We start from the raw sequence: 115,343 nt of genomic DNA on the forward strand, positions 1-115,343 counted from the left end.
TAAGCGGGAAGCCCACTCTAAGATGAGATTTCCCATGGCATTAGCCATCTGAAGGCTCGTTGTAGACTACAACGTTGATAGGTCAGGTGTGGAAGCGTGGCAACACGTGGAGCTAACTGATACTAATAAGCCGTGCGGCTTATCCACTTCTTTTGATTAAATACAACTACTACTACCCTACTATTCGATTATCGAACATTTTTGAATATTCGTCAGTATCTCTTAATTGATACGAACGTTCAGCAGCGCTCAATATTTTTACCAGCAGACCGGTTGGTTATACAACCAGGTATGCCGAGCGGGCTGATCGTGAAAAGATTGAGTGCTGATGAAGGTTCGCCGAATTTTTCGGCGGTCATAGCGAAGAGGCTCCACCCGTTCCCATTCCGAACACGGAAGTTAAGCTCTTCAGCGCCGATGGTACTGCATGGGAGACTGTGTGGGAGAGTAGGTCGCCGCCGATTCTTTATACAAAAGCCCCGATCAGATTATTTCTGGTCGGGGCTTTTTGTTGTGTAAATTGCGATTGAGCACTGGTCTGAGGGTAGAAGTCAGAAGCCAGAGGTAAAACGTAAAGCGTTCTTAAAGTAAGCGACCAATAAACCCCATCTTTTCAGTCCTATAAATTCATGTTCCAGTATGCCTCACCATAACCAAGGAGGTATACATCGTGAACGGCACAATCTCGAAACTACAGCAGAAGCAGGAATACTGGCAAAAACATATCACTGCTTGGCAATCAAGTAATCTGAGTCAGAAAACCTATTGTCAATCGCACGGCATTGCTCTGGCGACATTTGGCTACTGGAAGCGCAAACTAAAAAACCTGAATGATAGGCAGGTTGCGTTTTACCCACTTACTGTACCAGCAACACTTCCAGATAATCCTGTTACGGCTTCTCCTGCTAGCATCGCAGTACATGTCAATCGATTTAAGCTCGAAATTCAGAGTGACTTCTGCGCCGAACAATTGAAAAAAGCTGTGAAGACCCTGGAGCAGCTAACATGATTCCCACTCCAGCAAATGTCCGAGTCTACATTGCTCTCGGGGTTACCGATATGCGCAAGTCAATAAACGGTTTGTCTCTTCTTGTTGAAGATCAGTTTGACCTCGATCTTTTCTCGGGCAGTCTGTTCGCTTTCTGTAATAGGAAAAGGGATATGGTCAAGATCCTTTACTGGTATCAAAATGGTTTTTGCATCTGGCAAAAACGACTTGAGGCAGATGTCTTTCGTTGGCCGGAATCAGAAGAAGAGGTAATTGAAGTCCATGAAACTGCTTTGCAGTGGCTTTTACATGGGCTTGATGTGCAACAGGCTCACATGCAACTTAGCTACAATTCAGTATCATAATATTTATGGAAATATTGCTTGAACTAGCTGTTATGGCAATGTTTATGTGGTATATTGCACACATGAATTTCGATACAGCAAACCTTCCTGATGACCCGGCAGAACTCAAACGACTTCTCGTTGAAACCCAACGTCGTTACGAGCGGGAAACCGAGCTTTTACGAGAGCAGGTTCGTCTACTCTATGCCAAACTGTTTGGCAAAAAAAGTGAAAAAGGAGGAGCCGAAGCAGGCGTGATGCAACTGCCTCTCTTTGACATGCCTGAACCTGAGGTTGAGCCAGTTGCCGAGGTTGTTGAAGTCCCTGAACATACTCGAGCGAAACGAGGCCGCAAGCCGTTACCGGCTAACCTGCCCAGGGTCGAAATCGTACATGACATTCCCGAAGATGATAAAGTCTGCAATTGTGGGGCGGAGCTGGATCGTATAGGTGAGGATATTTCCGAAAAGTTGGATATCGTCCCAGCTATTATACGGGTTGTGCGTCATATTCGCCCTAAATATGCTTGTAAAGCCTGTGAAGGATTGGAGTCTGAAGGGCCAGTGGTGAAAATTGCACCACCGCCAAAGCAGATTATCAGCAAGGGAATTGCTACCGCGGGCTTACTCGCCCATATACTTACTGCAAAATTCTGTGATGCACTGCCATTTTACCGGCAGGAAAGACAATTTTCCCGGCTGGGAGCTGAAATACCCAGGGCAACCATGGCTAATTGGGCAATGAAAGCTGCCGGTGCCTGCACACCACTTCTTGAACTGCTGTGGCGAGAGATTCATTCCGGTCCGTTAATCAATATCGATGAAACCTCGGTTCAGGTTCTGGCTGAACCGGGGCGGTCACCAACAACTAAATCGTATATGTGGATATGTCGCGGTGGTGATCCACATCATCCCGGCCTGATCTATCATTATGCTCCAAGTCGTTCAGCCAAAATTGCAAGGGAGCTGCTTGCGGGATATCGTGGAGCCGTGCAATCAGATGGTTACGCTGGGTACGACTTTCTTGATACGCAACCGAATATTGCCCACGCTGGCTGTTGGGCTCATGTTCGCCGTAAATTTGTTGATGCACAAAAAGGTCGTGGCAAAACCAAAAAGGCGGGCAGCACCGATGTAGCGCTGAACTATATTCGACAAATTTATGCAATTGAAAAAGAGGCAGCTAAACAAGGTCTTGCAGATGAAGACCTGCTTGCCTTGCGTCGAAAAAAGGCTCGGCCGATTCTGGAAGATTTCTTCCTTTGGCTGAGCAAAAAGTCTAGCCAAGTGACACCGAAGAGTTTGCTTGGATCTGCGGTGAATTATACCCTCAACCAGTGGAAACGCTTATTGGTCTACCTCGATATTCCTGAAATGACGCCGGACAATAATGCCGCTGAGAACGCAATACGCCCATTTGTCGTTGGCAGAAAAAACTGGCTGTTTGCAGGAACACAGGAAGGTGCTAAGGCGAGCGCCGTGATCTATAGCCTGGTTGAAACAGCCAAGGCCAATAATTTGGAACCGTATAACTACCTTCGATATCTATTTGAAAAATTACCGTTTGCAGAATCTCGTTCAGAGCTGTTGAAACTTTTGCCGATGAATTTAAAAGCTGACGATCTACGAATAGCTGGAAATGTGAGTGGGGTTTAATTACCGCTTACTTCTTAAACACTTCTCACTTCTCCCCTCCCCCTATCTGTTCATGGCCAAAAGGTTTTTCTACAGTCATAGCGAAGAGGCTCCACCCGTTCCCATCACGAACACGGAAGTTTCCTGAAAAGTTCACCCCTTCGGTCGAGTCGATATGGCGCCGCTCGCTGCGTCGCTTGCGAGCCCGGTATATAGCCATATTACCGGGCTCACGTCTCCTTACCAGCAGCACCATCCCAACCCGTGACCTTCTCAGGATCAGCTCTTCAGCGCCGATGGTACTGCATGGGAGACTGTGTGGGAGAGTAGGTCGCCGCCGATTTTTTATACAAAAAGCCCCGATCAGATTATTTCTGATCGGGGCTTTTTGTTGTGTAAATTGCGATTGAGCACTGGTCTGAGGGTAGAAGTCAGAAGCCAGAGGTAAAACGTAAAGCGTTCTTAAACACTTCTCACTTCTCCCCTCCCCCTATCTGTTCACGGCCAAAATGTTTTTCTACAGTCATAGCGAAGAGGCTCCGCCCTTTCCCATCACAAACACGGAAGTTTCCTGAAAAGTTCACCCCTTCGGTCGGGTCGAGATGGCGCCGCTCGCTGCGTCGCTTATCTATCGCCGATGGTACTGCATGGGAAACTGTGTGGGAGGCAGGGTCGCCGCCAATTCTTTATACATAAACAAAAAAATCAAACTGTACCTTTCTATATCACACACGATGTGACAGCAAACCGTTGATGGCCACTCGCTTTACGCTCATACATTTCCTGCACGTCAACACTCATTGTCGCCACTGGACGAGCAAGCAATCGCCTCAAACCGATTTCTTCACCACTCACTTCACAATAGCCATATTCCCGATCTGCAATTCGTTCAAGCGCATAATCGATATCCCGTATCAATTTCTGCTGTCGATGTCTCGTCTGCAAGTCTCGGCTCATATCTGTGTGATTTGAGCTTTGGTCTACCGGATCCGGCTTACGAATATTGGTCTCTTTTAAGTTTTTTGAAAAACCTGCAATTGAAGCCACCAGTTCAACTCGCCGTGTGACAAGCTGAACTCTGAAAAATTCGAGTTGACGCTCATTCATGTACTCTTCATCTTCAGTTGGCCGGTACTCTTTGATCCTCTGTGCTGCCATTACTCCCTCCTTCGCATTTATATATCCGCTTTTGAAAATAATGTTCGATGATCAGTCAACCTGGAGCACTACTGTTTTATTCCTGTCCTATCCTTGTATCTGGTCTCTTTTAGCTTTCTGTTAATTACAGGTAAGAAAATACCCTTTTTCTATTCCTTTTTTGAATGTGGCGTCTGGCGAGGCTCCGTTTAAATTTCTTTCTGCGTAAAATTGTTATGTTACCCGATGGCACTATGGAGCTATCCATGCTAATCTGGGGCCCAATATAGCACTAACCATGATGCAAATTTCTTACCACAGGCCCAAATGAGTCGAATATCTCAATATATAGCACTTGCTGGAACTATAACTCCCAAACGTGGTGTTCTCCTTCTACTCATTGGCCTGATGCTCATTGAAAATGGTCTTGCATTATGCACTCCATGGATTGCCGGACAACTGACCAACACCATCTTAACAGACAGCTCTGATTCGATTTTTTCATATCAACAAATATTAGGTATCTGGTTTTTAATAATTATCGTCCAAACCATTTTTGGCTATTTTCACGGCGTTTTGTCCTCTACCACCAGTGAAAGAATGCTTACCAGAATGCGAAACAGGATTTATACGCATCTGCAAAGTTTGCCGTTATCATTTCACAATGAACGCAAGCACGGTGAGACGCTCGCACTGATTACCAATGAAAGCGCGATCATCAGCTTTTTCGTTACTGGCACCTTAATAAGTATTTTGCCACAATTGCTTACCGCTGCTGGTGCAGTTCTCTGCGTCGCACTGATTAGCCCTCTTATCGCTTCACTCATCACATTTCTGGTTCCAATTTTTTTTATCGCCATAAAACTGCTGGGGCGGCAAATCAGACCTATTTCCAAAAAACTCATGGATCAATATGCAGCTACCTTCTCTCTTGCTGAAGAGAACCTCGGAGCGCTTGCACTCATAAAAGCATCTAACAGAGAGCGTCATGAAAACCAGAGATTTACGGCCAGCAATGAACGACTTTTCAACCTCAACGCTCAATACATTCGAGAACAAGGCCGGTTAGCACCTGTTATAAAATTCCTGGCCACCTCAATAGTCCTTCTCATTCTATTTCTGGCAGGTGAGCATATTGCTTCTGGTGCTATCAGCACTGGAGAGATAGTCACTGTAGTGATGTATGGTATGCTGCTTACCCAGCCCATCAGCAGGCTTGCCGACATTTATGGCCAGATCCAGCGTACCAGAAGTGCAGCCGACAAATTATTGGATGTTCTGCACCTCGCCCCCGAAGATCTCGATGGCGGCCCACCGCTTCAGACAGTTGACGGTACAATTTCTTTTGATCGAGTATGCTTTTCCTACCCTGGACGAACGACTATCATCAATGATTTTTCTCTTTCCATTTCCAAAGGGGAACTGATAGCTATTGTTGGTGAAAACGGTTCCGGAAAATCCACGATTGCTCACCTTCTCATGCGCCTCTATTCCCCGGACAAAGGTACCATCACCATAGATGGTACAGACATTTCCAGTGTTTCCCTGAATAGCCTGCGCAGGCAGATTGGTTATGTCCAGCAAAACGTGATGCTTTTCAACACCACGGTTAAAGACAACATCCGTTTCGCCAGGCCTGATGCCAGTGATGAGGAAATTCTCAAGGCAGCACACGCATCTCACTCCAGTAAGTTTATTTCCGAACTTCCTGGCGGTTTTGATACCATCATAGGTGATCACGGTGTTAAACTTTCGGGTGGCCAGAAACAAAGGCTTTCGCTTGCACGCGCATTGCTTATGAATTCACCAATACTCATTCTGGATGAAGCAACAGCAATGTTCGACCCGGAAGGTGAGATAGCTTTTTTGCAGGAAAACCGCCCTGCATTTCAGCAAAAAACCGTAATTATCATTACGCACAGACCAGCCAGCCTGCAATTAGCCGATAGAATCATCCATATCGACAAGGGACGTCTGGTTCATATCGAAGAACCGGCACTTGCAAAAAACTCATGTCACTCGTATAACTTGCAGGATTCTTATTTACCGTCTCAATCCGCTCAACCGAATTTCTCGTAAGTTTTTTGCAGAAACAATGAAACGGATGCGATTTTCAGCCAAATCTGCAATTCGCTTCTACTTCAGTATTTTGGTAGTAACCAGATACTCCCGCTGACGGGTATCCTCCCTGCCCCTGCATGAGCTGATAAGAAATCCGGGAAAAACGCTGAATATCTATCAGAGGAAATCAATGGGTAACACAACACCACTATCAATAATCATACTCGCTGCCGGCAAAGGCACCCGGATGAAGTCCTTAAAAGCCAAGGTATTGCACCCTGTCTTCGGGGCACCGATGGTCCACCATGTATTGGATGCAGCCAACGGCTTACAGGCTGCACACACCATTGTCATTGTCGGTCATCAAAAGGAAGAAGTTATTGCAGCTTTGCCACAGTATGATATCACCCCGGTAACCCAAGAAGAGCAACTGGGAACAGGTCATGCCGTTCTGATTGCCGAGGATTCAGTACCCGTTGATGTGGAAACCGTCATGGTTCTTTGCGGCGACACTCCGCTGATACAACCGGATACCCTCATTGAGATGTATAATAAGCATACTGAATCGGGTGCTGTCCTTACGGTGATGACGACCATGCTGGACAATCCCAAAAACTATGGCAGGATTTTGAGTGATGCCAATCAGAGAGTTCTTGGCATAGTCGAAGAAAAAGACGCCTCCAGTGAACAGAAAAAAATCTCTGAGATCAACGCCGGGATCTATTGCGTAAAACGTAAATTTCTCTTTCAGGCCTTAAAACAAGTTGGCACCGATAACAGCCAGGGTGAAGTGTATTTGACCGATATCGTAGCCATTGCTGTGCATCAGGATCTTCTGGTAGAGAAATACATTGCTCCAAGAAGTGGTGACGTTCTTGGCGTCAATTCCCGGGTGGAACTTGCCCAGGCCGACCGTGAGCTACAGAAACGAAGAAACGAGGCTGTCATGATGGAGGGTGTTACACTTCAATTGCCCGAAACTATAACAATATCAAACGACTCAACTGTTGGTGGTGATAGTCTGATCGAAAAAGGTGTCACAATCACCAAATCTTGCACCGTCGGCGAGCAGTGCCTTATCCGTCAGGGAGTTATCTTAAGAAATTGCCAGGTTGGGAACAATGTTATAGTAGGAGCCTATTCGGTTCTTGAAGACGTCACGATTGCAGACGATACAGCAGTGGCGCCCTACTCTACCTCCATTATTGCAGATTAGGGCTGACTCATAGGCTCCGGTACAGATATCGGAAAAGTGGCAAGGCGATCCTGTAAACATCATTGGTTTGACGCTGCTTCATACCGGCAGACCCATGGCCGTGCTTGACATGAAAATACCGCTGTGCCAAGCTGTTATCTAAAGCGGACCATACCAATCCTACGCCAGAGACATGCCGTATGTTCACCGATGGAGAATCGAGACCTTGCATACCTTCCTGAACAGCCGGAACGCTAAAGTTCAGGTCTGAATAGGTTGTATTTCAATTTCACCAAATACAGATATTGGTGGTATAGTAGAGTAATTTACTTCAATAACTGATCGTAATATTGTAGACAATACACTTCTTAAATTCTCAGCCTTATTTCCATTCAATAGATTACGGAGCCTACCATGAGCGACCTGAAAAAAATGTACTCCACCATACTTGGTGATCAGTTCCCGATGGAGATGACCATCAGCTTTGGTGACCAAAAGCTTGTCTACAAAAAACGGACCTGGAAAATCACAGGTGAAGACGGCACCATAGAAGAGCGCGGTATCCGCTACGGTGAAAACCCTGACCAGGAGGCCGCCCTCTATGAGCTGGTGAACGGTAACCTCGCCCTCGGCGACTGCAAATACATTGAGGCCGGCAATGGCCTGGTCTCATCCATCGCTGTTGAGGATATGCTTCAGGTCGGCAAGCACCCTGGCAAAATCAACCTCACCGATATTGATAACGGTTTAAATATTCTCAAATACCTGGTGGATAAACCTGCTGCGGTAATACTCAAGCATAATAATCCATGTGGAGCTGCCTATGGTGCAACAATGGCAGATGCTTTCAACCGCGCAAACCGTGCAGACAGAATTGCCGCCTTCGGCGGAGCTGTGGTTATGAGCCGTGCTTGTGATCTTGCTACAGCCGAACTCCTTGCCGGTAACTACCTTGAAGTTGTCTGTGCCCCTGAGTTTGAAGAGGGAACTCTTGAAATTCTCTCACGCCGCAAGAATCTGCGAATTATCAAGATGGACCGAATTGATCGTCTCAGCGATTTCGAGAAGCACCGTTTTGTAGACTTCAAGAGTCTCATTGATGGTGGCATCATCGCCCAGCAGTCAGCCGTTAATTCAATCCGCTCCTTAAGCGATCTACAGCCTGCCGTTTCCACCTGGAAAGGCCAGGAGTATAAATGTGAACGGCAACCTACCCCGCAGGAAATCGATGATATGATTTTCGGCTGGGCCATTGAGCACGGTGTTACCTCCAACTCTGTTCTTTATGTTAAAGATGGTTGCACCGTCGGCATCGGCACCGGTGAGCAAGATCGGGTTGGTGTGGCTGAAATTGCGGTTCATAAAGCATATATCAAGTATGCGGATATCATCTGTTTCGACACCCACAACATTTCCTATGCTGACCTTGTGCTGGCTATCAGTAAAGGTGAGAAGAAAATCGAAGAAAAAGAAGAGATCGACGCCAAAGTCCAGGCCGATCGAGCCGGTTTGCCTGGTTGCACAATGATCTCGGATGCATTTTTCCCATTCAGGGATGGTGCTGACGTGGGAATCAAGCAAGGCATTACCGCAATTCTCCAGGCAGGTGGTTCCATGCGTGATTTTGAAACCATTGAGGCCTGCAACGAAGCCGATCCCAAAGTGGCGATGATGTATACCGGCCAGCGCTCTTTTAAGCACTGATCCGCTCAAAATAATTTACCTGTATCGGCAACGAAAAAAGCAGCCCCTTTTAAAAGGAGCTGCTTTTTTGGTGTGCTTCAGACTGTTGCCACTGAGCTATCGTATTTAATCGATACGAACGGTTACCAGTCCACGATCGTGAAGGTCAGCCAGAAAGTCCAGAACATCTTGCCGGCACTCCTCCTGCTCCACCTCATACTCCGATAGAATTTTATCGATAATGTTTTTTACAAGCACCGGTTGCTCCAGAACATTCCAGATAATCGTACCTATGGAATCGAGAGAGCTGTAGCCTCCTGTCTGAGTGTCCAATATAACGGTTTCACCATCAAGCTCTGTAGAAAGTTTTCCTTCCGAACGCTGAATGCGGACAACATGCAGATTTTCATTGTCACTTGAAAACACTTTAGTCATAATAACGTACCAGTTTTTCAAATATTTCTTAAAAAATCTTAGCTATTAATGCTGCAGGTAATCAGACCACAGCAACAACCTGGTCGCCTATCCAGCAAATTACAGTCTACTATGAAATCCAACAAACGAGGTTTATCTCGCGTCTTTGCAGCATTTTTTTACTCCATGGCAGGAATTCGCTCCGGCCTGAATCATGAAGAGGCTTTCCGTCAGGAAGTTCTTCTGTTTCTGCTGCTGCTGCCTGCTCTTTATCTGATTCCGGTATCAATCGAATTCAAGGCACTTCTCTTCTCAGCAAATTGTCTGGTATTAGTAGTCGAGCTTCTGAATTCCGCCATTGAATCCGTCGTAGATCTGGTCTCCCCGGATTACAACATCTATGCCAAGAGGGCCAAGGATATGGGAAGCGCCGCAGTACTTCTCTCCATCGCCCTTTCGGGAATTCTCTGGTTGGTTGCACTCTATACTGTCTATTTCTAAACCGGCAAATCCCTGACCACAGGCTGCTACAGTGAAACCCACCCTCCTGTTCTGGCTGAACGCAAACAGGCATCACAAACTTTTACTGTATAGAGACCATCCTCACCAGAGACTGGATTCGGGATTTTGCCCAATAAAAAATCCCTCCAGTCTGTGAGCAGATGTAAAATAGTGGGCGAAGGTTTGAACTGTTCCTCCTCTGTCTTTTGGGCTCCAACGATCCTGCTGATTCGGTGAAAAATCTGTTCACCATGGAGCTGGCCTTCCTGACAGATAAATTCCCAACGTCCGCTCCTGGCATTTCCAACTTTCGAGACATCCACGGTACCGATCGTTCCATCTTCGAATTCAGCCAGCATCGTTACCAGGTCTTCCAACCGTTTGCCGTGGAAAGACCTTGCTGCTGCAATCACCCGTGTAATCTTCTGACCGGTAATAACTCTCAGGGAATCAAAAATATGGACTGCGGTGTGTATAACTACGCCCGCACCAGCCTCATCCGGATCATCATGCCAGGCGAGGGAAGATGGTTCTATGCGTTGGTTTACCGCAAAAGAATGCAGTTTACCCATAGTTGGTAACTGGTACTGAAGCGCTTGTATGACAGGGTTATAGCGAAGTGTCTGACCAACTGTAAGCTGGGATTTTTGTGCCTCCAGCACCGCCACAATCTCCCCGGCCTCGCCACCGTTTCTCCCCAGCGGTTTCTCCATCAGCAGCGGTTTACCAAGCTCAGCACAATATCTGGCAATATCCAGGTTAATTTTGGGAGGAACTACAGCAATAATAGCCTGAACTTCCTCGTTGGACACAAGTTCACGCCAGTCGTCATGGAACGTTGCGCCCCACTCTTTCGCCTGTTCTTTTCCGTTTATGGAACGGCGGCTGGTTGCCGCAAGAACGAGCCCCTCCACATCGTTCACCACGTGGTTCGCATAACGAGAACCGTGCGTACCTGTGCCGATAATGCCTACTCGAATCGTGTTGTCTGCCATGAATCACTCCTTTTTTGCGCTATGAAGAAGCATTGTTTTTGTGATCCAGCAAGAAAACAAACTGACCGTAATTCCGTATCCCACACTCTTTACCAGAGTTTTAATTCTATGAGATAGAGCTAGCGTATGAGGTATCGGACCACCCTGGTATATCAAGCTGTTCGCTGATCGTTACCGGTTAGCCCGAATTTTTCATGTTCTTTTGATTGCGCTAAAGAATAGGCAATTGTTTTAGGACAGTGCCATAATTCAATTGCTCTCGTTATTCAACAAGATGTTATCGCAGGTTCGTCTATGTGACGACAGTTTCTAGACAACTCAGTTAGTTAGCCAACAACCATGTTTTACTGCCAAACACCCCACAATCTGACGCAGTCTGTTCTAATGATTAATCAGGCTAACACCGTTCGAAAGAAAATAACATAACCAACAGCACCCACTGTAATCAGCAGCAAGGTAAGCAGCGAGATAACTATGAGGAGCGACTTGATCGGAAAAGATCGGCTCTTCTTTTTTTGAGATACTCTTTTTCTGCCGGCAGTAGATTGAGACCGGGCAGCTCTGGTTTTGCTTTTTGTCGCTTTCCTGACTGTTGTCTTTTGATTAGTTGCCATTACAGGATACTATCGAAGTCTATCGGAAGAATAGGAAAATATTTTCTTATTAGGTATCAATCGTCTGATTAGAAGTCTACTTGTTACGACTCAAAACATAGTAGGCAAGACCGATGAGAACATCTTTTTCGGCTGAAGCTGTTTCGTCCCCAAAGATTTCCAACGCCTTTACCGCCTTGGCCACAGCCTCTTCGGCCCGGTGCCTGGTTTCAGTAAAACCATCATACTTCACAATCAGCCTGTGAACCTTGTCGAACCCGGCTTCGCGATGTTCTGGAGAGGCAATAATTTTCTCCAACTCCTCCTTATCTGCCTGGTCGGCTCTTGATAAGGCAATGATAAGCGGCAAGGTCATTTTTCCTTCTGCCAGGTCGTTGCCCACTGCTTTACCTGTGTTGACCTGATCGCCATTATAATCGAGCAAATCGTCAACCATCTGAAAAGCGCAACCAAGGCCGACTCCATAATCACGCAAAGCCATACGCTGCTCCGGACTTGCTCCGCCATAGATTGCTCCAACCTCACAGGACGCAGCAATCAGCACACCAGTTTTGCCCATGATTGCATCATAATAGTCAAGCTCACTGAGGTTCAGTTGGGAGGCATTACGCAGCTGCATGAATTCGCCATCAACCATTCCGGCAGTGGCTCCGCAAAATACACGAAGCCCTTCGTCACCGACCAGTTTACCTACGATTTCCATGGAACGGGCATGGAGAAAATCACCAGCCAGGATGGCAGAAATAATACCGAATTTTTTATAAACAGAGGGATGCCCCCTTCTGGTATCGGCGTTATCAATGACATCATCGTGAAAAAGGGTTGCTGCGTGCAGATACTCGAAAGCGGTAGCTAACGAGTAGACGTCACGGCTGTTGCAACCACAAATCCTTGCAGCAAGAACAACAAGCAGTGGTCGCACTCGTTTGCCGCCCTGGAGCAGGCCATAGCGGAGTACCTCTGTAAGTAACGGATCCACGGTGCCCTGCAGTCGATCTATGTCATCCCCAATGACCGTATCTATGGTCTGTGATTCAGCCACAATAGCAGCCATCAGTTGTTGTTTTTCCATCTGTATTTCTACCCGTTTCTACAAAATCTGTTTATTTATCTTCAGAGGATGACGATGCAAAAAAGTCGGCAATTGGCGAGAGCTTCCGAACAATGGGTGATGACGGCAAACTCTGTCTGAATCGTCGACCGTAGCCCTTGGTAAAGAGCCGCACATCCATAATCGCGATGACTCCCCTATCTGTTGCAGCCCTCATCAATCTGCCCACTCCCTGTCGCAGGGTCAAGACAGCACGTGGCACCTGAAAATCAAAAAATGCGTTACCGCCCTGCTCATTGATAGATTCAATTCGTGCCTGAATCACCGGATCTGACGGCACTTCGAAAGGAAGTTTATCTATGATAACGCAGCTTAAAGAATCGCCCTGGACGTCTACACCTTCCCAGAAACTTGCTACAGCTACCAGTACAGAGTTATTCGTTTCCCTGAAACTTTTCAAGAGCGCATTTCTCGCCCCTCTCCCCTGCACCAGTACAGGATATTCCAATTCCTGCTCCAGATGTGCTGCCAGGTGCTCCATGCCACGAAAACTTGTACAGAGCACCAGCCCCCTGCCTTTACTCAGTTTCAGGATTTCAGTCACCTGTTCCGCAACACGCTGTTGAAAGTTCTGATCGGAAGGTTCTGGGAAACTTAACGGCGGGATGTAGAGCTTTGTCCTGTTCTGGTAATCGAAAGGAGACGGAAATCTGAGAAACTCCACAGAATCATCAAGCCCAAGCCGCTTCCGCATATAACTGAAATTGCCGCCGGAAGAAAGTGTTGCGGAAGTCAATACACACCATTCCACCGTACGATACAGGGTGCGCTGCAAGAGGTTATCCACATTGATTGGTGTGGCTGAGATTGCCACTGACCGCTCACGACGCTCATACCAGTAAACGAAACTACTTCCTTCCATACCTGTTTGTTGTTCAGAAAGTGAATCCGGCAACGCTATCGACAACAGATTCGAACGCAACTCAAGAGCTCTGTTCTCAAGCGTAGCCCAACCATCTCCTGCACTTTGCATCAAGCCCGCTTCTTCAGCCATACGCTGGATACCCCTGGCGAGCAACTCAACTTCAGTACGCCAGGCAGATTGGGAAAACTGGCTGAGGAATTCCTTGAGATGAAATTTTCCTACTGATGCCGGGAACAGTGATGCAAACTCATCAGTCCGGGTTTTGAGCCCTCGTGCCATGGCGAGTATACGCTCTGTACCCTGTGGATCAAGATCTTGCTCAGCCTGCCTTTCCATATCGGCCAACAGATCAATGAGTTGATACTGGCTGAATGATTTACCGAAAAAGGAAGTTGCCACATTCTCAATGTGATGGGCTTCATCAAAAATGACTCCCTCATATCTTGGCAGTACTTCACCGTAGCCTGCCTGCCGTATGGCCAGATCAGAAAAGAACAGATGATGGTTAACAATCAGTACCGAGGCTGAGCCAGCCTGTTTTCTGAGCTGATTGACGAAACAGAGTGCTCCTTCAGGGCAGTCACCTCCGAGGCACTGATTGGAATGGGCGGAGATTTTGGGCCACAAAGGGGATCGCTCGGAGAGCCACTCCAACTCTGCACGGTCACCTGTTTCAGTTGTGATGAGCCAATCATCAATGCTATCGATTTCTTTTTCTTCAAACAGTGATTGCTGGCCAGTTGAGCGATGCTGGTACCAACGATACAAACATAAATAGTTTTGCCTGCCTTTGATACAGAGAGCGGGTACTTTTTTGCCGAGAACCTTTTCAATTAAAGGGATCTCTTTGTTCATGATCTGATCCTGCAGGTTCAGCGTTGCAGTCGAGATCACGACCCTTTGCCCACTCTCAATGGCAGGTACCAGATATGCAAGGGTTTTCCCTATACCGGTCTCAGCCTCGACTACCAGAATCCGACCGTGCTCCTGCTCGTACTCGTTCGAATCGTGGATAAGCGCAGCAACGGCTTCGGACATTGCCCGTTGCCCATCCCTGGGTTCAAAATCATCAAGGTATTGAGCCAGAAGCCCTGTTGGGGAGAAGAAATCAGACATACCTGGGCTGCCTATTGTAGCTGTTTAGCCTGTTGGCCATTTTTCAATATGGAGGAAGTGATCAATACATTTCAAAAAACAATCGGTCGAGTATACAATAGAAAAACAAACAGGAGTAGGCGAAATTCTCATTTCCCCAAAGCTGTGAAGAGAGATGCGGCTTCATCTCTGACGAAAATTCGCCTCGCGATCGTATTGAGTGTTCTTCAACAAACCGTGCAGCAGAGACCTTGATAGCAGACGGATAAGGGTAGCCTCCACCATGGTCAAACTCCTCAGCAGACAAGTTTCAGAGCTCAACCACTCAGCAATGGACCTGCTGGACGAGGATGAATTTGTCGTCATTGTCGAAGATTCCCCTGAGATCGTCGTTCTGCTGAGTCGCTACATGAATACCCTCGGATTAAGGGTTCTCACTGCAGGTAATGCCACGGAACTCTACACCCTCCTTGAAACCAGCAAAGTCGCGCTCATCCTGCTCGATATCGGCCTCCCGGACAAGGATGGCATAGAGATACTTAAAGATCTGGTACCACGATACCCTGATCTCGGCATCATCATGGTCACAGGATCAACCGATCTTGCCACTGCGCTCGATTGCCTCCGCGACGGTGCTGATGACTACCTCACTAAACCCGTGCGCCTTGATCTTTTTAACCATGTTGTAACGTCCACTCTGCAAAAAAGACGACTGGCCATTGAAAACAGAACCTTTCAGCGTAAACTTGAAGCCACCAATTATCGCACCCAGTTTCTTCACCGCCTGAACCTGAAAATGAACACGGTCTATCTCAACAATGTTGAATTAACCGGTATACTCCAAGCCATATTGGTTGGCATCACTTCTGAAGAAGGTCTGCGGTTCAACCGCGCCTTTCTGGCACTATTGGATGAAGATGACAAGCGCCTTATAGGCCGTCTGGCTCTCGGACCAGCCTGCCGTGAGGAAGCGGTCAGGGTCTGGGATGCTATCAGGGAAAACGATTTAAACCTTCAGGATATTATCAACCGTATACAATCAACAGACACCGAGGGCGATGAGGCTGTCAGCAAAATAGCCCGACAATTGCAGATTCCCATAACAGAAGAAAACAATGTACTCATTGCATCATGCCTGCAGAAAAAAACCATAGTTGTCAACAATGGCAGGGCGGAGCACTACGATGTTCCGGAGGAAATGCTGAAAATCCTCAATCACGATACCTTTGCGGTGGTTCCGCTATTGTCCCCATCCCGTTCTTTAGGGGTTATCCTGGTTGACAACTTCGTCACCAGAAAGCCCATCACCAGTGAAGATCTACACTCCCTTGAGGTTTTCGCAAGCCAGGCCAGTCTTGCAATTGAACACAGTCATCTGTACGAAGATATGATGAGCAAAATAGACGAACTGGAAGAGGTGACCCAGGAACTTGAACTGAATAAGGATTTGCTCGTTGCCTCAGAGAGATATTCGGCTGTCGGTCATATGTCGGCACAACTTGTTCATATCATAAGAAATCCAGTAACTTCCATCGGGGGTACGGCACGAATGCTGGCCAGAAAGATAGACGACGGCTATATCCTCAACTTTCTGAACCTGATACGAAAAGAAGCAGCGAAAATAGAAGCAACGCTGGAAGAACTCTTTAGTTTCGTCGAAGAGACAGAACTCAATATTGCCCCCCACTCACTGTATCCCCTGCTACGCCGTTCGGTGATGATTTTCTATACCACCATGAAAAAGAGCAGCATCCGTTATAACCTCGATCTACCCGGCCAAAGTCCCTTGGTTATGGTGGATGGTGGTCGGCTTCGACAGGTCTTTCTCCAATTAGTTAAAAACGGTATAGAAGCGATGCCGGACGGTGGTGAACTAACAGTCGAATGCAGAGCAACAGAGGCAGAGATAGTGGTACGGATAATAGATACCGGAAGAGGTACAGGTGGAGCAACATTAAGTCAACTTACAGATCCTTTTTTTACCACCAAAACCTATGGGACAGGAATGGGCCTTACCCTGGTACAAAAGATTATCGACCTGCATCATGGGAAGTTTTCTCTGGAACACAAGGAAGGAAACGGAGTAATCGCCACGGTCACCCTACCCAAAGAAGTCAAATCAGATACGTCAACTTCTGAGCAGTGAACAAATGACACCGGCAATTAATAGCATGAGGGCAATGGTCATTGTCTGTTGCTGAGCATGAATGAAAGCATTGATATGCAACTGAGAGTTAACCATAAATGTATTGAGGCTGGCTCCATGGGAATGCTTCTCAAAGAAATAGGAGAAAGCACCGGTAGCAACTCCCGCTCCGGTTAACATGCCGAAATTTCTCGCTGTAGCGAGAATTCCCGATGTTATTCCGGCAAAACGGTCTTCTACCCTGGTCAAAACTGAAGCGGAATTTGGTGACAAAAAGACGGACTGCCCCGCGCCAAGGACCACCAGTATCAGAAACAAGGTACTGGATGCAGTGTCGGCACTCACCCTGCTCAACAAAAAAACCGAACTGCAACTCAGCAATAAACCCGTTGTGGAGATTACTCTGGCACTGCCGAGACGATCATAAAGCCATCCGGAAAATGGTGATACAATTACCAGACTCACCGGCACAGCCATCATTATCAGGCCGATTTCGGAGGGTTCGAAGACTTTCACCAGCTTGAGGAAAAAAGGTACCAGAATGATAACCATAAAAAGGGCTGCAAAGGATAATGAGGCTGCAGCGGCACCGGTCCAGTAATATCTTTTTCTCAGTAGCGACAGTGGGAGAATCGGGCTTGAAGCGTGTGTCTCAATTACCAGGAAGGTTACCAAAAAAAATAGCAGAAAAAATAGCAGAAACCAGCTGTTTATAAAATCATTGTCCGTCAGGAGCAGTACATAACAGCCTACCAGCAACACCCAGGCCAGAGCGCCTTTCCAGTCTGCTGTTTCATGGTTTTTAGTTCCCAGTAATGAGTTTTGCCCCTTCATATCCAGCAGTTTTTTACAACCGAGCAGGAAAATCATCGCAGCCAAGGGGACGGAAATTACAAAAATCGCCCTCCAGGAAACATATTGCAACAACATGCCGCTGATTATCGGTCCACTCATGAGGCCAAATGATGTGGCGATACCGACCAGACCAAGGGTGCCACCCAGACTTGCCGCAGGGCTGGTAAGCTTTAAAATAGCTGGCCCGGCAGCCATTATCATGGCAGCACCAAGAGCCTGGAGCAAGCGGCAACCAATGAGAATATGGAATTCAGGTGAAATACTGCAGCCAAGAGCGCCGAGAACGAATATGGTTATCCCGGCCAGGTAAATTCGAATAGGCCCGAATCTATCAGCGACCCGTCCCCAGACAACCAGGGAAGAGGTGATCACCATCAAATAGACCAACACCACCAACTGCACCTGACTCATGGCAACATTAAAATGCAGCATGATCTCAGGGAGGGCAACATTGATCATGGAACTGTCCATGGTGGAGAGCAGCACTCCACCCGCAACCATTACGAGTGCATGCCAGCGGCTGTTGAGTAGTGTTCGTTCCATATCTAACTGTTGCCTATTACATTGAATTTCACAACCCTTTTTGCCAAACGCAAAAAGGCGGGCTTCCCGAAGGAAACCCGCCTTAAAAGACTCGGTTCTAATTTAGATAAGGATCAAATTAGAAAGAAATCTCGAGGGACAGACCAACACCGAAAGGATCGTCTTCGGTGAGGTCATCGGTGTCGCCGTAAGCGATGATACCGTTCAGCTTAGCGCCATCGGTCACTGCGTAGGAAGCGGTTGCACCGATTTCCCATACGGTAGCGTCAGAAGCTTCGGGGTCATAAGCGTCAATATCGATTATAGAAGCAACTGCACCGAGGGTCAGCTTCTCAGAAGCCTTGAAGGTCGGGTTAACAACGAGGAACAGGGTCTCACCTTCCGCACTGAGGTTAGGACCGGTAGCAATCTGGCTGTAATCGTTGAAAATGGCGAACGGACCGAAGTCAGCAGCATCCCACTGGTAACCGTCGAAGGTGGCACCGGCCATTGCGTATACAGAGGCAGGACCAACTGGGATGGTGGCGCCAGCGTAGATACCGAAACCATCATCGATGCCATTGATTTCCTCGTCCTGGTAGGCAAGCTCTGCCTCTACAGCGATATCGCCGAAAGCACCGGTAACTTTAGCGGTTGCCGCGAGTCCATCACTGTCCTCGTTGACGTCATCGATCACATAGTAACCACCCAGATTCATAGCCCAGCCACCAGAGAAACTCTGGTTGAGGAGGAAACCGAGACGGGTAATATCGTCGTCATTGGTGGTGTTGTATACAGTATCTGCATCCAATCCAATAACATCATTACCGTCATCATCAACACCGATATCAGTTACGGTAATCTCAGTTCCGGTAGCCAGGTTCTCATCTACGATATCGTAGAATACAACCAGTCCAGTGTTGTCATTGGTGTACTTCACCTGAACGCCCTCTGCACGACCGTCGAAGAAGAGGAACGGGGTGATGTCACGAACCATGCGACCAGCCTCTACGGTCACCGGACCGAAAGGTACACCGATGTAAGCGTAGTCAGCAGCAAACTGACCTTCCTTCTCACCCTCACCGAATGTACCGTCAGAGTACTTGATACGAGATTTCATGTATGCGCCACCCTTAGTGGTAGCCTCTACCTTCACACGTACACGCGAGTTCCAACGAGTATCGCTGTCGCTTATCTTACCTTCTCTGAACTCGTCGTAGTTGTCCTGATAGTAAAAACGTGCACGAGCGTCTCCGCTGAACTTGAACTCTGCCATAGCAGTGGTAGCCATGGTACCTACCAGCATAAGGCCGGCAGCAGCAACAATAACTTTTTTCATCTCTTTTCTCCTTAAGGATTATACGCCCCACAACGAGGCCTGTTGTATAATTTGCCAAGGCTCCAATCCCCAGCAAAGTCTTTTACAATACTTACAAAAGTTACAGAGATTATTAGCCGCGAGCGGCAAAGGTGTCAAGGTTTTTTTACCTTAGGTAAAATTTTTTATACTTTTTATTGCACCTTCCTGAAATGGTTTATGAAACCAAATCCAAACCACAACATACAACTGGAGTTCTGTTCAATTTTTTATTCCTGCTCTACAAGGTCGAGTACATAGCGTAACAGCTTACTTTTACTGCGCATAGAGAGACCAAACATAAAATTGTCCGGGATTTGGCTGATATATAAAGTGCTCACACTATCACCCGAAAAAGGTCTGAAAGAGCTATGTACGGAATCAATAAAATCATAATCGGCTATATAACCGTCAATTTTATTGGTCTGCCAGACTTCAACCATCTCGGTTTCATTCCAGCTCAAGCCAACGACCTTGCCGCCATCGTATTCTCTGAAATTGACCATGGCCATTGGCGTGGTTCTTTCATTATTTGCAACAATGATCTCCTGCTTGCCATCACCGTTTAAATCGGCGGTCAGCAGTCTGGTTGGGATGAAAAGCACCTGGCGTTCCGCCTTGGCATCATCTCCCTTGCCGATCATGTCTTTTATCGAGGTCGTAGCACTCTGCGCCGGTCCAAAGAAATTACGGCTGCCGCCATAATTTTTTTCGCTCACATACATCAGGCTGTTGCTGCTGTCGTAGACCAGCAATTTCTCCCTGCTGTCGATGGCTACAATCTCAGCTGAGCCGTTACCATCAAGATCCGCCCATATGAAATCAAAAAGTCGAAGATTACGTGGTAAAGCAAGGTCTGTGCTCTTTTTTATCCCGGTAAATCCTTCGCCCAGTTCCAGGGAGACGACTTTTTCGCCGATATAACCTCTACGCGGGTCAGTATTCCCTATCTGACCAGCAAGAATTGCCCCCACACCAGGCTGAACCATCGGCCGTATATACCAATCAATGTCTGTGAGTAACGGAATTAGCCCTGTGGCAGCGTCCCATCTGAAAATGGCTGAGGCCACAGATTTTCCTTTGTTGCCGCTCACATAAATCTCGACATTGCCGTTGCCATCGAGATCGGCAACATTTACAGCATGTATCTTATAGTTCTTAGGAAATGCATATCCCCCGAGTTTCACAAAACGGGTATCGTCGAACCGAAAAATTTCCACAGCAGTTCTTGAAGCAGCTACAACCTCCAGATTACCGTCGCCATTCAGGTCCGCACTGGCCATGGAGACCAGCATAGAGGGCAGATCAGAGCTTTTCCGCACACCAAGGGCTCGAACAGCCACCCCATCTTCAGCAGTGATAGAGCCGCCATAAACACCCTTTTTAAATACTTTTTCAGGATGCTCGGTACTAAATGCCTCAATGCCGGTAGAACCTGAAGAAACATTCGCAGCAACAGCCGGAGATCTGTCGGATACCCCAAGTGCACGTACCGCAATATCCTCTACCAGATGCTCCACTGATTCCAGTATATGATCTTCGCTCACTGCAAGTGAAGTAAAAGTTCCTCCGCCAGAGGCCGCGATATCATTACCGGCTACGTTGATTTGGATTTTCAGGCCAGTCTGCAGTGAATAGAGCGCACCGGAAACAAGATAGTCGGTATTGAGGTTATGCAAAACCTGCAGATACTCACCATCTTCCATATCATCCTTGTTCAACAGGATAATATCATCAGCAGTCAACACTTTATCCACAACCTCAATACCCTCTTTTACTGCAAGCCGGGTAGAAAGCATGGTTCTGATGCTGTCGGTCAAGTAGCTAAAATCGCCACTTGAGTCTCCGTTAAACGGCAGTACAATAATTCGCACATCTTTTGCCTGGGCGGCTTGAGTGTTAGACGTAATTCCGATGATTATCAGGAATACTGTGAAAAGTGCCGCTAAAAATTTGTTCTTATCGATCATATGAACACCTGTACAGATCACTAATAGTATTTAATGGTGGGCTTAGAAAAATCTTTTTAAGGCTGTACCTATATCTCACTTTCCGACCTTCAGCAAGAGAACTCTTCCTCCCCAAAGATCCCCGCTTTACGCCAAATTTTCAGGAGGTTCAGCCAAATTTCTGAATTATCTCTTTAATACCTTTATCTTCAGCCAATTTTAGCCTTGACATTTTGTCTTTTCAGATCCATTATGTAATTTCAGTATAATTTTTTGTACCTGAGCTTGACATTCGGAATACATGTTACGTATACTTAAGTCAAACTCCAAGCAAACAGACGTAAGTAGTAAACAGGACCATGATAAATCATAGAAAATTCACATACAGCCTGGTACTTGGCACACTGCTCAGCTTGAGTGCGGCAACGCAGCTCATTTTCTGCGATAGCGCCAATGCCGCTGATCTGGAAACGCACAGCGTATACAAGGTTACCACATATGACCTTGGTGCATTGCTCGGTGAGGCAGAGCAATCCGGACTGAGAATTCGAAACTATGAACCATTGCTTATTACCGGCACCAAATCGGATATTTTATCCGGGGATCCGCTAAAAACCACATCTCTTGCCGCTCAGCCCGACCAGGAACCCATTAAAGGATTTGCAATCGCGGCAGAGTACAGTGCAACTGCAAATTTCACCGTACAGGGTGCACTCGGTTTTGCCCAGAACCGATGGCAGACAGATCAAGTAAGCAATGAAGGGAGCTGGGAAGCCAATCTTGGCCTTGTATACAGATTTCTGGATAACCTGAGTTACGAGATACATTTCGGCTACATGGAGACGGGCGATCTTTTTAAAGAGCGCAGCACCTATAGTGATATAGAAAATATTATCATGGTCAGCAACAAACTCACCATGAGCTTTTAACAGCTAACAAGCTGACTTACCTATCAAATATAAAGCCCATTATCCGCATTCGGATAATAGGCTTTTTTCGTCTATTGCCTCATCATCACTTCACGCTGTTTTTAGGGGAATAATTCTGCGGCCAACCCTGTCTCATTTCGACAAACAGGCGCTTGACAATTATCTTACCGTGAGATAAACGTTTAAAACCATCTCCCCCCGAACGTCAGGCAACATATTAAATTCCTTTACTATTGGTGATGCAGTTGGGTGATTCTTCGACCTTTAATATATTGATGTATTCCCACGACACATATGGGCTGGGCCATATCCGTCGTACCATGGCCATAGCAAGCCATCTGCGTAGTGAGAATACCAATGTCCTGATCCTTACCGGATCTCCAATCGCTGGGCGCTTTCCATTTCCCGAGCAAGTTGACTTCGTTCGTATCCCCGGAATGATCAAAAAGACCAACGATGACTATCAATCCCTTTCCATTCGCATTGAGCAGGAACAGGCACTGAGCATTCGTACCAATATAATTCTGGCCACTGCAAAAACTTTTCGCCCGGATCTGTTCATTGTCGATAAAGAGCCCCATGGCCTGAAAAAAGAAGTGCTGCCGACCCTGGAATGGCTGAAAACAGACAGTCCTAAAACCACATCTATTCTTGGCCTGAGAGATATTCTCGATGATGACACCACCATCCGCCAGGACTGGCAGGCAAAAGGTGTCTATCAATCGCTGGAAAATCTCTATGACCAAATATGGGTGTATGGAGACCAGGATATTTATGACCCTATCAGTCATTATCAGATACCTGAAAGTGTTCAGCACAAGGTAACCTTTACCGGTTATATCCCGCGCAAAACCCTGCCGACCAATACCTGGAGCAAAGTGAGAAAACGTTACCGGATTCTCGACACTGATCTTTTTGTACTGGTAACCACAGGTGGCGGCGGTGATGGCAAAGAGGTGGTTGAACATTTTCTGGCCATGCACGATTACTATCCTACCTCACTGCCTTTCAAATCGATTATCATCACCGGCCCATTCATGCCTAAAGAGCAGCGCTACAAAATCCAGGCCCGTGCCAAGCAGCACGGCATAAAAACACTTCACTTTCATCCTCGAATTGAAGAACTGATAAATGCATCTGACCTCGTTATCTCGATGGGTGGCTATAATACCATTTGTGAAATTCTTACTCAGAAAACCCCAGCCCTGATCGTCCCCAGAGAAACTCCCAGGAAAGAACAGCTGATTCGGGCAACCTGCCTTGAGACCAAAGGACTTCTCGACTACATCCCATGGAGCGAAGTCACGCCCCAATTGCTGAGGGAAAAAATCTTCTCTATGATCCAAAACCGCACCAGTTATGTCTCGGCAATGAACAGTTTCCAACTTTCAGGTCTTGCTACCATGCAGTCTCAACTTGAGTCGCTGCAACAGACGACTCTTAAGCAGACCACGTTTTCGCCGGCGCTGACACACGACCATTCAAACGATTCCTGATTCCTACTTAAATGAATTACACAACTTCCAAGATTGCATATATATTGAAAGGGTACCCCAGAATTTCTGAGACTTTTATTTCCAATGAGATTCTGCAGCTGGAACAACACGGCTTTTCCCTGAGAATTTTCTCCATGCGGCATCCACGGGAAAACTTTAGTCACGATTCTGTAAAGAAAATCAAAGCTCGAGTCGACTATCTGCCGACAGAACTTTTGCTTGATTTCCCCAGACTCATCACTCCAAATATTTTTCTTGCGGCTCAATGCCCTTCCGCATATCGCGCTGCTCTCAAACTCGCCAGACGCAGGTTCAACAGGACCAGAAAACTCGCTACGTTAAAGCATATGCTGCAAGCAGGGTATATGACATGGCACTTTCTACGCACTGACTCCACCATACATCATCTACACGGCCACTTTGCCCATTCTCCCACCTCGGTTACGATGTTTGCGGCAATTCTTGCCAATAAACCATTTAGTTTCACCGCTCATGCCAAGGATATCTACACCTCAAACCCCAACCAACTGGCCGAGAAAATTGAAGCGGCTGATTTCGTAGTAACCTGCACCCAGGCTAACGAAAAATATCTTCAGTCAATCTCGGGTGGATGCAACACGCCAATACACTGCATTTACCATGGTATTGATCTGGCTCTCTTTAACAATATCAAGCAACCGCATCCGGTCCGGGAACCATACAAGTTTTTTACCATCGCAAGGCTTACCGAGAAAAAAGGGCTGCCAACCCTCTACCAGGCACTGGCAATCCTCAAGCAACAGGGAGTGGCTTTCAATCATGTTCTCATCGGTGACGGTGACGACAGAGAAAAAATTCTCGATCTTATCTGTACGCTTAATTTGACCGATTCGTGTTCCTGGCTTGGCACCCGCACTCACGATGACGTCCTCACCCAGTTCAGCCAGACAGACCTTTTTATACTGCCCTGTGAGATCGCAGAAAACGGAGATCGCGATGGTATTCCCAATGTGTTGGTTGAGAGTCTTGCCATGGGGGTACCTGCCATTTCGACCAATGTTTCTGCAATCCCGGAAATCATCATAGACGGGCAGACTGGTCGAACAGTCGAGCCTCGTAATCCTGATCAGCTCGCCAGGGCAATACTTGAGATCATGGAAGACGAATCTCTCAGAAATACCTTTATCAGCAACGGTAAAGAATGGGTGAACGAACGCTTCGACAATACGCGTTGGCTGCTGAAACTGGCAGAGATCTTCGAAAATCAACCGCACCTGAGAATGATCAACTGAAGGCAGTCATGGATTTATCATCTCGTAGCACTTTCAAATACGGCCTGTTCAGACATGGGGAAACAACCTGGAATAAAGAAAAGCGAGTCCAGGGCCACGGCGACTCACCTCTTACCGACAAGGGAATCGCTACCCTCAGGCAGTGGGCTGTGCAGCTTCAGCGCCAGAACTGGCAGCATATCCTCTGCAGCGACCTTGGCAGAGTGCAGCAGTCGGTCGGGATACTGAATGAAATACTCAAGCTGCCAGTCACCACTGACCAGAATCTCCGGGAACAGAACTGGGGGAAATGGGAAGGGATGAGGGTTAAGGATGTGTACCAGCAGTTCCCTGAGGAACTTGGGCTTCAAGTCAAAAGGGGCTGGGATTTCCAGGCACCTGGAGGCGAGAGCCGTAGGGCGGTACGTGATCGCCTTTTTCAAGCCCTGCTCAATCACCGGCTCAGCAACCCGGCAGACAACACCCTGGTAGTCTGTCATCTGGGTGTCATAAAGTGTGCCATCTATGCTATTGCAAATCGAAAATTTATGGAGGATGAGCCACCTCTCCTGCAAAAGGACACTATGCATACTATCGCCTACCACAAAAATTATACCCTCGGCCAACTCAACATTCCCCTGGAGCAAGACGAGTCATGAGCTCATTGAGAATTGCCTATTACTGTCAGCATGTACTTGGAATCGGTCATGTACACCGCAGTATTGCAATTTGCCAGGCTCTGGCGCTTCGTCATGAGGTCACCCTGATTCTTGGCGGACCTGCGGTCTCGGAAATTCCTGATACGCTCTCAGTTTTTCAGCTTCCCGGCCTGAAAATGGATGCCGAGTTTAAGAATCTGCAACCAGTCGACAACGACCTCGAACTCAGCGATGTCAAAAAACTGCGACTCGCAAATTTAAGACAATTTTTCACCGACTGGGCCCCAGAGATCTTCATCGTCGAGCTGTATCCGTTTGGCAGAAAAGCCTTTCGCTTTGAACTCGATCCATTGCTCAGGGACATCCGCAATGGCCTCTACAATCCTGATTGCAAATGTTATATCAGCTTACGGGATATCCTTGTCGAACGCCCTGATGACAAAGAAAAATTTGAAGCACGGGCGCTTGACACCACAAACAGTTTGTTTGATGGGCTGCTCATTCATTCAGATCCTGAAGTCATTACGCTTGATGAAACGTTTTCAAGGTATAATGATATTACGATCCCTATCGCCTATACCGGGTTTGTGACCAAAAGTTATCAGCCGGGTTTTCGTCCCAAACTTCGCCATGAATTGGGATTGGGAGGTAAAGATAAACTTATTGTCGTCAGCATTGGCGGCGGCAATGTAGGGTCACAGCTCCTGAAGCTCAGTCTTGCCGCGTTTAATCAACTGCCAGATGATGAGTATTTTTATCATCTGGTCGCGTTTGCCGGCCCGTATCTGGATGAACATATTTTCCAGACTCTCAGTGCAGAGCTTCCTGAGCGGGCGACACTGCTCCGCTTCAGCAACAGGTTTCAGGACTGGTTACAGGCGGCCGATCTTTCCATCTCCATGGCCGGGTACAACACCTGCATGGATATTGTACAGTGCGGCGTTCCAGCCATCGTTTTACCTTTTGCGCAAAACCAGGAACAAAGATTTCGTGCAGAGCGGCTCAGCACAAAGGGTGCTATAAAGGTTTTAACCAACGATGAACTGGTAGCTGAGAATTTGCAGGACCTCATGCGGCTGATGACACTACTGCCCAGGACACGTTCAACAATAGACCTGGATGGTGCCAACAATACTCTGGCCATTATTGAAACCTTCCATCAAAAAGTTGGGCGAACCTGATGAATTACACTATCCCGATTCTTTACCAGAAAGAAATCCCCAACCTCTCAAACAGATTAGGAACGATCTTTGACCAGGCAATTGACAACTGGCAAAGATCTGCTGCCCATGATGCCAAAATACGGGTCTTCTTCCGGGCAGATGATATCGGCGTTCCCTCGAAGAAGTTCACAAAACTCATTCAGCTTTTCCAAAAACATTACATGCCACTCTGCCTTGCTGTAGTGCCGGCCTGGCTCACTGCCCGGCGAACCCGGGAACTTCTCAGCCTAACCGGCTCAGACGATTCACAATGGTGCTGGCATCAACATGGCAGATTACATAAAAATTTTGAACCATCGGGTAAAAAACAGGAATTCGGTCCTGCCCGCTCGCGGGAAGAGGTAGGCCATCATCTCGAACTGGGCCAGAGCCGTTTACAGGAGCTGCTGCAGGATAAGTTTTCTCCCTATTTTACCCCGCCCTGGAATCGTTGCAGCCTGGACACCGCCCAGATTCTGAAATCCCTCAATTTTAATGCGATATCGCGGTTTACAGGAGCACAACCTGATTTCACAGACACTATTGCCGGTATTGATGTCAATGTCGACCTCCATACCGGAAAAGAGAACTCATCCGAGCGTGCTGCCGACAAGTTGTTCGACCAGCTCCACACTGCTCTTGGCAGCGGCTACTGTGGTATAATGATCCATCATCAGCTGATGAACGATCATGCCTTTCATCTGCTTGATCTGCTGCTCACTGAAGTTGCGCAAAAAAACACGTGCGAGCCATGCCTCTTTCAGGACTTTTCATAAGAGACATCACACATAGGAATACTCACATAAGCCGCTCTGGTTCAGCGACACCAACTGCCGCTGAGTGAATACCTATATTCACCTGCTATAGGTATTCACTGTTTCAAAAAAACCAGCCAGATCGAAATACAGATAACTTAAACTAAACCGTACAGATAAAGGCTTATTGACAACCGGGCCTGCCACCTTAGTTTATTGCTAACGTGCAGGGATGTTGAATAACCACACTGCGATGAGCGAACAAACCATCGTTACCTGATACCGGCATGAGGCTCTCACCATGGCAGAGAACATTCACCGCATTGTCAGTTTACCACTGGGGAAGTCTATACAGATTGCCTTTCAGTCAATAAAGGTTCGCTTTTTTCGTTCTCTCATCACCACAACCAGCCTGGTTCTGGCCGTTGCCTTTCTCTGCTTCATTTTTACCGGTAATGATCTCGCTGAAAGTCTGCTGCAATCGGGCGAGCCAAACAACATTCAACAGCTGCAAAATGCCGGGTACGACATTAAACCAGGTCAATCCGCCCTCGGCACTTCAGCGAAACAGCGCTGGATAGTTTTCCTCTCCCTGCTGGTCTGTGTTGTCGGAATTGTCAACGCCCAGCTGATGTCGGTTACCGAACGATTCAGAGAAATTGGCACGTTGAAATGCCTGGGAGCTCTCGACAGCATTATAGTTCGACTTTTTGTCCTTGAAGCAATCATGCAGGGAGTTACCGGTTCACTGGCAGGAGTTGTACTTGGCGTTATTGCAGCTGTAACCAATGGGTTGTTTCGTTTTGGCTTAACCATTTTTGCCAACTTTCCCGTTTCGGATCTGCTCGTCAGTATGGGCATCACCCTGGCAACCGGTACCGTGCTCAGCCTGCTTGGCGTGCTTTACCCCGCTCTGCTGGCAGCAAAAATGCAACCTGTCGACGCCATGAGGGTGGAACAATGATCTTGCCAATGATAGCCGATACGAAACCGGCCGACTGTGGCCCAGGGTGAACATTCTGAAAACTTAATAATCGCAAAAGGTTGATAGATTTACAGGTGTTCAAGAGGAATTCGGGCTAACCCATAAATAGAAAAGGCTCAGCAGCATGACTAAAAAGCATATCGTCCGCGTTACCGGAGTTACCAAGGACTTCGATTTGGGCAAACATGTCATACAAGTTCTCAAGGGCATAGATCTGGAAATCGAGACGGGAAAGTATATTTCTATAATGGGCCCTTCCGGCTCAGGCAAATCAACTCTTTTCAACATGATAGGTGGGCTGGATAAGCCCAGTGGCGGCAAGGTTTTCATCGACGAGGTAGATATCGCTCAGCTGGACGCGTATGAACTTGCCTGGCTCAGGTGTCGTAAAATCGGCTATATCTTTCAAACCTTCAACCTGATCCCGGTTATGACGGCACTCGAAAATGTTACTATCCCCATGACCTTTGCCGGAGCATCACATGATGATTCCCTGGAGCGAGGGATGGAGTTATTGGAACTGGTAGGCCTGGAGAACAGACACAGCCATCGGCCTTCTGAGCTTTCCGGTGGCCAGCAGCAACGTGTCGCGGTTGCCCGGGCACTTGCAAATAACCCCTCAATAATTCTTGCCGATGAGCCCACCGGCAATCTCGATCTGAAAACAGGCGAAGACATTATCAAGCTGCTCAAGGAACTCAGCACCGCCTATGGGGTTACCGTTATTTCTGCTACCCATGATTATAAGATGCTCAATGTTTCCGATCAGGTGGTCTGGATTCGTGACGGCAGGATAGACAAAATTCAGGAACGATCTGAACTGGAAATTAAAACTGGAGGGTTGGAAAGTTCCAACTCGTAAAAGAAACTACCCGAATTGATCTTGTTGAGGATTCGTATGCAGCGATTCTCCCATCTTCATATAGCCACGCTGCTGCAGTTGATATGTGGCGCTCTGCTGCTCTTTGCACCGGAAGCTCAGAGCTCTGCCCAATCAGCAGGGCCTGAATTTATACGAGAAACACTCAACAAAGTCAGCACATTTTCCAGTAGAGCCATAGGCAGCGAAGGTGTCGAATCTGCTGCCCGCCTGATAGAAGATCATTTCATCTCTCTGGGTCTCAAACCCGAAAGTCATAATTTTGAGATTACCTCACGTCAATCCCGGGGGGCCACCATCAATTTCAAGGGAGTGACGCACCCTCTCCACCCCTTTCCTAATAACGCCATCACCCCGGGCGCCACTGGTGAAAAAGACGGTACCCTTGAGGGACCACTCTACTACGTAGGAAAAGGTTCACTCGAAGAGTTGAACGGCAAGGATATTGCCGGCGCTATCGTCCTGATGGAGTTCAATTCATCACGTAACTGGCAGACTCTCGCCAGCCTTGGCGCCCGCGCTCTCATTTTTATCGATAGGGAGGCCACCCGCGCCAGCTTCTACTTTTGGGAAAAACAGGAACTCTCTCCTTTGCAATTTCCCTGTTTCTGGCTTGATGAAGGGATGACCGAGACCATTTTCGGTAATAGCCTGCCCGGCCAGGCCGATGGCGGTAAAATTGCCGATTCCGTTACCCTCACTGCTGACATAGCCTGGAAAAATGGAATCACCAGAAATATCTATGCAGTTATCAACGGCAGCGATGAGGACTTGCAGGATGAGCTTCTCATAATCGAAGCTTTTTATGATACGCCCGAGTTTGTTACAGGCCGCGCGCCCGGGGCCGATGCCGCACTCTCGCTTGCCACCCTGCTCTATCTTGCCGAGGAGCTGGTTGAAAATCCGCCGGCCAGATCCGTGCTGCTGGTTGCTACCAGCGGCCATGCCCAATCCCTTGCCGGTATGCGGGAGATGATCTGGTCCCTTGATACGCGCTCCAGAGAACTGCGCAACACCCGTCGGGAACTGGAAAAAGATATCAAGACGCTTGAGGAACAAAGCGCTCTCCTCCGAAGCCTTGAATTCCCGCTCGGCGAGGATAAAGAACGAGATAAGGTGCTGGCCCAGATCATCAATAAACACCTCAAGTATCAGATTGACACTATCTCTCGCGATCTTATGCAATTGCGTTTAGCCGGAGATCGTGAGAAATACCGATCAGAGATAGCCACGCAGGCCACCACACGTTTTGCACTCAGGCAATTGAGCTGGGCCGAAACATTTCATGATCTTGACACAGGTGGTGAAGAAACTCTTCAATCCATTATTCCGGATGCACTCTCCGATAACCAGGAACTACTCTCTCAGCTGAACATTCAATACCAGAACCTCATCAGCGCCACCCGCTTCAGGCAGACGGTCAGGGGATTTGATATTGCCGCAGTTGTCAGCCTGCATCTCTCGAGTCATGGTAGCGGAGTTGGCGGGTTTCATCGCGGCTGGCTCTATAAGCTTAAACCAACCATCAATCGCACGGGAATCTATTCAACCATCGCCGATGTACTCAAGGAAGCCGGCGAAGCGTCCCCCGCCAGCTACAACTATTATGACACCTTGCGCCCGGGACGGCTGAGACCTTGGGACTCCTGGTTTCTTGACAACCCGCAGCTTGGAGGTGAAGTAAGCTCCCTCGCCGGATTTATAGGCATCAGTCTGGTGACCGTCGGTGACGGTCGATTATCATGGGGCACGCCATGGGATACAGTGGACAAAGTCGACCTGACCAACGGTTCCAACCAGGCAGCACTGGTGGCCGATCTCGTTTACGGCCTGGCCAGGGCTCCAACCCTAAACTCCGGCAGGTTGCCAAGAGATGGGCTGGCGGATGCCACCGCCAGGACAAACCTGCTGCTGCAAGGCGAGTTATTTGCCGATTTTCCCGCGGCCGGAACGACCATCCTCGCCTATCAGGGGCTCAATCGTTTCTACGCCACCGTTGATGGTCGCGGGCAATTTCAGATTCGTGGTCTCGCCGACAAAAAGAACGTCTTTGACAAGCTGATCATCGAAGGCTACAAATTCGATCCCAAGAGTGGTAGCGTTATCTGGGCTATCGATAAAAACACGACCGGCAAGAACAATTATCGTCTGAAAATGCTCAGAAAATCGATGCGTACCGACCTGGTCATGTTCAATAGCCGGGAAACAACATTCTTCGACTTGCTTGAGCCTCGCAATTTTCAGTACATGACGAAATTGCAACTCTACGACGGTCGTCGTGACGCGCCACCACAGCATTTCTGGTATAGTCGAATCGATACCAGAAAATCAAACATCGCCTCAATTTATCTCGAGCCTGGCGCCCTGCTCAAGATGACGCTTTCAGATACCATCCTTACCACCAAAATGATTCTCACCAATGGCACTGAGGATCGGCCTCTGGGGTTAGGGTACCCTGTCAATGACTACAGCAAACTTCCCAACACCACGCTCCATGCCGCCCACGATGCCTGGTCACTCTTGCAGCCAAGAATAAGAAACCTCGAATCCCACGGTATATTTGATGAAAAAATCAATGGACTGGAGCAAAGGGGCATCGAGGCCCTCAAAACCAGCCAAAATGGTTTTGCCGCACTCAACTACTCCATCGGCAGAGAAAAAGCCTCTGAATCTCTGGCCATTGCTTCCCGTGTATATTCCCAGATTGAAAAAAGCCAGAAAGACGTATTATTCGGAGTACTGTTCTACATCGCTCTCTTTATTCCCTTCGCTTTTTGCATGGAGCGTTTTCTTTTTAACTTCAATAATATCTATAAACGAATACTCGGGTTCAGTGGTATTCTCATCGTCCTGATTGCCATTATTTACCAGGTACACCCGGCCTTTCAGCTCACCTACAGCCCACTTGTGGTAATACTCGCCTTTTTTATAATAGGCCTGTCACTTATGGTCACCCTTATCATCTTCTTTCGGTTCGAAAAAGAGATGGCACTGCTGCAGCAGCGGTCCACCCATAAACGACCGGATGAGATCAGTCGCTGGAAAGCATTTGTGGCGGCATTCTTCCTCGGCGTCTCCAATCTCAGGAGGAGAAGACTCAGGACTATTCTTACCTGCACCACCCTGATTATTCTCACCTTCACCATAATGAGCTTTACCACCATCAAATCCAATCGTGAAGAAAACAGGCTCCAGCTCCAGCCACAGGCACCGTACCAGGGATTGCTGCTCAAAAAGCTGAACTGGGCAAGTCTGCCGCCACAGGCCACTGACATCCTGGTCAACTCGATGAAATCGATCGAGCAACCTGCCACCCGCGTATGGCTTGAGGCGGGTAACCCATCACAAACCATCCATGCCCCCCTGGTCCGTGATGGACGAGACGCATCCATACAGGGATTAATAGGCCTTACCGCCCAGGAACCTTCGGTGACCGGCCTGGATTACATCCTTACCAGTGGCAGATGGTTCACCGATGATGACAACTCTGTAATTTTACTTGAAGATGATACCGCCAGGCGGCTCGGGATCGATCCGTCTGTCATGAGAGACAAGCTGACATACAAGGTTAAACTCTGGGGGGCAGACTTTACCGTTGTCGGCACCTTTTCGGCAGAAAAACTTGAAAAGGCCATAGACCTCAATGGTGAGCCCCTGACTCCGGTCACGTTCCCCCAGGAAGCCGGGGCAACAACCACAGAAACAGAGCAGGAAGCGCTTGAATCCGGTGAAGACATCAGGCTCTTTCAAAGCCGATATACCCATATTCCAGCGAGCCAGGTCGCCATTATCCCTGCGAATTCCCTCCTGGCTGCAGGCGGCAGCTTAAAGAGTATCGCAGTTAAGCCAGAGTCCGGCGAGGCGATAGACAAACTGGCAAAAGAGCTGTCTGACCGTTTCAGCCTGGCCATTTTCACCGGTGAGAACGACGGAGTCTTTCTCTACAACGTCAGTGATACCATCAATTACAGTGGTGTTCCCAATATCATTGTACCGCTTCTCATCTCCGTGCTGATCGTACTGAACACCATGATCAGCTCTGTTTACGAACGAAAAAACGAAATAGCAATCTATACTTCCGTCGGCCTTGCACCCTCGCACGTAGCGTTTCTGTTTGTGGCTGAGGCTATTGCCCTGGCAGTAATCTCCGTCGTACTCGGCTATGTGATAGCTCAAGTCTCTGCATTCCTCTTATCACACACCACACTCTGGCAGGGCATAACGGTCAATTATTCATCGCTGGCCGGTGTTGCTGCCATGGCCCTGGTAATTCTGGTGGTTCTGGTCTCAGTTATCTACCCTGCCAAAGTTGCTTCGCGAATAGCGATACCCGACGTAGAACGCACCTTTACCTTGCCCCAACCTGTCAATAACACCATCTCCGTAACATTACCATTTCTCATGAAATATCATGAACATGAAAGTATTGGCGGCTTCATTCACGAATATTTCACAGGGCATCAGGATATCTCACACGGCATTTTCTCAACCGGCCCTGTAGATGTCATTTTCAGCTGTTCAACCCTGGACGAACTGCGCCAGATGGTAGACAATTCATCAAAACCGAGTGAACTTCTATGCCTGCACCTGCGCGCCAACGTCTGGCTTGCACCTTTTGATTTTGGCATAATGCAACTTGTTGATGTTCAATTCTGTCCAGCCCAGGAGGGACGTGAGTATCTGTCCATCAAAGTAACTCTCAAGCGTAAATCCGGAGAAGCCCAAATCTGGCGCAGGATTAACACTGTATTCCTTAATGATCTGCGCAAACAGTTGTTGGTCTGGCGATCCCTTACCCCTGAAGAGCATGCTGATCTTGCCGCAGCATTCCAACTCGTTTCAGCGGGAAAAGAGTCTGGAACCGAGGGAGCACACATCACCATGGAGACCGCCTGAATGAGCGAAAATTCCACAGCCAGAGATGCTCTCCCTATCAGGTTTCGGGCGCCATTGCTCGGGCTTGTCATGGCTATCGGCATTTGCGCCATTACCCCGTTCAATAACATTTACCTCCAGGCTACTCCATTAGGCGGCGGGCACTTCCCCCTCGCACCCTTTTTTGTTTTCCTTCTGCTGTCTCTTCTCGTCTACCTGCTCGGCAAGATCCACTCATCACTGCAAATTCTCACCGGTGTGGAGTTGCTCATCGTCTGGATGCAGATGGTTATCGGCTCCGGAATAGCCTACACAGGCCTGGCACGGACATTTTTAATCAATTTGACCGCACCGTATCATTACGCCACCCTGGGCAACCGCTGGCAACAGACACTTCATCCGCTGCTTCCACCAGCGCTCAGCCCCACCGATCCTGAATCCATAGAGCTCCTATACACGGGTATTCCGGGTGGCCGTGGTATGGGATGGTTTGAACTTGCCGGGCAGATTCCCTGGGTAGACTGGTTGAAGCCCTTGTTACTCTGGAGTGTGTTTATCTTTCTCAGTTACGGAGTCATGATTTGCCTGGTGAATCTCATTTCACGACAATGGATCCACAATGAGCGTATGAATTTTCCATTGCTCAAGGTACCACAAACCATCAGCAGCGCCCTGGACAACAATGAATTTGGTGCGCTCTTTTTCAATAAGTTCCTGATCGCCGGCATCAGCCTGCCAGTGTTCCTGCATCTCATCAATGGCCTCAGTGTTTATTATCCAACTATCCCTCCGATACCAACCTTACTGCTGGCTGCACCCTATATAGCAGAAAGCGGTCTGCTGGTTGGATTCAGTAAACTCAAACTCTATTTTTATCCTGCCTTCATAGGCTTCGCCTTTCTCACCTCCCGCCAGATCTCTTTCTCTTTCTGGTTCTTTTTTCTGATTGGCGGGCTGTTCTTTGGAGTGCTGAACCTGCTCGGCTACTCCATCCCTCAATCGGAACTCGGCATTACCTTTGGCCCAACCCTGACACGCCCGGAAGAAATGCAGATGATCGGTGCCTATGGAGTGTTTTTTCTGTTTCTGGTCTGGCTTGCCCGTCATCACCTGTTGACGGTAACCAAACAATCATTCCTGCTGATGCCACCATCAGCCGTTCGCTCCGAGTGGTTTGATGTCCGCTTATCGTTTTGGGGACTTTTTCTGGGAGGAGCCGGCATAATAGCCTGGTACGTCTGGTTGGGGATGAACGTCGTCACCGCGGGTCTGCTGGTTGGCGCATTCTTCATGATCAGCCTGGTCGCAGCCCGCATTATCTGCCAGGGTGGTCTGGCCTATTTTACCCTGACCGCCGCTCCCATGGATGGCCTCATTGCCCTGTTCGGTACCAAGCTCTTTGCCGGCACCGGAGGTCTACTGGCCGGCATGAGCCAGAAAGCTCTTTTTGTCGACTTACGCGAATCCCTCATGCCCTCCCTGGTTCATGGCAGGAGTATTCATCAGAATCGTCAACCGGCATTCATACTCTTCGGTTCACTTGTATTGACCATACTACTCAGCACCGTTGCCTCAGTAGTTGCCATGATGCTGCTCTGCTATCGATTCGGCATCAGGGAGCTCCAGCTCGAATGGGCAAATCGGACGACACTGGCGGTTTTTGAAAACATTAACAGACTCATCTCCGCACCAGTGGAGTCCGGAACCTGGGTCTTTATCTTCGCCTTGATCGGTGCGCTCATCATGCTGGTGCTGGTTGTCTGCTACCACCGGCTCTACTGGTGGCCAATTCACCCCATCGGCTACCTTACCGCATATAGCTCAGCGATGCGTATCCTCTGGGTCAGCTTTTTTATTGGCTGGGCATGCAATGCCCTCTGCATGCGCTATGGCGGGATACACCTGTTTCGAAAGCTGCAGTTCTTCTTCATTGGCCTGATTATCGGAGACTTCCTGATGGGCGGGGGCTGGGCTATTGTCGGCCTGTATACCGGTACCAGCTACAAGGTGCTGCCCGATTAGCTTTAAATAATACAATTACGCGACCATGTATGATGACAAGGAATTAAAAGAATATCGGGATCTGCTTCCACCGCCAACCCACTTTGAGGAGGGTTTTGACTGGAAGACCATCATCGGCGCCATCTTCATCGGCTTCCTGATGATGCCCGGTTCCATGTACCTGCAGCTTGTCATCGGCCAGGGTATTGGTCCTGCCGCCCGCTGGGTTACCATCATACTCTTTGCCGAAATCGCTAAGCGTGCCCACTCCGACCTTAAACAACAGGAAATTTTCCTGCTTTATTATATGGCAGGTGCCGCACTTGCCTCCCCTTTTTCCGGTTTGCTATGGAACCAGTACCTGGTTCAATCTGATGCATCACGCATGCTCGGAGTCACCGAGTTCATTCCCACCTGGGTGGCACCGGGCGCTGACTCTGCCTCCATGGTTGAGCGGACCTTTTTCCATCGTGACTGGCTGATCCCTATATTGCTGTTGGTCGGCTCCCAGATCATTCAGCGCATCGATCACTTTGGTCTCGGTTACGCGTTGTACAGGATAACTTCGGATGTGGAACGGCTGCCTTTTCCAATGGCACCTGTTGCCGCTCTCGGCACAATGGCGCTGGCCGAGTCGACAGAAGAGCGTGAAAAAAGCTGGAAATGGCGGGTATTTTCCATCGGCGGAATGATTGGACTTATTTTCGGGAGCATCTATGTGGTGCTGCCCATCATCACCGGACTCATTTTCACAGAACAGATCCGACTGATTCCCATCCCCTGGATAGAACTGACCAGTTACACCGAAGGCTTCCTTCCCGCAGTGGCAACGGGGCTGCAGCTCGACCTCGGCCTCATGTTCGTAGGCATGGTTCTCCCCTTCTGGGCAGTAATTGGCGGGCTTATCGGTTTGATAATTACCATCATTCTCAACCCGCTCCTCTATTCATGGGGCATTCTTGAACGATGGCATCCGGGCATGGCCACGGTAGACACCGTATTTGCCAATAATTTTGATTTTTATATGAGCTTCGGCATCGGTCTGGGCCTTGCGATTGGCTGCATCGGTGTCTGGTCGGTTGTCCGCTCGTTCAGAGCCGGCAAAGACCAGCGCGGTTCACTGCACGATCTTTTCAACCCGCCTCCGGGGAGGGGGGATTTCAACTTCTGGATATCCATCGCTATCTATCTATTTTCCACCCTAGCCTACGTTGGGCTCTGTGTCTGGCTGGTACCGTCATTCCCCTGGATTTTCTTCCTTGCCTATGGCTTTATCTACACCCCGATAATCAGTTACATAACCGCACGCATGGAAGGAATAGCCGGCCAGTTTGTCAGCCTGCCACTGGTACGAGAGGCGAGTTTCATTGCCGGGGCACGTTTTTTCGGCTATCAGGGCATCGAGATCTGGTACGCCCCTATCCCTATCCACAATTACGGTGAAGCAACCGTACAATTCAGGCAGATAGAACTGACCGGTACCTCGATCCGTGGAATCATCAAAGCAGAGCTGCTGGTTTTCCCTGTGGTGATGATCGCCAGCCTGATGTTTTCCCAGTTTATCTGGCGACTGGCTCCCATCCCATCTGCCAGCTATCCTTTCGCCCAGGAACTCTGGCATCTCCAAGCCCTGAATACTTTACTGATGCAGACCTCCACCCTGGAAGGCAACTCCATGTTCTACCAGGCGCTGGACGGCTCAACCATCTTTACCGGTCTTGGCTTTGGTCTGCTGATGTATATGATGCTCAGTTTTCTGGGACTTCCTATACTGCTCATTTACGGTGTAGTGCGTGGCCTTGGCCAATCAACTCCTCACGGTATGGTCCTTGAAGTCGCCGGCGCTCTGCTGGGAAGATATTTTTTCCTGAAAAAATTCGGGCCGATGTGGCGTCAGTATGCACCGGTGCTCCTTGCAGGGTTTTCATGTGGCATGGGGCTATCCGGCATGTTCGCCATGGGTTTCGCCCTTATCATGAAATCCCTCAACTATATGGCGTACTAGCTGCTCTCCACCGTTGTCCGGGGCCTGCAGCAGCCAGGTGAACCGACTGAACAGGTTGTGCCCCTTCATTCATTGTTCGATTTACAGCCACAATACATTGTCTTGACATGATGGTCCGATATGAGCATATTTGATATAGAGCTCTGGAAATACAGCAGATTCAAGCCCATTTGATTATATCTCATCCTAATCTCGCACCAACTTCATCAATGGGCAGCACATTTCTTACCGCTCTTATCCACATATAGCCTTAACGAGCCTGCAGGAGTGATTATGTCAAAACTCTATATACTGACCCTTTTATCAACGCTGACGATCTTCACCCTTTCTTACTCTGGTGCATCGCTTGCAACATCTGAGGTACCACTCGGGGTTGGCGGCTTTGCCCTCGGTAATAATATTGACAACTACCCGGACCTGATGGAGACCAATTACCTCCAGGAGACAGTCGTTACCGACTGGAGAGGGTTTCGTAAAGGTGTCCTCAGCTACGGGACCTGCAAATACAACAGGCAGATCCTCAAAATACAAATGAAGTACGTCGATTCAAGCCAGGACTTTTATGAAACTCTTCTGCAAAAGTTCAAGGCCAAATTTGGGCCCCCGGACGAATGGAAAGGCGATTCGTTTGGCATTCTCAGGAACTGGAAATGGTATTTTACAGACAGTCAGGACAGATCTGTCAGCCTGGTTCTGCAACACAACCTTCGTAACCCCAACGAGACCACTGGTAACATGGTTAAGATTTCCTTTCCACAACTACTCGAGGAAGAGCGACTTTGCTTCAACAGGAAATGCGAGGAAATGAGAAACGACCACGACCGGGAGCGTATTGAAGAGATAAAAAAGCCAGACTGGAAATTTATGATCCCAGACTAAAAAAATTAACCATCGTTTTTTTTATAACATCATGCTGACATTCGATACCACCGAGCCAATCCGGCGAATTGGCTGGAACAATATCCAGCTTGAACTTCCCAGTGGCTGGGAAACCATCGTATCAGGTGACAGGAACCTGCTCATTGAACAAAACTTCAAGCCGCTCATTGACTTACGCTGGGAAAAAGACAATGGCAGACGCGACCTTTCCGATGTGTTTCTCTCTATCCAGAACGTTCTTGGTAAACGCTCGGGATGCCCAGTGGATAAAGTAGATGTGCCGGATGAGCTTGCCCGGCTTGCCTCCCAGACAGGCTGTATAGCGTTCAGCTGGGCAGCAACAGCTGGACCTCAGTGTCAGGATAGTGAACAAAAAATCAATGGTGTACTCTGGCGTTGCCCGGATTGTGATACTATCGTGATCGGCCAGTTATACAATCACCCGACTATCGGCCTGAACGCACTCGTCTCTGCTCTCGCCTCAATCCGTTGCCACCAAGATGATGCCGACGCCGACGCGAGCGACTCAAGTTATTGGTCAATTCAGGACATCAAATTAACCCTGCCTGCCTCCTGCAGGATGTCAGCTCACTCCTTTCAGGCTGGCCTGACCCGGCTGACTTTTCAGGAAAACGATATGCAGCTTCATTTCTGCCGCCTAGCCCCAGCCAGGCAGAGATTACAACAAGGCTCTATATCTCAATTACTCACCAATCTTCTGGGTAAAGATTCTGAGTACCAGGGGCTCTACGAATCATCTCATCTTTATGAGTGTATAAGTTCTCCACCGCTCACCCAGCAAATGTTGAAGAGATTGAAGCGACAGCATCCATTTCGCTGGGGTCGAATCTGGCATGATGAAGGCTCTAACCGCCTCCTCTCTGTGATTGCAGAAAGCAGCCACCCCATAGACCTCGAAAAGGTCCACAGACTTTGCGATAAATATGAAATTATTGACTCCCGGAAAGAGCACAAAGCCTCAGAGTCCCCCTAAACCGAGCAGATCCGAGGCGCTGGCCTGTGTTCCGGTAATTATGCCCCAGGCCCAGTGGGTTAAACAGGAAAACGGTGATATTCTGGTCGAATACCCCTTTGTTGCCAAGCCACTGTTACAAGCAATTTTCAACCGCTTCAACGGTGCAAATCAACAGAAATTAACCAGAAAACTACAATTGGATGGTCTTGGCAGCCAGGTATGGGCAGCCATCGATGGTGAAAAATCGGTTGCGGAACTTATCAGGGATTTCGCAGAATCCTCAACAATGTCAATGCAGGAAGCGGAATTATCGGTAACGACCTTTCTACGGGAACTGGGAAAGCGAGGCCTCATTCTATTGCGTTAACAACCGCGCTTTTGGACAACAATACTCAACCCCGGTCAGCAGCAACCTGATCATGAGAGGTCAATGCCTAATTGACGCGCCAGCATTTGCAGATCAACCCAGGTCGCGCGTTTCATCTCGGGATTCTGCAGTAAATATGTAGGATGATAGGTTGCTATCAGGGGAATGCGTTTCCCCTCGCCCAGCTGGTAGCTGTGCAATCTGCCACGTAACCGGGAAAGAGACTCAGAACGGTTGAGCAGTGCTTTGGTCGCTATAACCCCCATGGAGAAAATCACTTCAGGTTCTACCGCCATAACCTGGCGCTGCAGATAACCAAAGCAGGCACGGGCATGCTCCGCCTTCGGTTGCTCAGACCTGGCAATGCCGCATTTAATCACATTGGTTATAAATACGTCCTCGGGCTTTATGGTGATAGCGCCCATCATCTTGCCAAGCATCCTGTCCTGCTCTATGCCAAACAGCGTATTACTGACCAGATTATCCGGATTCTCCACCGCCAGCCAGTCACCTACTATTGCAATACGCACCTTTGGCTTGCCGCTACCGGGAACCGCCACAATCCTCTTTTCACCCAAGCCGCACCGCTTACAGTTTTTGACCTCAACCGCAATTTCTTCAAGCAATGCCCCCTTCTGCTCGGCTGTCCTGTTGTCAACTCGAAGTGACGGTGCGGGCGAGGGAGTTTCTATCCCTGTTACGCCGGGGCGAACCGGCTTGCTAACCACAGCCTGAGGTCGCATCTCTTCTGCCAAAGCTGGAGATACAACCCTGGTATTCAGAAATTTCCGGACATCATCACCGGCGGGATAATTCTCGATACCGAGCAGGCTGTGATATTTAAGCGTCGCCTGAATATCCCGAACAATGGAAAAGTGATCTGACATGAAATTTTATTTAAATACGAAGATTGATAGGTGCATTGACTACCACAAGTTGACTGTTACTTTACCACACTGTGTTTACCGGCGCCACTCACTACAAGGTACTACAGATGACCGCTACTACACAGTAGCAATTCCATGCTTTTTTTACAAAAGTACTACAAAAAGAGAAGCATTTTTTATGAGCATATGCTAACGTGATGTGACACGCTGTGGTTGTAATTGTTATGACCTGCTCCTCAAGTTTGCAGTTTTGGTTCCTCCGGGCAGAAACCCCATCACAAGCAATACAAGGACAATGACATGGACAAACAGGAATTCAGGAAGTCTCGCAAAAAACTCGCCAAGACCCAAAAGCAACTCTCCGAATTGTTGGGAATGTCACTAAAAACGATACACAGCTATGAACAGGGCTGGCGGACCATTCCGACCCATATCGAACGCCAGCTTTACTTCCTGCTTATCCATCAACGAGGCCGCAACAACCACCTTACACCGTGCTGGGATAAAAAACAGTGTGATGTGAAGGAGCAGTGTCCGGCATATGAATATCAGTCAGGTCATCTTTGCTGGTTCCTCTGCGGCACCCTCTGCGAATGCACCCAGGACGCTACCAATAAAAGTAAGCTGAGTGTTTGTAGAGAGTGTGAGATCTTCACCTCACTGCTTGATTAATTTCCCATCGTTGTCTGTTTCAGGGCATTGTTCAGTGCCCTGAAACAGAAACCCAATCTTCATCTCCATTGCTTCCGCCAACAATTCCTTCCGGTGTCCTTGCTCTCTTTTCAAGCAATACCTATACTTAAGCCAAAGATTTCGTGATTACTTGCACAATTTTCGCACCCTATTGAAACCTATCACACTTACGTTTCAATTTGTGGTGCTTTTCAGGGCGACAATATGCACTCTGTAACTGTAAATCTTATTTTAGCCATTCGAGGATACGACAACTGCCCCCATACGCTCAGTGATCAGGTATGTGCGGCAGATTATATCGCTATTCCCTTGATATCTCGATTATTGAATCAGAAAGCACATGAACGTCGGGTTAACTGACTTTAACAGGAAATATGGTTACTATTTCCGGAATTTCGTACAGACAGGAGAAGCAAATGCCGATGTATGAGTTTGAATGTCTCGACTGCAACAACGTATTTGAGGTAATCGTGCGCAACGCCGATGCAGCCAAAGACGTGACATGCAAAAGCTGTAACAGCGCCAATATCAGAAAGAACCTTTCCGCTGGAAGTTTTCACTCAAAGAGCAAGGGTACCGCTCTGCCCGGCGCCGGATGCACCGCAAGGGGAGGATTTACCTGAGGTTAATGTTCTGTACTGTGCTCCCGTGGGGAGTCTCACCTCTTTTTTGCCTGGGCGGGTTTTGAGAAATCATATACCCGCTCATTTGGTTTCAGCATGTCGTAATCGCGTCGTGCCACCTCTTCCAGGTATACCCTGTCATTTTCAAGCCGCCCGATCTCCGCTTCCATTCTCTTGTTCTCCCTGGCAATGGCCTCGGTTTCAGACTCCAGATTCTTTACTTCGGCTCTTTTCTTAAGCAGCGCCATAACGCCTGATTGAGGGGCAAACACTATCCACAACAAGGCAAAAAGTGTCATTACCACAGCCATTTTCTTCAATTGACTGTTCTGTAAATAGGGCGGAGACTTCCTGTTAACTGGGTTTCGTTTCATATATTCGTGTACTATGGAATCTCGGTGGATTATCTACTTATCAAAGATTCTGTGTATATCAACAGAGTCAATGTTTGAACAGTGACGAACCGAGCTCCCTAAAGACTCATCCTGACTGAGGTATTGGATTTAGGTAGTGAAGACTGTTATATTCAGCGTTTATTAATGAAACTTCATCACAATCACAAACAGAATGCCCTGATACGTTCTATAATGCAAGACTCTCATATTAAAAAGAAAACCACCTATCTTGTCAGCAGTTGCCTTATTGGCCTCTGCACCCGCTACGACGGCGCGATCAGCCCTGACCAGAAATGTATTGAATTTCTCGAGGGGACAAACTGGATACCAGTCTGCCCTGAACAACTTGGCGGACTTGCGACTCCTCGTCCCAAAGCGATGTTGTGCGAAGGAAATGGACATGATGTTCTTCAGGGAAATGCCAGGGTGATTACTGAAGATGGTGAAAACGTCTCAGACAATTTTATCCGGGGCGCAGAACAGGTACTCGATCTGGCCAGACGTCTTGCAGTCGACAGAATCGTATTGAAATCACGCTCTCCGTCGTGCGCGGTGCATGGCAACACAGGAGTTACAGCGGCGTTACTGCAACTCCACAATTATCAGTTAATTGAATTCGGCTAAGGGGAGTCGGCTACTGAATCCGCATAACCCTCAGAATTATAATGCCCGCCTCATACAGGAAATAGAGCGGCCCTCCCATGAGGCCCATATTGATAATGTCGGGGGTCGGGGTAATAAGTGCGGCAATAATTGCAATTCCCAACACGGCAAACCGTCTGTTTCTCTCAAAAAATTTCCTGGTACAGATACCAACCCTGCCCATGAAAACCATGAAAATGGGCAATTCAAACGCCAGGCCGAAGGCAAGAACGAAAATCGTAACGAATGTAACGAAGCGACTTATTGATATGACCGGTTGCAATTCTGCTGAACCGAACCCGAGCAGGAATTTTATGCCAAGAGGTAAAGTCACGAAATAACAAAAAATAGTTCCTACATAAAACAATATACAGGTGAAAAAGACAAAGAAAAAGATCTGCCCTTTGCCCATCTTAAACGGTTTGCCCATGGCACTCCAGAGAACTGTTAGAAACCAGGGCATGAGCAGAAAAACAGCCCCAAAAAGTGACAATTTCACATGGGAGAGAAAAGGACCTGCCACTGAAAAGAAATATAATTTCTCGGAAAGATGCTCCTGAACCGCTTTCAACAGTTCAGGGGAGAGGAAAAAAATCACAAGTGTCAAAAGAAACAGTGATATTCCGAGGCGATGAACTGATTTTTGTAATGCTAAAATGAATATAGCGAGCTTATTTTGATCGACCATCTGCTGAAATACTACTCTGTGGATATTACGATTTAATGAGAACGTAACTGAATAAAAGCCTCAGTTCCTCCCGGAATTACAACCTCTCAAAATATCAGAAGCAGGAGTGAAATGCAATTTGATTGAGGTTGCTTTCAGATACCAGCCATGATAAACATGGATGTACTTACCATAGGTTATGTATATCCTGTACACATATTGTAAAATTTCAACTTCAGCTCCACGAAAACATCATGCTTGAACTACGATTTATTCGAGAAAACATAGAGCTTGTAAAGGAAAAAACCGCCCTTCGCGGTGCGGACACGACTCCGCTTGATACCTTTATGGAAATTGACCAGCGCAGACTGCAGATTCTGGGCGAGGTTGAAAGCTTAAAAAATAAGAGAAACGTCGCTTCCAAAGAGATAGCACGCCTGAAGCAGGGCTCGGACGAAGAAAAGTCCCAGGCTGAGCCAATGATCATCGAGATGCGGGACATCGGTCAGAAGATCAAGGAACTCGATACTGAGTTGGCGGAAATTCAGGAAAAACTGCAAACCATCGTCATGGCGATTCCCAACCTCTGTCATGACTCTGTTCCCGTCGGCAACGATGAAAGCGATAACATCGAAGTTCGCACCTGGGGAACCAAAAGGGAGTATTCATTTGAGCCCAAACCACACTGGGAAGTCGGGGAGAATCTCAACGTTCTCGACTTTGAGCGCGCGGCCAAACTCTCAGGATCCCGCTTTGCGCTGCTGAGCGGTTTTGCCTCCAGACTCTCCAGAGCTCTGGTGAATTTCATGCTCGATCTGCATACCCAGAAGCATGGTTACACTGAGTTTATGCCCCCGTTTCTGGTCAACACTCCGACCATGACCGCCACTGGTCAATTGCCGAAGTTTGAGGAAGATCTCTTCAAGATCGCTGAATGGGATCTCTACCTGATACCAACCGCGGAAGTACCCATAACCAACATCCACCGCGATGAGACCATCGACGAAAAGGACCTTCCGCTCAACTATACCGCCTACACACCGTGTTTTCGTTCTGAGGCTGGCTCCCACGGTCGCGATACCCGCGGCCTGATACGTCAGCATCAGTTTGAGAAGGTTGAGCTTGTTAAAATAACCACCCCTGAGACTTCAATGGATGCTCTGGAAGATCTGACCAGGGAAGCTGAAACAGTGCTACAGATGCTCGGTCTTCATTACCGTGTGGTCACCCTGTGTTCCGGCGATCTCGGCTTCTCGGCCACCAAGACCTATGACATTGAAGTATGGTTGCCTGGGCAGCAGGCATATCGCGAGATATCCTCCTGCTCCAACACCCTCGACTTCCAGGCCCGACGCGGTTCTATCCGGTATCGTCCCGAGGGGCAGAAGAAGTCCAAACTCGTTCACACCTTAAACGGTTCCGGCCTGGCAGTGGGTAGAACACTACTGGCGATTCTAGAGACATACCAGCAGGAAGACGGCTCTGTCGCCATCCCTGAAGTGCTGAAACCATACTTCGAAAAACGATTTTAGAGCTGACCGGGCACGGTCGACCTCTTTGAATTTCGCATTCCCTGGCTGGCAGTCCATGCCTGCCAGGGAAACTCTCCCCCACTGTGATAATCTGTCTCTCTAATTAGGATTTATTGTTTTCTTGCCATATAATTTATACCAGCAGTAACGGAATTCAGACATTAACACCTGTCTCCTGGAGGGATCATGCAATTATCGTTTTCGAGGTGTGCTCTGCCTGCACATCAGCTCATCGTTGCAACTTTCGTTATCTTCGCCATTATCCTCTTCCAGCCGCTCTTGTCAGATGCCTGGTATAGTATCGCCCAGGAAACTCCGCAAAATGCACCTTCATCGGAAGCAGATATTCATACCTTACTATCCGGACTCAGCGATGAACAGGTTCGCCGTCTGCTCATTGATGAACTAAAAAAAGACAGTACTGCCCTGGAAAGCTCTGCCGACACAACCGGACCTGACATATTCCTGGGCAAAATTCTGTATAGCTTAAGTTCCCAATCCGACACATCTGAGCAACACGTACGTCAACTTTTCAGCCATATTCCCCAGGTAATCCCTGACCTTAAAAAAGCCTTTATCAAACTTTGTCCATACGGCACCCACACTGGTGCCCTCAAAAACTTTCTGTGGGTACTTTTTTTCATAGGTATCGGCCTGCTTACAGAACTCGTCTTCAATCGCATAGTTTTATGGAAACTCTTCAACAAAAGGGCTGAATTTCAAGAGAACCAGAGTGCCTCTGAAAAAATTGTTTCCGCGATTATCAACGAAGTTCCGACGCTGCTCTCACTATTTATCTTCTCCGTTGCCGCGTATTTTTCCTATCTTGCCTTTATCTGGACTGATTCTCCTCTTGTCCAGCTCTTATTTCTGGCAGTTCTACTGTCAATCATCATGATCCGTTTGGTTGCAATTGTTTCGAGACTCATATTCTCCCCTTCATCTGAACATCTGCGCATTGTACCTTTAGATTGTAAAATAGCAGGTTCGATGCACCGGCTTTTCAGCGGGGCTGCAGCCTATCTTACCCTGGGGGTGATGCTTGCTGTCACGCTCAAGCGACTGGGAGCGCATAGCACCACCATTGCATTGATCATGCTGGTCCTTGCCTCAATATTGTTGATCGCCGCTGCGGTTGCGGTCCTGATCTTTAAGAACAGGGTTAGAGAGCAGATCATTGCCGGCTCAACGGCGAGTGGTGATTCAATCAGCTGGGGACGCCAGCAGTTTGCCTCAATGTGGCACCTGCTGGCTCTGGCATATTTATTTGTCCTCTGGTTGCTGCTTTTCAACGATTTGATAGATCCCACTCACCGCAGTAAGGGCGCGTTCATTCTCAGTTTTTTTGTTGTCCCAATCTGGATGTTGAGTGACAAGCTCCTGCAGTGGATCGTCCTCTACGCGGTCGATACACTGAAAATCCACCAGGAACATTACGACCAGGAAGAGGATGTGGATGACGAGGAACTGGAAAAACGTGAAAAGGGCAAAAAAACCTACCTGAGAGCACTGGCGATTTCCAGGGTCGGTCTTGTTGGGTCGCTGGTAATCTGGGTCGCCACCCTCTGGAATATTAAAATACCCATTTTTTCCAACCTCTCCTCAGTGGTATTCGATGCACTGATCGTGATGACTCTGGCCCTGATGTTCTGGAAATTTATCAGCAACTGGATTGAACGAAAAATCCAGGAGTCGATCCCGGAGGAGGACGAAAAAAACGAGGAAGAGCAGGATGAGTGGGGCTCAGCTTCTGCCCGCGGCCGCTCATACACCCTGTTGCCGATGATTCGCAGGTTTCTCGGCACAGTACTTATGGTGATGGTGACCATGACAATCCTTTCATCCACAGGTGTGGACATTGGCCCGTTACTGGCTGGTGCCGGTGTTGTCGGTCTGGCCGTCGGCTTTGGTGCACAAAAACTCGTGGCCGATATGTTCTCAGGCTTTTTCTATCTACTGGACGACGCCTTTCGGGTTGGAGAATATGTGGAAGCTGGTGGTATTTCCGGTACTGTTGAAAATATCAGCCTGCGCAACGTGATGTTGAGACACCATCGCGGCATGTTGCAGATTGTCCCCCACAGTGAACTCGGGGCAATAACCAACTACATGCGCGGCGGGATTGTCGTTAAGTTTAACCTTGATTTCCCCTATGATGCCGATATCGACCAGATCCGAAAAGTTATAAAGAAAGTGGGTCAGGCTATGCTCCAGGAAGAGGAGTTTGCCGAGGATTTCATTCGTCCTGTGAAATCCCAGGGCGTGCGTGAAATCAGCAACTCCGTAATGACTATCAGAGTGAAATTCACCGCTAAACCCGGTGCTCACTTTATCATCCGCCGGGAAGCGTATAAACGGATTACCGAAGCGTTACGGGCAAAAGGTATCCATTACGCCCATAAAAAAGTCATTGTGGATATACCGCAATCAAGTGGTGAAGAGGAAGATAGCGAACAGCTCGCCAAAGCTGCCGGTGCCGCCACCAGACAAATCATGGATGAGGAAAGCAAGGCGGCAGGCGCCCCCAAGACAGAATCACCTGCTTTCGATCGATAATTCAGCTCAAGCACCTTCAGGCCAGATTGCAATGGCTTGTCACTGCAACCACTTTATCATCTGCTTCCCACCATCTTCTGCCTGAACAGGTGAGGGGGCGGAGGCGTGGCAGATGGGCAATTGATCACTTCCAGAAGAAAAACATATGCCTTTGTCAGGGAAAGCTTCTTGATCTTTAAGCTGTTACTCCTAACTCACCCCCCTTCACGCCTCACTTCAAGAAGCTGTGTTTTAGTGGTAATCGGACAGTACTCAAAATATTATTTGTCAAACTTGATACGGATCTCGATCTCGTTAATTTTATCCACGAGTTTCAGGGAAGTGACAAAGCCGTGAACTGTGGCGGCCAGCGCCTCCTGGACAAACCCCTTTATCGGCACTTTGTTGCCATTTACCAGAAGCGCGGTTTTATCCAGTACCCTTCCCTGCCCCGACAGCAACCGTTTCTCTATAAACTGCGCGATCTCGAGGCTTTCATTCAATCGAAAAATATAGTCGCCGCCAATATCCGCAATATCAGTAGCCACGGCAATTACCCCATGAACTTCATTACGCAACATCTGCTCCGGATTCCTGGCCACCTCTATCTTAGGAATTTTTCTGGCCGCCTTGAAGCCCTCACCAATAACAATATCCGCATCCGGAAAATAACGATGTGCCAGGGTGCGTAATGACAGGTCCCGATTGACAGTCTGCAGCACCATCTGGTCGGGTCCGACAAACATTACACTGTCTGCTCCGGCTTCTTTATAGATCGAGGTATCCGTGCCTTCACAATCAAACTGAACCCCAGGCTCACAACTCGACTTTATTACCGCGACCCTGTAACCCATTTCCCGAAGATGACGTACGACCTTACTAACCAGCACACTTTTATCGCTATCGTGCCACCCTATGAATGTTACTATCGCCGACATATCCTGATCCCTGAAACTAACGTTTTTATCTTAAATTTTAGTCAATTGTGGTACTCGAGCAGTACAAGAAGCACGACGCATATTACACAACTTTTTCGCTTTCTGATACGTATACTCAATAAATGACTCCTGCCGACAGCAACGGAGTATACTTTTAAACTATAACCGATGCGGATATCATAATAAGACAATAACAGAACGTTCAGAAAAGTTTTGCGGTGAACCTGCCCATGCATTAAGCTGCAATACATCGTGAAAGCACGCCTCAATTTTATTAACCATCTATGTTTTCGCTCTCAATCACGATAGCCAGATATTACACTTTGAGGACATAGACCCTTTTCACCTATCCCGCTGTCGTTCTGGAGGGGGCTCAATGATACGATACGTTGCTTTTGTTCTACTATTTACCCTTACCATCCTGCCTGTTTGTTCGGGAGTTGCCGCTGAATCCGTTAGTGGCGAGCAACTGCCGCCGGTTACGCTTGCCATACCTGAAGATGCGGATCACAGAAGCTACCTTGGCCTAAACGGTCAACCCGGTGAATCTTTTGATCTGAAAAATATTGACGCGGATGTACTGCTTATACAGTTTTTCAGCATGTACTGTCCGTTCTGTCAAGAAGAAGCTCCCCTGATAAATGAGCTGTTTCAGACAATCCTGGATTTCTCATCTGATGATTTCAGTGTTAAGATGATAGGTATCGGAACCAACAATACCAATTTCGAGGTAGGTCATTATCGCAGCACATACGATATTCAGTTCCCGGTATTCCCAGACCTGGATATGCAGAGCTATAATGCGCTTGGAGGGAAAGGAACACCAAGTTTCATCGCCTGCCGAAAGACAGATGACTCAGAGTGTACAATCATCCTGAGGCAGTCAGGCGGATTCAACACTGTCGAAGAGTTTTTCAACCAGCTACTGCGTAAAAGTGGCTACAGATGATCCGGAGGAGCCATGGTTCTACCGAGCCCCGCGAAACTCCTGCAGGTAATTGTAAATATTATCTCGCTGGTGCTGTTTTCCAGCTTGATCCAGGCAAAGCCTTTCACTGATTATGGTTATGATCCCGGGGTACTGAAACCTGTCGACAGTACCTTGAAAGTCTCACCTGGGGAACCCGCTCCGGATTTCACCCTCACCGCCATTGATGGCAAACAAGTCCGCCTCAGCCAATTCAAGAACCAGAGAAACGTTGTCCTCTCGTTTGTGCCGTCGGCGTGGACCCCGATCTGCTCGGGACAATGGCCCGGCTACAATATTTCACGGATTTTCTTCGAGCAGCATGACGCTATCCTGCTGGGTATCACCGTCGACAATATCCCCACGCTCTACAGCTGGACCCGACAGATGGGTGAACTCTGGTTCGATGTACTGTCTGATTTCTGGCCCCATGGTGAAGTTGCCGGTAAATATGGCCTGCTGCGTTCAGACGGCACAGCAGAACGGGCCCTGGTATTTATTGACAAAAGCGGCATCATCAGCGCCATCCATGTCTCTGACATCAATGTTCGCCCACCTCTGGAAATGATCGTCACTGAGCTTTCAAAATTCAATACCAGATAAGCGGCGCTCTCTATTCTGTTTTTTTCAAGACAAAAAAAAGAGCGTGCCTTCTCGATGAAGAAGGATCACACTCTTTTCTCATATTCCCTGCCTGTCTTGGGACTTGCTCAGCCCGACAAGACTAGGCAGCCCAAAATATTAATACTTGTACAGACTGTGCAGAATATCGACCTCGTCCTTTGGCTTGTAACCGGTCTTCATGGACTCGAGAGAGCCAGCGATTGCGAAGACAGACATATAGCAATGGGTAAGGTAAAAAGCCACGATGCCTACACCGAGTACGTTATGTACCATGGCGAAAATACGCACCATATCTACACTGGCACCCATACCCCAGATAATATAACCGGTGTATGCCATAATACCGCCGCCTAAAGTGGCGAACCAGAAATACATTTTCTGGCCTGCATTGAACTTCGCAGCAGGAACCGGCTTTTTCGCTTTGCTCAGGTAGCCGCCGAGAATAAACATCCATTTGATGTCATGCAGTTGCGGCAGCATTTCCTTGAACCACATGATAAACATCAACAGACCCGGAAGCGCAAAAACGATCGCGGAAATGAGGTGAATATAACGAGCAGTCCGGATAACGACTCCACCACCAAAGAATGATCCGAAAATGATCATCAAGCCGGTAATGACCAGCAGTGAAAAGGAAATCGCTGCAACAAAGTGAACAATACGGGCAAACAGACTGAAAAAGTAGATCTGCTCACCATGGTGATCAAAGTGCTTTGCACCAATGATCAGGTAATGCAACAAAAATACCGCAGGTACAGCTGTGATGACTACAAGAAAAATCTTGCTGAACCACTCACCCTGCAGCATCGTGAAAAGTTGACCATATTCCTGCCAGTTACCGCCGGTTATATTGGCGATCAACTGTGCGAAATAATCGGCTGAAGAACCGCCTGCTAGCCCTGCGGCCTGCAGATCTTGAGCTACAGCTGTTCCCAAGCTGCCTGCCACAAGTATTATTCCAAGCAGAAACACAGATGCGCACAACTTCTGCATAGTATGCTCCTGTTTAAGCAAAATTATAAACTGACCATCCCCGAGAAAATGGAGATGGTCAGTCGTTAACGACCAGCGATCCGCAAACAGGATTACTTGCCCTTGTATGCTTTATTCCAGCCCCAGGCGTTCACGCCTGAACCACGCTGAAATACGCGCTCTCTGTAAACGTCGGCTACAACATCCGCGTCACCTGCGAGCAATGCCTTGGTAGCACACATGCCTGCACACAGAGGTACTTTGCCCTCAGCGATACGGTTCTGGCCATAGAGATGTTTCTCCTCAGCAGAGAAGGTCTCTTCAGGGCCACCGGCACAGAAAGTACACTTGTCCATGGCACCACGCGCGCCGAACACCTGTCCCTTAGGGAACTGCGGTGCGCCGAACGGGCAGGCCATGAAGCAGTAACCACAACCGATACAGGTCTTCTTGTCCACCAGAACAATTCCATCCTCACGCTGGTAAATTGCATTTACCGGGCAAACTGCCTTGCATGGTGAATCTGCACAGTGCATGCAGGAAACTGAAATGGACTTCTCGCCAGGCCTACCCTGATCAAGGGTAATCACCCGACGACGGTTTACACCGACAGGAATGTGATTTCCTTCCTTACAGGCGACAACGCAGCCACTACAATCGATACAACGCTCTGTATCACATAAGAATTTTACTCTAGCCATGTCATTTCCTCCTCATCAGGCCTTAGTGACTTTACACAGTCCATCTTTAGTGGCCTGAATCTGTGTGACAATGTCGTATCCGTAGTTAGTTACCACGTTACCAGGCTCACCAACAACAAACGGTGCGTGCCCTTCTGGATACTTATCAACCAGAGATTCGCCCATCAGCACACCGGCAAAATGGTACGGCAGGAAGATGGTTTTATCATCAACCCTCTCGGTGAGGAACGCTTTGACCTTGATCTTGCCGCCTTCCGGAGACTCGATCCAGACCATTTCACCATCCCGGAAACCGAGGTTATTGGCCAGACGCGGATTGATCTCTGCGTACATATCAGGCTGAAGCTCAGCAAGATACTGGTTGCTTCTGGTCTCAGCGCCTGCACCCATATGCTCGACCATACGACCGGTTGTAATAACGTACGGGAATTCCTTAACAAGCTCAGGATTCTGTTCGCTCTTGAAACGGGTATCGATACGGTAATGAGCTTTCTTGTCCTCGTATGTCGGGAATTTCTCAATCAGATCCGGACGTGGAGTATGCAGCGGCTCACGATGAATCGGTACCTGATCAGGGAAGTTCCATACCACACAACGGGCACGGGCGTTACCGAACGGTGCCATACCTTTAGCGATAGCAACTTTCAGGGTTTTCTGGGAAAGATCTGTCTTCCAGTTGGTTCCGGGAACAACGTCCTTGAACTCTGGGTAACCACCCTTAACCTCTGAACCTGGATTGTATACGCCTTCTGCAGCCAGCTGGTTCTCGGTACGACCCGATGCATCGTAGGTCTTCTCGACACCAAAGCGGTTTCTGAATGGCAGACCACCTTTGGCGACAGGTTTGGAGACGTCATAGAGAATCGGGGTACCTGGATGCTCGTCGGTCCAACATGGCCAAGGCATACCGTAGTACTCACCATCACACGGTCCACCATTTGCCTGCAGGGTATCAATGTCGAAGGTATGCCAGTTGGCCATATGCTTCTTGATACGCTCAGGGGTCTGGCCGTTGTAACCAATGGTCAGACAACCACCACCAAGCTCACGGGTGATATCTTCAGGAGACTGCTTGATATTCGCGTAAAACTCATTGGCAAAACCGAGCTTGTTAACGAAGAGCTCCATGATCTGGTAATCATCTTTTGAGTCATATACCGGATCAACAACCTTGTAGCGCCACTGGATCTGACGGGAAGTTGAGGTGACACTACCGGAGGTCTCGTACTGCGAGGCAGATGGCAACAGATAGATATTGTCAGAATCACAGGCAGCGGCTGCCATGGTTGGGAAAGGATCAACAATCACCAGCAGATCGAGTTTATTGTATGCATCAACGACCTTGTGATACTGGGAGTTGGAATTTGCACCGCAACCCCACTGGATCATTGCCTTGATAGGTGTGTACTGATGGATCTGATCCACATCTTCCACGCCTTCAACACCAGAGTACCAGCGAGACAGGGTAAAGCCCGGCTTGTGCATCCACTCTTTATCCTTAAAGCGGGAGACCATCCAGTCAAACTCAACACCCCATACACGGCACCAGTGTTTCCAGGCACCCTCGGAGAGGCCGTAGTAGCCAGGCAGAGAGTGGGAAAGGATACACATATCTGTGGAACCCTGAACATTGTCATGGCCACGGAAGATGTTGGTACCACCACCGGATTTACCCATGTTGCCGAGCACGAGCTGCAGCAGACAGAAGGTACGGGTGATGGAAGAACCGATGGAGTGCTGAGTACCACCCATACACCAGGTAAGTGATGTCGGACGATTCTCGGCGAGGGTTCGTGCTACGTGATGAATCTGATCAACAGGGATACCTGTTACATCCGAAACAATCTCTGGAGTATAGTTCTTGACGACTTCGAGCATTTCCTCGTAACCGGCAACGCGGGTACGGATAAACTCTTTGTCTTCCCAGCCATTGGCCACGATCACGTTGATGAGACCGAGCATGAAGGCTGCATCGGTACCAGGACGGATCTGGCAGAAGTCTGATGCCTTTGCGGCAAGTTTCGATCTGCGCGGGTCAACCACGATGATCGGCGCATTGTTCTTCTCTTTCGCATGCAGAATGTGCTGCATGGATACCGGATGCGCCTCCGGTGGATTTGAGCCGATGAATATGAAACTCTTCGCGTGTCTCATATCGTTCAGGCTGTTGGTCATTGCTCCGTAACCCCAAGTATTGGCGACACCTGCCACCGTTGCGGAGTGTCAGATTCGGGCCTGGTGGTCGACGTTATTCGTCCCCCAGAAGGCTGCGAATTTACGGTGCTGGTATGCCATCTCGGTGGAGACCTTGGCACTACCGTTGAAGTGCAGTGCATCGGGACCATCATTCTCACGAATTTTGAGCAGCTTATCGCCGATCTCATTCATCGCCTGATCCCAACTGATGGTGGTCCACTTGCCGCCCACTTTTTTCATTGGGCTCTTGAGACGTTTCGGGCTGGTAACCATATCAATGGCACCGGCACCCTTACAACAGTGTGCACCACGGGAGACAGGATGATCAGCAGCGATATCCTGGCGTACCCAAACACCGTTTTGTACCTCAGCTTCAATACCACAACCAACAGAACAGTAGGTACAAATAGTCTGTACCTTCTTGGAACCTTCGTACTGGGCGGTCTTGCCTGCAGCATGCGCCTTACGGGTCATCTTGCTGGTCATTGACACGCCGGTCAGAGCCGCAGTTGCAGCAGAGATCTTCAGAAAAGATCGCCTCGCAACTTTCGGGTTCAAAGTCACCCTGCGACCAGTGCTGACCACACTGTCGCCTGAGGACTTCCTCAGTTTCATTCTGGCCATTTTTTGTTCTCCTTAAATGTCCTAACTTCGTTTCAAGCAGTTCACTTTCGTCTGCCGAACTGCTAAAACTCCCTGGCTATTATGAGCGCAACGTTTTGTAATACTTGTCGAAGTCTGCACTTTTGGTGTACAGCACTTCTTTGGAATCAACCCGGGCTTCAACCTGTTTGGCTTTGGCTGGCTTGATTGCGGCCGCTGCTCCCACAACCACAGCGCCGCCCGCCAGGATGTGTTTGAGGAATGAACGCCGCTTGTCCTGTTCCTGTTTCATAATTTTCCCTCCTTTGAGTTCGGGATGTTAAAGGTACCTTGCCTCCGCCATTTACCGGCAGAAGCGTGTTTTATGCCTGCGAAACATCTACCAGGCTTTTCTCAAGATCGAGGTAGCCGCATAACAGGCGGCAACACGATCTATAGAACTGAGCTGCTTCAACACCGTTGACCGCTTCACTAAACTCTTTGCTGAAAGGCACAAGGTAATTGGTCAGCAGCCGTCCCTGCAGCTGGCGGATAGAATCGCTGTCACTGTTTTTTTCTTCCTCGATGAGTCGGGCGAAGATGTCGAGCAACATCGGCAGAGAATCTTCACTGTCTACCACACCTTCTTCACGTTGGAGCTTGGCCTCGGCCAAAAGCTCTCTGAGCTCCACCAGGCTTTCACCGAAACTCCGGCCATCGAGATAATAGGATGCGAGAGTATTCACCTGGGACTTTGAAAAAGGGTTGGTAAATAACTCATAATATTCATTCTGAATGTCTGTGAGACTCATCCCGTTGACGCGCTCGTTGAGTTCGCGTACAGCGTTGTCAAACAGTGGGCTCACCTGCTCTCTGGCAAGAGCTGAGAACGTTCCACGCCAACGGCTCATGCATTCAGAGTCAGGTTCAGACTGATAAAAAGATTTCAGGAGATCCACAAAGAGCAGCCTCACCCGAAAGATTTCCCTGTTATTGGTTTCCATACTTATTCACCTTCGAAGAGATTGATAACTCTACAATCTTCACAGTATTCAAAATGGCTGGTATCGACCGACTCTTTGCTGGCAAGTATGCCCATCACCTTCTCAAATGTTTTCTTGCTGCCAAACACCTTGCCACAACGCTTACACTTCATAGGCTCGGCCTCGGCGATGGTCTGGGGTTCAAACCAGGTATCGTCCAGGGTAGCGCCCGGAGTGAGGCTCAGCACCTTTTCCGGACAGACCCGCACACAACCACCACAGCCTACACAGAGCGCTCCTTTAGAACGCAGAACCAACTGATCTTCATTGGTGGAAAGTGCCTGGATACGGCACATATTCAGACAGGCAAAACACTGGGTGCATCCTTCAGCGTTGCATGACACTGTCGCAAAAGGAAGCTGCGGATGCCCCTTGATACGGGCCTGACGACCGCTCTTTTCGGTAAGGTATTGAAGGATAACCGCCAGATTTTCACGACGATTGCCGGTAAAAGCTTCAGTAAATGTCTCTGCAAGGGGATAGTGAGCTGGCGCAAACTGCTTGCCGGTAAAATCGGAAACGTTAGAGATAACTACTGGTTCCGGCACCTCGCAGTAGGTCTTGATAAGCGAGGTCGCGAGAGTAGCCTGCCGCTTGAGGTCTTCAAAATGGGCCTGGTCTTCGTCTACCAACAGCACCATCCTGCCCGCCCCGAGAACATAGAGGGCAAGGAGATGGAACAGCGAAAGCGCCCTCACCTCATCATGACAAATATAGAGACAGTTCCCCTCAATCTCTGAACCACGCTGCCACCAGAGTTTATGTAAAGCTTTCTCACTGCCAAGCACAACTGTGCAACCAGCCTCAAGCCCTACTGTCTGCAGGTAATTAATAAACGACTCATCTGTGAAACGCTGATATTGCATAGCTCCGGTCGGGCACGTTGCTATACAACCACCACACTCTTCGCACTTCAGGCTATCAACCTTAATGCCGTTACCGGTAGCTTGTATCGCGCCGTGGGGACAACTCCCGATACACATGCCACAGCCATAACCGAGCTTACCACTGTATTGACAGATAGACGTGTCGCAGGTGACAACCTCATCTACCTGGCAGGAGTACTGGGTAGCCCAGAACTTCTCCAATTCCTGCTCTGTATAAATCCCGGCATAATTTTCAGGCAGGTCCACCTCAGTGCCATCCATAATCAGGATTGCCGGGATTCGCATCACACGACGCTCAGCGCCATAAACGTCGAGGGCATCATGCGGGCAAGCCTTTTCGCACTCTTTGCAAAAAGTGCACAGGGGGTAATCTATGAAAAGTTGCTCATCAAGACAGGACTCGGGGCATGCCTGACCACAGGCACCGCAGTAGGTACAGCGACCGCTGTTCACCGGCACCCGCACCGAGTATTCAATACTAAAACCATCTGCATCGCGTGAAAGCGCTATTTCTGTAGCGGTGGGAATCTCAGGATCAAAGCCTTTCAGTAGAATCGGCTCTACTTCCAGGACTCCACCGTAGGTATCTGCAAACTTTTTGATGGCTGCCACATCTGAACCAATCACACATAAACGTGGATCATGGTCGACGCTAAAGCTCCTGAAATTGACTGCTCTCAGCTTATCAAGCTCTGCCTGACCTATGCGGGAAAGCAGTTCTTCATCATGTCTCGCAAGATCAGCATTTATCTGTAATGTCGGCGACAGGGGGAAGCCCATGTTGGGAGTCACTGCAGGAAAGCCGCTGGCCAGAAGAATTGATTCCAGGCTATCAACTTCAAATGGGTGTCCAGGGCGGAGGTTGACTTCGGAACGCAGAAGTTCTGGTTGTGATCCACTCCGTTGGGTGAACAAATACATGGAAAAATTATCACTCATACGCTTTTCAAGACCCTTTTATGGTCGCTGACGCAGGCTTCCCCCTGCTGCCAACTTCTCTCGTAAAACCAAACAGTCAGGCAAAAACCACACCCAACCTGCTGGATTTTAATGAACAAACCGGTGTAGAAAGCACCGTTTGCACACCTGAATACTCAGTTTTGCGAGTGAGTATAAGGGAGTTAGCTCATTCTTGGTATCAGCCACTCCCCTTTTCTTGCGTAGGGATAATATTGAAGGGGCTGTAGGTTATTTGCCTACAATCTTGGTATCCGACTGGATAGTGTGAGATTTTTCGGTCCAGAGAACGGCCCGACGGGTGAGTTCTGCAGCATTCTTTATGAAGAGTTTCTGTTTAATTCTATCGCGATAAGTACCTATGGTTTTCACACCGAGGTTCATGCGTTCAGCAATCTCCCTGGTCGACAGACCGGTGCCGATCAAGCGAAACACCTCCAGCTCCCTGTCGGTGAGAACTTCTTCGGTAGGTGCCCCTTGAGTTGCCGGGTTGACATGAAGCTTATCCAGCAGGATGGCCATCATGTTGGCACTGACATGGATGCGGCCGCTGGAAATATTCCGTAGTGCGGAGATGACTGACTCGGAGGCCTCTTTTTTCATGATATAGCCTTTTGCCCCGGCACGAATTGCCCTCTCTGCCCAGACAGACTCATCATGCATGGAGAGCACGAGTACAGGAATAGGCCGGTCACTGGCAGTAATTTCCTTCACCAGGTCCAGACCGTTTTCTTTCGCCAGGGTTATGTCAATAATTGCCATATCCGGTTCATGCTCGCACAAAGCTTTCCGAGCCTCACCAATATCTTCCGCCACTGCACAGACAGAAAAATCTTTTTCCTGGTTCAGCAGTTCTGCCATTCCCATTCTGAATATCGGGTGATCGTCGACTATCAGTATTTTGGACATTAACTGTGTACCTCTCCGGAAATTGATATAATTGTTCCACCCTGCAAATCAGACTTGATGTTCAATTCAGCACCAATAGCCTTGGCCCGGTACTGCATGGTATGACAGCCAAGCCCTTTTCTTGTGCTCGAAACATCGAAACCGCTACCGTCATCTACGATACGCACTGTGAAGTTATCCGACCATGTTCGCATGAAAATTCCTATATTATCAGGTCGTCCATGACGAGCTGCGTTAAAAACCGCTTCCCGGATAATATAATAAACATGGGTCGCCACCGCATTATCAACCCACTCACGACCACCTTCAAACGAATAGGTACACTGCACCCGGAAGAGATTTTCCACTTCATTTACCAACTCTTCAACCGCTGCCTCCAGTCCATGCTCAATAACATGGGCCGGATAGAGCCCCTGAGCCAGCCTTCGTGTCTTTTCAATCGCATCCCTGATCAAGCCGCGAATTGAACCCATCTGCTCTGCCTTTTCAGGGTCATCCTGCTCCAGCTTCTGCTGCAGTACCTTGCTGAGCAGTTCGATGCCGGTGAGATGGGAACCGAGATCGTCATGCAGATCACGGCCGATGTTCGATCGTTCTTCCTCGCTGACCGCAATAATCTGCCGCTCAAGCCTCGCCATTTCTTCCTCTGAGCAGGTCTTCAGAACATGGAGCCACATTCCTTCAAGCAGCATTTTCACCTGGCGAACGTCGCTGTTGTCATACTTTGTACTGTTATTGCAGACACCGGCTATCATGACAATCTTGCCATCACTATGGACTGGGATGTCCATGTGCCGGTTGATCTCCCGCAGGTATGGAAAAATATCATCTTCTTTATTACACGTTGCATAATCGTTGCAGATAACTTCTCCACCATACATCACTGCCGCTCCGGCAAGACCGGCCTTGAAGGTCGATCTTGATATGCTCATGTGCTGCTCACGAAGTTTGATATCCCGCTCTTCAGCCACAGCCAGGGAGCAGAGGGTAATATGGGTATGGGTTGAGTTTACCATCGCCAGGTAGCCCTCTTCACTACGGGTTATCTGCACTATTCTTCTCAAGACAAAGTCATATTTCTCCTGCAGGGAATGATTCTCCATCATCCCCAGCCGGAGGAGTGTATCAAGTCGCAACTCATCCCGGCGAAGCAGCAATTCTTTCTGAATCCGATCGTCGACCATACGGTTGGCGAGTATTCGCAAATCCTCAAACTCTGCAAATGCAAGGTCGGTATTTCTGATTTTTTTCTTGGAAACAGCAGCCTGGCGAAGGAAGTTCGTAAAGAGGTCTATGCCATATTTAATCTTCAGCGAATACACATAGGAGGTGAGCAGCAGCATGGAGACCGCCACAATAAAGAGTATAATAAAAGCGGAGACATTCTTGAAGGCAATATCACGGTACGACTTGGTCTCAAACGCAATGGCATCCTCCATCTCTTCCATGGACATGGTAGCCCCGAACACCCAGCCCCAGTCCCGGTATGGATTGACATAAATCAGATTCAGATGGGCATCACCTTCCTGTGACTCCTCGCTGAAACGAACATACTCACCAGCTGCATTTTTTGCTGCGTGTAACAGCATCGCGCCGTAATGAACCCCTTTGGCATCGATAAAATCTTCAACAGAGCGACCTATCAGTCTTTCATCCTGACTGCATATAATGGTGCCATCCTGACGGAAACCAAATACCTCGCCATTTTCGGCAAAATCCATACTGCGTACGCGGGAGAGAATGTCCTGCTGCAGGCTTTTCTCAGCCGCCATGGTATAAACACCGGCTCCAATAAACCAGTCAAACGGCTCGAAATACTTGATAAAAGCCACTTTTGAGAAATACGTCTCTGAAAACTCGGGCTTTACCAGTTTATAACTGTATACACCGGCACCTTTGTCCCTGACCATGGCAGAAATATCACCAACCACATCCCTGCCTACAGTTTGCTGGATCTCTCTACCGCTTTTGCCCTCAAACCATGGGTCGTCGGCAAAAAGGTCAATCCTGGATTCATTGACACTGCCGGCAAAATAATAGCCATTGCCATTATTCCAGCGAATTGGACGCAATACCTCGGCAACCATGGAGCGAAGCTCTTCAACGCTCTTTTCATCTTTGTATAAACTGTAAACATGTGAGGCAATGGTATAGGCAGCCTGAACTTTGTCACGCATCTCGTCTTCCATGCGCAGATCGGTCTGCTTTCGTTTGTACTCGATAAAATCTATGACCTTGGCATGCTCTTCCTTAACCCTGCGCTCATAACGATCTTTATAGTTTTTACGGATACTTTCAATGGACTCCTGATATGCCTGGTACTCGTTCACCATCCAGAAAATCCCGATAAACAACGTCATACCGAAAACAACCAGAACTGAAGCGTAAAGGGGTGCAGCAGAAATGGATATGCGTTTGGCTCCGGGACCAGGCGTCAGCAAACCACTCAACATTTCCTTGAACTGTTCGAGATGATCGCGCTTATTACTTATCCGGGTCATGTATTACCTCTATTTCCGGATAAATACTGGTGAGGTAAATCTCATCCGAGCCCTGGTGGTCGTCGGGACCGAACTGCAGGACAACACCTCCCAGATCAAAGCGCCCTACACTGTGCATGGTTTCAATAAATTTTTCGCGGGTCAACGGCTGTGGGACTTCCCTGGCAATCATGGCAAAGAGTTTACCTGCGATATACCCTTCCAGGGAGGTAAAGCTTAACGGTACATCATGCTGGTATTTGCCCATTGCCCGCTCATACTCACGGACCAGGGGCAGTTTGTTATCGGTTGGAAGTGGCACTACCTGAGAAACGATCACGTTTTTGCCGTATCCGCCCAGGGTCTCTTTGAGACTTTCCGTGCCAACAAAACTAATTGAGCCATAAATAAGCTCACCACTATATTTATTTTTGCTGAGCTTGATGAATTCAGCACAGGCCGAGTATGTACCGACCAGCACCACCGCTTCCGGCCTGGCTGCGTGAATCTCCTCAAGGCCGCCGATCACAGCTACGGTGTTACGTTCGTAACTGGCGGTAGAAACCAGTTCCACCCCCCGTCTCTCAAGAGCAAGCTCAAGACCTTTCAAACCGGCATAGCCATAACTGTCATTCTGGTAGAAGCATGCTATCCTCTTGATACCTTTCACATTTACCAGGTAAGATGCGACCCGCTCTATCTCCTGATAATAACTGCCGCGAACATTGATCACATATCTGCGGAAGGGAGATCTCAGCAAATCCGCACCACTGAATGGTGCGAAAAATGGTATCTCATACTTTTCAACCAGAGGAATAACAGCTTTGGAGGTCGGAGTGCCCACTTCACCGATCAACATCAGCACGTGATCGGTATTGATAAGCTCCAGGGTATTTCGTATTGCCCGGTCCGGCTCATAGCCATCATCCCTGCTCAATAACCGAACCTCCCGGCCATGGACACCACCTTCCTCATTCACCTTGGAAAAGGCGGCAAGCAACCCCCCCCGAAGTTCAAGACCCAGATCCTTGGATGGGCCGGTCAAGGCACAGGACTGCCCAAGCACTATCGGGTATGGTTTCATCTTCCCCTCTGCCCTGACCTCGGTCAGCACACCACTGACCATCACAAAGGACAGCACAACCAGCAAACATGCAAAATATTGATTTTTTTTCATACTACAATTCACACCATACCCGGTCTTCAGCTTCCTGCCGTTCGTCCCCAAAGACGATGAATAAACGTAAAAGAAACACTATCGGCCATACCTGGAAATCTTCAGTGATCCTCTCAGCACTCCATCAAAAAAAGTAGTTAAGATTTCAATGAAAAGCAAGACCATTGATGCTCACCACTCGCAACATAGTCCAATCTGTAATAGCCGGTGCACCAGATAACCGATTTAACCCCGATATCACATCGGCGGATACCATTGTGGCAATTGACGAATCATAACTGCCCGACGATGAGTACTTTAGACAGATGCAGTTGTGTAATTACACATTGTTCATAAGAAATATGGGTTAACGGTTGAAATAATGCCACACTATCTATATTTTGTAGCTTCTTTGCGTACCACTGCTATAACGAATACACTAGGGACACACTATGTCAGACATGCGACCGACCCCTTCCACTCATACCATGAGTCATTCCACCACCATTGTTACCCCCGACAGCAGGGTAGAACAATACGAGCAGGTGGCTATCGAGACTCCATATTCCATTGCCCTCAATGACGAAACCATCGGTTCATCAATGGTCCTGCCCATAGGTCTTGAGGAATTCGGCGTGGGCTTTCTTTTTGGCCAGGGCTATATCTCATCGCCTGAAGAGGTGAAAGAGGTAATAGTTTGCCCCGAAGGAAGGATAGCAGTCTATGCTGACGTTGAACGCACTGAACCCAAAGAGGTCATCATCACCTCCGGTTGCGGCGGTACCGGAAAGATTTCGAGAGAGATGCTGGAAGGCGCCTTCGATCCTCTACAGGAAACCACAATTACCTTTCCTGAAGTCCGGCAGTTCATCAGACAGTCACTGCACTACTCTACGCTGGGTAATGATACCCACTGCGTGCATGGTTGCGGCCTCTGGCAGGACAATTGCCTGAAAGTCTACTATGAAGATGTAGGACGACACAACGCTGTGGATAAAGTGATGGGAGCCATTCTACTCGGCAAGGCCACACCCCGCGCCGCAATCTACACCACCGGCCGCCTCACTTCAGACATGGTGTTGAAATGTGCCCGCATGGGTATTCCCATTATCATGTCACGCACCTCGCCATCTTCGCTGGGACTTGCTATTGCCCGTAGATCAGGGGCGACCCTTGCCGCCTACGCCCGGCCGGACAGGCTCAATGTCTTCAATGCTCCCGAGAGAATTATCAGCGAGGCAGAGTAAGAGACTCCGCCCCGCTTGTTTTCCTGTGCAGACGAAAACTGCTGCCGGCTATTTTTTCTCCATACCAAGCTCAATCAACTTTTCTAGGAGGGCGGGGAAGTCCAGTCCATGAGCGGCGGCGGCCTGGGGGAACAGGCTGGTTTCTGTCATCCCCGGAATAGTATTGGTTTCAAGCAGGTAGAGATTTTCTTCTGAATCCATCAGCATGTCGGTACGGGAATAGCCTTTGAGCCTTAATACCTTATGGGCTCTGATCGCATAATCCTGTGCCTTACGGGAAATCTCCGCGCTCACCGGAGCCGGACAGATCTCCTCTGAAGCGCCCGGAACATATTTGGCGTTATAATCAAAAAACTCAAAATCCTTACCGGGCACTATCTCTATCAACGGCAGCCCTTCGGGATCATCATTACCGAGAACTCCCACCGTCAATTCACGCCCTTCGATATATTGCTCCACCATGACCGATCGACCATGTGTCAGCGCGGTCTCAATTCCGGCTATCAACTCATTTTCTGTTCTGGCAATGGTCAAACCAAGACTTGAGCCCTCGCGCACCGGTTTTACAACCAGGGGCAGCCCAAGATTTGCCACAAGTTCTCTGCCGCTTGGCACTTTCCGGGGAGTAACTACCTCCCACCGGGCAACAGGAAGCCCCTCCGTGAGATACAGATCTTTAGCCAGGTCCTTGTCCATGGCAATGGCACTGCCAAGTACCCCCGCACCCTGGTACGGTATATTCAGGAGCTCGAGATAGCCCTGCACGGTGCCGTCTTCGCCATTTTTGCCATGGAGAAGAATAAAAGCACAATCTATATTATCTTTTTCCTCAAACAATCGGCCGAGATCAGTCGCCGGATCGAAACGTAACACTTCGAAATTTCTTGCCAGTAAAGCCTTCTCAACCCCTGCCGCTCCTTTCAGCGACACTTCACGTTCACCAGAGGTCCCGCCAGCCAGCAAGGCAATTCGTAATTTTTGTTCTTGCATTGGAATCTCTCCTTATGGTATTCGATCACGTTTCACAAATTACAATTGAGTTGTACCGTTGCACTTGAGACTGTACTGCACTATCTCTTTGTGACAGAGTAATTACAGAATCAGTTGAAGATGCGTATCGACACCTGGCCAGCCTCTTCAACACAGCGCATAGATGCGGTAATACTGTAAAAAGAAGTCAGCCAACAGCCGAAATAGGACAAAGACGAGTCACTTCAAGCCACTGAGCAATCACCGTGGCTTCTCGTACTCATCGTCATTCATGGAAACGGAAATAATTCAAAAACTGCAAGCCATAGTCGGTTCAGAGCATTGTACAACCCGACTGGAAGATCTGCACTGTTATTCTTATGATGGCCGGGCCAACCCTTCTCTTCCTGAAGCGGTTGTATTCCCGGACTCCACAGAGCAGGTGAGTCAGATTATGAAGCTTGCAGGCAAATACCAGTTTCCCGTGGTTCCGCGCGGCGCCGGCACAGGCATGACCGGCGGGGCTATCCCGGTTGCAGGCGGGCTGGTCATGGCCATGACCCGCATGAACAGAATTATTGAGATCGATAGTGATAACCAGGTGGCCGTCGTTGAACCAGGTGTTATTACCATCGACCTGCAAAAAGCTGCAAAAAAGGTCGGGCTTTTTTACCCTCCCGATCCTGCCAGCCTGAAATATTGCACCATTGGCGGTAACGCCGGAGAATGTGCAGGTGGACCTGCTGCGGTAAAGTATGGTGTGACCAAAGATTACATAATGGGTCTTGAGGTGGTTTTACCCTCCGGAGAGGTCATCCACACCGGTACCCGTACCGAAAAAGGAGTCACCGGTTACGATCTCACCAGACTGTTTGTCGGCTGCGAAGGCACCCTGGGGATTATGACCCGGCTCTATTGCCGGCTAATACCAGCCCCGGAGGCAAAGGAAACATTTCTGATCAGTTCAGATTCACTTTCGGCTATAACCGGGCTTGTTGCAAAGATTCTCAACAACAACATCCTGCCCTGCAAACTTGAATACATGGATCGCACTGCCATCAAGGTGGTCTCAGGTATCATGGCAGAACCACCAGGTGAAGATGTTGAGGCGTTGCTGATTGTCGAACTCGACGGAACCGGAGAATCTGTGGCCGAGCAAAAGCAAAGGCTCCTGGCAATGCTGCAGGTTTTAGATGAGTTCACGGTTCACCACGCCGCAACCAGTGAAGAGGTCAGTCAGCTCTGGCAGGCACGGCGCTCAATTTCACCTGCGACATTGAATCTGAAGCCCCACAAAATCAGCGAGGATGTTGCCGTACCACGCAGTCGAATCCCTGAACTGGTAGCCCATTGCGAGACCCTCTCAGCCGAACTCGGGTTGACCATCCTCAGCTATGGCCACGCAGGTGACGGTAATATTCACGTAAATATCATGCTCGATAAAACCAACCCACAGGAACTTAAAGCTGGGGAAGAGGCGAAAAAGCGACTCTTTGAATTCACCATCTCCATTGATGGAACACTCTCGGGTGAGCATGGTATTGGTATAACTAAGGCGCCCTATCTTGACCTCGAACTCAACGAGGCCACGATAGCAGTAATGAAACAGCTCAAAACGCTGTTTGATCCACTGAACATATTAAACCCTGGAAAAATTTTTCCACAGTCTCCGTCGAGGGGGTGAATTTCAATCACTTAGATCAACCAGAAAAAAAGAATAGCGGTAAAGTCAGTACATTCCTTGGCAATTGCAGCAGTTAAGGCTGTAAATTGCAGGCTACATCTTGCAGGATTTGTGCGCTTTTCCTACAAAGAGATTGACAGAAAGGCAACTTCCTTTTATATAAAAAAGGTTATGTTGTGTATTTGCCCCTTTTAGGCATTTATTGCGTTTAATTAATGCAACAGCCTGAAAACATATGAATATTTTCCATAAACGGAGCCAAAAATGATAGAAGTTGAAGTTCGAGGAGATCTCGAATATGCAATTCGCCAGCTGAAGAAAAAACTGCAGATTGACGGTATCAAAAGAGAACTCAAGCGTCGCGAATACTACGAGAAGCCAAGCGTAAAGAAACGCCGCAAGCAGGCTGAGGCCCGCAGAAAGCTCCGCAAGTTCAACCGTCTCAGAAGAGCGCATTAGTCTTTTGTTTGAAAAGCCTTGCAATACGGCTTTTTGAATAGGGGCAGCACGTGTGACACGGCCTCCCGGAAATAACAAGCCGCCTCTTCTGCCGGAACAGTTCCTTGGCGCATATGAACTGTTCCTCCAATATCTCATATCAGAAAGGCGGCTTGCCGAAAACAGCGTTGAGGCATACTCTGCCGACATCAACGGTTTTCTCACCTATCTCGCCCGCAAACGCAAGAAAACGTTTGAAGAGGTAAATCTCAAGGTCATCCACAATTTTCTCCAGAACTGCCTTGAGAACAATATTTCCCATCGCAGCAACGCCAGACGTGTATCGGCGTTACGCACCTTTTTCAATTTCCTTGTCCAGCGAAATCTGACAGCTGATAATCCGTTTGTTGCTGTCGATCTGCCGAAGAGCGGTAAAAAACTCCCCATCGCACTTTCAGTTACTGAGGTCAGCAAACTGCTCAAGCCACCTGGACTGGTTACCCCCATAAGCCGTCGAGACACGGCAATGATCTTTCTCCTCTATTCTACCGGGCTACGGGTTTCCGAACTGGTCAACCTGCCACAATCCGCCGTCAACCTGACCTCCTGTTTCATCCGGGTACTCGGTAAAGGCAACAAAGAGCGCCTCATTCCTTTTGGCCGGCAGGCTAAAGAGAAAATTGAAGAATATATCGACCTCGGTCGGCCAAGGATTCTCAACGGCAAACGATCCAACTACCTTTTTGTCACCAACCGGGGCAGTTGTATGACCCGACTCAGGTTCTGGCAAATCATCCGCAAAGTCGCCCTGGCAGTAGGAATTGACAAAGATATTTCACCGCACATGCTCAGGCATTCCTTCGCCACGCACCTGTTATCGCACGGTGCCGACCTGCGTGCGGTTCAGATGATGCTCGGTCATGCCGACATCTCGACCACTCAGGTTTATACCCATGTCGACCAGGACAGATTGAAAACTATTCATAAAAAGTTTCATCCGAGGGGATGAAATTGTGTACATATTGGCAATAGTAGGTAAAGCTACCCTGAGTAAATACCACAAATTGCCCAAAGCATAACTCCCCGACCGGAACATAGCATCTCGGGATTAAACACAACTGAGCGACCTGATTAATGCGAGTAATCACTACGCACCTTAACGCAGATTTCGACGGCATGGCCTCCATGGTGGCGGCCCACAAACTCTACCCTGATGCCGTTCTAGCCTTTTCCGGTTCCCAGGAGAAAAACCTGCGCGATTTCATTTCGCAGTCCCTGCTTTATACTTATGATTTTAGGAAAACAAGCGATATAGATCTGGATCAGGTTGAGATGCTGATTATCGTCGACACCCGCTCATCCTCCCGCATTGGTAATTTCTCCAAATGTCTGGAAGACAGTAAAATTCCGGTGCATATTTACGACCACCATCCGGAAAGCCCCAGTGATATCGAGGCTGAGGTTGAGATTATCAAAAATGTCGGTGCCACCTCGACCATCTTCACCCAGCTGATCAAAGAACGGGACCTGGATATCACTCCGGATGAGGCGACCATCCTCTGTCTCGGAATTTATGAAGACACCGGTTCGCTTACCCACCTGACGACCTCACCCGAAGATCTCGAGGCGGCCGCCTGGCTGGTACGAAAAGGGGCAAAGCTCGATATCGTTTCACAATTTATCACGTACGAGTTAACCACCCAGCAGGTAGAGTTGCTGCATGACCTGATGAAGTCAGCAACGCAGTACACTATCCAGTCCATCCCCATCGTGGTGGTGACCCATTCGCTACAGAACTATGTTGACGATTTTGCCCTGATAGTCCGACGCTTCATGACCATGGAGAATCTGGATACACTTTTTGCTCTGGTCTCCATGGCAGGCAGGATTTATCTCATTGCCAGGAGCCGAATCCAGGATATCAACGTCGGCGCCATCGCCCGCGATATGGGGGGGGGCGGTCACTCCACCGCGGCATCTGCCACGGTCAAGGATATGACCCTGATTGAGGCCCATGAAAAGCTGATCCAGACCCTGCACCGTCACGTGCGGCCACAGCCCATAGCGAAAGAACTGATGTCAATGCCGGCCATCACGATACCGGCCGACATATCCCTGACCAACGCAGCTTTTTTGCTCAACCGCTATTCAATCAACTCAGTTCCGGTTGAAGCCCCTGCAACGACTCGCATACAGGAATGCCCATTTCTGAATATCGTCGGCATTATCTCCCGCCAGGTTATTGAAAAGGCGCTGCACCATAATCTCGGTGAATTGCTGGTCAGCGACTATATGTCCACCGATATAGATTTTCTTTCGCTCAATGCAACCCTGGCCGATATTCAGGAATTGATCATAGAAAACCGCCAGCGCATCATCCCAATCATCCAGGATGGCAAACTGGAAGGAGTCATTACCCGTACTGATCTGCTCAACCATCTGGTTAATGACCCGGCCCATCTGCCTAAGAATTTACTGCACGAGACCGAGTACCCATCACTTGAGCGCAAACGGAACCTGAACAAGCTGATGATCGACTGTCTCAACCGGGACATGATTCAACTGCTTCATGTCATAGGTGAAGTAGCCGATCAGATTCGCTTCAATGCCTTTGCTGTTGGCGGTTTTGTCCGTGACCTGCTTTTAAAAAAGCGAAATCTCGATCTTGATATCGTAGTCGAAGGTGACGGTCTCATCTTCGCGCGACATCTCTCCGAACGGTTGGATGGCAGGTACAGAACCCATGAACGTTTTGGCACCGCCGTGGTAATGATGCCCAACGGCTTTAAGATCGACATCGCCACAGCCAGGCTTGAGTATTACGAATATCCAGCTGCCCTGCCCACCATTGAACTCTCTTCGATCAAGCTTGATCTCTATCGTCGGGACTTCACCATCAACGCCATGGCGGTCCAACTCAACCCAGGTCAGTTCGGTACCTTAATCGACTTCTTTAACTGCCAGAATGATCTCAAGCACCAGGAGATCAAGGTGCTGCATAATTTGAGTTTTGTCGAAGACCCAAGTCGAATTTTCAGGGCGATCCGCTTTGAAAAGAGAATGAATTTCCGCATCGCCCCCCATACCGCCCGGCTTATTAGAAATGCGGTGAAAATGAAACTTTTCGGCAAGGCAACCGATACCCGCCTGTTTTCAGAAATCCGCCAGATCCTCGCTGAAGAAAACCCCATTCCTGCCATTCAGCGTTTAGCCGAATTTAACCTTTTTCAATTCCTCTGGCCCGACCTGAGACCGCACCTGAAAATCGATAGGCGGTTTATGCATATCCTAATACAGGCACAGAAGGCTATCAACTGGTACAAACTGCTCTACCTCAAAGAAGAATGTCCCTGTTGGATGGTCTACCTGCTTGCTATTATGGGCAGATCCCGGCTTGACGTGCTCGAGGCGTTCTGCCAGAGGTTTCTAGTTCCGCCGAAGGCCAAAGAGACACTGCTGCGCCAGAAAGATCACGCTGACAAAACCGCCAACCTGCTGGCTCGCAGGAGGACACTGACCAACAGTGAGATTTACTGGCTACTTGAGGATTTTAACATTGAAGGCTTACTCTACCTGATGGCTATCGCTCGCAAGAGTTCCGTCAAAAAGGCAATATCCAAATACGTTACGGACTTGCGGCATGCCACGACCCTGATAAGCGGTCGCGACCTGAAAGCCATGGGCTATCAACCCGGCCCCGCCTTCAGGCAAATGCTCAATGGACTGCTGGAAAGCCGCCTAGACGGCGAAGTTGTCAGCAAAGAAGATGAGATCGCCTACATTCAAAGAAATTACCCGCTACCGACTACCTTATCCAGCAACGAGGTCCACGGTTCGGGTGAAGGAATCTAAGCATCCCATCACCTATTGAATAAATGACTTCCCCACTTTAACCTTTTCCCAATATTAGACGATGTTTTCATTTGATCAGATTATCTTTAAGTTTGTTATATTAGCGCCACCCATCCTTTTGGCACTCACCCTGCACGAGGTAGCTCATGGCCTTACCGCCTACCGCCTCGGTGACCCCACCGCCCGCAATGCAGGCAGATTAACCCTGAACCCGCTCAAACACCTTGACCCGCTTGGTACACTCATATTTTTTATAGCCAATTTCGGATGGGCCAAACCCGTCCCTGTCAATCCCCTCTATTTTCGCAACGTCAAGCAGGGGATGCTCCTGGTCGCCCTCGCAGGGCCTGCCACCAACCTGGTATTGGCCGTGGCCAGCGCCATCATACTCAAAGTGCTGTTAGCCGCAGGAGTTGCCGGCAACCCGTCGATCATAGGTGCTATCTATCCTCTCATGCAGATGCTCGCAGCCAGTGTCTGGATTAATCTGGTACTTTGCGTATTGAACCTGCTGCCGATCCCCCCTCTTGACGGCAGCAAAATTCTTGCAGGCATATTGCCGAACGAATTAGCCAGTTCGTATATGAAGGTTGAACGTTACGGCTTTATCATCCTGCTGGTTCTATTATTCAGCGGTCTGCTCAGCAAAGTAATTTTACCCATTGTCAGCTTTGCCAACGGCTTTTTACTCTCATAACCGACTTCTAACGGTTTAAACGCAAAACGGGAGATTCACCATTGCGGCAAATCTCCCGTTTCCTTTTTCAACTCAGCAGACAGACGCTTTTATAGCAGCGATGTCCCTTCTGAATAGAGATAACGCTTGATCTTGTGAGTAGCTGTTTTTATAAACGGCTCACGACGCTCGAAAACCCTGGCAATTCGAGAAGCCGATGAGAGCTGGGTGTTTAACTGGTTTCGCATCTCTTCAAGCCTGGTCTCTATAAATTCACGGCGCTCCCCCCGCCCTTTGCCCTTGGTCTCCTCGTCTATCAACTCATAATCCGGGTAGACCCAGGCCTCAAGCTGACCGCCGCTCTCAAGAACCAGACTCTCGACAACTAAGGGAAAACAGTTGATCTTGTGCTCGATTGCTTCAGGATAGACGTTTTCGCCATTTGCCATGACGATCACATTTTTAGAACGACCCCGAACGTGCAGGTTACCTTCCTCATCGACAAAACCGAGATCACCGGTGGCCAACCAGCCATCACTTGAAAGAACCTCGTCAGTGGCCTCCTGATCGCCATAATAGCCTTTCATCACATTTGGCCCTGTGGCGAGAATTTCACCAACACCGGTTACAGGATCAGGATCGACGATTTTCACCTCAACGCCAAACAGAGGTTTACCTGTAGATCCGGGAGCAATGGTGGCATCCCCAAAAGGACCACCAGCCAACAGTGGCGCCGCCTCGGTGAGGCCATATCCGATCAGGAACGGAAATTCCGCGTCGTGCAGAAAATCCTCAACCTCCGGATTCAATGCCGCGCCACCAATTCCCATAAACTGGAGATTGCCACCAAAAAACTCCAACAGTTTCTGGCCTATTTTTTTATAAACCAGTTTACGGCCAAAATTGGTTTTGCATGCGATATTAAGCAGTTTTGAATTCTCAATCTGCGGCAAAACCCGTTTCTTGTAAATCTTCTCCAGGACAAGCGGCACTGCAAAAATAAAGTTCGGTTTTTCCACCTTGCAAAGCTTTTGCAAAATTGCGGGAGTCGGTGTTTTACCCGCATAGGCCACACGGGCTCCACTCAGGAGAGGCAGTATAAACCCGAGGGTAAACTCATAAGTGTGAGACATGGGCAGAATGGAAAGGAAAACACTTCCCACAGGAATTTCCTTCAGCCTTGAACTCGAATAAGCGTTGGAAGTGAGGTTCTTATGAGAGAGCATCACCGCCTTTGAATAACCGGAAGTACCTGAAGTATAGAGGATAGAGGCGATATCGTTCTCTTCGACTACCGGAAAATCCGGTGCCTCATCCAACGCCTTCAGATCATCTGTCGCCTGCTCAAGTAAATCACCAAAACCGATGACATTGATTACTGTCTGCTTGGCAGTCTGCTCATCAAGGGTAATAACCGGCCCGACAAGTTCTTTTCGTAATTCGTATATTTTGTCAATCTGACGAGTAGTGGTAAAAAGGATTTTGACCTCCATTTCATTGAGGATGTGACGAACATCACTCTCAGGAAGGTCAGGGAGTATGGGAACAGCTATCGCACCAAGACGAACTATAGCAAAATAGGCTGTACCCCAGTTATGAGAATTTTCGGCCAGGATGGCCAGTCGATCACCTTTCTTGACACCCTCTTTCTGCAGACGACAGGCAAGAGCCATTACATTCTGATGAAACTCGTTATACGTAAGAGCCCTCTCAAGCGCCATCCCTATGGCTGGATTGTCTCCGAACTTGGCGCGGCTTGAATCGAGGATGTAATTGAGTGTCATCCGAACATCAGCTTCAACCACCATATATTCACCTCTGCGTAGTAGGTTTTGCAGCTTCAGACAACAGCGTAGAAACATCTACATACTATTGCATTCTGTGGTAATTATCGGCAAGGATATTACACAAAGTATGAGTGGTGGTCAATGGTGAAGAGAGAGCCTGTTTGCCGCAACCCCTGTATCTACTAGGAGAAGTCGCTTGACAAGGCTCTTGCGCTTTACTACAACAGTAGCACAATATTGACATGACTTCGCGCCCGAGATATCCCCTGCAGCACTTACTTATATGACCCATATTTTCGTTTCCACCATCCTGAATCACACTCTTCGCTCATCACTCTCCATGGTGATGTGTCTCACAATTTTTGCATTCTTTTCCCTGAACACTCCTCTGGTCGCCAGCGCTGCAGATTTGCCCGTTCTGGGAAGCCAGGGTAATATAGCCAAAGTTAAACGTTTCCCGGATGAGCTGAGTGAACTTCCGGTCTCCGTAAACACCCTGAACCGTATCTCAGCCCGCAGTGCAATTGTCATTGATGCACAAAATGACAGAGTACTCTTCGCCAAAGACCCCGATAACCCACGGCAACCTGCAAGCACCATCAAGGTACTCACCGGCACAATCGCCCTCAAATCCATGACCGGCGATGAGTCGATCCCGGTAAGCCGGGAGGCAGCCTCCCGGCCCAGCTCCAAGATGTATCTTGACCCCAATAAGGAGTATCGCGCAGATGAATTGATTACCGCGGTACTGCTCGCCTCATCCAACGACGCCAGCGTTGCCCTGGCCGAGATGCTGGCCGGAAGCGAAGAGGAATTTGCCAGGATCATGACCCTGCAGGCTGAACATTGGGGCGCCACCAACACCGATATAAAAACAGCCACCGGCCTGACCGCCAAGGGCCAAACCAGCACAGCCAGAGATCTGGCCCTGATTTTCCGGGAAGCCATGCAATATCCAGAGTTCGTTGCCAGAATTAAAATGCGGTCGATGAAAACCGACGAAGGTAATACCCTCTACAATCACAATAAGGCTTTATGGCAGATTGATGGTACCGAAGGCGGCAAAACCGGCTACACCAACGCCGCGCGCCAGACCTACGTCGGACAGTTTACCAGGGACGGCAATACTATAATCGTTGCTGTTATGGGTAGTGAGACCATGTGGAACGATGTTAAATTCCTGGTGCAATACGGCTTTGGCCAGTATCGCTATATTTCACCCCATGAAGCTGAGCTTCATTCAGGCGACGAGACACTCCCCCAGGCTGACCACTGATATTGCTCGCGTAACTAACGTTTCTTCGCCTGGACCAACGGTTGAATGTTTTCAACTGTAAGCGTCACCGCACCATAATCCTCTTCCACCAGCCCGGTCAGGATATAGGCCCGTCCGCTCTGCAGCAGATGGGCTGCGCGCTTATAAACTTTTGGGAAAAAAGTAGTCTCCTGAATCCCCGTCTCATCTTCGAAGGTTAAGAATTCCATAGCTTCGCCGGTTTTGGTCGAGACGATCTTCCCGGTGAGCAACCAGCCCACACAGCGGATGCGCCGCCCCACATGAGCCGCGACCTCCTCCATTTTCACTACGCCCTGCGGTGCCCTGCCCATAAAGGTAATGGGGTGATGTCGACAGAGAAATCCAAGTAGTTCATATTCACGTCGCATCTGACTCCCCAGGTCCGGCGGTTGCAGAGCCGGTGGCGGCGGCAATTGCACCGGAAAAAGAGAGCTGGTCCTACTGAGAACCCTGCTTCTCTGGAAAGCCGCCCACTGCCAGAGCAATGCCGTCCTGTTGAGTTGCGGATCGAGGCTATCCATCGCCCCGGCATGAATCAACGCTCTCCCCTCATCTTCTGCAGGTACCACCCGGTTCCAAAAATCAAGAGGACTGCTAAAATCCCCTTTGTTTCTCTCAACAAGGAGTCTGGTCACCAATTTGTCAGATAGTCCATGGATCGCCTGCAGCCCCACCCGTATCTTCGTGCTGTTTCCCTGCCAGCGATACCTGCTGTGATTGACATCGGGATGCAAAATCTCCAAACCAAGTCGCTTAGCTTCGGAGACATAGGCCATAGTTGAGTAATAACCACCCTGGTTTGAGATCACTGCAGCCATGAACTCCGCCGGATGGTGATGTTTCAGGTACGCTGCCTGATATGAGACACGGGCATAAGAAGCTGAATGCGGCTTGCAAAACGAGTAGCCGGAAAAGCTCATGATCATCTCCCAGACCTGGTCGATATCCTTTTCCGCAATATCCCGCTCACGGCAGCCGCTGTAAAACCGCTCCCGATAATCGTGCAACCGAAGCTCCTTATCCTTTTTGGACATGACCTTTCGCAAACCGTCCGCCCGCGCATGACTGAAGCCCGCCAAGGCCACAGCGACCCTCGAAACATCCTCCTGATAGACCATCAGCCCGAACGTCTCATCCAGCACATCTCCCACCAGCGGATGCAAGGGTTGCCAGGCGCCACCATGCAGTCTGCGTACATATTCCCGAACAAAATCATTGGCCGCCGGCCTGATAATCGATGACTGGATAACCAACTGCTCAAAGTCACCAGTCGCGGCTTTCTGCTGCAACAGGCGCATGGCCGGGCTTTCGATATAAAAGCAACCCATGGTGGTGCCACGAGCCACACCGCTTCTGGTACGCACATCATCTTCAGGATTCCAGGTCATCTCATCAAGTTCGATACCACCTTCAGAGACCGACTGAACCGCATCACGAATAACACCGAGACTACGATTGCCCAGGATGTCGATCTTCACCAGACCAGCCTCTTCGGTGGAGTCCTTCTCCCACTGGATGATCGGCACACCTTTGGCTGCATACTGTACCGGTACATATTCGTTTATCGGCTTCGGAGTAATCACCACCCCGCCGGGATGCACCGAGAGATAGCGCGGCAAACCGACCAACTGCCCGGCAAGACTAAAAATCTCGGGCCAGGGATCGCTGAAATCCTGATCTTTTAGAGAGGGTAACGTACGGATACGCTCAATGATTGTATCTTCATTGCCCCCGTGCAGCCAGTGCAGCCGTTTGGTGAGTCGGGAGATCTCATAGCCCGGCATGCCGAAAGCCTTAGCCGTTTCTCGAATGGCCATGCGAGGCTGAAAAAAGATATGGTTGCAGACCATAGCGGAGTAACCGCTAAAATCACTCAACACCTCGTTAAGCACCTCATCCCGCTCATCCCAGGAAAAATCCACATCGATATCGGGCGGATCACTTCTGCCCGGGTTGAGAAAACGCTCAAAATAGAGATTGTACTTCAACGGACAAACATTGGTGATCTCGAGGCAGTAGGCCACCAGCGAAGCAGCACCAGAGCCACGACCACAGATCCGGCGTTTTTTTCTGGTACCGTCCGGTCCTTTCCGATGGACAATATCGCGCACAACCAGGAAATAGGAAGAAAACCCCATCTCCTCTATCACCTTCAGCTCATGTTCCAGTCTTTCCACCACCGGTTCACCAAGGTCATCACCGTAACGAAGCCGGGCTCCCAGATAGGTTCGTGCCCGTAGTACAGTGGCAGCATCTCCAAGCTCCGGCTCACGCCAGGGCGGCATGACAATACCGAATTCCGGACCGGTAAAACGACAGCGGTCTGCCAGGACCTCTGTCGCCGTCAATACCTCCGGCCAGATACCAAAGCGCTGCCGATACTTTTCAACAGGTTCAAGGGCTGAGACATTTTCCAGGGACTCGAGTTGCTCCAATCGGCTCATACTGGTATTGGCGGCGATGGCCCGCAACAGCTGATAGAGCTGCCGCTCACCTTCATGCGCCAGACTGCTTTCCGCAGTTATTACCGCCGGGACACCTGCACCATTTGCCCACTGCCGCAGCATGCGAGCCTGCTCTGTCGGCCTGGGGCCCAGATCAGCTGCCACTTCGACATTACGGTTCCGCAACTCATCCAGCAGACCGATATCACGCCCCAATATCAGCAAACCTGCACCAGCCCCGGGCAGTGCATCTTCAAAACAAAATTTTTTATTGCAATGACGACTGGTTATCAGCTTGCAGAGATTACTGTAGCCGGTATTGTTCTCCACCAGACAAACCACCAGCCTCTCACTGTCGGGTTCTGAAAGCTCCACCCCCACAATTGGCCTGAGCCCCTGCAGCTTTGCGCTTTTCAAAAAATTCCATAATCCGTAGAGATTATCGCGATCGGTAATGGCAAGGCCGCTATAGCCAAACCGCACTGCGAGTTCACAGAGAGTCTCAGGCATAGCGGTCGCCAGGGAAAGTGAATATGACGAGCGAACCCGCAGGCAAAACATAGCTACCTCTTGAATATGGCGTTAGGAGGGTGGAGATTAATTAATTAGAAGTTAGAAGTCAGAAGCTAGAAGCTGGTGGCTGGGAGATTGAAGATAGAAAGAGAAAGACACATTCCGCGCCCTTCCCCTCTCACCTCTCACCTCTAATCAACAGATTCAGACAGCGAGACGCTCCACAGCCGGATTGGTCTGCCGGGCACCGCCGATGTTGATGAGACTGTGGCCAAACCGCGCCCGAATGGTATCCATAGCGCTGAGTACTTTTTCCTGACTCCGTTCTTTAACCGTGGTCTCCGGAAAAAGTGACAGTTGCGGAGACTGACGATGCAGCCGGTCACAGACAAGGCGCACACTGCGCAAGCGAGTACGACGTATCCATGCCCTCTTGAGCGCCAGCATAGCCAGTTGCCTTAACCCGAAATCACTGGAACTCCCCTGCTTCAGCGTTGCCTGTCGCACCACATGGCTTCCGTCTGAATAATGAATCCAGACCCCTATCCTCCTGGCGACCTGCCGACGATGGCGCAAGGTTACAGCGGCCCGACTCACCAGATTGCCGACAATGCTCTCTACTTCCTGCTGATCGTTGGTATCAGTGGCGAAAAGATGTTCATGATCAATGGGGGCGGACTGCTGAGGGCCTCCCATAACCAGGCTGTTGTCCTGGCCATGGCTTGCCTGGTGAAGAAACTCACAGCGGCTGCCGAAAGGTACCATCAGCTGCGAGCGACTCAACTCCGCCAACTGGCCGATAGTGGAAATATGAAATTCATGAAGACGACTCAACTCCTTTCCCTGTAAACCGGGCAGCAGGGACAGGGAAAGCGGCGCCAGGAACTCCTGCTCTTCACCGGTCGCCACGATGTATTCCCCCACCGGCTTCACCAATCGTGAAGATACCTTGGCCACCAACTTGTTCGAAGCGAGTGTCCAGATGGGATTAATCCCCAGACCATCACGTACCTCACGGCGAACCCGCCAGCCAACATCGGGTGGCGGCCCGAACAACCGGTGCGTGCCGGTAAGATCAACAAAGAGATGGCCATCCTCCAGACCGTGTTCAATCAACGGCGAGTAACTCTGCACCCGTTTCAAAAAGGTGCCCATGGCCTTGCGATAGAGATCAGTGCGAGGCTGCACAACCTTCGAACCACGACAGAGACGGCTTGCCAGATTGAGTGCCATGCCTTTTCTGACCCCGCACTGGTACGCCTCTTCACTCATGTCATACACCACAGCCCGGGCTGCCCCTAAAGGCGCCACAATCAGCGGTTTACTCCTGAGCGTGATGTCTGCCACCCGCTCAACCGCTACAGCAAAATCCGCCACATTGAAATGCAGAATCGATCGTTCCATAATGTCATTAGTCTGGACCTCTCATCAGTCCAGACGGTACCCGGTTTGAAGTTCCCGGCAGTACAGAGGCAGGCTCAGACTCCGGTAGTGGATTATCCTTTGACCGCTGAATAATTGAAGACAATGGGACGCAGCGGCTGGTTCCTGTGCTACGCCAAACTGCTGTTCCCCACTATCTTCTTCAACCGCTGGGCATTCCTGGGAGCCTGGCCGCGAACATGATTATTAAAATAAATCACCCCGCTTTTAGCCTGACGCACCAGTTTACCCAACCACTCTTCACTCCAGCCCCTTAACTCATCCTCGCTATAGTCATAATCGATTTTTTTCTGCATATTACCTGAACGCCAGCCTGAAATATTGCGACCGTGAAAACGCACATAAAAAAGCTCGGGGTTAGTCACCACATCAAGCGTTGGGAAAAGACCTCCAATCTCAGGCTCATCTACGGTTACCAGGCTCACTTTACGCCGCTCAAGCTCCTGGAACACACTATCCACGGCCCAGCTGGCGTGACGAAACTCCACCGCCAACGGCAAACCGTGTAACCCGTCCAGAAGTTCCGCCAGATACCGCCTGTTGCTTAAAGTACGGTCGAAATCAGGTGGTAACTGAACCAGCACGGCCTGCAGCTGCTGCCCCAGAGGCGCTATACCTTCCCGGTAGAGCTTCAGTTGCTCCCGCCAGTCATCTGCCAGCTCGTGGGTCATGGTCCTGGTCAGCTTGGCGGAAAAACGAAAATGCGACGGGGCCTTGCGGACCATACGGGCCACAGCCTCTGCCCGGGCCATCTGGTACCAGGTGTAATTCAACTCGACTGTTGAAAAGGTATAACCATAAAAACTTAACATTTCCGAAGTCCTGGTTCCTGCCGGATAAAAGGTGCTGTCGACCCATTCGGTGTATGAATAGCCGCAGGTGCCGAACAGCACCCTGCAGTCACCAGCCAGGGTAAGCGCCCCCGGAATAGCGTGTATATCTTGTCTGTCTGCCATCGGGTGCACTATCTTCCGTCAAAAACTCCGTTGTCGCCTCGCACCACACCAACCACTTTCCCCTGCACCAGCAACTCACTGAACGGGTAACGCATCACCTGATAGTTTTCGTTTTCCGGTCGTAACTCGATATGATCACTGTGCAGGTAAAAGCGCTTGACCGTCGCCTCTTCGCCCTGTACCAGAACAGCTACGATCTCACCGTTTTCCGCATATTGCCGCGGCTCGCAAATTACCAGATCAGCGTTGAATATCCCGGCGTCACGCATGGAATCTCCCTTAATCCGTAAACAAAACAGATTGTCACCAGGAAAAAGCTGACTATCAACCACCACAGTGCCTTCCCATTCCTGTTGGGCATACATGGGCAGACCGGCGGTCACCTGACCGATGATCGGCAACTCCCGCCCCCGGATAAGCGCATCCCCTTGCTCCTGTTGCGACTCGCCCTCCGGCAGCAACCTGATCGTACGGCTGTAATGCCCCTCACGCTCCAGTACACCTTTTTTCTCCAACTGACCAATCAACTGGGCCACTGCGTTATGGCTCACCCCAAAATCCGCTGCTGCTTCCCGCAGGCTCGGAGCCCGCCCTTCCTCGTTGATGCGATCGGCAAGATAGTCGTAAAACCGCTTCTGTCTGCTGGTAAGTTCCACACGGCCTCCTCAGAATGCATGATATTTGTACATGTACATTTACCCTTATTGTACAATCACATCCAACATTGTCAATATACATTATATTGTAACACCTGCTGCAGCCAACGTAAAAAAACCTGATCAGGCATCATCTGTTTTCACGGTGTACCAGCCGCACAGTCACAGTGAGGCTGCACCTGGCAGCCGTTTTCCAACAAATAATTGCTGTGTTTCAACCTGATATTGTGTACTCTGATAAGAACAGCTGCCCCAACTTTTCCACGATCAAACTTCCTGTTGGCACCATTCCCCAGCAAAGCACACGCAGGTATCCTATGTTCAGAATTACCGATATTCATACCATTGCCATCCAGATTGAAAAAAACGGAGAAATCTCTTATCAACAGGCTGCAGCACACGCCACCAACCCGAAGATAAAGGCCGCATTTGAAGGAATGGCCGAGGAAGAGCGTCGGCATCGCCATTGGTTCGAAGGATTTCAGGCCACTCACTCCTCGCCTCCCGAACATCAGGAGCTGGAAGCGATGGGCAGGTCACTGCTGCAGAGCATGATCACTAACCAACCCTTTGGGCTGGATCAGAACAAACTCAACCAAGCCAAGACGATTGCTGAAATCATAACGCAGTCTAAAGCGTTTGAAGAAGATACCATCCTCTTCTATCAGTTTCTCAGGAGCATTATTGAAGAAGAGGACGTCGCCAGTCAGCTCGATACCATCATCGAGGAAGAGAAACTCCACGCTGAACGCCTGAAGGAACTGGTTGAAGCCTGCGCCTAGGAGGCTGTCCGAAAATGCCCTTTTGCCCAAACTCTTCGGAATTTCAAAATAACAATGCTCGCAATATCATTCATATGGCTGTGCTTATTGTTTTTAAATTTCTCGATTTTGAACAAAATGCCTATTATCGGACAAGCTCCTAGGAGTGTCCCACAGCCTCCTGAAAAAACTGATTCGTAAAGACCCCATAGTAGAGTAGTCTGTAGCCATTTCGCAAAATGTGGACGGTTCGGTCAGAGAAAGTAGGCTGTGAACCACCTCCGCATCGACCATCAGAGGGGATACTGTTATGACTGTTCTTGCAGGCAGGGATCTTGAGAGCTGGTGCAGGGACTTCCCGGTATTGCGCGAGCTGATTGCCTACCGGGAATGCTGCTGGTTCAACCCGCAACGTACAAATGCCCAAACCGGCCTGACTGCTACCGGGCTCACTGCGGCTGAGCAACAGCTTGCAGCCGAACGCCTTGATCGTTTCAAACCATTCATTGCCAGGGTATTTCCGGAAACAGCCGCCGACCAGGGCCTCATCGAATCACCGCTCGTGGCAATTCCTTCCATGCGTCAGGCGCTGGGACAGCGTTCAGCTATTACGCTACCTGCCAAGCTGCTGCTCAAATGCGATAACCTGCTGCCCATCTCAGGTTCTGTAAAGGCCAGAGGCGGGATTTACGAAGTCTTGAAGCACGCTGAAACACTGGCTATCAAAAATGGTCTCCTGACTACCACCGACAACTACGCAATACTCGCTGAAAAACATTTTCGTACCTTTTTCAACGAGTACAAAATAGCTGTGGGTTCAACTGGCAACCTGGGACTCTCAATCGGCATAATGGGCGCGAAGTTCGGTTTTCAGGTCACGGTGCATATGTCCGCCGATGCCCGGAGATGGAAAAAGGATCTGCTCAAAAGCCATGGCGTCGAGGTTGTCGAGTACAGTTCAGATTACGGTGCAGCGGTCACAGCAGGCCGTAGCCAGGCTGAAAGCGACCCGAACTGCCACTTCATCGATGACGAGAATTCCACCGACCTGTTCCTTGGCTACAGCGTGGCCGGGCAGCGGCTCGCCGCACAACTTTCCGCGATGAATATCGAAATCAACGGGCAGCAGCCACTTGTTGTCTACCTTCCCTGCGGTGTCGGGGGAGGACCCGGCGGCATTACCTTCGGGCTGAAACAGGTCTTTGGCGATAACGTGCACTGTTTTTTCGCCGAACCCACTCACTCGCCCTGCATGCTGGCCGGGCTCTGCACCGGTCTTCACGATACAATTTCCGTACGCGATCTGGGACTTGACAATATCACCGCCGCTGATGGGCTCGCAGTTGCGAGACCATCCGGATTTATCGGTCGCGTACTCGCTCCCTTAATTTCTGGTGTCTTCACTGTTGATGACCACGAACTATACCGCTTGCTGGCACTACTGGCTGACCTGGAACATATCTTTATGGAGCCTTCGGCCCTGGCCGGCCTTCCCGGCATTGTCAAAATTACGCAAAATCGTGACAAACTTGCACCATCCCTTCAAGAACATTTTGATTCCGCTGTACATGTCGCCTGGGGAACCGGAGGGAGTATGGTACCGGCGGAGGAAATAGCCGGGTACTATGGTAAGGGAAAAGAGTTGCTGGAAATGCGTAATGCGTGAGGAGTGAAACTGTGGACGGTGGACGGTGGACGGTGGACGGAATTTAGAATAAATGCCTGTGTTGTCAAAAGCTAAGGCCCGGTTTTTCACCGGGCTTTAACAAGAAAAACTCTCCAGGAATCTGTCCTACTCCTAGCGTAAAGACGAGATATAGTCACCAACGGCTTCCACGCCCTTGTCTTCGAGTACCCGGATAGCGCTGGAGCCGAGCACGGCGATATCAACCTTGCCACGCAGAAAATCAATATCGTCCTTGTCCTTGACACCAAACCCCAGCGCCAGAGGCAGGTCTGTTGCCTGGCGACAGCGGTCGAGATATCCATCCAGCTCGCTGGAGAAAGCGGTATTCTGACCGGTCACTCCCTTTCTGGCAACGCAGTAGATGAATCCGGATGCGTTCCCGGCCAGATAGCTCATCCGCTCATCCGTCGTTTTAGGGGTAAAAAGCTGGATCGGTGAGAGATTTCGTTCTCTTAACGCGGTTACATATTCCGGCGCCTCTTCGGGTGGTGCATCCGGTACTATCATTCCTTTAATGCCGTGCGCTGCCGCATCTTCGGCAAATCGGTCTACTCCATACTTGAACAGTATGTTGTAATAGCTCATATAAAGGAATGGAATATCCAGATTGGCGGTGATTTCCTGCGCCACCTGCTGGCACTGAGCGAGCCTGGCACCCGCTTTCAATGCCTCCTGATTGGCTTTCAAAATAACCGGACCGTCCGCGATGGGCTCTGAGAAGGGAATCTGCAGCTCCATCAGGTCAACCCCTGCCGCCACCATGGTGCGCGCCAGCTCAAGCGAAGTCTCAAAATCGGGATAGCCCAGAACGATATGGGTCATCAGCAGGATTTTCTTATTTTCCCGCTGCTTGCGAATATAGGACTCAAGCATTTTTGTACTCCTCCGCTTTGTTGCAGATGAACTTCTCCCACTGGGGATCGCCGATGGCATCCGCCACAGTGAAGATATCCTTATCACCACGACCAGACTGATTGATGATGATGCACTCGTCCCGGGAAAGCTCAGAGGCCTCCTTGAATGCCTGCACAAAGGCATGGGCGGACTCGAGCGCCGGGATAAGTCCTTCCTTTCTCATACAGAGCTTGAGCGCTTCAACCACCTCTGTATCGGTGGCTGCGGCAAAACGCACCCTGCCGGTCTCACTCAAGTGAGCGAGAATCGGTGACACACCGACATAATCAAGCCCCGCAGAGACGGAATGGGTCTCACGCATCTGGCCGTCATCATCCTGCAGAAAGTAGGTCTTATAGCCCTGGGCCACACCCACCGTGGCCTGATCGGAAGCAAGGCGCGCGGCGTGCAGGCCGGACTCAAGCCCTTTACCACCCGCTTCAACACCAACCAGCTCCACCGGGTCATCCATGAAGCCACCGAACAGCCCCATGGCGTTGGAACCGCCACCAACACAGGCGAAAACTCTGGCCGGCAGCTTTCCGGCATATTTCAGGATCTGCTCGCGGGCTTCCTGGCCGATGATGGACTGGAAGTAAGACACCATCTCGGGGAACGGGTGAGGACCGGAAGCGGTGCCCAGCACATAGTGAGTGGAATCCATATTGGCCGCCCAATCACGAAAAGCTGCATTCATTGCATCTTTCAAAGTTCGGGAACCGTCTTTTACCGCCACCACCTTGGCACCGAGCTGCTCCATCCAGAACACGTTGGGACGCTGGCGCAGTACATCGACCTCACCCATATAAATGGTGCACTCAAAACCGTATTTTGCCGCCATGGTAGCTGTGGCCACACCGTGCTGGCCGGCACCGGTCTCGGCGATAACCCGCCGCTTGCCCATCTTTTTCACCAAAAGCCCTTGCGCGATCACGTTGTTCGCCTTGTGAGCACCGGTATGATTCAGGTCTTCCCGCTTGATATAGATTTGCGCTCCTGCAAAATGCTTGGTCAGATTCTCAGCATAGGTCAGGGGTGTAGGTCGGCAGGAGTATGTGGACATGGTGTGCACATATTCTTTCCAGAAGCCTGGGTCGCTCTTGATACGTGCAAACTCTTGTTCCAGTTCTTTAAATGTGGGTATGAGTATCTCAGGAAGAAACGCTCCTCCATACTCCCCGTAATATCCGGTTTTAGCCATGCGACAAGCCTCCCAGGGATTGGCTGAAAATAAATTCATCCGTTCGACAGAAAAGATCCGAATAGATCGCGTTTTGTTGAAGGGATGAGTCGAGAAATCTGTTAACCGCCAACAGGGGTGTGGACTTGCGAACGTCCAGTAGCTCTGTGAGGCGGGTATCGGGATAGGTTATGTTGAACTGCTGGGTTCCCCCAGTCAGAACGAAGTGGAAAGAATCTTCCACCAACTGTGAAAGTGAAATTCCTTCGAGTTTCATGTTTTCCAAACCTGCAAAGATTCTGGCATCGAGATAGATATCCTCAACCAGCACCGGAGTCTCTTCAACCAGGGTGCGCCTGCTGAGATAGATGGCCTCAGTACCACTGAATGGATTGCTAATACCGCTGATAACCTTGGCACGACGCGGCGGCTCAACAAGAATCACCTTCGGTGCACGCTTACTGGCTTTGAACGATGCCATGGTACCCGCCAGGGAAAACAGGTCGACCCGCTCAGGAGTTTCAGCCACAAAGGTGCCGGAGCCACGCCTTCTGACAAGCAGTCTTTTACGCACCAGGCTGTCGATGGCCTGTCGAACTGTGGGCCTGCCTATTCTATAGAGATCGGCCAGAACATTTTCGGAAGGAATTTTTTCTCCGGACTGAAACCTGCCGCTACTAATCTCTTGCTGAAGTAATTCTGCAAGTTGATGGTACAGGGGCACTGGCGATGCTTTGTCGATTTTCGTTTCCATACGTCACTGTTTACCAGCCACCTGTCAAGTTGTCAAGACATCTTGACAGGTGGCTGGTTTCAGATCCCCATACTGCTCTCTACCGAAAAAAAAGCTACAGGCTCTGACTCTTTCCCGGTGCGGTCGCTACAACTACCTTTTCCGTTTTTTGAAATCCTCTTTTCTGAGATCATATCTGCGCATCTTACTGTAGAGGCTTCGGGTTGTTATCCCCGCATGGTCCGCAGTTTTCCGGATACTCCCGCCATGCTCAGCCAGGACCCTGCACAGATATTCTTTCTCTGTATGCTCAACCATCAAAGAAACAACGTGCTGCAAAGTTTTAGCCTGCCAGTTACCGGCTAAATTTCCATTCACCGGCTCCTCCACATTCTTGTCTGTGGCATAAAGAAAAGCACTTGGCAGGTTTTCCATTGTTATCTCACCACTCCGACTTAGGAGCATTGAACGTTCGATAACGTTCATCAACTCCCTGATATTGCCAGGCCACTCATAACTACAGAGCGCAGCCATTGCAGGTTCGGCAATCTGGCGAATATCCCTCCCTATCTTACACTTGAAATCCATGACAAAGCGTCTGGCCAGATGGGGAATATCTTCCCGACGCATCCTCAAGGGGGGAATGTTGAGCTTGATCACGCTCAAACGATAATAGAGATCTTTTCGAAAATTACCGCTGTTCACCTCCTGCTCCAGATCCTTGTTGGTTGCGGCAATCACCCGCACATCAACCCATGATGATTTTTCTGCGCCTATGGGCTGTATTTCATATTCCTGCAGAACACGGAGCAGCTTTGCCTGAAGGTGCAGCGGCATCTCTCCAATTTCATCTAGAAATATAGTCCCGCCATGCGCCTGTTCGAATGCCCCGCGCCGCGAACGGGTTGCCCCGGTAAAGGCCCCCTGCTTATGACCAAAAAGCTCACTCTCTAAAAGTTGCTCAGGCAAAGCTGCTGTATTCACGGCAACAAATGGCCCTGAAGCGCGGGGACTTTCACCATGAATTACTTTAGCCAGATGCTCCTTGCCGACTCCGGTTTCTCCCATGATCATCAAAACCGAATCACTGGGAGCCACCAGTTGTACCTCGTTCATGAAGAGCTGCATCACTTCACTATTCGTGGTAAAGTCGGAAATTTTCGGCACACTTCTGCCTCGCCGATCCAACCGGTCGCGCATCATAGCCAGCCTGCGGCTCTCAATGGTGCCTTCCAGTGCCTTGATCATACGTTCCCTGGAAATACCTGAATAGAGAGAGGAATGAGCTCCTGCGGCTATATAGCCAGCCTGCAATTCGGCAGAATGCTCAGTCTGCAGAACCATGATCGTCGGATTCTCAGGCAACCCGGCAAGCAAGCCTATACCGCCAGCCACAGGGGCAGGAATCATGCTGTCACTGATGACGATAACATCCGCACAACTCCGAACGACCTGTCGCCAGCTGTCGGCCTCCCCGGTCAACCCCTCGACCTCAATTTCAGCCAGCCCGATCTGCTCTTCAAGCCCTCTCTGCAACTCCCGGTCTCCAAGCGCCAATACCACCCTGATCAGCATATTTCACCAGTAATTAAGAAATTGTTTTCCGATAATCCCCCCGTTACGATTTCAGCAACCGCACAATCGGAAAATACTTTCTTTTTTATTCCGGCGCAAGCTTGTTGTTCAACATCGCCCCACCGCCTCTCGGCGACTTTGCCCAGGTCATTAACGCCAACAATCAGACCAGTTAGGCAGATTACCATTCAGCATTCTGGGCCGTATCGTTAGAACATACTGAAGTGAATTCATAAAACACCCCAGCAAAAAGGAAATCTATTTCTTTTTTTTAAGAAAAACTTCACCAACCCCTCTCTCGATATCAGATTATCTTTATTGTTTTCATATACTTGTGGATACAAGTCAGATACGGCATAGATTTTGCCTCTGGTCTTGAACATCATTATAATAACAGGGAGGAGTATCTGTGACCAAATCATGCCTTACCGCTTCAAAACAATCAGAAGCCGGACTCGCGGACATTGTTGCCTGCGACTCTGAAATTTGTCTTATCGACGGAATAGATGGACGACTGCTTTACCGCGGTTATGATGCCCTTGAGCTTGCAGGAAACAGCACCTTCGAAGAAACCGCCTATCTGCTCTGGTATGGTTGTCTTCCCCGGCCCACTGAATTCAAGGCATTTCTCTCGGGCTTCATCGGCTCCATGGCTCTGCCTGTAGAGACCGTGATGATTCTCAGGATGTTTCCGAAAGTCGCCACTCCCATGGAGGTAATTCGCACCGCCGTATCCTCTTTAGGTCACTGGGACCCCGATAGCGGAAACACCGGGCTCGATGCCTGCCTGCGCAAAGCACAACGCCTCACTTTCCGCATCCCTCTGCTCATTGCCGCTCACCAGCGTCTTCGCCAGGGGCTGGAACCCATAAAGCCCGAACCTGGTCGCGGCATCGCTTACAACTTTCTCTATACCTTGCAGGGAAAAGCGCCAGACCCGATTCTTGAGCGTGCATTCGATGTGGCTCTTATCCTTCACGCAGACCATGAGCTGAATGCATCAACTTTCGCGGCGCGTGTGACTGCCGCTACCATGTCAGATATCTATTCTTCGGTCACCTCAGCCATTGGAGCCCTGAAAGGGCCTCTACACGGTGGAGCGAATATGGAAGTGATGCAGCTTATCGAAGAAATCGGCACACCGGATAAAGCTGAGCGAATCATTCTCGGAAAGCTGGCAAACAAAATGAAAATTCCGGGATTCGGTCATCGTGTCTACCGCTGCGAAGACCCACGGGTACGCATGCTCAGGGATTATGCCGACCAGGTTACCAGTTACACCGGCAACACAGTTCAATTCGAAATCACCAGGGAAATAGAACGAGTCGTGCGACGTGAAACAATGGTTTTCCCCAACGTCGACCTGTATACAGCCTCACTCTACAACGCCATGGGACTACCGCAGGAACTATTTACCCCCATTTTTGCCATCAGCCGGACTGTGGGCTGGACCTCCCATATCCTCGAACAGTGGGCCAACAACAGGCTCATCAGACCACGTGCCGAATATACCGGTCACAACAACCTCAATTACATCCTGATGGAGGAGCGCTCATAACCCTCCTGACGACACTGCGGCTCCCTGATAACGGATGCCGCAGTACTCCGTTGCAAGTAACATATCGAGCATTTTATGAACTCAGTACTCGTCATTATCGACAGCATCGAACAGTGGGAGCCATACTACAAAACTCAAAGCATCACCACCGCACTGGATTATCTGCAGAGCGAGAATCCCGATCAACATTCTCACCTGATTATTAATCTCTGCAATAACCTCTCGTACCATTCCGAAGGCTATTATTGCTCACTACTGGCGCAAGCTCGTAAACACAAGGTCATTCCCAGCATCGACACCTTAAACATGCTGGAGGCCGATATTCCGGCAAAGCTGGAAAGTTCCCTCGTCCGTCATTGTAAATGCAACGGTGAGCTGCCAACCAACCCGATAAACGGCCTGCTGCAGCTCGACATTTATTTCGGCACCTGCGAAGACCCGCGATTTGAAAAGCTGGCACGCACTATCTTCGACCGCTATCCAGCACCGCTTTTAAGAGCGGAGTTCAGTGCAAACCAGCACTCACATCTCTGTAGCCTCCGCACTCTGAACCTCGAAGAACTGACAGATCATCAGCAGGACCTTTTCGCCAACGCTCTGGATGCATTCAACAAAAAAGTCTGGAGGGAACCTCGCAGCAAAAAACCAGCTCGCTATGACCTTGCTATATTCCATGACCCGGAAGAACAATTTCCGCCCAGCAACCGCGCCGCACTCAATTTGTTTATCAATGAAGCAAAAAAGATGAACATCAACGCGGAACTCATCACCGAAAGGGAATCTTCACGCCTCATGGAGTTTGATGCACTCTTCATCCGACAGACGACTGCGGTAAACCACGTCACATACCGCCTCGCCCAGTCTGCCCAGCATGCTGACATGGTGGTTATAGACGATCCGTCGTCCATCATTCGCTGCACCAACAAGGTATTCCTCAAAGAATTGCTTGATCGTTTTGGAGTCCCGGCACCTCGCTCATGCCTGCTTTTTCGTACCAACTCTTTAAATTATCAGGGCGTTGCGAACCAGCTTGGCCAGACAATGGTACTGAAAATCCCCGATGGTTCTTTTTCCGTTGGGGTGAGCAAGGTCGAATGTGAACACGAGTTTAACACCATGCTTGATACGCTCTTCACCCGCTCCTCAATCATCCTGGCCCAGGAGTTCCTGCCCACAGAGTTTGACTGGCGTATCGGTGTGCTGAATGGTGAACCGATTTTCGCCTGCAAATATTACATGGCACGTGGCCACTGGCAGATTTACCACCACAAGGCCGGTTGTTCCACCCGCTCCGGCCGGGTCATGACTGTTCCTGTCCATGAGGCACCAAGAAATGTCATCCGGCTGGCTTCAAAAGTAGCAGGGGCAATCGGCAAGGGATTATACGGTGTCGACATTAAAACTGTAAAATCCACAGCTGTCGTTATAGAGGTAAATGACAACCCCTCCATTGACCACACCATAGAAGATAAAATTCTTGGTAATGAACTCTACCGGATCATCCTTCGCGAGTTTGTTCGACGTCTTAACGCCAAGCGCAGAGGGTAATCATGCTTCGTGTCCTACCAGCCACCATTGTTGACCTCGATGCTTTGGAGTCTCTTGAAATGCAGGTGTTTGACCATGATCGTTTTTCGCGCAGACAATTCAGGCATCTGCTGACCAAAGCTCATGGAATTACCCTGAAGGCCCAGAAACAAAACAATATCATCGGCTACATGACCCTGCTCACCAGAACCTGTAACCACACCATGAAAATCCACTCCCTTGCCGTGGATAAAAACTCACAGAAATGCGGCGTTGGTACCCTTCTCCTGAGACAGGCTGAACAGGTTGCTGCAGACTATGAGCGGACAAGTCTGAAACTGGAAGTCTCTGAAGATAACCCGATAGCTTGCCGGCTGTACCTTTCCCATGGCTATACTCTTCAGGGCAGACGTCCTCACTATTATCAAAATGGCAGCGCCGCGCTTATTATGAAGAAAAACCTCGCCAACCTGGAGCACCAGCCATGATCCACCCGAACACTGAAGTGAGATATATTAGCGATAATATAGGATTCGGCCTTTTTGCAACTCACAGAATCCCCATGGGCACCATCACCTGGACCCTTGATCATCTCGATCGCATATTCACCCAAAAGGAGATGGACGCTCATGATGGACGCTATCAAGAGATTCTGATGAAATACTCTTTCCGCAATAAAAAAGGGGAATACGTGTTCTGCTGGGACAATGGCAAATTCATAAACCACAGCTTCAACTCAAACTGTTGTTTGACACCATATAACTTCGAAATTGCCATTCGTGACATCGAAAAAGACGAAGAGCTAACGGACGACTATGGTTACCTCAACATCATCGAGCCATTTGAGGCGTTGCCCGAAGGCGGGGAGCGTAAAATGGTCTACCCGGACGACCTGCTCCGATATGCAGATAGATGGGATAAAAAACTGCGGGCGGCCTTCCCGCTCATAGACAACGTGAGTCAACCGCTCTATCGCTATATTGAAAGTGATATCCGTAATCAGCTTACAGATATCAGAAATGAACAAAGGGAACTGCTCTCAATCATGGAGTGTTACTATCCGGGAGGCTGATATCTCCCCCAAAGAATGCATGAGCCGCTTCAGCAACTGAAACGACTCATGCATTTTATGTATTTATCGAAATAACACCACTGCCGTCAGCCAAGGGAACGGACCAGACGCCCAAATCCACCAGGGATTGTGCCGGAAGACCAGAATGCACGCCCCTGTTTGAAATCGACAAACCAATACCCGCCAGGTTTCCTTCTTGCCATTACAAAGATGAACGGCTGCTTTTTAGAAAAACAGGGGTGCAGATGTACACCCTTGTCATTCACCTCAGTCTCCATCAATGACATTGCTTCTTCGAGAGTCGGCAGTCGCCAGTCGTGATAACCGGCAAAGCCATCCATGTTCAGTTGCTCAATTTCTTTTCTCTGATGGCGGATAGAATTGATGTCCAAGCCTTCACGCTGCCACATCAACCGGGTCTTCAGATCGATGACCGTATGCTCGTTACCGCATTCCACCAGGCAGTTATCGAAACGACCGGAAGGATTATGCTCGCTATCATAGAAATTCCATTTCCTGATCAACCCGGCGACATCCTCTTCCTGGAGATACTCCAGCTCAACAGGCAGATGCACTTTCTCACCACCATAACCGGTGACGCTTACATCCGGCAACGCAGGTCCCATATCCTCAATCTCATTCTGGTCAATAACCGGAATGACCAGCGATGAGTTCTTATCATCAAGCACATTCGCTATAAGCCAATCACGGAGCTGCTGGTTGATAGCGAAACTCTGCTCAAAAAGGGCAACGCTGCCCTGCTCTGAAACACATTTTTTCATCATCTCCATGGGAGCCTTGATTTCAGCTACCACCTTAGCGTGTTTCACGGCCCGCTCCATCAGACACAATTTAGGTTCATCACCCCAATCGTCGATAAAGAAGTAATACACGCACTCGCTGTTGTTTCGAACACGTTCACGTCCGCCCCAGGACTCAAAGGTACCAAAGGTTAACTCTGGCCTCATTTCCCAATCTATTGGACTGATCACCCTGTCTCCGACTGTAACCTTATGAAACATTCCCATAATCCCTCCTATATACAGGTAAAAGTTTAACCTGTTTTTTCACGCTCCCTATGCCTTCAAATTCAATACATGGATGCGCTATACTAACTGTATTCAGTTGTCCATTCTGGTGATAACCATTTCGACCTGGAAATGATTCTAATAATTATTCTCAACTATGTCCAAAAAAAATTTACCCTGGGAAATAAAAAGAGGCTATCCACTGCCGCTGGGGGTGACGACCCTGAGTGAAGGAGTCAATTTCGCCCTGTTTTCGCGAAATGCAAGTACGGTTACTCTGGTTCTGGAGAGCGCATGCCAAGAAGGATCAGAAACACGTTATGAGCTGCAGCTTACTCCCTCAGAACACAAGACCGGCGATGTCTGGCATATCCTGCTTGAAACCCACGAGTGCGATTTTACCTATGGCTACCGGGTCGATAGCGATAAGCCTGCTTCCGGCTCTTGTTTTACCCATGCAGATATTCTGATAGACCCCTACTGCCACGCCCTGTCTCCACGCGCCTGGGGGACCAGAGCACAGTACGGCAAAGCGCCGTGCTGCAAAATCATTAGTCACGACTTTGACTGGCAGGATGATCGCCCACTCAAAACCCCTCTTTCCGAAACCATCATTTATGAACTGCATATTCGTGGCTTCACCAAACAACTGGCAGAAAACCAGGCGGCGGCTGGTAGTTATGAAGGGTTGATGAAGCAGATCCCATATCTCAAGCAGCTCGGCGTGACAGCTGTTGAGCTTATGCCCATTACCGAATTCGATGAAAACGACAATGACTTTGTAAACCCTGAGACGGGAGAGAAGCTCAAGAATTTCTGGGGCTATAACCCGGTATCCTTTTTCGCCCTGAAATCAGGCTATGCCATTGATCCTGAGAATCATATCAACGAATTCAAGACGCTGGTCAGAGAATTGCACCATGCCAACATAGAAGTCATCCTCGATATTGTTTACAACCACAGCGGCGAGGGCGGTTATGACGGCACCACCAGCAGTTTCAGGGGCATAGATAACTCAGTCTATTATCTGCTTGATCCAGAAGATCAGAGTTATCTCAACTTCTCAGGCTGCGGCAACACCCTGAACTGTAACCACCCGGTCGTTCGCTCCCTTATCATTAACTCCCTGCGCTACTGGGTTATTGAAATGCACGTGGACGGCTTTCGCTTTGACCTCGCCTCAATCCTTGGTCGCGACCAGGACGGGAACGTACTTGCAAACCCACCGATGATCGAGCAGATAGCGGAAGACCCTGTACTACGGGACACTAAAATCATCGCGGAAGCATGGGACGCGGCCGGCCTGTACCAGGTTGGCAGCTTTTCCAATGATACCCGCTGGGGAGAATGGAATGGGCGTTTCAGAGACGACGTACGGGCCTTTATGGCAGGCCACGGCGGAATGGTCTCACGACTCGCCAGTCGCTTTGCCGGCAGTTCCGATCTCTATCAGGCCAGTAGGCGTGGTCCATTGAGTTCCATTAATTTTTTAACCAGTCACGACGGTTTTTCGCTCTACGATCTGGTCAGCTATAACCGCAAGCACAACCTGATGAACGGAGAAAACAACCGGGACGGTGACAACCATAACCTCAGCTGGAATAGCGGCCGTGAAGGCACACCAGTCTCTCCGAAAGTTGAAGAACTGCGGCTGAGACGCATTCGCAGTATGCTGACCATCCTCATGTTTTCCCAGGGAGTGCCAATGATCTGCGCCGGAGACGAGTTTGCCAAGACCCAGTCCGGCAACAACAACGCCTGGTGTCAGGATAACCCCATCAGCTGGCTCGACTGGCAACTTATGGAACACAACAGGGACCTGTTGAGATTTTTTCAGCTCTGCATTGCCCTGCGCCGGAATCACCCGGTTTTTCGGCGGGAAAACTTCTTTGCTACCACAGACTCCAGTACACCCAATGTGCCGGAGGAGATTGAATGGCAATACCTCACCCCCGGCGAACAAAACTGGTCAGCTGACTGTCACGGCTTGGGTGTGCTGATCCATGGCAAACGTCAACACCTGAGTCGTGACGATGATTTTTTCATCATGATGAACGGTAACATCGAAAAAAAACTTCATTTCATTCCCCCCGATGTACCACCGAATAATAACAACAGAAGCTGGTCAAAAATAATTGATACCGCGGCTGTTCCCCCCAAAGATATCATCCCCCGCGGTACTCCGCTTGATAGTGGAATCCGTTCCATTAGAGTGGCCAACCTGGCAGTGGTCGTCCTGCAGTCTTTGCCGGAGGTCTTGTAATCACAACACCTTTTTTAAGGGTTCGTTCGCCATTGCTTCCCCCTGACAGTCTGAAAACTCTTTGGCATCAGTTGCCTGCTGTGTTAAGATCCGGCTTCTATTAGATATTTTCTTTTTTTTCTCGCTGTCTGGAAAACATTTGATTTTCGGCTGGCTCCAATCCACATCCACTGAAATTACCATCATGTCCGCAACTCCCCCGAGAAACAACAACGTAAAGCCCCCTTTCCTGATGATCGGAGATTCCCTGGTAGCCGGATTCGACTGGCAGAACCGATTGCCTGCCTTTGAGGTATTGAATTTCGGTATTCCAGGATTCACCACCGGTGAACTGCTCACCTCGCTGCCTCAGATTCAGAAAAAATGCTCCTCGCCCAAACTTATCCTGGTGATGATCGGTACCAACGACTTCCTGATGGGAAATCATGATTTCACGGAAGATCTGAAAAAAATTGTGGTCTGGCTGAGCAATAGCTACCCGGCAGCGGAGACAATGGTCAATAGCCTGCTGCCGATCCGATGTCCCCATGACCATGAAGCAATAATTGAGATAAATCGAATAATTGCAGGCATCTGCAGAGACACTGCCAGCTGCTATATAGATGTCTACAGTCGATTTACCAAATCAGATATCGAGCTCTTTGAGACGGACGGTGTTCACCTCACGGACGCCGGATATGAACTGTGGACAAGAACCCTTTTTGAGTACGTTGCCTTTCTCATGGAAAATGATTAATCTGTCGCGCGATGTATAATCAAATATTCGTCCAACAGGAGATCATATGCAAAGAAAATCCGTACTCTACATAGCAGCCGCATGCATACTTGGCCTGTCTGCCCTGACACCACCCAAAACCCAGGCCCAGGAAGTTGCAGGCATAGTCCTGGAAACCATGAACGCTGCGGGCTATACCTATCTTCAAGTTGATAATGGCTCCACCAAAGATTGGGTAGCCGTACCAGAGACCCAGGTACAAATTGGAGATCACGTAACATACAACAGCGGTATGGAGATGAGTGACTTCCACTCCAAGACCCTGGATCGCACCTTCCCATCCATTATTTTTGCCGGTGCACTGATTAATGGTACCGACCTCGGTGATGTTCCCGCACAACCTGTCGTAGCCGCAGTAGAGCCGGCACCTTCTAAAAGCTCTTTCGCAGATGCCGTCGCCCGCGAACAAAACAAGGCTACTGATGCACAGGATGTTCAGGGGGAAGCCAGCCCTGGCAGTACCGGTGCTATCGTCCCTTTCACTGACATCAAGGTCGAGAAAGCAACCAGCGAAAAAGGATACAGCGTAGAAGAGATATTTGCCAAGGCCAAGGAACTCAATGGCCAGACCGTACATGTTCGTGGCAAGGTAGTGAAATTCAACCCTAATATCATGGGCCGGAACTGGGTACATCTGCAGGATGGCACAGGAAACCCCATGCAGAATACCCATGACCTGGTCGTTACCACCAGTGATACACCTGATCAGGACTCTATCATTCTCATCGAGGGCAAGCTCTCCGCCAATAAAGACTTCGGCGCCGGTTATAAATACGAAGTGATTATCGAAGAAGCACGAATCGTTCAATAATCATTTATCAGGCGGGAGCATTATCATGCATTTCGTTCTTGTCGGGCCTGGCGCCCTGGGCTGCCTGCTGGCGTCCAGGCTCGCAACTGCCTCGAAAAAGAGGCAGCACCGGTTCACCCTTATTGACCACAACTCCACACGAGCTCAACAGCTCAATCAGCGCGGTATACTCTACAGCCACAAGGATCGGCGGGAGACTACACACATCCCGGTTTCGTCCTCTCCCACTGAGACAGGTCGAGCCGATGTGGTAATACTCTGCGTAAAATCATACGATATCGAAAACTGTCTGCGCTTTTGCAGCCCGCTGATCGGTGAAGGTACCATTCTCTTATTTATGCAGAACGGTATTTCCCATATCGGAGTCCGGTTGCCAGTCAGAAATTGTCTCGCCCTCTATGGTACTACCACCGAAGGGGCTACGCTTACTGGTGCGGGTGAAGTGTTTCATGCCGGTAAAGGCCTCACCCAGGTTGGCTTCCTTGAAAAGCCCGCATCTCCGGATGCCATGGAGAACCTTGATCAACTACAGCAACTTTTTAACAGTTCCGGCCTTAAAACCCGAGTTGTGGATGATATCCTCTCCCGGTTGTGGACCAAGCTGTTGGTAAATACAGGAATCAACGGGCTTACGGCAACACTGAACTGCACCAACGGAGAGTTGCTTACGCTCCCTGGCCTCCCTGAACGCATGGAGCGACTGGTGGCCGAAGCCTATCAGATAGCCCATGGTTCCGGCATACACGTGCCAGAGGATTCGTTTGAGATAACCAAGGGGGTCTGCGTTAAGACTTCCGGCAATATATCGTCCATGCTGCAAGATGTCCGAAAGAAGCGACGCACCGAGATCGAAGCCATCAATGGTGCGGTGGTCACCGCTGCCAAAAAGCTGGGGATTGACGCCCCGGAAAACCAACGCATCGTCAGAGAAGTGAAGCAGCTGGAACGTCAATACCTGCAACACGCTGGAATATCAATATGAAAACCGATTTTAAAATACTCCCCCACGAGCTTGGGTTCGATCTTGACGGTGTTATTGCCGATACCGCCGCAGCCTTTTTGAAAATTGCCTGTGAAGAGCATAACTACTGCTCATTCACCCTCGAGGACATAACCAATTTCGAACTCGAACACTGTATCGGCATGCCGAAGGACACAGTGGAAAAGATATTTCTCGACATCCTTAAAGATTCGCTGGCAACAGGCTTGCAACCCATGCCGGGCGCGATACCGGTATTAAACGAGCTCGCCGCCAAAGGACCAGTCACCGTTATCACCGCCCGCCCCATAAAGCAGCCGGTTATAGACTGGTTCGATACGTTCCTGCCACTCCCCACGCAAAAGGCCATCAAACTGGTAGCAACCGGCGACCACGACGATAAACTGCGCTACATCAAGGAACATAAGCTGAAATACTTCATCGATGATCGGGCGGAGACCTGCAAAGAGTTGGCCAGGGAGATTATTCCCCTTGTGTACAGCCACCCATGGAACAGGAACCGCCACGACCTGGCAACCGTGGAAAACTGGCAGGAAATCCGTGAGCTGATTGTTCTGGATTGAAGTACCTGCTTCATGCCCTTTCGCCCCAAGCTGGAGACCTCAATGAAATGTCCACACTGCAGCAAAGAGATCGCTGTATACCGCAATCCTGTGCCCACCGTAGATATCATCATTGAGGTTGACGACAGAATCGTCTTGATAGAACGAAAGAATCCCCCTTATGGCTGGGCGCTCCCCGGTGGTTTCGTAGACTATGGCGAATCTTTTGAGCTAGCGGCAGTACGAGAAGCAGAAGAGGAAACCGGACTTGCGGTACGTGGCCTAGCGCAATTTCGCACCTACTCGGACCCGGAACGCGATCCACGCCAACATACCGTCTCAACGGTTTTCATCGTCCAGGCCGACGGACAACCTGTAGCTGGCGATGATGCGGGCAAGGCGGAACTTTTCGACCGTGACAACCTGCCTGAACTGGCCTTTGATCACGCCAGGATTCTGGCTGATTATTATCGGTTTAAAAACGGAGAGAGATAGAACGTTGGACGTTGGACGTTGGACGTTGGACGTTGGACGTTGAAAAAAAAAGGTGCACCTGGAAATTTCCAGATGCACCTTTTTTTATTTAAGCAGAGTTTGCAGAATCATGAAAGCAACCAGACCCGCCCCGACGGATCCATAGAGCAGGGCTCAGGGGATGCAGTCGCTTCCGAACTTTCTGGAGATAAGAAAGAAGGTTGAAATTCCAACTACTCCGGATATCAGCAGGATAAGCAGGTCCATGTCTTCACCTTAAATCTTGATTCTGGTACCCGTCCTTTTGCGAAGTCTGATCGACTTGGGAGTTACCTCAACCAGTTCATCATCATTGATGTAGGCAATGCAATCCTCAAGGGACATAATGGTCGCCGGGGTGAGAACAACCGCATCGTCGGTACCTGAAGCACGGACGTTGGTGAGTTTCTTGCCCTTACCGGGATTGACCACCATATCGGCGGGACGAGCATTCTCACCGATAATCTGCCCCGCATAAAGCGGTAAGCCTGCTCCTACAAAGAGTTTACCGCGATCCTGCAGGTTAAAAAGCGCATAGGCTACGGAAGTGCACGGCTCTTTTACCAGCATCACACCGTTGACGCGGTTGATGATATCACCTGCATATGGGCCATACTCATGGAAGACATAGGCCATCATACCCATTCCTTTGGTATCGGTCATGAACTGGGAACGATAACCGAGCAAACCGCGGGTCGGAATGTGAAACACCATACGAACCATGCCGTTGTTGGTGCTCATCTCTTCTATGGTACCTCTCAGCTTGCCGAGCTTTTCGATAACCGGACCCTGGAATTCCTCGTCCACATCGATGGTCAGTTCCTCGTAGGGCTCCATCAGCTTGCCGTCCTCTTCACGCATGATGACCTGAGGGCGGGTGACCTGAAATTCATAATCTTCGCGACGCATCTTCTCAATCAGAATAGAGAGATGCAGCTCACCTCGACCGCTCACTTTAAAACCAACTGCATCGGTCAGCGGCTCGTACTGCAATGCCACGTCAGCGAGAATCTCGCGCTTGAGACGGTCCTCGATATGACGGGAAGTAACGAACTTACCCTCTTTACCGGCAAACGGAGAATCGTTAGGGATAAAGTTCATGGAGATAGTCGGCGGATCAATGGTGATCAATGGCAACGGCTTAGGATTATCAGCGTCGGTAAAAGTAACACCAACGGTTACATCCTCCATACCGGCAATGGCCACAATCTCACCTACACCAGCCTCTTCGACCGCAACCTTTTCATCACGCTCGAAGCGAAAAATCTTGGATATACGGATCGGCTTAATAGAACCGTCACGGCGAGCAACAGCAATGGGTTGGTTAATCTTCATCCTGCCGTTTACAACCTTACCAATACCGAGACGTCCAAGGTACGGAGAATAGTCGATGGTACCCACCTGCATCTGCAACTCGGCCCCTTCATCGCCCACCGGAGCAGGGATATGGTCTATGACCATCCTGGAGATCGGGTCCATATTGCCGCCGTCCACGCGCTCATCGCCGAGCTCGAACAGGCTGTATCCTTCTTTGGCAGAAGCATAAACCACAGGGAAATCAAGAATATCGTCAGGCGCATTGAGTTTTACGAAAAGATCGAACACCTGATCGACAACCCAGTCACAGCGAGCTGCGGGTTTGTCTATCTTGTTAATCACCACGATGACAGGCAGATTGTTCTCCAGTGCCTTTTTCAGAACGAAATAGGTCTGAGGCATCGGGCCTTCCTGGGCATCAACCAGCAGCAGCGCGCCGTCTGCCATACGCAATACACGCTCCACCTGCCCGCCAAAATCGGCGTGACCGGGGGTGTCGATGATATTAATCCAGTGATCAGCAAAGGCATAGGAACCGTTTTTGGACGTAATGGTGATGCCACGCTCACGTTCAAGATCCATGGAGTCCATCAATCGTTCCGAGACCTGCTGATTATCTCGGTACATTCCGGACTGTTTGAAAAGTTGGTCAACCAGGGTGGTTTTACCGTGGTCAACGTGGGCGATAATTGCCACATTACGTATTTTGCTCTGTTCCATCGTGTTTCCTCAGTGATCCTGCCGGCTGTCGACGCTACCGGGACCCGGTAACAATATGCACTGCACATGCAGTTGAAAATAAAAAAGCAACGGGAGTGATTGTGTTGGCAGCTTTGTGCGCAAAAAATACTTTATGCACATTGCAAAAAGATGCAGAACATACCCGATTTGAGACCGGGACGCAAACTATTCCGCACAGACGGACCTTTATGCGGTCATTTTTTTCACATATTCTGAAAAACAGCTCTGCGGATATTTGCCGAACGGTTCAGGGTTGAAACCGCCTCGTCCACATAATCGAATACCCTCGCCTGCTTGTTGGCTGCGGGACGCATAATCCGCCCGATCACCTGCAGCAATCTGCCTTCGAAGGTTATAGGAGTGGTCAGGAAAAGAGTCGACAAGCCCGGGCAGTCAAAACCTTCGGAGATGAGTTGCAGGGTCGCCACAAGCACCTGCACCTCTCCTCTTTGCACCGCTGCTACTATCTCAGCCCTGCGCTCAGGCCCGATCTGACCTGTCAGCAGCTCTACCCCCACTCCCCGCTCACCAAGCAGCCTGGCAAAGAGTTCGCAATGGCTGACCCGGTCTGAAACGACCAGCACCGTGCCTGGCTCCTGTTCCTGTACAACCTTATGGATATCCTCGGTAATCTGCATATTGCGGCCCTGATGCAGCACAAGTGCTTTGATCAGCGCCTGGTAGTCACCACGATAACCATAATTGAAGTCTGTCACTCTGCGAATAATTTGCGGCCTGACAATGGCACCTGTTGCCTGCAACTCTCCCTGATCAACCTTGTGAATACGATCGCCCATAAAATAGTAAATGAGCCTGGTCAAGCCATCATCATTGCGGAACGCGGTGGCCGACAAGCCGAGCAGATAGTGACAGTCAAACTTTGAAACCACATCGGTAAAAAGAGCAGCCGGAACCCGGTGGCATTCATCCACCACCAGATGGCCGAAATGTTCAATCAACTCCTCCGCCCTTTTCCTGGCCGTGTTGACAATGGCTATGGTGAGCGGTGACAGGGTAAACTTTCCATCCCCGATCAGACCCGCTTTAACCCCAAGAAACTCTTCTGCCCGATCCCGCCACTGATAGAGCAACTCTTTTGTGTGGACAATTACCAGAGTGGGTTGTTTTCTGGCAGCGATTGCCGCCAAAGCCATGACTGTCTTGCCACTGCCGGTACCGGCTTCCAACACTCCGAACGAGCGACCGGATACCTGCTCCAAAGCTTCATGCTGATAGCCCCTCAGCTTCCCGGAAAATTCAAAATCGACCTCAGGCAACAATCTTCTGTTATCTAGAATTTCTGGAGACTGGGCGGTAATCTCACGGCAGAGAATCACGGCCTGATTGGAAAATCCCCTTGGAAACCGCAAGCCATTCTCCCCGGGCACCTCGGTATAATAGGTGAGCTTGGGCTTGAGCGATTTGCCAATCCAGCGTCCGTACTTCTTCGCCGCCTGATATTTGGGGTTGTCTATGGTCAACCGATTTTTCAGTTCTGCTTCGAGCGCACCATCAATCCCGGTGAGCAGGCAATCCGATGTAACGTTGAGTGTTGGTAAGGTTGCAGACATGCGTGAGATATAAACAGGTTAAATTACGATAAGATCGATCAAATCCGAATAGTAACAAAGGAAAAAAAACGATTGTAGATCAGCCTGAACACCTTATCTTTCTTTTCAGGTTCAAGTTCAAACCAATATATTGCTAAAATCTACAGTTCCAGGTACCAACGTTGTATAAGGCTCTTTTCATTGCACTTCTGATAGCCATCCCGCTCAGCAATAACTGCTTAGGAGTCAGATATCAGGCGGCAGGCATATAGACAGGGTCCGTTGGATCAATATGCTGATCAGATGATCTATTATACCTGCCTTTTGTTATATCCGCTATCTTGTCGCAATAACCTGAATAGTTATCGACCCAGGTTCACGCAGCTGGTATCACCCTGTTTTTGTGAGGTTACAGCTTGCATTTATCCTGTAATCGATAATACTTGACTGCAGCGTTCGGTCTCCCAATCAATCTTCACCAGACTCAATTACCCATGTACACAAAAATAATGCCCAAAGCGATTCTGTTTCTCACCGCCGTGCTCATCTCTATGGCAATAACCTGCACAACCGCATCTGCCGCCGATGATGAGATCACCCTGAACCTGCCGGAAAAGGTGCTGGCCGAGACTCTCACCAAATTGCTGCCAATGGAATTCCCAGCTGATTCAAGCTCTCTGAAGGGAAAGATCATTATCAAAAAGGTGAGTGATGTCCAGCTGCTGGATCAGCATCTTCGCTGTCGCCTCCATCTTATCGGAGATCAGCTCAAGGTGCTCACAGAACTTGCCGGGAACAGTATAAGTCTCAATGTAGGGACCATAGAGCTGGATTTCACAGCCAAGGCCAGATTACGTTTCGATCCGGAAAGCCAAATTCTTTACGTGACTCCGGTGGTGGATGAAATCAATAACAAACAGGACGCGGCCGGAGGGGATATCGGCCAGACCCTGCTTGCCCTCTTTAACGGCCAGGAATTTCCCATCTCCATGAGAGATCTCGACCCGATCGTGACCAGAGCCGGTACCAAAACTGTAACAATCGACACCTGGATAGCCGACATTCAAGCCTATCCCCAACGACTGCAACTCTCCCTGAAACCCAGGATAACAGCCAGCAGCAGCGGCAGCTGAATGCGACCACTTCAGCAAAAACAAAAAGGCTGGACTTCTCATGAAGTCCAGCCTTTTTGTTTAACTGTTTCAATGATTACCACATCAAATCATCCGGCACTTCATAACCGGCATACGGATCATCTTCTTCCGTTTCACCTTTTGGCGCCGGCTTATTCATCATTACCACAACGCTCTTGTCCAACTCGGCTATCTTTTGCACCGCCTTGGCTGGACACACCTCGTACTGGTCGCCAAGCCGGACAATGCCGACACCGCCCCGACTGAGGCTGTCGACAAGCTCCTGGCTGATGAAAATCCGAAACACTTTCTTTCGGTCAACGAAGCGATAGGCAACGCCGTCCTCTTGTTTCGGCAGACGGCTGCTCTCAATCAACTGCCTGATGCGCGCCGCCTCTTCGCGCTTTTTGAGCTTCTCCTCACGCTCCTGATTCAGCTGTCTCGCCCGCTCTTTCTTCTTGGCCAGTGCCTGTTCGGCGAGGAGTTTATTCTCATCCACCTTCGGCTGCACGTTTTTCGCAATCTTTGTTTTGCGACTCTTGTGCTGCTTCTTCTTGGTCTTTTCGACCTGTTTCTTGTCGACCAATCCCAGCTTCAAAAGCTGATCCTGAAACGAACTGCCCATCGTTACCTAATCTCCTGTTAACTTCACGGCATACTGCAACACGCATTATCCAGCGCGTTCATCAAGTTTGCCAACCACGATTTTAAGAAGAACTAACCCTTCATAAATACAAGATCAACTGCCAAGATCTCTATATTACGCTGTCATCCAGTTTTTTGCAAAAGATCCGGCCATCATCGTAGTGGATCAAATCAATTTCCTGAACCTACCTTGCGGTATTCGCTCTGTGCCTGGCTGGTAGTATCACCCCGTTCCGCCACATGCCCGGCAGGAAAGGCACGTACAACATTTGTTCGGCCGCGCTCGAAAGCCAGCACATCTTTACCGGTTGCGACCACCTCCGCCAGAAAGGAATCGATTTCGGCGATGCCTATGTTGGTGTTGGTGACAAGCAACCTCATGGCCAGATGTTCTTTAATATATGCAAGGCCCACCAGAGCGGCACCTTTTTTATAGATTCTGGTGCGAATTTCCTCGGTCAGCCTGTTTACCTGCTCCCTGCTGCAGTTTTCAGGAGCTTTAAACCGAAAGCAGATGTTGAACGAAGTTCTCTCCGACACCAGTTCCAATTCAGGTATCGCCTGAACCCGTTGTTCCGCATATTCACAAAGCTCAAGATACTTTTCTATGCGCTCTGCAAATCCCGACTTCCCGTAATATTTCCAGTCCAGGAACCATTTCAGGCTATCGACCCTACGTCCACACTGTAGCGAAACATTACCAAGGTCATCAACTTCAGTATCATCAGTATCACGGAACAGATAACTGCCGTCACCTGCGGCAAGCACTTTGCCAAAAATATGCTCACTGCGATTTATAAGCAGGATATTACACATCAGCGATGAACCGAGCATTTTATGAAAATCACAAGTAAAAGAGTTCGCTTCTGCAAGTCGCGGCAGATATTTCCCGCGCAACCTGTCACTCATTACCGCTGCCCCGCCCCAGGCTCCATCCACATGCAGCCAGAATTTATATTTGTCACGCAGTGCGAGTATCGGCTCAATTGGGTCGTAAGCACCACGAACGGTTGTACCAGCGGTGGCTGCAACAAAAAACGGCACTCCACCTCCGCGAACGACTTTTTCTATCTCAGCTTCCAGCTTTTCTGCTATCATCTCGCCACGCTCGTTCACCTCAACTTTGATAAGATGATCAGAGCCAATGCCAAGAATATTGGAAGCCTTATCCATTGAATAATGTGCTTCGCCGTTGACAAAACCAAAAAGCTCCCGCTGGCCAAACAGGCCCTGCTGCTTCACCTGCTGCGCGGCTGTATTCCTCGCACACATCATGGCGATCATGTTGGCATTGCTCGAACCGGTGGTCATTTGCCCTTCACCATCAACAAAGCCGACCAGATCGAGCATCTCCTGAATCATATGTCGCTCGAAGAGAGTTGAAACCGGTGCCGACTCATACGTGCAGGCGGAGGTGTTCGACAGTGCGGTAACCATTTCCGCCAACATGGAAGGCATATTGGCACCCGCCCACATCCGATTCATAAAAGAGGGGTGTGAAGTTTTGACGCCGTACTCGAGATATTGCTCAATCCATTTGAAAGTCCTGTCCCAATCGCCTTCACTGCCCGGTTCATCGAGGGCAAGAAGTTTTTGCAGATCGGCAGGAGAAGTGTATTTGACAAATACACCTTCATTTCTGGTGGCAAAATATTGCTCTAAAACGGCAAAAATCCGCTGGAGCACTTCGTTTTCATTCATTAAATCTACCTGTGGAGAGCTGTGAAAATTTCCAGATGTTTCCCATGGGAACAATGGGAGGAATAATGGAATGTCACTACTTTGACAAGGATTATTTCATTTTCGTTATTATTTTCAACTGTTACGGAAGAACAGTTCAGACAACCAGCCAAGCGTTGTGCCAGTAATGCAATTCGACCCCAAAGCCTGGATATTGTTGTTTTGCGGGGACAGCCCTGCTCACCCCATCAAAGCCTTTAGTTTATAAGTTACCATCCCTATACTATACATTTTTTACGCGTTCACCAACCGATGTTGTTCTCCTCTGGCAGTTCCGTTTTTCTTCTTCCACCAAAAGTCTTATTTAAAGTGAAGTTTCTGTACATTAGCAAGAAAATCTTGATGATCTATTTCACTGGGTTTTCTTACCTGTTCGATCGCGAAGCGAGTTCGGTCTCTTTTTTCAGAAATTCATTAATGGTCATCACTAAGGTCGCATGACTCCAGGTCAGCGGGCTGACGGAAATCGGCACATTCGTGTAGGGGTCGACCTGTTCAGCCATCACCCCACTCTCAAGTGCCCGATCCGCACACCACTCAATCAATGTCAGCGACTGGTCAAGATCGGCTGAAATTTTTGCCGTGGCGATCTGCCACTGGGCAAGCCACAGAGTACATATAAACCAGGGATTACCCGGTACATTGGCCAAGTCACTGCTCACCTGGTGGTAATAGTCGCTTTCATAGCGGGCCATGCCGCCAACACTGGTTTTGACCCAGAGCTTGTCTTTAAGGGCTTCCATAGTTGCAACAATTTTTGCATCATCCGGGTCAAACATACCAAAATACCATAAGCCTATGATAGACGAGTCCATCACCCGATCTTTTCTATATTTGCGTCCTGTCCCCTTGTCACAGCTTCGACAGAAACGCTTTTCATCATCCAGCCAGAGATGCTTAACCACAGCTTTTTTCATCCTTGCCGCCACCTCGCGATACCTCGCGGCCAATACCGTTTCGCCGAAGGCTTCAGCAAAGTTGGCCGCACCCTGCAGCCCACCCCAGACTGCCCCCACAGTCCAGCCATGTACACCATGACGCTCCTCCCATAAATCCCACGAGGCGAGGGGCAGCAAGGTATCAGGACAGCGGTATTCCATCAGCCAGTTAGCTGCCCTGATCACCAGGCCACGATAGTGTTTTTTCACAAATTCAATATCTCTAAACTTCTTGAAATGTTTCCATAATGCCCAGATCACCAGCGCTGTCTCATCTTCCTGCACAGGCAGCTCCTGCTCGCCGTCAACCAACCAGCCATGCCAGCTTGAGGCGAGGGAGCCATCCGGGTTGTACTTGTGCAGCATGAACCCCTCATTGGTAATCACCCGGTGGCAAAAATCGAAAAAGCGTCTGCTGACCTCCGAATAGCCACTGTCAATGAGACCTGCTGCAACCAGCGCTCCATCTCTTGGCCACATATACGAATAGGTGTCCCGGTTGAAAGCAGCGATATCAAAGTCATTTGCCGCCAGGATCGCTCCCCGGTTATCTATCTGGGTGCGTAATATCAATAAACTGCGCCGATACAGTCTACAAAGCTTCTCCGAAATACAGGCAAAATGATGGGCCTCCTTATTCGCCCACAACTTCCAGTAATACTTCGTTCTCTCCATTAACAATTCCGGCCTTTTTGAACAGACCATATCGCTCAGTTCACACACTTCCTGAAAATTCACCCCCACCGTAAACCAGTGCATCCCTGTTTCACGCTGGCCCGGTGCAATCTTTAAATGCAGCCCGATGGTGGAGTCCACCGACCCCTGCGCTACGCCATGCCCGGAAAGTTCGCCGTCCTCAGCATCCCGCCAGGTCCCTTCCTTACCCCTGGTATTCTTGACACCAACCGCCCACTGGTCAGCTCCGCACGCCAGTTCATCATCTACCATCCTCGCCACATGCACGCTGAACCAGCTCTTTTCCTTATAATGGAAAAGGCAGCGTCGCTCAGGCTCAAAATAGGCTGAATCACCGACGCTATGCCCATTAATGGAAAGATCCATACACCAGAACAGGCGCACCTCCTGTTCGGTATCACTCCGGTTTTCAACTTCAACTATTCGAAGGTACACATCACGATGGAAATCAACACAGTCCCGGCAGCGCAGAACCACGGGTAATTCTGAATGCTCAAGCGTCACCTCTGTTACCAGTGTGTCTTCCTGGTAGGTAAGTTTGCGCCTCCAGCCATCATCTCCAAGCCACTTGAATCGGTCATTCACCCACACACCAAAACGACAGATCCCCCCAGTTGTGTGATTCTGCTGCCCCACATGGGGCCAGTAGATATCCCTCAACTGGTAACTTTCGTCAAAATTCACTAACAAAGAGCCATTTCCAACAGGAATATTTCTTGGCATATCGACACCTCTCTGCAAGGCTTAGCAATCAGGCCCGGACAATGTGGAATGACACGTCTATCCAACGGATTCTGCAATCTTCGGGAGTCCCGCAATGCTCGCTAACCCATGCTATTCAAGGTATTGAAAAGAGATGGCTTCGTTCAAAGAACTCAGAGACCATTATCTGCAGAACTTTTATCCCACTTATTCTGTTACACCAACTGGACAGGGAAAATTCAAGGGGAATAACAAAATATACTGTTCCTATGATCCCCTGGGACTGGATGGGAATATAATTGGCAAGCAGGAAGGGGGTACGAATGCAGAAAAAAAACCCCGTATCAAGTCTATTTGACCGATACGGGGTTACGAACAGGCCTGACCTGACCTGTGTGCTTGGTTCTCTTCTGTACTGCTAATGGGGATACTGTGAGTGAGTTGTACTGCGACCTACAGCGATGAACTGTGGTTTACTCTTTTTTATCGGTACAGGCGGTTTATCTCCCTTTATGTAACGATAATTCTCCAGAGCCTTGTGCAGACCCTCAATGGCAAGCAGAGCACTCTGCTCTACCCCGGAGCCATTTCTAGCTATTCGTTTAATAACATCAGAGACCCTGAGATTCATCATCTCGCGAACAGTTTTGCCAATCGCCATCTCAGTAACACATGATCCGCACATCGAAGCTGTACTATCTCCATCGGTGAGATACGAAGCAGATTGCACCCTGTTCCTATCAAACTTCAGATATATCTCCATCGCCTCACCACTACTCTTGGTTACACAAGCGGCAGCATCGGCGCCTCGCATCCGTCCTTTGCGCAGAGAAAAACGCAAATGCTGAAAAGTTTCATCAGCAAACTTCTGTTCCGCTTCGGCCACAACATTTTTTTGTATGCGTTCCAGCAGCAATTGTACGTCGTCCATTAGGCCCCCTTCAATCTGGTTTCACGGCAGTATATCGCAAAAACATTCCGTAATCCAAGATAGAAGTGAAATTATTTTTCCGGGATAACCATCACAATTTCATAGACATCCTGCAACCACTACACCTTTTTGCCAATATTGATCATGAAAAACATTCATGTATTCCATATATTTTCTTCATGAACAATTATAGCGAAAGCAGAATAACGGACGATACTCACTTTTCCCTTACTTCATGCACAACGCCTGTACATTTCACCTCATTTCATCTCAATCCGTTACAAATTGCCTGCCCGTTCCTCTCTATTACAACCAACTCGCAGCACAATCTGAAAATGACTACCAATGTCCATCCGTGTTCGGCTGTTCACTGTACTGCACATCACCACGTGCAAATGTTGCCAACGCCTCCGCAACTGTTCCTGTTACATCATTGACGACCTGAACACCTGCCGCCTTGAGGGTTGTGAAAGCATTGGGCCCGCAATAGCCTGTGAGCAGCACCTTCGCTCCCTTATCACTCACCATGGTCGCCGCCTGTATGCCGGCACCCTTAAATGCTTGTATATTTTTCATATTATCGACAGCTTCAACCACTTCCCGGGTCTGCTGGTCGATGATAAGGATATACGCTGCCCTGCCAAACCTTGGATCAACGAGATCTTCCAATCCCGGCCCCTGCGCCGTAACAGCAATCTTCATTGTCTTGTCCTCAATATTTTCTATTCCAGCTCTCCGATCTGGTTGCATGGGGCGTTTGCCGCCCCATGAAGTACTTACTGGCCGCCACCGCCGCCACACACCTGATTTTCCTGAATCATTGGGATATTTCCCGCGATCATATCGTTTACCACAGGACGGATCTCGCGGGTTTCCCCTTCGTGATAGACATCGATACCAACCTGGCGAAACCCCATCAGTGGACGCATCCCGATGCCACCGACGATAAGGACATCAACGTTATGACTTGCCAGCAAATTCACAGGTACCATACATCCGCCCTGAACATGGGACACATTCTCAACGGTTGAGACCGAATCAATCTCACCATTCACCAGATCGACAAAGGTAAAAACATCACAATGCCCAAAATGTCCGGCCCTCACTCCATCCAGACCACCTTCACCCTCTGACGGTATTGCAATTCTTACTCGTGACATGTGTTACATTCTCCTGTCATAATGATTTCGGTCGTTATTTGACCACCGCAGCAAAATCCCTGATACCAGCCACATTCATGGCGGGGGACCCAATAATCTTTTCCCATGCCTCCCGGACAAGTTCGGCTGTCTCGCCTTCCGGGGCGTATTCGACGACATTCTGGCCTGCGACCATGGCATGAACAAAGTCCGGATCGAATGGTATCCGACCAAGCACTGCCATATTGCGTTCAGTTGCACGTTCCTCTATGATTGATGCAACTTCGCTATTCAGATCATGTTTATTGATCAGCACCATCCCCGGCACCCTGAAATGCGCGGCTAGATCTATCACCCTGTTCATATCGTGCAAACCAGACATGGTCGGCTCAACCACCACCACCAGCAGTGTCGCCCCACTGAGGGAGGCTATGACCGGACAACCGATCCCTGGCGGGCCGTCGGTAATAATCAGCTCAATCCTTTTGCGGAGGGCGAGTTCCCTCGCCTCTTTCCGGACCAGGCTTACCAGCTTTCCTGAATTCTCTTCTCCTATGCCTAGTTGGGCGTGTACCATTGCACCAGCGCGGGTTGAGGAAACAAACCACTCCCCGCATTTCTGGATAGGGAAGTCAATGGCCTGCTCAGGACAAAGATCCACACAAACTCCGCATCCTTCGCAACCAATCGGATCAACCGCAAAATCTTCTGAGATCGCGTCAAATTTACAGAGTTCCAGACATCTGCCACATTCACTGCAGCGTGCCGGATCTATCTCGGCGCAGCCTCCTCCCATGAAATCCGATTTTTGGTTGATTTGAGGTGTTAAAAGCAGATGCAGGTCGGCCGCATCCACGTCTGCGTCACAAACAACATTTTTCTCAGCCAGCATGGCAAATGCTGCGGTCAAACTCGTCTTGCCCGTACCGCCCTTGCCGCTGATTACCACGATTTCTCTCATTGTTTTCCCCTTGCACTCAGCATGCGGCAAGTATCTCTATCCTGTCGCGGACACCGATGAATACATCCTTCCACCCACCGTCCATATCCACCAGCATCTGACCCCGTGAATATGCTTCGGCAATCTTCCGGTCAAAAGGAATCTCGAGCAGTATCGGTAATCCTTCACGCCGGGCATATTCCTGCACCTTGTCGTCGCCCAAATCGGCACGGTTGATAACAAGCCCACACTGAATCCCAAGCACTTTCACCCCCTCCACAGCAAGCTTCAGATCATGCAAACCAAATGGTGTCGGCTCAGTCACCAGAACCACAAAATCAACTCCGCGCATTGAGGCAATAACCGGACAGGAGGTCCCCGGGGGAGCATCTATAATGTTGTCTATGCTCTCATCTGCTTTCAGCCTTACTGCCCTGATCAACGGCGGTGCCATGGCCTCACCTATTCGCAGACGGCCATGAATAAATCCCGTTTCTTTACTTTGGCCTGCTTCAAGAACACCAATCTCCCTTTTCCCCTCCATGATCGCACCGTCTTCACATACTTCCAGGCAACCGCCACAGGCATGACAGAGTGCAGGAAATACCAGGACCTTGCCGCCAACTACTGTGATCGCTGAATACCTGCAGATATCTGCACATTTCCGGCAACCTGAACAACGTTCACCGTCAATTTCAGGCACAAAAGTGTAGATCGTCTCCGATTCGTCAATCTTCGGATTTAAAAACAGATGAGCATTTGGCTCCTCGACGTCGCAATCAAGTAACTGGGCCGAAGAGCCTAGTGCAGTGGCGAGATTCGTCGCGAAGGTGGTCTTGCCTGTCCCACCTTTTCCGCTGGCTACGCTGATTATCATTTCTCTCCCTCGATGGTAGACCAATTCCGACTTCAACAAACTTTGGCCGCAAAAGCCTTTTCCATATGCTGCAGCACCTTCAGTGCAGCACTCTCATCGGGTGCCTCAGGCAGACGCATCAAGACTCCCAACCCCTCCGTCTGCTCATGGAAGTCTGCTTCAGAGGCATCGCTTACCAGCACGCTTGAGACAAAGGGGTGGAACTGAGCAACTGTTTTAGCAACTTCCAGACCACCCATATCTGTCACAACCTGATCAATAGCAATCAGGTCAATGCGCTGATCGGCCAGAAACTGCAATGCTTCCTCTCCGGAGTCAGCCTGAAAAATCTCCACCTCCGCATGTGCGGCAAGTCCTCTTTTAAAATCAGCCATCCGGTCACTCAGCCTGCTCGCCAGCACGACCCTGAGTGGATCATTGTCGTGAATGGAGGTATATCTCTTGCCCATCCCTTACTCCTTACCCTTCTGATAATTTTGCTCTGGCTCCCCGGCAATATCTCTCTCTGCTTGCTCAGGAGGTTGATTCACCATAAATCGCCTGCCAAAGCCTCTCCCGGCGCCACGTCCCATAAAGGCATTCGCCATTTCTCCCATCGCGCACCACATTCCCCGGCCTCTACCTTGCCTGCCTGCTCCACCGCTTCTGCCACCCCGGCCCGACATCCTACCGGTCTCCACGGCTTGCCCATCAACGTCTCTTCGACACTTTCCACGGCCACCGCCAGTCGCTGGCCCCATTCCCTGTGGTCCTGATTTATCAAATCCCGGCATTTCGCTACCTCCTGTTCCAGTTCACTGATCTCAATGATCTCAAACCTGGCCTGACCTGCGATTTACTTTAGGACTCAAATCACCGGCCCCGGCATTTCCTGCTGCGACCATTGCGCCCTCCACACCACCCCGGCATCCTGCAACCGGTTAATGATTTACCTTCCAGAAAATCTGCAAGAACATGATCCACTCTGCCGGCAACAAAAGGGATCAGCCTGACCCCTGCAGCCTCCAGGCTATCAGCCGCTTCACGGCAAATTGCTCCGGTTATGAGCACCTCTATATCTGCAGCCCGCAAAGTTCTGATGACTCCCGCAGTGTTTTCACAAATACACTTCAAAAAAGTCCCGCCCCGCTGAACGCCATTATCCACCTCCACGATCAGCAAAGTGCTCGCTGCATCAAATACAGGTGATATGCGTTTTCCCCAAACGGTTACGGCAACTTTCATCTCAATCCCTCCTCTTGGTCTTCACTCTGTATGTAGCAAAGACCATTCCATAATCTGACATATGCACACAAAAACAACGTAAGACATTGTTTCCAGTGAATTAATCCAGAGATGAGAGTAGCAAATTTTTTCTGGTAGAATCAGTCTACAGACGCATAAATGCAACAGAACACCGTCGCATATTCAAGCAGACAGTCGCACTATTGCGACGATACGAGAGAGTGACCTGTTCGGCCATCTTGTTCAGGAAGGGCAAGATTCAACTTACGTATCTTGCGATAGAGGGTGGATTTGTGCATGCCAAGTTCAGCGGCAGCCTTGGTTCTATTCATAGAATTGCGCTCAAGCGCAGCCAGAATGGCCTCCTCCTCGGTGCTGTTCACAGTTTCACTCAAAGAGGCTTTCCGGAGTCCGGGCTGTTGACAACTCTGTTTTTTGACATGCTCAGCTGGCTTTCGCAAGTACGGCGGCAGATGATCCGGGCTGATTTCACCACTACGACAGAGCACAAAACAGTGTTCAATAATATTTTCCAGTTCCCTGATATTACCTGGATAATCATGGTTCAAGAGCAGGGTCATCGCCTCCGGCGTCACACCTCGTATCTCAAGACCACTACGCAACTTCATTCGTTCAATAAAACGTTCTATGAGCAGTGGGACGTCTTCAAGCCTTTCCCGCAAGGGCGGCAACCGAAGGCGAAGAATGTTAATACGATAGTAGAGATCCCGTCTGAAGTCTCCGGTGTCGATCATATCCTCCAGATCCCGGTTTGTGGCGGCAATAACACGCACTGATGTCGGCACTGTTTCCACCCCGCCAAGTGGCTGGAATTCACGTTCTTCAAGTACCCGTAACAGGCGTACCTGAAACGCGGCGCTGGTATCGCCTATTTCATCAAGAAGAATGGTACCTGACTCTGCTGCGGCAAAAAGCCCGGGCTTGTCTTTCTCCGCCCCGGTGAAAGCACCGGCTTTGTAGCCAAACAACTCAGATTCAAGCAGGTTATCCGGAAGCGCTCCGCAATTTATTGCAATAAAGGAGTTCTCTTTTCTCTTTGAAAGCGAATGAATAGCCCGGGCCAGCAGCTCCTTGCCTGTACCGGTCTCCCCCTGGATGAGAACAGTGCTGTCACTTTCAGCCAACTGGGGCAAAATAGTAAAAATTTTGTTCATCGCCTGGGAGCGACTGACCATATCACCCATCTGATATTGACCGCTCAGCTCACGGCGCAATTCCTCAACCAGGCTATGGTCCCGAAAGGTCTCCACGCCACCCAGGATTTCTCCCTCCGCATTAACCAACTGGGCTGTCGAAACCGTTATGGGTACACGTTCTTCCCGGCCATTAATGATGTAGGTTGATGAGCTGATAAACGACTTCCCTTCCTGCATGGTGCGCTTCAGGGCACAGTTGCTCTCGCACATATTGGCCCTGAACACTTCCCAGCAATAGCGGCCTATGGCCTCCTGCCGGGAGATACCGGTGATCTCTTCAGCCGCCCGGTTAAAGGACATAATCCGCCAGTTGTGATCCACAGTAAACACTCCGTCAGAGATACTCTCCAGAATCACCTTCTGCGCTGAATCACTGAAATTATTATCAACCGTCATAGTTCATTGTGCCTATAGCTGCCATTACTCGGGGGAGACGACCTCGGCCTGCTCCGGTTCCCCTGGTTGTGTCTCCTGCCGCCTTTTTTCCAACACCTGTATTGCTTCAATAACATACGGATAAAGATTTTCCACTACCACCGCGTATCCTTTTGCATTTGGATG

At 49.4% G+C, this 115,343-nt stretch carries 98 protein-coding genes and 2 rRNA genes (2 of these 100 running past the window's edge); 52 read left to right on the forward strand and 48 right to left on the reverse strand.

What is annotated here, in order from left to right; translation table 11 throughout:
* The 5 genes from FCL45_RS22245 to tnpC form a co-directional block, all read left to right on the forward strand.
* A 23S ribosomal RNA gene (locus FCL45_RS22245) occupies positions 1 to 147 on the forward strand (it extends 2,766 nt beyond the left edge of the window).
* Positions 148 to 347: 200 nt separating this feature from the next.
* Positions 348 to 464: ribosomal RNA gene (gene rrf, locus FCL45_RS22250) — 5S ribosomal RNA — on the forward strand.
* 206 nt (positions 465 to 670) lie between these two features.
* Positions 671 to 1,009, forward strand: a complete 339-nt coding sequence (tnpA, locus tag FCL45_RS22255; protein WP_136800063.1) for an IS66 family insertion sequence element accessory protein TnpA — start codon at positions 671 to 673, stop codon at positions 1,007 to 1,009.
* A complete protein-coding gene (gene tnpB, locus FCL45_RS22260) occupies positions 1,006 to 1,353 on the forward strand; it encodes an IS66 family insertion sequence element accessory protein TnpB (RefSeq protein WP_136800062.1) in 348 nt (115 codons plus the stop codon). The genes tnpA and tnpB overlap by 4 nt, the downstream gene beginning before the upstream one ends.
* 62 nt (positions 1,354 to 1,415) lie before the next feature.
* On the forward strand, positions 1,416 to 2,987 hold the full coding sequence (gene tnpC, locus FCL45_RS22265) for an IS66 family transposase (protein ID WP_420811227.1): 1,572 nt from the start codon (positions 1,416 to 1,418) through the stop codon (positions 2,985 to 2,987).
* 25 nt (positions 2,988 to 3,012) lie between these two features.
* Here the strand turns inward: tnpC and FCL45_RS22270 are convergent, their stop codons facing one another.
* A complete protein-coding gene (locus tag FCL45_RS22270; RefSeq protein ID WP_176360084.1) occupies positions 3,013 to 3,186 on the reverse strand; it encodes a hypothetical protein in 174 nt (57 codons plus the stop codon).
* Between the two features lie 500 nt (positions 3,187 to 3,686).
* Complete coding sequence (locus FCL45_RS22275; protein ID WP_136795549.1) at positions 3,687 to 4,124, reverse strand: TraR/DksA family transcriptional regulator; 438 nt, start codon at positions 4,122 to 4,124, stop codon at positions 3,687 to 3,689.
* A gap of 306 nt (positions 4,125 to 4,430) precedes the next feature.
* Here FCL45_RS22275 and FCL45_RS22280 point away from each other — a divergent pair, with 306 nt between their 5' ends.
* The 3 genes from FCL45_RS22280 (at position 4,431) to FCL45_RS22290 (ending at position 9,063) form a co-directional block, all read left to right on the forward strand.
* Complete coding sequence (locus FCL45_RS22280; RefSeq protein WP_136795550.1) at positions 4,431 to 6,182, forward strand: ABC transporter ATP-binding protein; 1,752 nt, start codon at positions 4,431 to 4,433, stop codon at positions 6,180 to 6,182.
* Between the two features lie 172 nt (positions 6,183 to 6,354).
* Positions 6,355 to 7,380, forward strand: coding sequence for a bifunctional UDP-N-acetylglucosamine diphosphorylase/glucosamine-1-phosphate N-acetyltransferase GlmU (locus FCL45_RS22285; protein ID WP_136795551.1), 1,026 nt, complete (start codon positions 6,355 to 6,357; stop codon positions 7,378 to 7,380).
* 393 nt (positions 7,381 to 7,773) lie between these two features.
* Positions 7,774 to 9,063: an IMP cyclohydrolase gene (locus FCL45_RS22290; protein ID WP_136795552.1), complete on the forward strand. Its 1,290-nt coding sequence runs from the start codon at positions 7,774 to 7,776 to the stop codon at positions 9,061 to 9,063.
* Between the two features lie 105 nt (positions 9,064 to 9,168).
* On the opposite strand, the gene FCL45_RS22295 is transcribed toward FCL45_RS22290, so the two are convergent.
* Positions 9,169 to 9,477, reverse strand: coding sequence for a lasso peptide biosynthesis PqqD family chaperone (locus FCL45_RS22295; protein ID WP_136795553.1), 309 nt, complete (start codon positions 9,475 to 9,477; stop codon positions 9,169 to 9,171).
* Between the two features lie 111 nt (positions 9,478 to 9,588).
* Here FCL45_RS22295 and FCL45_RS22300 point away from each other — a divergent pair, with 111 nt between their 5' ends.
* A complete protein-coding gene (locus tag FCL45_RS22300) occupies positions 9,589 to 9,957 on the forward strand; it encodes a diacylglycerol kinase (RefSeq protein ID WP_136795554.1) in 369 nt (122 codons plus the stop codon).
* A 26-nt stretch (positions 9,958 to 9,983) separates the two neighbouring features.
* Here the strand turns inward: FCL45_RS22300 and FCL45_RS22305 are convergent, their stop codons facing one another.
* The 3 genes from FCL45_RS22305 to FCL45_RS22315 all read right to left on the reverse strand — a co-directional run bounded on the left by FCL45_RS22305 (position 9,984) and on the right by FCL45_RS22315 (position 14,658).
* On the reverse strand, positions 9,984 to 10,952 hold the full coding sequence (locus tag FCL45_RS22305) for a Gfo/Idh/MocA family protein (RefSeq protein WP_136795555.1): 969 nt from the start codon (positions 10,950 to 10,952) through the stop codon (positions 9,984 to 9,986).
* Positions 10,953 to 11,642: 690 nt separating this feature from the next.
* Complete coding sequence (locus tag FCL45_RS22310) at positions 11,643 to 12,638, reverse strand: polyprenyl synthetase family protein (protein WP_136795556.1); 996 nt, start codon at positions 12,636 to 12,638, stop codon at positions 11,643 to 11,645.
* Between the two features lie 31 nt (positions 12,639 to 12,669).
* The gene (locus tag FCL45_RS22315) at positions 12,670 to 14,658 is read right to left on the reverse strand and encodes a DNA repair helicase YoaA (protein WP_136795557.1); all 1,989 of its coding nucleotides are present in this window, start codon (positions 14,656 to 14,658) and stop codon (positions 12,670 to 12,672) included.
* A gap of 262 nt (positions 14,659 to 14,920) precedes the next feature.
* On the opposite strand from FCL45_RS22315, the gene FCL45_RS22320 reads away from it, so the two are divergent.
* Positions 14,921 to 16,783: a response regulator gene (locus tag FCL45_RS22320; protein WP_136795558.1), complete on the forward strand. Its 1,863-nt coding sequence runs from the start codon at positions 14,921 to 14,923 to the stop codon at positions 16,781 to 16,783.
* Here FCL45_RS22320 and FCL45_RS22325 read toward each other — a convergent pair.
* From FCL45_RS22325 to FCL45_RS22335, 3 genes are all read right to left on the reverse strand, one after another.
* Entirely contained in the window at positions 16,766 to 18,181 is a 1,416-nt protein-coding gene (locus FCL45_RS22325; protein ID WP_136795559.1) for an MFS transporter, read from the reverse strand. The two genes, FCL45_RS22320 and FCL45_RS22325, sit on opposite strands and share 18 nt — an antisense overlap.
* A gap of 118 nt (positions 18,182 to 18,299) precedes the next feature.
* On the reverse strand, positions 18,300 to 19,499 hold the full coding sequence (locus tag FCL45_RS22330) for a porin (RefSeq protein ID WP_136795560.1): 1,200 nt from the start codon (positions 19,497 to 19,499) through the stop codon (positions 18,300 to 18,302).
* Positions 19,500 to 19,747: 248 nt separating this feature from the next.
* Entirely contained in the window at positions 19,748 to 21,487 is a 1,740-nt protein-coding gene (locus FCL45_RS22335) for an FG-GAP repeat domain-containing protein (protein ID WP_136795561.1), read from the reverse strand.
* A 338-nt stretch (positions 21,488 to 21,825) separates the two neighbouring features.
* On the opposite strand from FCL45_RS22335, the gene FCL45_RS22340 reads away from it, so the two are divergent.
* From FCL45_RS22340 to FCL45_RS22405, 14 genes are all read left to right on the forward strand, one after another.
* Positions 21,826 to 22,395 (forward strand): hypothetical protein, encoded by a 570-nt coding sequence (locus FCL45_RS22340; protein ID WP_136795562.1) that lies wholly within the window; start codon positions 21,826 to 21,828, stop codon positions 22,393 to 22,395.
* Between the two features lie 245 nt (positions 22,396 to 22,640).
* Entirely contained in the window at positions 22,641 to 23,891 is a 1,251-nt protein-coding gene (locus tag FCL45_RS22345; protein ID WP_228721399.1) for a glycosyltransferase family protein, read from the forward strand.
* Between the two features lie 11 nt (positions 23,892 to 23,902).
* The gene (locus FCL45_RS22350; protein ID WP_136795564.1) at positions 23,903 to 25,162 is read left to right on the forward strand and encodes a glycosyltransferase family 4 protein; all 1,260 of its coding nucleotides are present in this window, start codon (positions 23,903 to 23,905) and stop codon (positions 25,160 to 25,162) included.
* Between the two features lie 8 nt (positions 25,163 to 25,170).
* Positions 25,171 to 25,800, forward strand: coding sequence for a histidine phosphatase family protein (locus FCL45_RS22355; protein ID WP_167495634.1), 630 nt, complete (start codon positions 25,171 to 25,173; stop codon positions 25,798 to 25,800).
* Complete coding sequence (locus FCL45_RS22360; RefSeq protein WP_136795566.1) at positions 25,797 to 26,981, forward strand: glycosyltransferase family protein; 1,185 nt, start codon at positions 25,797 to 25,799, stop codon at positions 26,979 to 26,981. The genes FCL45_RS22355 and FCL45_RS22360 overlap by 4 nt, the downstream gene beginning before the upstream one ends.
* Complete coding sequence (locus FCL45_RS22365; protein ID WP_136795567.1) at positions 26,981 to 27,778, forward strand: polysaccharide deacetylase family protein; 798 nt, start codon at positions 26,981 to 26,983, stop codon at positions 27,776 to 27,778. The genes FCL45_RS22360 and FCL45_RS22365 overlap by 1 nt, the downstream gene beginning before the upstream one ends.
* Before the next feature lie 280 nt (positions 27,779 to 28,058).
* Entirely contained in the window at positions 28,059 to 28,721 is a 663-nt protein-coding gene (locus tag FCL45_RS22370) for an ABC transporter permease (RefSeq protein WP_136795568.1), read from the forward strand.
* A gap of 145 nt (positions 28,722 to 28,866) precedes the next feature.
* Entirely contained in the window at positions 28,867 to 29,604 is a 738-nt protein-coding gene (locus FCL45_RS22375) for an ABC transporter ATP-binding protein (protein WP_136795569.1), read from the forward strand.
* Positions 29,605 to 29,640: 36 nt separating this feature from the next.
* Positions 29,641 to 34,518 (forward strand): FtsX-like permease family protein, encoded by a 4,878-nt coding sequence (locus tag FCL45_RS22380; protein WP_136795570.1) that lies wholly within the window; start codon positions 29,641 to 29,643, stop codon positions 34,516 to 34,518.
* Positions 34,519 to 36,519 carry a DUF6785 family protein gene (locus FCL45_RS22385; protein WP_136795571.1) on the forward strand — a complete coding sequence of 667 codons (2,001 nt, stop codon included), beginning with the start codon at positions 34,519 to 34,521 and terminating at the stop codon, positions 36,517 to 36,519.
* 25 nt (positions 36,520 to 36,544) lie between these two features.
* A complete protein-coding gene (locus FCL45_RS22390; RefSeq protein ID WP_136795572.1) occupies positions 36,545 to 38,503 on the forward strand; it encodes a peptide transporter in 1,959 nt (652 codons plus the stop codon).
* Between the two features lie 273 nt (positions 38,504 to 38,776).
* Positions 38,777 to 39,382 (forward strand): hypothetical protein, encoded by a 606-nt coding sequence (locus tag FCL45_RS22395; RefSeq protein WP_136795573.1) that lies wholly within the window; start codon positions 38,777 to 38,779, stop codon positions 39,380 to 39,382.
* A 31-nt stretch (positions 39,383 to 39,413) separates the two neighbouring features.
* A complete protein-coding gene (locus tag FCL45_RS22400) occupies positions 39,414 to 40,376 on the forward strand; it encodes a hypothetical protein (RefSeq protein ID WP_136795574.1) in 963 nt (320 codons plus the stop codon).
* A 40-nt stretch (positions 40,377 to 40,416) separates the two neighbouring features.
* On the forward strand, positions 40,417 to 40,725 hold the full coding sequence (locus tag FCL45_RS22405; RefSeq protein ID WP_167495635.1) for a PqqD family protein: 309 nt from the start codon (positions 40,417 to 40,419) through the stop codon (positions 40,723 to 40,725).
* Between the two features lie 50 nt (positions 40,726 to 40,775).
* Here the strand turns inward: FCL45_RS22405 and FCL45_RS22410 are convergent, their stop codons facing one another.
* Entirely contained in the window at positions 40,776 to 41,612 is an 837-nt protein-coding gene (locus tag FCL45_RS22410) for a uracil-DNA glycosylase (RefSeq protein ID WP_136795576.1), read from the reverse strand.
* A gap of 300 nt (positions 41,613 to 41,912) precedes the next feature.
* Here FCL45_RS22410 and FCL45_RS22415 point away from each other — a divergent pair, with 300 nt between their 5' ends.
* Positions 41,913 to 42,284, forward strand: coding sequence for a helix-turn-helix domain-containing protein (locus FCL45_RS22415; protein WP_136795577.1), 372 nt, complete (start codon positions 41,913 to 41,915; stop codon positions 42,282 to 42,284).
* Positions 42,285 to 42,721: 437 nt separating this feature from the next.
* Positions 42,722 to 42,928, forward strand: coding sequence for an FmdB family zinc ribbon protein (locus tag FCL45_RS22420; RefSeq protein ID WP_167495636.1), 207 nt, complete (start codon positions 42,722 to 42,724; stop codon positions 42,926 to 42,928).
* Positions 42,929 to 42,963: 35 nt separating this feature from the next.
* On the opposite strand, the gene FCL45_RS22425 is transcribed toward FCL45_RS22420, so the two are convergent.
* Positions 42,964 to 43,302, reverse strand: a complete 339-nt coding sequence (locus FCL45_RS22425) for an FtsB family cell division protein (protein WP_136795579.1) — start codon at positions 43,300 to 43,302, stop codon at positions 42,964 to 42,966.
* Positions 43,303 to 43,515: 213 nt separating this feature from the next.
* Here FCL45_RS22425 and FCL45_RS22430 point away from each other — a divergent pair, with 213 nt between their 5' ends.
* Entirely contained in the window at positions 43,516 to 43,947 is a 432-nt protein-coding gene (locus FCL45_RS22430) for a 2-thiouracil desulfurase family protein (RefSeq protein ID WP_136795580.1), read from the forward strand.
* A 10-nt stretch (positions 43,948 to 43,957) separates the two neighbouring features.
* Here FCL45_RS22430 and tatC read toward each other — a convergent pair whose 3' ends face one another.
* The gene (gene tatC, locus FCL45_RS22435; RefSeq protein ID WP_136795581.1) at positions 43,958 to 44,653 is read right to left on the reverse strand and encodes a twin-arginine translocase subunit TatC; all 696 of its coding nucleotides are present in this window, start codon (positions 44,651 to 44,653) and stop codon (positions 43,958 to 43,960) included.
* A gap of 233 nt (positions 44,654 to 44,886) precedes the next feature.
* Here tatC and serS point away from each other — a divergent pair, with 233 nt between their 5' ends.
* Both serS and FCL45_RS22445 read left to right on the forward strand, forming a co-directional pair.
* Complete coding sequence (gene serS / locus FCL45_RS22440; RefSeq protein WP_136795582.1) at positions 44,887 to 46,164, forward strand: serine--tRNA ligase; 1,278 nt, start codon at positions 44,887 to 44,889, stop codon at positions 46,162 to 46,164.
* A gap of 186 nt (positions 46,165 to 46,350) precedes the next feature.
* Positions 46,351 to 48,720 (forward strand): mechanosensitive ion channel domain-containing protein, encoded by a 2,370-nt coding sequence (locus FCL45_RS22445; protein ID WP_136795583.1) that lies wholly within the window; start codon positions 46,351 to 46,353, stop codon positions 48,718 to 48,720.
* A gap of 260 nt (positions 48,721 to 48,980) precedes the next feature.
* Here FCL45_RS22445 and mobB read toward each other — a convergent pair whose 3' ends face one another.
* Positions 48,981 to 49,637: a molybdopterin-guanine dinucleotide biosynthesis protein B gene (gene mobB, locus FCL45_RS22450; protein WP_136795584.1), complete on the reverse strand. Its 657-nt coding sequence runs from the start codon at positions 49,635 to 49,637 to the stop codon at positions 48,981 to 48,983.
* Positions 49,638 to 50,013: 376 nt separating this feature from the next.
* Between mobB and FCL45_RS22455 the strand changes: the two genes are divergently transcribed.
* Positions 50,014 to 50,586 (forward strand): TlpA family protein disulfide reductase, encoded by a 573-nt coding sequence (locus FCL45_RS22455; RefSeq protein WP_136795585.1) that lies wholly within the window; start codon positions 50,014 to 50,016, stop codon positions 50,584 to 50,586.
* A 12-nt stretch (positions 50,587 to 50,598) separates the two neighbouring features.
* The gene (locus FCL45_RS22460) at positions 50,599 to 51,207 is read left to right on the forward strand and encodes a redoxin domain-containing protein (protein WP_136795586.1); all 609 of its coding nucleotides are present in this window, start codon (positions 50,599 to 50,601) and stop codon (positions 51,205 to 51,207) included.
* Between the two features lie 138 nt (positions 51,208 to 51,345).
* On the opposite strand, the gene FCL45_RS22465 is transcribed toward FCL45_RS22460, so the two are convergent.
* The 9 genes from FCL45_RS22465 to FCL45_RS22505 all read right to left on the reverse strand — a co-directional run bounded on the left by FCL45_RS22465 (position 51,346) and on the right by FCL45_RS22505 (position 63,132).
* A complete protein-coding gene (locus tag FCL45_RS22465) occupies positions 51,346 to 52,221 on the reverse strand; it encodes a formate dehydrogenase subunit gamma (protein WP_136795587.1) in 876 nt (291 codons plus the stop codon).
* Positions 52,222 to 52,313: 92 nt separating this feature from the next.
* Entirely contained in the window at positions 52,314 to 52,901 is a 588-nt protein-coding gene (gene fdh3B, locus FCL45_RS22470; protein ID WP_136795588.1) for a formate dehydrogenase FDH3 subunit beta, read from the reverse strand.
* A gap of 15 nt (positions 52,902 to 52,916) precedes the next feature.
* The gene (locus FCL45_RS22475) at positions 52,917 to 55,712 is read right to left on the reverse strand and encodes a formate dehydrogenase subunit alpha (protein WP_419175804.1); all 2,796 of its coding nucleotides are present in this window, start codon (positions 55,710 to 55,712) and stop codon (positions 52,917 to 52,919) included.
* A gap of 88 nt (positions 55,713 to 55,800) precedes the next feature.
* On the reverse strand, positions 55,801 to 55,992 hold the full coding sequence (locus FCL45_RS22480; RefSeq protein WP_136795590.1) for a twin-arginine translocation signal domain-containing protein: 192 nt from the start codon (positions 55,990 to 55,992) through the stop codon (positions 55,801 to 55,803).
* Between the two features lie 70 nt (positions 55,993 to 56,062).
* Complete coding sequence (locus tag FCL45_RS22485; RefSeq protein WP_136795591.1) at positions 56,063 to 56,683, reverse strand: TorD/DmsD family molecular chaperone; 621 nt, start codon at positions 56,681 to 56,683, stop codon at positions 56,063 to 56,065.
* A 2-nt stretch (positions 56,684 to 56,685) separates the two neighbouring features.
* Positions 56,686 to 58,548, reverse strand: coding sequence for a 4Fe-4S dicluster domain-containing protein (locus FCL45_RS22490; RefSeq protein WP_136795592.1), 1,863 nt, complete (start codon positions 58,546 to 58,548; stop codon positions 56,686 to 56,688).
* A 249-nt stretch (positions 58,549 to 58,797) separates the two neighbouring features.
* The gene (locus tag FCL45_RS22495; RefSeq protein ID WP_136795593.1) at positions 58,798 to 59,475 is read right to left on the reverse strand and encodes a response regulator transcription factor; all 678 of its coding nucleotides are present in this window, start codon (positions 59,473 to 59,475) and stop codon (positions 58,798 to 58,800) included.
* Positions 59,475 to 61,976, reverse strand: a complete 2,502-nt coding sequence (locus tag FCL45_RS22500; protein ID WP_136795594.1) for a cache domain-containing protein — start codon at positions 61,974 to 61,976, stop codon at positions 59,475 to 59,477. Before FCL45_RS22500 ends, FCL45_RS22495 begins: the two co-directional genes overlap by 1 nt.
* Positions 61,960 to 63,132, reverse strand: coding sequence for an ABC transporter substrate-binding protein (locus FCL45_RS22505; protein WP_228721400.1), 1,173 nt, complete (start codon positions 63,130 to 63,132; stop codon positions 61,960 to 61,962). The genes FCL45_RS22500 and FCL45_RS22505 overlap by 17 nt, the downstream gene beginning before the upstream one ends.
* A gap of 431 nt (positions 63,133 to 63,563) precedes the next feature.
* On the opposite strand from FCL45_RS22505, the gene fdhD reads away from it, so the two are divergent.
* Entirely contained in the window at positions 63,564 to 64,358 is a 795-nt protein-coding gene (gene fdhD / locus FCL45_RS22510; RefSeq protein WP_228721401.1) for a formate dehydrogenase accessory sulfurtransferase FdhD, read from the forward strand.
* Positions 64,359 to 64,406: 48 nt separating this feature from the next.
* Here the strand turns inward: fdhD and FCL45_RS22515 are convergent, their stop codons facing one another.
* Positions 64,407 to 65,348, reverse strand: a complete 942-nt coding sequence (locus FCL45_RS22515) for a D-alanine--D-alanine ligase family protein (RefSeq protein WP_136795595.1) — start codon at positions 65,346 to 65,348, stop codon at positions 64,407 to 64,409.
* A 271-nt stretch (positions 65,349 to 65,619) separates the two neighbouring features.
* Between FCL45_RS22515 and FCL45_RS22520 the strand changes: the two genes are divergently transcribed.
* From FCL45_RS22520 to FCL45_RS22540, 5 genes are all read left to right on the forward strand, one after another.
* Positions 65,620 to 67,011 carry an FAD-binding oxidoreductase gene (locus FCL45_RS22520; protein WP_136795596.1) on the forward strand — a complete coding sequence of 464 codons (1,392 nt, stop codon included), beginning with the start codon at positions 65,620 to 65,622 and terminating at the stop codon, positions 67,009 to 67,011.
* 267 nt (positions 67,012 to 67,278) lie between these two features.
* Positions 67,279 to 67,470 carry a 30S ribosomal protein S21 gene (gene rpsU / locus FCL45_RS22525; RefSeq protein ID WP_419175805.1) on the forward strand — a complete coding sequence of 64 codons (192 nt, stop codon included), beginning with the start codon at positions 67,279 to 67,281 and terminating at the stop codon, positions 67,468 to 67,470.
* A 52-nt stretch (positions 67,471 to 67,522) separates the two neighbouring features.
* Positions 67,523 to 68,458, forward strand: coding sequence for a site-specific tyrosine recombinase XerD (xerD, locus tag FCL45_RS22530; RefSeq protein WP_136795598.1), 936 nt, complete (start codon positions 67,523 to 67,525; stop codon positions 68,456 to 68,458).
* A 125-nt stretch (positions 68,459 to 68,583) separates the two neighbouring features.
* Positions 68,584 to 71,301 (forward strand): CBS domain-containing protein, encoded by a 2,718-nt coding sequence (locus FCL45_RS22535; RefSeq protein ID WP_136795599.1) that lies wholly within the window; start codon positions 68,584 to 68,586, stop codon positions 71,299 to 71,301.
* A 61-nt stretch (positions 71,302 to 71,362) separates the two neighbouring features.
* On the forward strand, positions 71,363 to 71,998 hold the full coding sequence (locus FCL45_RS22540) for a site-2 protease family protein (protein ID WP_136795600.1): 636 nt from the start codon (positions 71,363 to 71,365) through the stop codon (positions 71,996 to 71,998).
* An 89-nt stretch (positions 71,999 to 72,087) separates the two neighbouring features.
* On the opposite strand, the gene FCL45_RS22545 is transcribed toward FCL45_RS22540, so the two are convergent.
* Positions 72,088 to 73,785, reverse strand: a complete 1,698-nt coding sequence (locus FCL45_RS22545) for an AMP-binding protein (RefSeq protein ID WP_136795601.1) — start codon at positions 73,783 to 73,785, stop codon at positions 72,088 to 72,090.
* Positions 73,786 to 74,047: 262 nt separating this feature from the next.
* Between FCL45_RS22545 and FCL45_RS22550 the strand changes: the two genes are divergently transcribed.
* Positions 74,048 to 75,040, forward strand: a complete 993-nt coding sequence (locus FCL45_RS22550; protein WP_136795602.1) for a D-alanyl-D-alanine carboxypeptidase family protein — start codon at positions 74,048 to 74,050, stop codon at positions 75,038 to 75,040.
* Between the two features lie 14 nt (positions 75,041 to 75,054).
* On the opposite strand, the gene FCL45_RS22555 is transcribed toward FCL45_RS22550, so the two are convergent.
* The 4 genes from FCL45_RS22555 to lexA all read right to left on the reverse strand — a co-directional run bounded on the left by FCL45_RS22555 (position 75,055) and on the right by lexA (position 81,073).
* Positions 75,055 to 78,066 carry a DNA polymerase III subunit alpha gene (locus FCL45_RS22555; RefSeq protein WP_136795603.1) on the reverse strand — a complete coding sequence of 1,004 codons (3,012 nt, stop codon included), beginning with the start codon at positions 78,064 to 78,066 and terminating at the stop codon, positions 75,055 to 75,057.
* 156 nt (positions 78,067 to 78,222) lie between these two features.
* Positions 78,223 to 79,422: a DNA polymerase Y family protein gene (locus FCL45_RS22560; protein ID WP_136795604.1), complete on the reverse strand. Its 1,200-nt coding sequence runs from the start codon at positions 79,420 to 79,422 to the stop codon at positions 78,223 to 78,225.
* 149 nt (positions 79,423 to 79,571) lie between these two features.
* Positions 79,572 to 80,417 carry a DUF72 domain-containing protein gene (locus tag FCL45_RS22565; RefSeq protein WP_136795605.1) on the reverse strand — a complete coding sequence of 282 codons (846 nt, stop codon included), beginning with the start codon at positions 80,415 to 80,417 and terminating at the stop codon, positions 79,572 to 79,574.
* A gap of 8 nt (positions 80,418 to 80,425) precedes the next feature.
* Positions 80,426 to 81,073, reverse strand: a complete 648-nt coding sequence (gene lexA, locus FCL45_RS22570) for a transcriptional repressor LexA (RefSeq protein ID WP_136795606.1) — start codon at positions 81,071 to 81,073, stop codon at positions 80,426 to 80,428.
* Positions 81,074 to 81,390: 317 nt separating this feature from the next.
* Between lexA and FCL45_RS22575 the strand changes: the two genes are divergently transcribed.
* Both FCL45_RS22575 and FCL45_RS22580 read left to right on the forward strand, forming a co-directional pair.
* Complete coding sequence (locus FCL45_RS22575) at positions 81,391 to 81,855, forward strand: DUF892 family protein (RefSeq protein WP_136795607.1); 465 nt, start codon at positions 81,391 to 81,393, stop codon at positions 81,853 to 81,855.
* A 289-nt stretch (positions 81,856 to 82,144) separates the two neighbouring features.
* Positions 82,145 to 83,500, forward strand: a complete 1,356-nt coding sequence (locus FCL45_RS22580) for a D-serine ammonia-lyase (protein ID WP_136795608.1) — start codon at positions 82,145 to 82,147, stop codon at positions 83,498 to 83,500.
* Between the two features lie 132 nt (positions 83,501 to 83,632).
* On the opposite strand, the gene trpA is transcribed toward FCL45_RS22580, so the two are convergent.
* From trpA to FCL45_RS22600, 4 genes are all read right to left on the reverse strand, one after another.
* Positions 83,633 to 84,394: a tryptophan synthase subunit alpha gene (gene trpA, locus FCL45_RS22585; RefSeq protein ID WP_136795609.1), complete on the reverse strand. Its 762-nt coding sequence runs from the start codon at positions 84,392 to 84,394 to the stop codon at positions 83,633 to 83,635.
* Entirely contained in the window at positions 84,387 to 85,616 is a 1,230-nt protein-coding gene (gene trpB, locus FCL45_RS22590) for a tryptophan synthase subunit beta (RefSeq protein ID WP_136795610.1), read from the reverse strand. The genes trpA and trpB overlap by 8 nt, the downstream gene beginning before the upstream one ends.
* Positions 85,609 to 86,349 carry a GntR family transcriptional regulator gene (locus FCL45_RS22595; RefSeq protein WP_136795611.1) on the reverse strand — a complete coding sequence of 247 codons (741 nt, stop codon included), beginning with the start codon at positions 86,347 to 86,349 and terminating at the stop codon, positions 85,609 to 85,611. Before FCL45_RS22595 ends, trpB begins: the two co-directional genes overlap by 8 nt.
* A 132-nt stretch (positions 86,350 to 86,481) precedes the next feature.
* Positions 86,482 to 87,903 (reverse strand): sigma-54 dependent transcriptional regulator, encoded by a 1,422-nt coding sequence (locus tag FCL45_RS22600; protein ID WP_136795612.1) that lies wholly within the window; start codon positions 87,901 to 87,903, stop codon positions 86,482 to 86,484.
* A 409-nt stretch (positions 87,904 to 88,312) separates the two neighbouring features.
* Here FCL45_RS22600 and FCL45_RS22605 point away from each other — a divergent pair, with 409 nt between their 5' ends.
* The 4 genes from FCL45_RS22605 (at position 88,313) to FCL45_RS22620 (ending at position 92,060) form a co-directional block, all read left to right on the forward strand.
* Entirely contained in the window at positions 88,313 to 89,461 is a 1,149-nt protein-coding gene (locus FCL45_RS22605) for a citrate/2-methylcitrate synthase (protein WP_136795613.1), read from the forward strand.
* A 75-nt stretch (positions 89,462 to 89,536) separates the two neighbouring features.
* On the forward strand, positions 89,537 to 91,009 hold the full coding sequence (locus tag FCL45_RS22610; RefSeq protein WP_136795614.1) for a RimK family protein: 1,473 nt from the start codon (positions 89,537 to 89,539) through the stop codon (positions 91,007 to 91,009).
* A 2-nt stretch (positions 91,010 to 91,011) separates the two neighbouring features.
* A complete protein-coding gene (locus FCL45_RS22615; protein ID WP_136795615.1) occupies positions 91,012 to 91,476 on the forward strand; it encodes a GNAT family N-acetyltransferase in 465 nt (154 codons plus the stop codon).
* Complete coding sequence (locus tag FCL45_RS22620) at positions 91,473 to 92,060, forward strand: SET domain-containing protein (protein ID WP_136795616.1); 588 nt, start codon at positions 91,473 to 91,475, stop codon at positions 92,058 to 92,060. The genes FCL45_RS22615 and FCL45_RS22620 overlap by 4 nt, the downstream gene beginning before the upstream one ends.
* An 86-nt stretch (positions 92,061 to 92,146) precedes the next feature.
* Here the strand turns inward: FCL45_RS22620 and FCL45_RS22625 are convergent, their stop codons facing one another.
* On the reverse strand, positions 92,147 to 93,088 hold the full coding sequence (locus FCL45_RS22625) for an Lcl C-terminal domain-containing protein (RefSeq protein ID WP_136795617.1): 942 nt from the start codon (positions 93,086 to 93,088) through the stop codon (positions 92,147 to 92,149).
* 157 nt (positions 93,089 to 93,245) lie between these two features.
* On the opposite strand from FCL45_RS22625, the gene glgX reads away from it, so the two are divergent.
* The 7 genes from glgX (at position 93,246) to FCL45_RS22660 (ending at position 99,178) form a co-directional block, all read left to right on the forward strand.
* Complete coding sequence (gene glgX / locus FCL45_RS22630; protein ID WP_136795618.1) at positions 93,246 to 95,351, forward strand: glycogen debranching protein GlgX; 2,106 nt, start codon at positions 93,246 to 93,248, stop codon at positions 95,349 to 95,351.
* 184 nt (positions 95,352 to 95,535) lie between these two features.
* The gene (locus tag FCL45_RS22635; protein ID WP_136795619.1) at positions 95,536 to 96,087 is read left to right on the forward strand and encodes a GDSL-type esterase/lipase family protein; all 552 of its coding nucleotides are present in this window, start codon (positions 95,536 to 95,538) and stop codon (positions 96,085 to 96,087) included.
* A gap of 46 nt (positions 96,088 to 96,133) precedes the next feature.
* Entirely contained in the window at positions 96,134 to 96,937 is an 804-nt protein-coding gene (locus FCL45_RS22640; protein ID WP_136795620.1) for a DNA-binding protein, read from the forward strand.
* A 25-nt stretch (positions 96,938 to 96,962) separates the two neighbouring features.
* Positions 96,963 to 97,919 (forward strand): ketopantoate reductase family protein, encoded by a 957-nt coding sequence (locus FCL45_RS22645; protein ID WP_136795621.1) that lies wholly within the window; start codon positions 96,963 to 96,965, stop codon positions 97,917 to 97,919.
* Entirely contained in the window at positions 97,916 to 98,500 is a 585-nt protein-coding gene (locus FCL45_RS22650) for a 5' nucleotidase, NT5C type (RefSeq protein WP_136795622.1), read from the forward strand. Before FCL45_RS22645 ends, FCL45_RS22650 begins: the two co-directional genes overlap by 4 nt.
* Positions 98,501 to 98,542: 42 nt before the next feature.
* The gene (locus FCL45_RS22655) at positions 98,543 to 98,974 is read left to right on the forward strand and encodes an NUDIX domain-containing protein (protein WP_136795623.1); all 432 of its coding nucleotides are present in this window, start codon (positions 98,543 to 98,545) and stop codon (positions 98,972 to 98,974) included.
* 39 nt (positions 98,975 to 99,013) lie between these two features.
* The gene (locus FCL45_RS22660) at positions 99,014 to 99,178 is read left to right on the forward strand and encodes a hypothetical protein (protein WP_153305532.1); all 165 of its coding nucleotides are present in this window, start codon (positions 99,014 to 99,016) and stop codon (positions 99,176 to 99,178) included.
* 51 nt (positions 99,179 to 99,229) lie between these two features.
* Here FCL45_RS22660 and typA read toward each other — a convergent pair whose 3' ends face one another.
* Together typA and FCL45_RS22670 are read right to left on the reverse strand one after the other, a co-directional pair.
* Entirely contained in the window at positions 99,230 to 101,029 is a 1,800-nt protein-coding gene (typA, locus tag FCL45_RS22665) for a translational GTPase TypA (RefSeq protein ID WP_136795624.1), read from the reverse strand.
* 224 nt (positions 101,030 to 101,253) lie between these two features.
* The gene (locus tag FCL45_RS22670) at positions 101,254 to 102,621 is read right to left on the reverse strand and encodes a DEAD/DEAH box helicase (protein WP_136795625.1); all 1,368 of its coding nucleotides are present in this window, start codon (positions 102,619 to 102,621) and stop codon (positions 101,254 to 101,256) included.
* A gap of 473 nt (positions 102,622 to 103,094) precedes the next feature.
* Between FCL45_RS22670 and FCL45_RS22675 the strand changes: the two genes are divergently transcribed.
* Positions 103,095 to 103,733, forward strand: a complete 639-nt coding sequence (locus tag FCL45_RS22675) for a hypothetical protein (RefSeq protein WP_136795626.1) — start codon at positions 103,095 to 103,097, stop codon at positions 103,731 to 103,733.
* A 76-nt stretch (positions 103,734 to 103,809) separates the two neighbouring features.
* Here FCL45_RS22675 and FCL45_RS22680 read toward each other — a convergent pair whose 3' ends face one another.
* From FCL45_RS22680 to FCL45_RS22740, 13 genes are all read right to left on the reverse strand, one after another.
* Positions 103,810 to 104,358: a DUF2058 domain-containing protein gene (locus FCL45_RS22680; protein WP_136795627.1), complete on the reverse strand. Its 549-nt coding sequence runs from the start codon at positions 104,356 to 104,358 to the stop codon at positions 103,810 to 103,812.
* 191 nt (positions 104,359 to 104,549) lie between these two features.
* Positions 104,550 to 106,079 carry a pyridoxal phosphate-dependent decarboxylase family protein gene (locus tag FCL45_RS22685; protein WP_136795628.1) on the reverse strand — a complete coding sequence of 510 codons (1,530 nt, stop codon included), beginning with the start codon at positions 106,077 to 106,079 and terminating at the stop codon, positions 104,550 to 104,552.
* A 404-nt stretch (positions 106,080 to 106,483) separates the two neighbouring features.
* Positions 106,484 to 108,475, reverse strand: coding sequence for a glycoside hydrolase family 15 protein (locus tag FCL45_RS22690; protein WP_136795629.1), 1,992 nt, complete (start codon positions 108,473 to 108,475; stop codon positions 106,484 to 106,486).
* A 397-nt stretch (positions 108,476 to 108,872) separates the two neighbouring features.
* Positions 108,873 to 109,385 (reverse strand): iron-sulfur cluster assembly scaffold protein, encoded by a 513-nt coding sequence (locus tag FCL45_RS22695; protein WP_136795630.1) that lies wholly within the window; start codon positions 109,383 to 109,385, stop codon positions 108,873 to 108,875.
* A gap of 339 nt (positions 109,386 to 109,724) precedes the next feature.
* On the reverse strand, positions 109,725 to 110,087 hold the full coding sequence (locus FCL45_RS22700) for a NifB/NifX family molybdenum-iron cluster-binding protein (protein ID WP_136795631.1): 363 nt from the start codon (positions 110,085 to 110,087) through the stop codon (positions 109,725 to 109,727).
* 74 nt (positions 110,088 to 110,161) lie between these two features.
* Positions 110,162 to 110,545, reverse strand: a complete 384-nt coding sequence (locus FCL45_RS22705; RefSeq protein ID WP_136795632.1) for a NifB/NifX family molybdenum-iron cluster-binding protein — start codon at positions 110,543 to 110,545, stop codon at positions 110,162 to 110,164.
* 34 nt (positions 110,546 to 110,579) lie between these two features.
* Positions 110,580 to 111,485, reverse strand: a complete 906-nt coding sequence (locus tag FCL45_RS22710) for an ATP-binding protein (RefSeq protein WP_136795633.1) — start codon at positions 111,483 to 111,485, stop codon at positions 110,580 to 110,582.
* A 16-nt stretch (positions 111,486 to 111,501) separates the two neighbouring features.
* Positions 111,502 to 112,341 carry an ATP-binding protein gene (locus FCL45_RS22715; protein ID WP_136795634.1) on the reverse strand — a complete coding sequence of 280 codons (840 nt, stop codon included), beginning with the start codon at positions 112,339 to 112,341 and terminating at the stop codon, positions 111,502 to 111,504.
* 32 nt (positions 112,342 to 112,373) lie between these two features.
* Complete coding sequence (locus tag FCL45_RS22720; RefSeq protein ID WP_136795635.1) at positions 112,374 to 112,790, reverse strand: response regulator transcription factor; 417 nt, start codon at positions 112,788 to 112,790, stop codon at positions 112,374 to 112,376.
* A 3-nt stretch (positions 112,791 to 112,793) separates the two neighbouring features.
* Entirely contained in the window at positions 112,794 to 113,114 is a 321-nt protein-coding gene (locus FCL45_RS22725; protein ID WP_176360085.1) for a DUF5320 domain-containing protein, read from the reverse strand.
* Positions 113,115 to 113,193: 79 nt separating this feature from the next.
* Positions 113,194 to 113,565, reverse strand: coding sequence for a NifB/NifX family molybdenum-iron cluster-binding protein (locus FCL45_RS22730; protein ID WP_136795636.1), 372 nt, complete (start codon positions 113,563 to 113,565; stop codon positions 113,194 to 113,196).
* Between the two features lie 200 nt (positions 113,566 to 113,765).
* On the reverse strand, positions 113,766 to 115,178 hold the full coding sequence (locus FCL45_RS22735) for a sigma-54 interaction domain-containing protein (protein WP_136795637.1): 1,413 nt from the start codon (positions 115,176 to 115,178) through the stop codon (positions 113,766 to 113,768).
* 24 nt (positions 115,179 to 115,202) lie between these two features.
* A protein-coding gene (locus FCL45_RS22740; protein ID WP_217907619.1) for an arylesterase crosses the window boundary here: on the reverse strand, positions 115,203 to 115,343 show its 3' portion. 603 nt of this gene lie beyond the right edge of the window; only the last 141 of its 744 coding nucleotides appear in the window; the start codon falls outside the window, past its right edge; it ends in the stop codon at positions 115,203 to 115,205.

Origin of the sequence: Desulfosediminicola ganghwensis (assembly GCF_005116675.2) — a bacterium.
GTDB classification, from domain to species: domain Bacteria; phylum Desulfobacterota; class Desulfobulbia; order Desulfobulbales; family Desulfocapsaceae; genus Desulfopila; species Desulfopila ganghwensis.

Coding starts and splice junctions, on each gene's coding strand:
- tnpB (WP_136800062.1), top strand. CDS start 1,006: ATGATTCCCACTCCAGCAAATGTCCGAGTCTACATTGCTCTCGGGGTT.
- tnpC (WP_420811227.1), top strand. CDS start 1,416: ATGAATTTCGATACAGCAAACCTTCCTGATGACCCGGCAGAACTCAAA.
- FCL45_RS22270 (WP_176360084.1), bottom strand. CDS start 3,186: ATGGCTATATACCGGGCTCGCAAGCGACGCAGCGAGCGGCGCCATATC.
- FCL45_RS22275 (WP_136795549.1), bottom strand. CDS start 4,124: ATGGCAGCACAGAGGATCAAAGAGTACCGGCCAACTGAAGATGAAGAG.
- FCL45_RS22280 (WP_136795550.1), top strand. CDS start 4,431: ATGAGTCGAATATCTCAATATATAGCACTTGCTGGAACTATAACTCCC.
- FCL45_RS22285 (WP_136795551.1), top strand. CDS start 6,355: ATGGGTAACACAACACCACTATCAATAATCATACTCGCTGCCGGCAAA.
- FCL45_RS22290 (WP_136795552.1), top strand. CDS start 7,774: ATGAGCGACCTGAAAAAAATGTACTCCACCATACTTGGTGATCAGTTC.
- FCL45_RS22295 (WP_136795553.1), bottom strand. CDS start 9,477: ATGACTAAAGTGTTTTCAAGTGACAATGAAAATCTGCATGTTGTCCGC.
- FCL45_RS22300 (WP_136795554.1), top strand. CDS start 9,589: ATGAAATCCAACAAACGAGGTTTATCTCGCGTCTTTGCAGCATTTTTT.
- FCL45_RS22305 (WP_136795555.1), bottom strand. CDS start 10,952: ATGGCAGACAACACGATTCGAGTAGGCATTATCGGCACAGGTACGCAC.
- FCL45_RS22310 (WP_136795556.1), bottom strand. CDS start 12,638: ATGGAAAAACAACAACTGATGGCTGCTATTGTGGCTGAATCACAGACC.
- FCL45_RS22315 (WP_136795557.1), bottom strand. CDS start 14,658: ATGTCTGATTTCTTCTCCCCAACAGGGCTTCTGGCTCAATACCTTGAT.
- FCL45_RS22320 (WP_136795558.1), top strand. CDS start 14,921: ATGGTCAAACTCCTCAGCAGACAAGTTTCAGAGCTCAACCACTCAGCA.
- FCL45_RS22325 (WP_136795559.1), bottom strand. CDS start 18,181: ATGGAACGAACACTACTCAACAGCCGCTGGCATGCACTCGTAATGGTT.
- FCL45_RS22330 (WP_136795560.1), bottom strand. CDS start 19,499: ATGAAAAAAGTTATTGTTGCTGCTGCCGGCCTTATGCTGGTAGGTACC.
- FCL45_RS22335 (WP_136795561.1), bottom strand. CDS start 21,487: ATGATCGATAAGAACAAATTTTTAGCGGCACTTTTCACAGTATTCCTG.
- FCL45_RS22340 (WP_136795562.1), top strand. CDS start 21,826: ATGATAAATCATAGAAAATTCACATACAGCCTGGTACTTGGCACACTG.
- FCL45_RS22350 (WP_136795564.1), top strand. CDS start 23,903: ATGAATTACACAACTTCCAAGATTGCATATATATTGAAAGGGTACCCC.
- FCL45_RS22355 (WP_167495634.1), top strand. CDS start 25,171: ATGGATTTATCATCTCGTAGCACTTTCAAATACGGCCTGTTCAGACAT.
- FCL45_RS22360 (WP_136795566.1), top strand. CDS start 25,797: ATGAGCTCATTGAGAATTGCCTATTACTGTCAGCATGTACTTGGAATC.
- FCL45_RS22365 (WP_136795567.1), top strand. CDS start 26,981: ATGAATTACACTATCCCGATTCTTTACCAGAAAGAAATCCCCAACCTC.
- FCL45_RS22370 (WP_136795568.1), top strand. CDS start 28,059: ATGGCAGAGAACATTCACCGCATTGTCAGTTTACCACTGGGGAAGTCT.
- FCL45_RS22375 (WP_136795569.1), top strand. CDS start 28,867: ATGACTAAAAAGCATATCGTCCGCGTTACCGGAGTTACCAAGGACTTC.
- FCL45_RS22380 (WP_136795570.1), top strand. CDS start 29,641: ATGCAGCGATTCTCCCATCTTCATATAGCCACGCTGCTGCAGTTGATA.
- FCL45_RS22385 (WP_136795571.1), top strand. CDS start 34,519: ATGAGCGAAAATTCCACAGCCAGAGATGCTCTCCCTATCAGGTTTCGG.
- FCL45_RS22390 (WP_136795572.1), top strand. CDS start 36,545: ATGTATGATGACAAGGAATTAAAAGAATATCGGGATCTGCTTCCACCG.
- FCL45_RS22395 (WP_136795573.1), top strand. CDS start 38,777: ATGTCAAAACTCTATATACTGACCCTTTTATCAACGCTGACGATCTTC.
- FCL45_RS22400 (WP_136795574.1), top strand. CDS start 39,414: ATGCTGACATTCGATACCACCGAGCCAATCCGGCGAATTGGCTGGAAC.
- FCL45_RS22405 (WP_167495635.1), top strand. CDS start 40,417: ATGCCCCAGGCCCAGTGGGTTAAACAGGAAAACGGTGATATTCTGGTC.
- FCL45_RS22410 (WP_136795576.1), bottom strand. CDS start 41,612: ATGTCAGATCACTTTTCCATTGTTCGGGATATTCAGGCGACGCTTAAA.
- FCL45_RS22415 (WP_136795577.1), top strand. CDS start 41,913: ATGGACAAACAGGAATTCAGGAAGTCTCGCAAAAAACTCGCCAAGACC.
- FCL45_RS22420 (WP_167495636.1), top strand. CDS start 42,722: ATGCCGATGTATGAGTTTGAATGTCTCGACTGCAACAACGTATTTGAG.
- FCL45_RS22425 (WP_136795579.1), bottom strand. CDS start 43,302: ATGAAACGAAACCCAGTTAACAGGAAGTCTCCGCCCTATTTACAGAAC.
- FCL45_RS22430 (WP_136795580.1), top strand. CDS start 43,516: ATGCAAGACTCTCATATTAAAAAGAAAACCACCTATCTTGTCAGCAGT.
- tatC (WP_136795581.1), bottom strand. CDS start 44,653: ATGGTCGATCAAAATAAGCTCGCTATATTCATTTTAGCATTACAAAAA.
- serS (WP_136795582.1), top strand. CDS start 44,887: ATGCTTGAACTACGATTTATTCGAGAAAACATAGAGCTTGTAAAGGAA.
- FCL45_RS22445 (WP_136795583.1), top strand. CDS start 46,351: ATGCAATTATCGTTTTCGAGGTGTGCTCTGCCTGCACATCAGCTCATC.
- mobB (WP_136795584.1), bottom strand. CDS start 49,637: ATGTCGGCGATAGTAACATTCATAGGGTGGCACGATAGCGATAAAAGT.
- FCL45_RS22455 (WP_136795585.1), top strand. CDS start 50,014: ATGATACGATACGTTGCTTTTGTTCTACTATTTACCCTTACCATCCTG.
- FCL45_RS22460 (WP_136795586.1), top strand. CDS start 50,599: ATGGTTCTACCGAGCCCCGCGAAACTCCTGCAGGTAATTGTAAATATT.
- FCL45_RS22465 (WP_136795587.1), bottom strand. CDS start 52,221: ATGCAGAAGTTGTGCGCATCTGTGTTTCTGCTTGGAATAATACTTGTG.
- fdh3B (WP_136795588.1), bottom strand. CDS start 52,901: ATGGCTAGAGTAAAATTCTTATGTGATACAGAGCGTTGTATCGATTGT.
- FCL45_RS22480 (WP_136795590.1), bottom strand. CDS start 55,992: ATGAAACAGGAACAGGACAAGCGGCGTTCATTCCTCAAACACATCCTG.
- FCL45_RS22485 (WP_136795591.1), bottom strand. CDS start 56,683: ATGGAAACCAATAACAGGGAAATCTTTCGGGTGAGGCTGCTCTTTGTG.
- FCL45_RS22490 (WP_136795592.1), bottom strand. CDS start 58,548: ATGAGTGATAATTTTTCCATGTATTTGTTCACCCAACGGAGTGGATCA.
- FCL45_RS22495 (WP_136795593.1), bottom strand. CDS start 59,475: ATGTCCAAAATACTGATAGTCGACGATCACCCGATATTCAGAATGGGA.
- FCL45_RS22500 (WP_136795594.1), bottom strand. CDS start 61,976: ATGACCCGGATAAGTAATAAGCGCGATCATCTCGAACAGTTCAAGGAA.
- FCL45_RS22505 (WP_228721400.1), bottom strand. CDS start 63,132: ATGAAAAAAAATCAATATTTTGCATGTTTGCTGGTTGTGCTGTCCTTT.
- fdhD (WP_228721401.1), top strand. CDS start 63,564: ATGTCAGACATGCGACCGACCCCTTCCACTCATACCATGAGTCATTCC.
- FCL45_RS22515 (WP_136795595.1), bottom strand. CDS start 65,348: ATGCAAGAACAAAAATTACGAATTGCCTTGCTGGCTGGCGGGACCTCT.
- FCL45_RS22520 (WP_136795596.1), top strand. CDS start 65,620: ATGGAAACGGAAATAATTCAAAAACTGCAAGCCATAGTCGGTTCAGAG.
- FCL45_RS22535 (WP_136795599.1), top strand. CDS start 68,584: ATGCGAGTAATCACTACGCACCTTAACGCAGATTTCGACGGCATGGCC.
- FCL45_RS22540 (WP_136795600.1), top strand. CDS start 71,363: ATGTTTTCATTTGATCAGATTATCTTTAAGTTTGTTATATTAGCGCCA.
- FCL45_RS22545 (WP_136795601.1), bottom strand. CDS start 73,785: ATGGTGGTTGAAGCTGATGTTCGGATGACACTCAATTACATCCTCGAT.
- FCL45_RS22550 (WP_136795602.1), top strand. CDS start 74,048: ATGACCCATATTTTCGTTTCCACCATCCTGAATCACACTCTTCGCTCA.
- FCL45_RS22555 (WP_136795603.1), bottom strand. CDS start 78,066: ATGTTTTGCCTGCGGGTTCGCTCGTCATATTCACTTTCCCTGGCGACC.
- FCL45_RS22560 (WP_136795604.1), bottom strand. CDS start 79,422: ATGGAACGATCGATTCTGCATTTCAATGTGGCGGATTTTGCTGTAGCG.
- FCL45_RS22565 (WP_136795605.1), bottom strand. CDS start 80,417: ATGGCAGACAGACAAGATATACACGCTATTCCGGGGGCGCTTACCCTG.
- FCL45_RS22575 (WP_136795607.1), top strand. CDS start 81,391: ATGTTCAGAATTACCGATATTCATACCATTGCCATCCAGATTGAAAAA.
- FCL45_RS22580 (WP_136795608.1), top strand. CDS start 82,145: ATGACTGTTCTTGCAGGCAGGGATCTTGAGAGCTGGTGCAGGGACTTC.
- trpA (WP_136795609.1), bottom strand. CDS start 84,394: ATGCTTGAGTCCTATATTCGCAAGCAGCGGGAAAATAAGAAAATCCTG.
- trpB (WP_136795610.1), bottom strand. CDS start 85,616: ATGGCTAAAACCGGATATTACGGGGAGTATGGAGGAGCGTTTCTTCCT.
- FCL45_RS22595 (WP_136795611.1), bottom strand. CDS start 86,349: ATGGAAACGAAAATCGACAAAGCATCGCCAGTGCCCCTGTACCATCAA.
- FCL45_RS22600 (WP_136795612.1), bottom strand. CDS start 87,903: ATGCTGATCAGGGTGGTATTGGCGCTTGGAGACCGGGAGTTGCAGAGA.
- FCL45_RS22610 (WP_136795614.1), top strand. CDS start 89,537: ATGAACTCAGTACTCGTCATTATCGACAGCATCGAACAGTGGGAGCCA.
- FCL45_RS22615 (WP_136795615.1), top strand. CDS start 91,012: ATGCTTCGTGTCCTACCAGCCACCATTGTTGACCTCGATGCTTTGGAG.
- FCL45_RS22620 (WP_136795616.1), top strand. CDS start 91,473: ATGATCCACCCGAACACTGAAGTGAGATATATTAGCGATAATATAGGA.
- FCL45_RS22625 (WP_136795617.1), bottom strand. CDS start 93,088: ATGGGAATGTTTCATAAGGTTACAGTCGGAGACAGGGTGATCAGTCCA.
- glgX (WP_136795618.1), top strand. CDS start 93,246: ATGTCCAAAAAAAATTTACCCTGGGAAATAAAAAGAGGCTATCCACTG.
- FCL45_RS22635 (WP_136795619.1), top strand. CDS start 95,536: ATGTCCGCAACTCCCCCGAGAAACAACAACGTAAAGCCCCCTTTCCTG.
- FCL45_RS22640 (WP_136795620.1), top strand. CDS start 96,134: ATGCAAAGAAAATCCGTACTCTACATAGCAGCCGCATGCATACTTGGC.
- FCL45_RS22645 (WP_136795621.1), top strand. CDS start 96,963: ATGCATTTCGTTCTTGTCGGGCCTGGCGCCCTGGGCTGCCTGCTGGCG.
- FCL45_RS22650 (WP_136795622.1), top strand. CDS start 97,916: ATGAAAACCGATTTTAAAATACTCCCCCACGAGCTTGGGTTCGATCTT.
- FCL45_RS22655 (WP_136795623.1), top strand. CDS start 98,543: ATGAAATGTCCACACTGCAGCAAAGAGATCGCTGTATACCGCAATCCT.
- typA (WP_136795624.1), bottom strand. CDS start 101,029: ATGGAACAGAGCAAAATACGTAATGTGGCAATTATCGCCCACGTTGAC.
- FCL45_RS22670 (WP_136795625.1), bottom strand. CDS start 102,621: ATGTCTGCAACCTTACCAACACTCAACGTTACATCGGATTGCCTGCTC.
- FCL45_RS22675 (WP_136795626.1), top strand. CDS start 103,095: ATGTACACAAAAATAATGCCCAAAGCGATTCTGTTTCTCACCGCCGTG.
- FCL45_RS22680 (WP_136795627.1), bottom strand. CDS start 104,358: ATGGGCAGTTCGTTTCAGGATCAGCTTTTGAAGCTGGGATTGGTCGAC.
- FCL45_RS22685 (WP_136795628.1), bottom strand. CDS start 106,079: ATGAATGAAAACGAAGTGCTCCAGCGGATTTTTGCCGTTTTAGAGCAA.
- FCL45_RS22690 (WP_136795629.1), bottom strand. CDS start 108,475: ATGCCAAGAAATATTCCTGTTGGAAATGGCTCTTTGTTAGTGAATTTT.
- FCL45_RS22695 (WP_136795630.1), bottom strand. CDS start 109,385: ATGGACGACGTACAATTGCTGCTGGAACGCATACAAAAAAATGTTGTG.
- FCL45_RS22700 (WP_136795631.1), bottom strand. CDS start 110,087: ATGAAGATTGCTGTTACGGCGCAGGGGCCGGGATTGGAAGATCTCGTT.
- FCL45_RS22705 (WP_136795632.1), bottom strand. CDS start 110,545: ATGTCACGAGTAAGAATTGCAATACCGTCAGAGGGTGAAGGTGGTCTG.
- FCL45_RS22710 (WP_136795633.1), bottom strand. CDS start 111,485: ATGAGAGAAATCGTGGTAATCAGCGGCAAGGGCGGTACGGGCAAGACG.
- FCL45_RS22715 (WP_136795634.1), bottom strand. CDS start 112,341: ATGATAATCAGCGTAGCCAGCGGAAAAGGTGGGACAGGCAAGACCACC.
- FCL45_RS22720 (WP_136795635.1), bottom strand. CDS start 112,790: ATGGGCAAGAGATATACCTCCATTCACGACAATGATCCACTCAGGGTC.
- FCL45_RS22725 (WP_176360085.1), bottom strand. CDS start 113,114: ATGCCGGGATTTGATAAATCAGGACCACAGGGAATGGGGCCAGCGACT.
- FCL45_RS22730 (WP_136795636.1), bottom strand. CDS start 113,565: ATGAAAGTTGCCGTAACCGTTTGGGGAAAACGCATATCACCTGTATTT.
- FCL45_RS22735 (WP_136795637.1), bottom strand. CDS start 115,178: ATGACGGTTGATAATAATTTCAGTGATTCAGCGCAGAAGGTGATTCTG.